Genomic DNA, 83,310 nt, shown 5'->3' with positions numbered 1-83,310 from the left:
TGTACAGCCGGCCCGTTGGATCCCAAGTCAACGCCACGCTGCCGCTGGCCGTGACCAGCCGGTTCTCGACATCGTACGTGTACGCGTTGGTGCCATCCGAGGTCAGGTTGCCGTTCGCATCGTAAGCAAACGTCGCCGGACCGCCTGAGGTGTACTGGTTGAGCCCGTTGACCGCATACGCACGGCTGACAATGGTATAGCCGCTGAACGCATAGCTATTGTTGCTTCGCGTCCTGCTCATCATCTGGCTCGCCGACGTATAGCCGAACGTTGATGTCACATCGCTCGCCGTTCCGGCCAGGTCATCGGTGATGCTCGCCAGCCGGGAGACCGGGTCATAGCCATAGGTCGTCGCAGCACCTGCCCGGTTGCTGCCCGAGCGACGACCCTGATTGTCATAGGTGATCGTCGCGACCGTCGTCGCCCCGTTCTCCTTGATAATCGTCGCGCGGTTGAGCCCGTCATAGTCGTAAGTGAAGTAGGTCGCATCCGGATGCGTCACCCGCGTCCGGCCGCCATCAGCGTTGTACTGATAGGCCAGCGTCCGCGCCGTGCCGCCCTGGTTGGTCGTGCTCGACGTGAGTCGCCCGAACCCGTCATAGACCTGACTTAGCCCTTCGCCCGTCGCTGACCCGAACCGGGCGTAAAGCTGCAGGTTGCGCAGGTCATAGCCATAATAGACATCCGCCGCCGTCCCACCGGGGATGTCCTTCACCGTCACCCGGTTGAGCTTGTCATAGCTGTACCCGATGATCTGACCGTCGCGCTTGCGCAGCGATGTGCGGTTGCCATTCGCGTCATAGCCATAGTCTTCATAATCGGTCGTACTGACGGCACCGACCGTCGTCTTCGACGGGAAGGTCCAGCGGCTTTGCCGATCCTGTCCGTCCCAGGTCATCGTTGCCTTGTTGCCATTGGCGTCGACCATGCTCGTCATCTTGCCGGTCTGGTTATAAGTGTAGGTCGCGTAATCCTGTTGCAGCGGTCGGCCATAGGCCTTCTGCACCTTCAGCAACTGCCCCGCCGAGTCATAGACTTGCCGGGTGATCCGGTCCGCGCCCTGGCTACCCGCCGTGCCCAATGTGCAGGCGCTTGCCGGCAGCAATCCATAGGCCGCCGGGTTCATCCTGACCGCCGTGCATTCCAGCCGGCCCAGCGCGCCATAGCTATATTGTGTCAGGCTGTACGCCGTCCCGCCTGCCGATACTTTCTCGGTCAGCTTGCGGTCCATCACGTCATAGGTCGTGTCGACCGTCTGGAACATGCTGAACCCGCTCCATGCCGAGGGGGCGACCGTCTCCGACTGCCATGCCGCAAGCTCGCCTTTCTCAACCTTGATCAGCCGCCCGGCCGCATCATAGCTGTTGCGCACCGCCGCAAAACCGATCGGTCCAGCCCCATCGGGGTCCGGTGCGATCGTCCCCGTCACACGCCGCTCCACATCATAGCGCGTCACCGAGGTGAAGGCGGACGGTGCGCTCTGCGCTACCGCCGGCATGGCGAGCGTCAGCCCGGACAGCCCCGGGAGCATGAGGGCAAGTCGGCCCATGCCGCGTCCCATCACGCCGCTCATGAGCACACCGCCAGACCCGCGCGCGGGCTCGTCTCGCTGATCTTGTTGCCGGTCGCGTCATAGCCGTAGCACGTGCGCAAGCTGACCCCGTCCGCCGTCACCACCTTGCCGCGCAGTAGTAAATTGTTCGGCCCCGAGTCCGGCCCATAATCGAAGCTGGTTACAACCTCGTCCGCCGTACCGCCCGCGCACGTGCCGCTCACCGTCGCCGTGGTGCGGCAGGTCCGCTCCTCGGTCAGCAGCCAGATCGGGCTCGCACCTGGCACATATCCTCCGCCGCCACTCTGGATCCACGCAGAACGCTGCGCATAAATATAGCGCTTCTGCGCCCGTACGCCATTTGCATCCGCCGGCATCGTCTCGCTCAGGATGCCGCCATGGTCCGGACTATAGGAGAAATTGCTGACATTGCCCCGGCTGTCCGTCGTCGAGGTCGGCCTGGTGCAGGATTTTGGCATGGCATAACAATAATCATAGGTCGCCGAGGTCACGATATCGGGCAATCCCGATCCCGACTTCGCCTTGCGCCGCACCTCGATGATATTGTTGCTGTCGCCATATTTCAGTTCGGTCCTGATCCCCTCCGGATCGATGAACCATTGCAGCGGCATGACCGCGCATTGCCGGCCCGGCATCGGCGGCGAGCCGCCCGACACCGCCGGGTCGCAATAATCCATCAACGTCGCCCGACCGAGCTGATCGGTTACCGAGATCGGGCCGGAGGTTTGCTGATAGACATGGTGGAGAAAATCGCCTTCCCCCGGAACGCTGCAGGGGAGCTCAGTGCAGGGCTGGCTCCCGTCGGTTCCCGGCACGATCGGAAAATCGAACGTCACATAATTGGTGTGCCCCTGGGCGTCGATGAAATGCCCGCCCGCAATGGTCGGCTCCGGCTTGCCGTCCGTAATGGGCGTCATCGAATAGCTATAAGTGTAGCTTTGACCATCGGCGAAGCTCTGCTGGTCGACGATCTCCTGCGCCGCCGCCTCTTCATCATTATGAAAAGAGAGCGAATTGGTCAGCCAGGGCAGGGTTTGCCCCGGCTTGATGAACCCCATCGCTATCTGGACGCCACTGGGCGTCGTGGAAGCGCTATAGGTAAAGCTCGATACGCCCCCGCCGGGGCCGGTGACGCTGGCCAGGGCGGGGCGCGTGCCGCTGGCATAGCTGTAACTCGCGGCCGGGGCATTTGCCGGGCACAGCCCGTTGGCCGGCAGCGTGGCATAAGCGAGATTGAGCGCGCAGGCCTTGGTGATCAGGCTGCCGCTTCCTTCAAGGATCAGCGCATAGCCACGCGAACTCGTGACACGGCGGAGCCGCGCCCGGTTTCCCGACGCGCCGGCATTATAGGCATAATCGAAACTGAGTTTCGTGCCGTCCGGCTGGATCATCTCTGAAATATAGGCGCAGCGGCGGGGTGACCCATTCCAACTCTGGTCGGCACAATCGAGGCTGCCCATCGGCCGGAACGTCATGATCGCACCATCAGAGGTTCTGAGCGTGAAAATGGTGGTCGCGCCGTCCCTGGCCCCGCCGGCAAAGGTCAGCAAAGCCGACGGGCCGCTGGTCTTATGGATGTAGAAGTCCTGAGTGAGGTTCGATTCAAAGGTCAGCGAGCGGCCGCCGGAATGGACATTCGCACGAAAGTCCGAGCCGACCGGCGTTCCCTGGCTCAAGCCGACGCGCGTCTCGACCAGCATGATGTCCCAATTATGGGAGAAATTGCCGAACGGATTGGCGTGCTGGCCGACATAGTCGGACATGATCCGGTTCAGCTTCAGCCCGCCCTCGCCCCCGATCGTCAGATCGGTGGTATCATAGGCATAGCGCCCGGTTCGCAAATCCACCCCGCCCGGTGTGATGATGAATTTCTCGGCCGGGGTGTTGATCAGCTTGGTTTGTGCGACGGCATGATCGGCGGTCGCGAACCCAATGGTAACAAGAAGCGCGCAGAACATTGCTCTGAAAGATGTCGGGGCAATCACATCGGTCACCAATTAATTGGGCTTAAGGGGGATGGGCGTGAGTCACAGGGCGCCTGAGCGCCGGTCGCGGCTGCCTTCAGGGCGTTGGCGTCGGCGTTGGCGTCGGGCACACCGCCGGCGCGCTCGTCGTGACAGCGTAGCGCACCCGGTTGCCCGCCGGGTCGAAACAGGTCCCCGTCTGCCGGTTGGCGTTCGGCCCGCCGCTCAGCACGCTCCCGGTCAACCGCCCGAGATCGTCATAGCTATAGGTGGTCGTCTCCTGCGCCAGCGCACCCGCCGCGCCGCCGACCAACGCCAGGCAGGCCACCCCTGCCAATAATCTATGCTTTCGTCGCATGCGTCTCTCCGGGAACAAATCGGGTTCAGCTGAAGCGGGAACATCTGATTGAACTTAAGCGGGAATGTGGGCAGCGCCAGCGCCTAATCGCCCCTCCATCCGGAATGGATCATTCTTGTGTAGCAAGCGCGAAATCGGATGAGGCCGGCACCCATCCTCACTCGCTGCCAGATGCCCGCTCGATCATCATTCCGCCGTTACACCCACATCGCGGGCACGCCTTCGCGATGCTCACCAGTCGATCCGCGCGCTTGGTTCAAGGTCGGAGTGATGCATCTGACCGAACCGGCACCGGAAGGTCGTATGGCGACGTCAGTGTCGCCCAATCGCTACAGGCTGGGACGATCGCCACCCCGACTCATCGAACGCCCTGCCAATCGCTCTCCGCATCATCGACAGCGGCGAATGTGTCGCCGTCGACCTGCTGTTCGCGCAGATGCTTGCGCACCGCTTCCGCGTCGCCATCGCGGGGGAATGTCCGGTCGGCGCGCCCAATCCCCGCGGTCTTTCTGTGCGAGCAGCCAGCGGCCGAACGCCTCGCGCTTTGGTAGATACGATTCGGGGTCGCTGTTGTCGGGCAATGCCAGTCTCCTATTGCCGACTGGGGCGGCGGCGCAGCATACCACTTCGCTCGTTGTCAGCCATGATCGAGGTCAGCCGTGCCCAGCCCGACAGTCGAACGCATCATTGCCGTGATCGTCGCTGATCTGCGGCGACAGGAAGCCATTACCGGTTGCGCGGTCGATCACCACGGCACCCGAGCGCAGGTCGATGGCAGCTTTGATTTGGCACCGATTGCCGTTGCGATCCTCCGCGAGTTGAGCGAGGCAGGTGGTGATTGATCGGTGAAAAAGCGTCGCCAAGTTCCCGCAAAAAGCTTCGAGTAAAAAAAAGGGCCTCTGTGGCGGCGCCGATCTAACAGTGGTCTGGGCATCGCGACAGGCGCTCATCGAGGAGAAATACATGACCAATTCTCGCACGGGAGGAATCGTCGACCTCTACGACAGGATTTCTCGCAAAATTGAGCAAGGCAAACCGATGGCGATGTCGGCCGAAGAATTAGATTGGTTTGTGGTGTCTGGAGCATATGGCACGCTCTTGCAGGCCGTTGCGCGAAGACAATTTGATATCTGTCGTGAACGAATCGAGGCGCGTGGTGGCGACGTAAGTTTTCTTCTCTCGGCGAAGCCCGAAGTCGAAAGCCCGATCGGATGACCCGCGGCCGTTTTTAAGAAACGAAGAGATGGGGCCGGGCCCGTAGGGAATGATTACAGTTTGTCCTTCCAACGATCAAAATCCGTCCGGCTGACCGCGCGCGGAAGCGATCCCCTTGGCGGAGGATGGCTTGCGCTTGAATCTTGAAGGGGGCATGTTGCCCGGTGGGTGTCAGAGCCCGGATCAGTGATAGGCTTTCAGACCGGTTGGCGCCGGGAAGAAGGCCGAAAAACATGAGGGTGGATTGGCGTCCATCACTCACCGACGACTTATGTCGGGAGTGCGGGCGCCATGCAATACCCGAAAGGGAAAAACGTCCCACCTGTCTCACTGGCAGGCTCTGACTCTCCCGGCACCAGGTCCGTCACCTGGGCGAAGGCTGTCAGAGGCCGAAACCAGTGAGTACGAGAGAATGCGAAATCGATATATCAAATCACCAGGGGGGCAGCTTGTCCGCGAGGGCGCGGCGTCAATGTCCGAACTCCTTCCCAATGCGGACACGCGAACCCCGATCGCCCCGCTGATCCTCGCCCGCGCGCACCATTACATGTGCACTACCGATCGCGGCACGCAGAATGTCGGGTTCTTCCTCTATGGCCTGGCGCTGGCCGCAGGAGGGCAGGCACATGCATAGCCAAGGCATCGATACCAACGTGGTGCGCTTGCCAACTGCTGCAAAGCGTAAAGTCGGGCAACCCTACAACAAGGCCGCGCAGGCAGAGCGGATTCGGCTCAGGGGAGAAAGCCCGCTGGCGCATCGGTTCGCGCTACCGTTCACTCGGCTCGCCGCAAAGCATGAGCTGGTTTTGCGCAGCCTCGTCCGGACGCCTGAGCTTTGTATTGCGCTGGCGATCTACGGCGCGTTGCCTCCAGAGCAGCAGCGAGCGGCCGGTGTCTTGATCTCGCGGATGGCATCGAGGACCGGCGACACAGCAACCCTGCAAGCGCTGTTCTCAACTGCGGAAAGGACGATCACTTTTCAAAGCTTGGACCGTTGGGCGGCCCAACTCGCGCGAGCGGAGGTGGACCATGCTTGAACTCCGCATCATGAACGCAGCGCAGCCCTTTCCGCTCTTCGATCTGCCGTTGAATATGTCGCGTAGGCGTCGAAAGTATCTATTGGAAATCCGTAGCGTATTTCCATTCTGTAATCGGCGCCGGCATAATTACGATTGGCATAGTGACTATAGGAGCTCTTGGAAATTATCACTCGTTTCTCGGCAATCGTGATGTCGAAATTATGCGTGAAATTACCGAATGGCTCATTATGTCCCCAAACACCACCACGGGATAAACGCGTCAGTTGAAGGCCGCTTTCCCCGCCGATCGAAAGATCGGTTTCCTCGTAATTGTAACGACCGCTCCGCGCATCGACCCCTCCCGGTGTGATCATCAAATGGTCAGCTTGCGCAGAAGCATAGGCTTGCATGGGATTCTGTGCATGGGCGCGTCCGGCCACGCCGGACGCAACCACTAAAAATATCAGACCAATGCGCATCGCCAAAGAATATGACACCAAGTATCTCCGATGAATCTAGAACTAATTCGATGCGTTTATCAAACTCTCAGCAATGTTGGTTTGAAAATGCAAATACGGCAGGGAAAGTGGTCAATATTGAGAGTTTAAAGACGCTAAATGATCTTGTCCGAAGTCTGGTTTAGTTGCCCGATGCTTACGTGTTGCAAGTCACGGGTATGCCATTTTGGAAACACTGCTCCGGCTCAGGATCTGGCGGAGGAGTAGGCGTAGGAGTTGGGGTTGGGGTTGGAGTTGGAGTGGGCGTAGGTGTAGGCGCCGGGGTCGGTACCGGCGCCAGGGCAGGGCATCCGGTCGGCGTCGCCGCCGCAACATCATAGCGCGCCCGGTTTCCTGCCTGATCGAAACAGGTTCCCGTCTGCTTGCCATTGTTCGGCCCGCCGGCCAGTGCGCTGCCAGTCAATCGCCCCAGTACGTCATAGCTGTAGCTGGTCGTTTCCTGCGCCAGCGCGCCCGCCGTACCGCCGACAATCGCAAGGCAGGCCGCGCCCGCCAGAAGCTTGTGTTTACGCTGCATCTTTACCCCCGCCCGAATTCGATCGAATTCGGTAATCGCGTCACCATAAGGTCAAATCGATCCCACGCTACCGACGATCGGTGCCGCATCCAGAATGGATGTATTTCTCGCAAGCCCTCGCCGGCAGGTCGTGCCAGCACGTCGCGATAGTCACGCGCCATTCTCATCTTCCCCCGTCACAGCCCGGACCACCGCCACTCCGGATACCCCGTCGACCATGACATCGTCGTCGCTCGTCCATAACGGCACAAACCCGCGCTGCTCGGCGCTGTAGCGCTCGTTCACGCCGCCGCGCTCGAGCATGTTGAACAGCGCGATCTGCGTCTCCTTCTGCTCCCGCTCCGCCGCCTGCACGATCGCGGTCCAGCGGCGCTGCGCGATCGGGTTGCCGTTCATTGCGGCCCGGGTCAGCGCGCGGAACACCGCGCGGTGCGCGGGCAGCTCGATTGAGGATCCGTCCGGCTCCTCCACCTGCACCATCCGGTACGCTTCCTCCAGGATCATCGCCCGGGTCGGCTGGTCCGCGCCGGGCAGGCGATCGCCGCGCCCGCCCGTCGCCCCGCGACCGGGCGGGCGTCCGGCGGGGTTGCCCGACATGCCCTTGGTAAAACGCTGGCCGATCGGTGGCGTGCGCGTCCTGGGATTGGCCCCGGTCGCGGGCGTGGCGGTGTCATCGCGCATACGGTCGGCCGCCGATTCTATCATTCCTTCGGTCATGTCATTGTCCCGGTCATGGCTGAGTCGATCCCTCCACAATCACAAGTCCGGCACCGGTTGAATCGATCGGCCGTCACCGTGACCCCTGTTCCGGCGACGCCCACCCCTGTTCCGGTGCCAGCGACCCCTGTTATCCACCGCTGTTCCGGAACAGGGGTGGGCAGCCATATCACCCTGAGATACGGTGATAATTTCACGTCGGAAATCCAACATAACAGGGGTGGCTTTTTTTATTTTCAGGGAACAGCGGAACGATGCCGTTCCGGCCGGTCATCGACGATGCGACGGATCGCGCGGATCGGCGTTATATCGGCACCGCTTTCGGATCGAGGATCGCGCGTGACGGCTGATCAATCGAGACTGCCCGATCGGATCAAGGGCGCGATCGCCGCGGTGATCGTGCAGCTGGCGCTCGGCTATATCCTGATCGCTGGTCTCGCGGTGCACTCGTCGGTCCGGCTGAGCGACGATCTCAAGCTGTTCGGCATCGCGCCGAGCCCGCCACCCCCGCCGCCCGAGAAGAAAGTCCCGCACCGCAAGACCAGCCGGGCCGAGGGCGCCGCCTCGCCGCCCAATCTGCGCGCCAAGCCGACCGAAGTGGTCGCGCCGCGACCGGTCGTCGTGACGACCGTGCCGCCGCCGGTGGTCGCCGCCCCGATCGCCGGACCTGGCGCGCAGGCATCGGCCGGGGCGGCGGATGTGCGCGGGCCGGGCACGGGTGCGGGCGGCGTGGGCAATGGGACAGGCAGCGGCGGGTATGGCGATGGCGACGGCGATGGCGGCTATGAGAGTCCGCCGCGCCGGCGCAGCGGACGGCTGAAGGATTCGGACTATCCCGGTGCGGTCGGTGCGGCGGGGATCGGCGGCACCGTGTCGGTGCGCTACACGGTCGAGACCAATGGCCGCGCGACCGGCTGTTTCATCACGCATTCGAGCGGCAATGAATTGCTCGACGTGACGACCTGCCGTCTGATCGAACAGCGTTTCCGCTTCGAACCGTCACGCGATGCGCGCGGTCGGCCAGTGCGGTCGGTGCTGGTCGAGGATCATGTCTGGGAGATCGATCAGCAGCCGGCCCCTGAGGAGCCCCGCCGGTGACGCCCCCTTGACCGGGTCCCTATATAATAGAACGGGCGGCGCTTGACGGGAGGCCGCTCGGCTTGTCACCCTCGCGCGTACACGTAAGGACATATCGAACCTCCATGCAGCTTGTCATCGTCGAATCGCCAGCCAAGGCGAAAACCATCGAGAAATATCTGGGCTCCGACTACCGCGTTCTCGCGAGCTACGGCCATGTCCGCGATCTGCCGGCCAAGGACGGCTCGGTGAATCCCGATGACGGCTTCGCGATGGAATGGGAAAACTACGCCGACAAGGCGAAGCAGCTGAAAGCGATCGCCGATCTGGCGAAGGGCGCCGACAGATTGATCCTCGCGACTGACCCTGATCGCGAGGGTGAGGCGATTTCATGGCATGTCCAGGAAGTGCTGCGCAACCGCAAGGTCCTGCCCAAGGACGTGCAGCGCGTGACCTTCAACGCGATCACCAAGGCGACGGTGACCGAAGCGATGAAGCATCCGCGCGAGCTCGATACCGACCTGATCGACGCCTATCGCGCCCGCCGCGCGCTCGATTATCTCGTCGGCTTCACCTTGTCGCCGGTGCTGTGGCGCAAGCTGCCCGGCGCCAAGTCGGCTGGCCGGGTACAGTCGGTCGCGCTGCGCCTGATCGTGCAGCGCGAGCGCGAGATCGAAGCCTTCAAGGCGCAGGAATATTGGTCGGTCGTCGCCGACATGGAGCAGGACGGCACGCCGTTCCAGGCGCGGCTCGTCACCTTCGAAGGCAAGAAACTCGACCGGCTGTCGATCGGCGAGGAAGGCACCGCGAAGCGCGCCAAGCAAGCGGTCGAAGAGGGGCGTTTCAGCGTCCAGACCGTCGAGGTCAAGCCGGCCACGCGCAACCCGCCGCCGCCCTTCACCACCTCGACCCTGCAGCAGGAGGCGGCGCGCAAACTCGGCTTCTCCGCCGACCACACGATGCGCATCGCGCAGGGGCTCTACGAGGACGGCGCGATCACCTATATGCGGACCGACGGCGTGCAGATGGACGGATCGGCCATTTCCGCCGCGCGCAAAGCCGTCGCGGATCGCTATGACGCGAGCTATGTCCCGGACAGCCCGCGCCAGTATCAGACCAAGGCGAAGAATGCGCAGGAAGCGCATGAGGCGATCCGCCCGACCGATTTCGGCAAGGACCGGGTTGGTGGCGGCGATCATGCGCGGCTTTATGATCTGATCTGGAAGCGCGCTCTCGCGTCGCAAATGGCGTCGGCGCGGATGGAGCGTACCACGGTCGAATTGCTCGATGGTTCGGGCCAGACCGGCCTGCGCGCGACGGGCCAGGTCGTGCTCTTCCCCGGCTATCTCGCGCTCTACGAGGAAGGCTCGGACGACAGCGCCGATGAGGAAAGCCGCCGCTTGCCGCGGATGCGCGAAGGCGATGCGCCGGCCAAGAAAGGCGTCACCGCCGAACAGCATTTCACGCAGCCGCCGCCGCGCTTCTCCGAAGCGTCGCTGGTCAAGCGACTCGAGGAGCTCGGCATTGGCCGCCCCTCGACCTATGCCTCGATCATCAAGACGCTGAAGGACCGCGCCTATGTACGGGTCGAGAAGAACCGCTTCTTCGCTGAGGAGAGCGGGCGGCTGGTGACGGCGTTCCTCGAACGCTTCTTCGAAAAATATGTCGGCTATGATTTCACCGCCGGGCTCGAGGATGAACTCGACGAGGTCTCGGGCGGCCGCGCGCAGTGGCAGTCAGTGCTCGATGCCTTCTGGAAGGACTTCAAGCCGCGCACCAATGAGGTGATGGAGCAGAAGCCGTCGGAAGTGACCGCCGCGCTCGACCTGTTCCTCGAACCCTATCTCTTCCCGGCCAAGGCGGATGGCGGCGACCCCCGGCTGTGCCCGAACTGCGGCGAGGGGCGGCTTGCGCTGCGCGGCGGCAAGTTCGGCGCGTTCGTCGCGTGTTCGAACTATCCGGAATGCAAATATACCCGCCGCTTCGGCCAGGGCGGCGGCGACGAGGGCGGCGATGCCGGGCCCGAGACCATGGGGAATGACCCCGAGACCGGCCTGCCGGTCGAGCGCAAGGCGGGACGCTTCGGCCCCTATATTCAGCTCGGCGAGGGCAAGGAGGCGAAGCGCGCCTCGATCCCCAAGGATATTCCCGAGCTCGACCTGGAATGGGCACTGAAGCTGCTCAGCCTGCCGCGCACGGTCGGCACGCATCCGGAAAGCGGCGAGCCGATCACTGCGTCGATCGGGCGCTATGGGCCCTATCTCGCCCATGCCGGCAAATATGCCCGGCTCGGTTCGACCATGGAAGTGTTCGAAACCGGCATGAACACCGCGGTGGTCAAGCTGGCCGAGGCGGCGGCGGGCGGCGGGCGTCCGCAACGCGGCAGCCAGGCGCCGCTCAAGGTGCTCGGCAAGCATCCGCGCACCGAGGCGGAGATCAAGCTGATGGAGGGCCGTTACGGCGCCTATGTCACTGACGGCGAGACCAACGCGACTCTGCCCAAGTCGATCGAGAAGGATGCACTGACTCTGGAGGAGGCGGCGCAGTTGCTCGACGCGCGTGCGGCGGCGGGGCCGTCGAAAAAGGGCAAGAAGAAAGCCCCGGCGAAAAAGGCCGCTGCCAAGAAGGTGCCGGCGAAGAAGGCTGCAGCAAAGAAGCCGGCGGCCAAGGCGAAGGCGGTGGCGGCCGAATGACGGTGACGATCCGGTCCTATGCCGACACGGATCGGAGCCAAATGCTGGCGATCTTCGACGCCAACACGCCGGCCTTCTTCGCGGCCAATGAGCGGGCGGACTTCGTTGCTTATCTTGACCGCCATGCCGCGTCCTATGCGGTATGCGTGTTGGACGATGTGGTGGCGGCGGGGTTCGCGGTCGCGCCTGGCACACCGGGCCGGGCGCATCTCAACTGGATCCTGGTTGATCCGGCGGCACAGGGTGGCGGTATCGGCAGCGCGATGATGACCGCCGCGCGCGCGCGGCGGGGCTGGACGCCGCGATTGTCGATATCGCGGCGAGCCAGCATTCGGCGCCATTCTTCGCCCGGCACGGCGCACAGGTGCTGGGGCGGATCGACGATGGGTGGGGACCCGGCATGCACCGGATCGATATGGCATTGCCGCTCGGCGAGTGAGCAGGATCAGCCCGGCATGGGGGTATGCACCAGCACGAGCAACCACAGCGCCATGCCGGTCAGTGCGAGCAAGGTGCCGACAATCCCGATCGAGCGGGTCGCGGTGGGCGGTCCGGGCGGGTTGAACAGGCCAACGGCGTTGAGGGTGCGGCACGCGACAAAGGCGGTGGCGACGATGGCGAGCGCGAGATGGTTCGCGCCATATGTCTCCAGCAGGCCGATCAGGATGATGCCGATCGGGGCATATTCGGTGAGGTTGCCATGCGCGCGAATGGCGGAGGTCAGGCCGTGCTGACCGGCGTCGCCGAACGACGCTTCATATTTGATCCGCATGCGGATCGTCGCTGCCGACAGGAAGACCAGCAGCAGCGCAAGCGCGACCGTGGTGAGCGCGGTGATCATCAGGTGCATCGTTCCCTCCGTTATCGTTACGGAGGCGATGCTACGCGCGACGGAGATAGAAGCCCAGTCAGGCGGCGCGCGGCGTGCTCATGTGCAGCCAGGCGCGGGCGGCCTTTTGCGCGATGGCGATGTCGCGTGCGCTCATATCCTCGGAAATCTCGCTGCGGCACGCCTGCGCCGCCTCGCTGCCCGCGACCGCGGCCAGGTTGAACCATTTATGCGCTTCGATCAGGTCGATATCGATCCCGGCCGCGCCGCTCGAATAGACCATGCCCAGTTCGTAACAGGCATCGGCGTCGCCGCGTGCCGCGTCAGCCAGTCGGCTGTCGATCAGAAACTGTGCGCTCTTCAGGCTGCTGCCCATGTCACTAACCCCCGTTAACCACTCCTACGGCATGACTTTGCCGCGTGGGGGTCAACAAATGGTTAATGGTCATTAGGGACGTTTGCGCGCTCCCCCTACCGGGCGCAGGTTAAGCCGGTGCTCATTCGATCGCGAGATTGTCGATCAGCCGCGTCGTGCCGATCCGTGCGGCGGCGAGCAGGCGCCGCGGACGGTCGGGATCGTGGCCGGGGGTGAGCGTCTCGGCATCGACCAGTTCGACATAATCGACCTCGAAACCGGCCGTGCGCAGTGATTCGCGCGCCGTCTCAAGTGCCGCCTCGGCATCGTCGCCGCGCCCGATCGCCTTGGCCGCGACGCCGAGCGCGCGGGGCAGCGTGACGGCGCGGGCGCGCTGGTCGTCGTCGAGATAGATATTGCGTGACGACAGCGCGAGCCCGTCATCCTCGCGCTGTGTGGGTACGCCGACAATCTCGATATCCAGATCCAGGTCGATGATCATGCGGCGAATCACCGCAAGCTGCTGGAAATCCTTCTCGCCGAAATAGGCGGTGTCGGGGCGGACCTGGTTGAACAATTTGGTCACGACGGTCGCGACGCCGTCGAAATGCCCCGGCCGCGCCGCGCCGTCCAGGCCGTCGCTGACCCCGGCGACCGAGATGTTGGTGGCGAAGCCCTCCGGATACATGATCTCGACCGGCGGCATCCATAACAGATCGCAGCCGGCGTCTTTCAGCATGCGCGTGTCGGCGGTCTCCTTGCGCGGGTAGCGCGACAGATCCTCGTTCGCGCCGAACTGCTTCGGGTTGACGAAGATCGACGCGACCACGCGGGTGCCGGGGCGCTTGGCCGCCTCGACCAGCGCCATATGGCCGGCATGGAGCGCGCCCATGGTCGGTACCAGCGCGATTCGAGCCCCCTCGGCGCGGAACGCCGCGACGGCTTCGCGCAAGGACTCGGTCTGACGGATGGTTTGCACGCGCTACTAGCCTTCGATAAGGACGGACGGGCCTTCTATGGGGGGCGGTCCAAGCAGGCAACCAGGGGAAATCAAGGACTGTGTCGACGGTTGCGCAAAAGCCACACGTGCAAAGGCCGCACGTCATCGTATTCGCCAATGAAAAGGGCGGTACGGGCAAATCCACCACCGCGGTCCATGTCGCGATCGCGCTTGAGGCGCGCGGCGCGCGGGTCGCCGCGTTCGACCTCGATCATCGCCAGCGCACCATGGGGCGCTATCTCGACAATCGCACTGAAACCGGCAAGCGCACCGGGCGCGAACTGGCGATCCCGCGCCATGCGACGCATGACGGCGAAAGCCTGGCACGCTACACCGAGACGCTCGACGCCCTGTCCGCCGATGCCGATTTCCTGGTCATCGATACGCCCGGCCGCGACGACCGCTTCGCGCGCATGGCGGCGCAACGCGCCGATACTTTGGTCACGCCGATGAACGACAGCTTCGTCGATTTCGACCTGATCGGACAAGTCGATCCGGTGACCTACAAGGTGACCCGGCCGAGCTTCTATGCCGAGCTGATCTGGGAAGCGCGCAAGGCGCGCGCCAAGGCCGATGGTTCGACGATCGACTGGGTCGTGCTGCGCAACCGCGTCCAGCATATCGAGGCGCGCAACATGCGCCGCGTGTCCGAGGCGCTCGATCAGCTCGCCAAGCGAGTCGGCTTCCGCATCATCCCGGGTCTCGGCGAGCGCGTCATTTACCGAGAGCTGTTCCCCAAGGGACTGACCATGCTCGATGCGCGCGAATTCGGCGAGATGGGCCTGGCCCATGTCGCGGCGCGCCAGGAACTGCGCGAAATGATGGCCGCGCTCGCCTTGCCCGAACCCGCCCTGCCGCTGTTCGCCTGAGCCCGCGGTCATGATCTTCAAGATACTCGCCGCTGTGCTGGTTGCCTATGCCGGCTGGTGGCTGTGGCAGGGCCCGAAGAGCACGCATCGGCGAATTCGGCCGGAGTCGCCGCCTGGCGAGGACGCGGCGGCGCGCGCGGTGCTGGGTGTGCATGCGGAAGCAAGCGAGGCCGATATCCGCGCCGCGCATCGCCGCCTGATCAACGCGGTCCATCCGGATCATGGCGGTTCCGCCGAACTGACGCGCCGGGTCAACGCCGCGCGCGACACATTATTGAAGCGTCGAGGCTGAAGCGCCGGATTGAAGCGCCGGGCTGAGGCGAGCGATCTGAACTTTCTTCGCGCTTGCCGATTGAACACGCGAATCTTGACAGGAGTTCCAATGACCCATGTTTTCGACCCAACGTCCCTGCGTGAATATGACATTCGCGGTATCGTCGGAAAGACATTGGGCCCCGCCGACGCGACCGCGATCGGGCGCGGCTTCGCGACGCGTGTGCGGCGCGCTGGCGGGACGCGGGTGGCGGTCGGCTATGACGGGCGCACGCATTCGCCCGAACTGGAAGCGGCGCTGATCGCCGGACTGACCGCATCGGGCGTCGATGTGGTGCGCACCGGCATGGGGCCGACGCCGCAGCTTTATTATGCCGAGGCGATCCTTGAAGTGGATGGCGGCATCCAGATCACCGGCAGCCACAATCCGGGCAATTACAACGGCTTCAAGATGGTGCTGCAGCATCTGCCATTCTTCGGCGCCGACATCCAGGACCTGGGCAAGCTGGCCGAAGCCGGCGATTGGGAAGAGGGCGAGGGCGTCGTCACCGAAGCCGATATCGTCGACGATTATGTCGGGCGCCTGCTCGCCGGCTATGCCGGCGGCGCGTACCGCATCGGCTGGGATGCCGGCAATGGCGCGGCGGGCCCGGTGATCGAGAAGCTGACCAAATTGCTCCCCGGCGAGCATCACCTGCTCTACACCGAGGTCGACGGCACGTTCCCCAACCATCATCCCGATCCGACCGATGAAAAGAACCTGGCCGACCTGAAGCGGCTTGTCGCTGACAAGCAGCTCGATTTCGGGCTGGCGTTCGACGGCGATGGCGACCGGATCGGTGCGATCGACGGCCAGGGCCGGGTGATCTGGGGCGACCAGTTGCTGTCGATCCTGGCCGAGCCGGTGCTGAAGGAATTGCCCGGTGCGACGATCATCGCTGATGTGAAGGCATCGCAGGCGCTGTTCGACCGGGTCAGGGAGCTGGGCGGCGAGCCGTTGATGTGGAAGACCGGGCACAGCCTGATCAAGACCAAGATGAAGGAAACCGATGCGCCGCTCGCCGGCGAGATGTCGGGCCATATCTTCTTCGCACATGACTATTTCGGCTTCGACGATGCACAATATGCCGCCGTCCGGCTGATCCGCGCGGTGCATATGATCGGCAAGTCGATGACCGAGATCCGCGGCGCGATGCCGGCGCTGGTCAACACGCCGGAGATGCGCTTCCAGGTCGATGAAAGCCGCAAGTTCGCGGTGGTCGAGGAAGTGCTCGACCGGCTCGAGCAAGAAGGCGCCGACGTCAACCGCACGGACGGCGCGCGGGTCAACACGCCCGATGGCTGGTGGCTGCTGCGCGCCTCCAACACCCAGGACGTGCTGGTCGCCCGCGCCGAAGCGAAGGATCAGGCTGCGCTCGACCGGCTGCTGGCGATGATCGACGCGCAGCTTGCCGCGAGCGGCCTGGTGCGCGGCGAACAGGCGGCGCACTGACCTGGATAGCCCTCTCCCCCAGGGGAGAGGGCTAGAGTTTGATCCAGCTGCGCTGGGTGCCGTCTTGCCGGATCAAACCCTAAAAGGCTGGCGTTCCGGCCCTGAACTCGCCACTTACGGCGGATGCCGCCACCGCCGCCCCAGATCATCCGCGTCGTCGATCTCGAAACCACTGGTCCCGCCCCGCCCGCGCACGGCGTGTGCGAGATTGGCTGGCAGGATGTCGCGCTCGGCGCCGATGGGCGCTGGGACCTGCACGGCGAGGGCGGCGCGCGGCTGGTCAATCCGGGGCGGCCGATCCCGCCGGTGACGCAGGCGATCCATCATATCCTCGATGAGCAGGTCGCGAACGAGCCGCTCTGGCACGATGTCGCGCGCGCGGTGCTTGATCCCTGGCCGCGCCGGGTCGCGCTTGCCGCGCACCGCGCGGATTATGAGATGAAGTTCTGCACGCCGGCGCTGACTCATAATGCGCAGTGGATCTGCACCTGGAAATGCGCGCTGCGGCTGTGGCCCGACAGCCCGAGCTTCTCCAACCAGGTGCTGCGTTACTGGCGCAAGCCCGAGGGGATGGAGCATGAGCGTGGTTTGCCCGCGCACCGCGCCTTTCCCGATTCCTATGTCACCGCCTTTCATTTGCGCGACATGCTCAACGAGGCCGGGGTGGCGCAGCTGATCGAATGGTCGAACTTGCCCGGCCTGTTGCCCGCCGTCCGGCAAGGGCCCGATCGCGGCAAGAACTGGCACGAGATTAGCGATGAGTCGCTTGCCGTGCAGCTTGGTGATCGCGACGTAGATGTGCGCTTCAGCGCGGAAACCGAACTGGCGCGGCGGCGTGGTGGCGGGCCGGTTGGTCGGCAGACGCCGCAGGGCAAGCTGTTCGATGACTGATCCGGCTTGATCGAGGTCAAGACGGTGATGCTGGCCTTCCTTGCGGATCGGTCATAGAGCGTAACGATGTTTCGCACGCTCGTCAGATGGCTTGGGGTCCGTGAAGCCTCGGTCGGACGAGCGCTGATCATCTTTCTGGCGATCGGCTTTCTCAGCCTGCTCGCCGCCGGCTATGCCGCCTATCGCTCGACGATGCGCAATGAGGCGCATAGCCAGGCAGTCAACCACACCTATGAAGTCGAGATCGCGATCGACCGGGCCGGTATCCTGATCGAGCAGGGCGAGACGTCGCGCCGTGGCTATCTGATCACCGCGCAAGAAACCTATCGCGATACCTATGAAACGGTTGCGGCCAAGATACCGCCCGCACTGAGCCAGATCGCCCGCCTGACCGCGGACAATCCACGCCAGCAGGCCAATCTCACTCAGTTGACCAGGATCTTTACAGAGCTGAAGCAACAGCGCGACCGCACCATCGCTCTGGTCAGCGAGGGACGGCAGGCCGAGGCGCATCGCGTCTTTACCGAAGAGACCGTGGCGCGGCGTATGTCGAACATCCGCAAGCTCGGCACGGCGATGGGCGATGAGGAGCGGCGGCTGCTCGCCATTCGCGATGCGGAACAGCGCGAAAGCCTGCGGACCTTCTACGCCACGATGATCGTCGCCGGCGTGCTGCTGCTGATTGTCGCGATCGCCTCGCTGCTGACCGTATTGCGCTATATGCGCGATCTCGCCACGTCGCGCGACGTGCTGCGCGATTTCGCCGATTCGCTTGAGGAGCTGGTCGCCGAGCGCACCGCCGACCTGTCGCGCGCGAACGAGGAGATTCAGCGCTTCGCCTATATCGTCAGCCATGACCTGCGCAGCCCGCTGGTCAATGTGATGGGCTTCACCGCCGAGCTCGATGCGGCGACCGCTGCGATCACTGAGCTGATCGACCGCGCCGAGGAGAAAGCGCCGGACATCGTCACCGAGGAAGCGAGGCTGGCGGCGCGCGAGGATCTGCCCGAGGCGATTGGCTTTATCCGCACCTCGACCCAGAAGATGGATCGGCTGATCAATGCGATCCTCAAATTGTCGCGCGAAGGCCGCCGCCTGATCGCGCCCGAGCCGCTCGACCTGAACGCGATGGTCGAGGCGATCGGCGGATCGCTCAAGCATATGATTGATGACCGCGGCGCCACGCTGAGCGTCGAGGGCAGCCTGCCGCAAATCACCAGCGACCGGCTGGCGGTGGAGCAGATCTTTTCCAACCTGATCGAGAATGCGGTCAAATATCTCGACCCGGCGCGTCCCGGCTGGATCACGGTGCGCGGCAAACGTGAGGGCGCGCGGGTGACCTATGAGATCGAGGATAATGGCCGCGGCATCGCACCGCGCGATCATCAGCGCGTGTTCGACCTGTTCCGCCGCTCGGGCCATCAGGACCAGCCGGGCGAGGGGATCGGGCTCGCCCATGTCCGCGCATTGGCCTATCGCCTTGGCGGGGTCATCGATGTCGCGTCCGACCTTGGCAAGGGGGCGACCTTCCGGTTGACCCTGCCGCTCACTCTCGCCGACCCACAGGATAATCGCTCATGAACGACCATCGTTCCGTCAGTATCGTGATGATCGAGGATGATGAGGGCCATGCCCGCCTCATCGAAAAGAACATCCGCCGCGCCGGCATCCTCAACGACATCACCCATTTCACCGACGGGACGAGCGCGCTCCATTATCTGTTCAACGACAGCAATGGCCCGGCGCTCAATGGCCCGGCGCTGGTGCTGCTCGACCTCAATTTGCCCGATATGAGCGGCATCGACATCCTCGCCAAGATCAAGAGTGAGCCCGCGCTGAAGCGCACGCCGGTCGTGGTGCTGACCACCACTGACGACAAGGTCGAGATTCAGCGCTGCTATGATCTGGGCTGCAATGTCTACATCACCAAGCCGGTCAATTACGAAAGCTTCGCCCAGGCGATCCGCCAGCTCGGCCTGTTCCTCTCGGTCATCCAGGTGCCGGATATCGAGGGCCAGGCTTGACCACCAGTGTGCCGACCCCCGGGCCAGTGAAGGTCCTCTATATCGACGACGATGCCGGGCTGCGCACCCTGGCGGCGCGGTCGCTGACCCGGCGTGGCTATGCCGTCACGCTGGCGGAGGGCGGCGCTGAGGGGCTGGCGCTGGTCGGCTCCGAAACCTTCGACCTGGTCGCGGTGGATCATTACATGCCCGGCATGGACGGGCTGGAGACGCTGAAAAAGCTCCGCGCGCTGCCGGCGGCGCCGCCGGTGGTTTACGTCACCGGGTCGGAAGAGGGCCGGATCGCGGTCGCCGCGCTGAAGGCCGGGGCGGCCGATTATGTCGTGAAGACGATCGGCAGCGATTTCTTCGACCTGCTTGCCTCGGCGTTCCGGCAAGTGCTCGAGCGCGCGACGCTCGAACGCGACAAGGCGGCGGCCGAGGAGCAGCTGCGCGCCAGCAATGCGCGGCTCGAAGCGCTGCTCAGCGAGGTCAATCACCGCGTCGCCAACAGCCTGCAGCTGGTGTCGGCGATGGTGCGGCTGCAGGCCGGCGCGCTTGACGACGGCGCGGCACGCGATGCGCTGGAGGATACGCAGCGCCGCATTGCGGCGATCGCGCAGGTGCATCGGCGGCTCTATACCTCGAACGACGTCGAGAGCGTCGACATGCAGGAATATCTCGGCGCGTTGGTCAAGGAGCTGGGCGAGACCTGGTCGAGCGGCGCGGCGCCGCGCACCTTGTCGCTTGCCGCCGATCCGATCCGCATGAAGACCGACCGCGCGGTGTCGCTGGGCGTGATCGTCACCGAGCTGGTCAGCAATGCGTGCAAATATGCCTATCCCGGGCGCGCGGGCGAAGTGCGCATCGCGCTCCGCCACGACGATGACGCGCATTTCCTGCTTGCGGTCGAGGATGACGGGATCGGCATGGTCGAGAACGGGCCGGCGCGCGGCACCGGCCTTGGCACCAAGCTGATCCGCGCCATGGCGCAGAGCCTGCAAACGATGGTCGAATATGACCCGGGCCATAGCGGCGTTCGCGCCACGCTGCGCGGTGCGCTCAATTAGCGCCTTTTCGAATTGAGCTGATCCACCACGCCGCGCTTGTTGCGGGCGAAGGATGCAATCCTGTTCTCGACACTAAGAAAGAGCGCACCGGCGTCAGCCCGGCACGGCATGTCATGCCCGATCCTGAGTGATGGTTGAATCGCGTCGGTGGCACGGCTGCCGGGAGGACGGCGAGAGATATGGGACACCCTATTGTGCCATATTCCGGCGCGGGGCGGGCGAGGTACGCTGTCAATCGTGACAAATCTCATGATTATCATGATATAGCAATGAGTTAGTGCGTAGCACGGCGATTCTTGGTATAAATGACATTGATAGGAATCGCGTTCTGCTATCCATGAAATGGATAGCTGGGCCGCCGATGTACCGAATTTCCCTGTTGCCGGCGTGGAATTGCGGCACCGGATGACGTCGATCAACCCACCGTGGAAAGAGGACTTAGGGTGCGTAAGGTTCCTTAGCGCCTTTCGCCAAGCAGCGGAGATATGCTTTTCGCACAAAGCCGGGCAATTCGTTCCGACTCCGCAGCCCCAACAGTTTCTCGAGCGCTGGCGATTCTTTCGCCGGCTGAGCTGTGCGCATCGACCGATAGGCATTCAGCGCGCCCTCAACCCCCGCCAGCTGCTGTGCGTCGGGATCATTCGCCTTTCCCGGATTCTCGATGATAAAAGCGGCCATGGCGATGGTGTATTGGCCGATGATCTCAGGGGTATGCGCATAGCTCTCTCTGGACACGCCCCCGAGCGGATCCAGACAAGCGGTTACCGACACATCCGGCGCATCAATCAACCACTGAATCGCCCATTTCCGATCATCCTGCAGGCTCGGATTCAGCGGAGCGCGTTCGAGACTTTGCACAATGGAGACGAAGCGCTGCCGATCTTCAGGCGACGAATGCGCGTTCGTTTGGCCAAACGCTGGAGCTGCGCAGACTATTGTCGCGAGCAGCATGGCGGGCAGGGCGGCTATCCTCATCGGGAACTTCTGGGTCACGGTGCGAATGTCCGCAAGTGGGTGGTTTGCGGACGTCGGCGGCTTTCGGCGTCTTTAATCCTTGAACCAGCGAGCGGCCGCCTCAGTGATACTTTCTGAGTAGAGTCTACTCTGACGAGGAAGTAATTTCGAATGGTCAAGATTGGAATATCTCAAATCGTCCAAGTCGAAATCAAAAGAATAGAACTTACCATCTCTGGTCACAAAGTTGCCTATAATCGTATCATCACCATCGGGACATATCGTCACAACCATGACATCTGCGCGTGAAAAGCCGAAATGCTCAAAATTTCGGTACAAATCCTCTGAGTCATTTTTTCCTGTGTGACTGTCATAGAATATCGCACCCGCGCGAATCCGCTCGTTAAGGGTGATTAACTCAGAGGCGGTGTCCTTCATGCTTCCGTCTCTACCTCACACCGGAATGTCCGCAAGTGGGGCGTTAGTGGTCATTCGTCAGCCGGGCTTGCGGAACTTGTAGATGAACTGGTCGGTCTTGCCGCGTACCGCCTTGTCGAACACCGCCAGACTGTGATCGTCGCTTTTGTTGGCGAGCAGCGGGCTTTCGCCGACGAATTCGAAGCCGGCCGCGACCACCTGGGACTTGACCGTCGCCGGGTCGATGCGGTGCAACGTGTCGGTATCGCGCATCGCCGATCCCGCAGCGGCGGCATGGTCGATGATCAGCAATGTGCCGCCGGGTTTCAGCGCGGCAAAGGCCAGCTTGTTGAACACCGACGGGTCGAGCGAGCCCATGAACTTGTCGGGATAATCGTGATAATTTTGCGCGGTGAAGACCAGATCGACCGGTTCGGCGGCGGTCAGGGACGTGGCCGGCTGAGTCGAGGCGCTGACATTGGCGAAATCGGGCGTCGTGCCAAGCTTCTGGTAATCCACCACATTGGAGCGCGCCTCGGCGGCATAGGGCTGGGGCCAGATGCCATAGACATGGCCCGACGGGCCGACCGATTTGGCGAACAATTTGGTCCAGTATCCGCCGCCGGGGATCAGGTCGATCACCTTGTCGCCGGCCTTCACCCCGGCAAAGGCGAGGATTTCCGGCCCGTGCCGCGCCGCATCGGTCGCGGTCACGGTGCCGCGCGCCGGGTCGGCGGCGGCCGCGGCGATATTGGGGGGCAGGGTGCCGGTCGGCGCCGTGTCGTTGGCCGGTGCGGTGGCGGTGTCATTCGCCGGCGCCGCGGTGGGGCCGCACGCGGCCAGCGCGCTGCCGGCAAGCAGAACGGCGAGGATCGTCGTCTTCATCGAAACAGCCCTTTCCCAGGTGCGGCGGATCAGCGCGGTTTGCGGAACTTGAAGACGAACTGATCGGTCTTGCCGCGGATCGCGGGATCGAAGACCTTCGCCACATGGTCATCGGCCGGATTGGCCAGCACGTCGGAGCTGCCCTCATAAGTGAAGCCCGCCGCCACAACCTGCTGCTTGACCACCGCCGGGTCGATGCGGTGCTTGGTTTCGGTCCCGGTCAGGCCGCTGCCCGCCACATCGGCATGGTCGCTCACGATATAGATGCCACCGGGTTTGAGCGCCTTGAACACCGCCGCGTTGAACGCGTTCAGGCCCGCTTCGCCCGCGCCATTATTGGGGATGTCGTGATAATTCTGCACGGTCCAGAACAGGTCGACCGGCTGATCGACGGTTGGCAGCGACGCGGTCTGCACTTCGGCGGTGACATTGGCGAGGTTGCGCGCGCGCAGTGCCGGCAAGGGCTTTTCGGCATATTTCGCGGCGGCCGCCGGCCACAGCGCGAAAACATGGCCCTTCGGCCCGACCACGCCAGTGAAGATGCGCGTCCAATAGCCCGATCCGGGCAGGAAATCGACCACCCGGTCGCCCGCCTTTACGCCGGAAAAGGCCAGTATCTCGGCCGCCTTGCGCCGCGCATCGTCGCTCGCCTGGTCGGCGCGGGCGGGATCGGCGAGCGCCTTGGCGATCTGCGCCTCGGCCCCTGCCTTGTGCGCCTGAGTGGCGGGTTTCTTGGCGTTGGCCGGCACGCTGCCGGATGTCGTGATCAACAGCGCGGCCAGGGCCGCACCAGCAAGTTTCGCTGCCGTCATCATCTCTCTCCCGCGCCTGCCGCCAGCCTGCCGTGGTGGCAGGGTCCCGCGCGGCATTCGTTACGCAGAATGATAATCGCTTGCCCGGTGGCGTCCATCGGAAACCATGAACGGCCACCGCCAAGGCATGAACGTCCCGGCCGATGACGGCGATGCGTTATTCCGGCTTGTGGCAGACGAACTCGATCAGGCGATCGTCGGGGTCGCGCAGATAGCCGGCATAGTAATTCGGGTGGATATGCGGCGCGAGCGCGGGCGCACGGTCGAGCCTGTGTCCGGCCGCGCGGCCAACCTCATAGATGCGATCGACCATTGCGCGATCGGGGGCGGCAAAGGCGAAATGTACCGCCTCCGACGGCTCACCCTCGCCAATGAAGAAGTCGAGCGTCGTGCCATCGCCGAATCCCTTGGCCGGGCCATCGACCCGCAAGCTATAGCCAAGCGGCGCCAGCGCATCGGTGTAGAAACGCAGGCATTGGTCGAGCTGGCGCGTCTTGAGTTCGAGATGATCGATCATGGTCTGATCCTTGCGGCTGACTGAAAAAGCGGCTGACTGAAAAGCGGCTGGTTGAAAAAGGGAGTGGGTCAGGCGGGGTCGATATTGCCGCCGCACAGCGGCACCGCGATGCGCTGTCCGCGCCAGCGCGCCGGATCGGCGATCACCGCCGCGAGCCCGGCGGCACCGGCGGGCTCGACCGTCAGGCCGAGATGCCGGTCGAGCAGCGCCATGGCGTGGCGGATCGCATCATCATCGACCAACAGCACATCGTCGACCACTGACCGCACGCTGGTCACGGCATAGGGAATCGGTACGCGCACCGCGATGCCGTCGGCGATGGTGTCGACACCGGTTCTGGCCGCCCCCGACCGGTCGAGCACCGCATCGGCCATTGCCGGCGCGCCGGTCGCGGCCACGGCGACCATCCGAGTCCGCGGGGCCGCGTGTTTCAGCCAGGTGCCGACGCCGGCGGCGAGCGCACCATTGCCAAGCGGCACGATCATCGCGTCGAATTCCGCCGTCGCCTGGGTCAGCTCCAGTGCGAGCGTACCCGCACCCTCGGCGATCCAGCGCTCGGCCCCGTCCTCGACATAGCGACCGCCGTCATGTCTTGCGCTGTCCCGCGCGGCGTCCTTTGCCGCATCGAAATCGTCGCCGACCAGCCGGACCTCGGCGCCGAGCCGGCGCATCGCCTCGACCTTGGCGACCACCGCATTGGTGGCGGCATAGACGGTCAGCGCGAGGCCGTGACGGCGCGCGGCCCAGGCAAGCCCCTGACCGAAATTCCCCGCTGACCCGCATATCAGGCCCGCCGGCTGTTCGTCGTGCACCAGCCCGGCGACGAAATTGCCGGTACCGCGTCCCTTGAACGATCGGATTGGATTGGCGGTCTCGTCCTTCAGGATCAGCGTCGCGCCCAGCGCGGCATCAAGCGACACGGAGTGCCGGAGCGGGGTATCGAGAAAGACCGGGTCGATCCGGGCGAGCGCGGATCGAATGCCGGCGGGGGTAGGGTTGTCCATGGCGTGAAGATAGCGCGGTGTTGCGCCGGAATTCGGCGAAAGAGATGCCGGATTCGCGCGAAAATCGCGCAATCCGGTGCTATGCTGCCGATATGACGCGCTCTGCCCGAATTGACGGCTTCGACCGCAAATTGCTCGCCATCGTCCAGCATGATGCCGATACGCCGACCGAAATCCTGGCCGAACGAGTCGGGCTGTCGGCGTCGGCGGTATTGCGCCGCCTGAAGCGACTAAAGGCCGACGGCGTCATCCTGGCCAATGTCGCGACAGTCGATCCACTGCGCGTCGGCAAGCCGGTTTTCTTCGTCGTGGCGCTTGAGGTCGAACGCGAGCGGCCCGAGCTGCTCGGGCGGCTGCGGCAGTGGCTGAACGCCGACGCGCATGTCCAGGAGGTCTTCTACGTCACCGGCAGCGCCGACTTCATCCTGATCGTCGCCGCGCCCGATGTGGAGGCCTATGACGCGCTGATGAGCCGGCTGATCGCCGACAATCCCAATGTCCGCCGCTTCACCACCAATGTCGCGCTCGGCGTGGGCAAGCGCAGCCTGGCCGTGCCGATCCAGGTCTGGAATCAGGCGATTTGAGAGCGCCTCTTCTGTCATCCCGGCTCCATTAATCACCGGGAGCGTTTGCACGCAGAGCCGACCGACCGCATCCTCGTCCGGGCCGGGCTTCAACAAGCTCGGCCCGGACGGAAGGGCGTGATTCAGTGGAGCCGGACTGGCCTCAGACGTCGAGATTGGCGACGCTGAGCGCATTCTCCTGGATGAATTCGCGGCGCGGCTCGACCACATCGCCCATCAGGCGGGTGAAGATCTCGTCCGCGACATCGGCCTGGTCGACCTCGACGCGGAGCATCGAGCGGACCTGCGGATCGAGCGTCGTTTCCCACAATTGATCGGCGTTCATCTCGCCCAGCCCTTTGTAGCGCTGGATCGACAGGCCCTTGCGGCCCGCCGCGAGGATCGCGTCGAACAGCTGGCTCGGCCGGGCGACCATCGTCTCGCCCTTGGCCAGTGTGACCGGTACGTCGTCGTCCTCGTCCGTCTCGCTCGCGGCTTCGGCCTCGGCAGCCGCCGCGGCCGAGGCCTTGGTCGATACCAGCTTGGCGGTCTGCTCGTAGGACTCAGCCTGCTCGACCGCCAGCGTATGGAGCTTGCGCGCTTCGGCCGAGCCGATGAAGGCCGCCTCAATGATGTGATGGTCGGTCACGCCGCGCCAGATGCGCTCGAAATGAATCCCGCCATCCTCGGTCAGGCGTACCGACCAGCGTGCTTCCGGATCGGCAGCGTTGAGCCCCGCCGTCACCACGGTCACGGTGGCGAGCCGGTCGGCACGCGCGGCGTTCGGGTCGAACGCGCCGCCCATCGCCAGCGCCTCGACCATCGTCGCGTCGTAGCGCCGTGGCACATAACGCATCAGCGTGCGCATGCGCCGCGCATGATCGACCAGGCTGCGCAAGTCCGCGCCGGAGCGAGTCCCGCCTGCCGCGCCGTCGAGCATCGTCCCGGCAACGCCATTCTCGATCAGATAATCGTCGAGCGCATTGTCGTCCTTGAGATAGACTTCGCTGCGCCCGCGCGTCGCCTTATAGAGCGGCGGCTGGGCGATATAGAGATAGCCGCCGGTGATGATCTCCGGCATCTGACGATAGAAGAAGGTCAGCAGCAGCGTGCGGATATGCGCGCCGTCCACGTCTGCGTCGGTCATGATGACGATCTTGTGGTAGCGCAGCTTCTCGATCTTGAAATCGTCCCGGCCGATGCCGGTGCCCATCGCCTGGATCAGCGTGCCGATTTCGCGGCTCGACAGCATCCGGTCGAAGCGCGCGCGCTCGACGTTGAGGATCTTGCCGCGCAACGGCAGGATCGCCTGGAAATGGCGGTCGCGGCCCTGTTTCGCGGAGCCGCCTGCCGAGTCACCCTCGACCAGGAACAGTTCTGACTTGGCCGGATCGCGCTCCTGGCAATCGGCGAGCTTGCCGGGCAATGACGCGATGTCCATCACGCCCTTGCGTCGGGTCAGTTCGCGCGCCTTCTTGGCGGCTTCGCGTGCTGCCGCGGCGTCGATGATCTTGGCGACGATCGCCTTGCCATGCGCCGGATTTTCCTCGAGCCATTCGGCCAGCTTGTCGGCCATCAGGCTTTCGAGCGGCTGGCGCACTTCGGACGAGACGAGCTTGTCCTTGGTCTGGCTGCTGAACTTCGGGTCGGGCAGCTTGACCGAGACGATCGCGGTCAGGCCTTCGCGCATATCATCGCCGGTCAGCGTGACCTTCTCCTTTTTCAGGAGGCCCGATTTCTCGGCGTAATTGTTCAGCGTGCGCGTCATCGCCGCGCGGAACGCAGCCATGTGCGTGCCGCCGTCGCGCTGCGGGATGTTGTTGGTGAAGGCGAGGACGTTCTCGTAATAGCTATCGTTCCACTCCAGCGCGACGTCGATCGTGACATCGTCGCGCGTGCCGGAAATGGCGACTGGATCGGGCATCAGCGGGATTTTGTTGCGGTCGAGATACTTCACGAACGCGGCGATCCCGCCTTCGTAATAAAGCTCGACCGTCTTCAATTCCTCGTGCCGCGCATCGTTGAGGTACAGCCGCACGCCGGAATTGAGGAAGGCGAGTTCGCGATAGCGATGTTCGAGCTTCTCGAAATCGAATTCAGTGATCTTGAAGGTGGCGGGCGAGGGGAAGAAGGTGACCTTGGTGCCCTTCTTGCCGTTGGCGGAGCCGACCACCTTCAGCGGTGCGACCGCATCGCCAAAGGCGAAGCGCATATAATGCTCTTCATTGTCGCGCCAGATCGTCAGGTCGAGCCATTCGCTCAGCGCATTGACCACCGACACGCCGACGCCGTGCAGGCCGCCGGATACCTTGTACGCATTGTCGTCGGATGTGTTCTCGAACTTGCCGCCGGCATGGAGCTGAGTCATGATGACCTCGGCCGCCGATACGCCTTCCTCGGTGTGGATACCGGTCGGAATGCCGCGGCCATTATCCTCGACCGACACCGATCCGTCGGGGTTGAGCGTGATGTCGATCCGGTCGCAATGACCGGCCAGCGCCTCGTCGATCGCATTGTCGCTGACCTCGAACACCATATGGTGGAGGCCGGAACCGTCATCGGTATCGCCGATATACATACCGGGGCGTTTGCGCACCGCGTCGAGGCCCTTCAGGACCTTGATCGAGTCAGCGCCATAGTCGTTCTTGTTGGGGTCTTCTGCCATACCGAGTATATAGGGATTCACTCTCGGAAACGGAAGCGAAATGGGCGTCAGCCAACGGGTTGTGACAGTCCCAGCGATCCGGGCGCGAGCTTTGCCATCGGGAAGGCGCATTCCAGCAAAATCGTTGCGGCAATTGCCGGGTCGAGTGAGTCCCGTACAGTTTCCTGCCCTTCTTGTGCGGCAAGTGCCGCAAGCAAGGGCCATTCACGCAGCTCATCACAATAGCGGATCATGATGGCGCGGGCGGTTGGCCAGACGGCGCGCGCCGCGTCGATCGGCAACAGGGCCGGACGATGCCCTTCGGGCAACCGCGGTATGCCAAAATCGGCGCCCCCGACGGTCGCGGCGACATGCTGCATCGCATTCGCGGCATCCGGGAAATGCGTCACGCCGAGCGCTTGCGCCTTGCCTGCGATAAGCGGCCAAACCGCGTAATGGTCCTCGGCCAGCAAATGATTGACCGGATCGCCAAACCAATATGTACGGCCATCCGCGCCTTCAACGACCATGATACCGACTTGCGGGGGTGTCAGGCCCTTTAGCGCCAATTGTTCAGCGATCGCGGCCGGACAGGCGAAACCGGAAATCGCCCCCAGCACGCAGAGCAGTGTTTCGGCATGGACGCCCCTGTCGTCGTGCACTGCGGCCATGCACTGCCCGAACAGTTCCTTGGCGCCGATTTTGACGCCGATAAGAGGATCATCGGCCTTTTGAGCGGAAATTGCGCCTGCCATGGCAAGGCGCTTCATCTCTTCGATGTCATGTTCGGACGGGGGGGAGGGGGGTGGCGGTGGTGCAGCCTTTTTGCGCCAGAACATGAAATGGCCTCGCTTTCAGACGCGCCATTTATCCGGCAATGTCTTGCCGGACAATCGCCCGGATCGCCTTTCGAACGGGCTCGCCTTTCAAATCGCTTATGCCCCGGCACGTCAGGTTCAGCGGGCGACACCGCCCGGCCCTTGCGGCGCCGAACAACGTGGTGCGGCGGCTCGATCGAGAGTGTCCCGCCCAAGCCGCCGATCCGTTTACTCGGTCTTGCCCGTTTACTCAGTCTTGGTTGTAACCGTCGTCGTCGTCTTTTCGGCGGCACCCGAGCGTTTTACGACGCGGCGCACCGGCTTGCGCACGGTAACTTTCTTGCGTGCCACCGTGGTAGGCGCGGCACTCTTGACCGTCTCGGTGGTGATCGTCGTCGTGGTCGGCGCGGGCACCGGCGATGCGATCACGATCGGGGCGGGCGGTGGTGTTGCGCGCGCGGCGGCGGCATCCGCAGCGGCGGCATTGGCATCCTGTTGCGCGGCCTGGGCGCGGGCATTGGCCGCCGCGGCTTCCTGCTGCGCATCGGCTGCCGCGGCGCGCTCGGCATTCACGGTTTCGTTGCGATTGCGCTCGGAAAGGCCAATCGCGGTATCGGCAAGCTCGGAGGCGCGGTTGGCCTCGGCGATCGCCTGATCCTTGCGTTTCGCGGCGAGATCTTCCTCGGCGCTGCGCAGCGCGGCCTGGGCCTGGGCCTGCAGCCGGGGCACCTCGCCGGACGCGCCGAGCTTGTTCGCCGCATCGACCTTCGCCTTGGCGGCGGCAATCGCCTCATGGGCACGATCGGTCTTGCCGCGCGCCAAAGCGGGCGTGGCCGATGAAAGCAGCAGAGCCGAAGCGCATAGTGCGCGTGTCATCATTGAATAGTTACGCATAACTCTTCTCCTGAAATTCGAATGCGGCGACCTAACGAACTCCCAAGTGCGGAAGTTCCGTGGCTTTATTGCCTGCAGTCTACTGTGGTACCGGTCGTCGCCAATGGACGACCGGTACTCTATTGATTTCAATTGATATTACTGAATCGATCGGCGCGCTGGCCAAGCAATGTCACTTCCACCCGGCGATTCTGGCGCATGCCGGCCGGGGTGGCATTGGTCGCGACCGGATCGGCCTCGCCATGCCCGACGACCGAGAAGCGCGCGCGGGTCACGCCCATGTCGTCGAACGCGGCACGCACGCTGTCGGCGCGGCGTTCCGACAACGCCTGGTTGTGCGCATCGGTGCCACGCGAATCGGTATAGCCGTCGATCGCGACGCGCACCCCGCGTTCCGAGCGGAGATAATCGGCCAGCGGGCGCAATGTGTCGATCGCGCCCGGGCGCAGCTCCGCGCTGTCGGTCCTGAACAGCACGTCTTCCTGCAGGCGCAAGGTCGCGCCGCGCGCGGTCTGGCGGAAGCCGTACCCGCGCATCGCGCCGCGATCCCAATGGCCACCGCGCTCTTCGATCACCACCACATGATCGCGGCGATCCCAGTCAAAGCGGTCGCGGCGCGGGCCGGCGACGCCGGCAAAAGCGCGGTTGGCGGCTTGCGCCTCGCGCGGATTGATCCGGCCGTCGCGGTTGAAGTCGAAATTGCGCATCACGAACGCGCGGCCGCGATTGGTCGCGCGCAATTCAGGATAGAGGATCGGCACGCCGGCGCCGATCAGGCGGTATTCGCGGTCGCCATGACGGCCGCCGCCCCAGTCCCAGCGATCCTGGGCAAAGGCCGGCGTGGCGCCGGCGAGCAGTGCGATCGCCGCGGCGGCGATACCGATTATCGGCTTGTTCGATCTGGTCATCATTCGTCTCCTGGCCCCCGCCGATGCGGCTCAGGTGACAGGAAGCGCTTGAACGGCGCGTGAGTTGCATTGAAAGCCTGGGTTCAGCGGCCGCCGCCGCCCAGCGTCATGCGGAACGCGTCGGGGCCGAGTGCTGCGAACAAGGCATCCTCGGTCCCAGTCATCCACACCTGTCCCTTGCCGGTGAGGCGCTCGAACAAGGCGGCGCGGCGGACCGGATCGAGATGCGCCGCGACCTCGTCGAGCAACAGGATCGGTGCGAGGCCGGTGCGCGCGGCGACGAGGTCGGCATGAGCGAGGATCAGGCCGAGCAGCAGCGCCTTTTGCTCGCCGGTCGAACAGAGCGCGGCCGCCTGCCCCTTGCCGAGATGGGTGACGGCAAGGTCGGTGCGGTGCGGGCCGGCGAGCGCGCGCGCGGCGGCAGCATCGCGTGCGCGGCCACGGGCGAGGTCGGCAGCAAGCGTGTCGCCGGCCCCGGTCCAGCCCTCCAGCGCCAAGCCGGCACGCGCAAACGGGCCTTCGGGCTGATCGGCCAGCGTGATGGCAAGCAAGGCGACGGTATCGCGCCGTGCCAGATCGATCGCCGCGCCATGCTCGGCCATCTGGGCTTCGAGCGCGGTCAGCCAATCGGGATCGGGGGGAGTCTCTTCGGCGAGCAGCCGATTGCGCGCGCGCATTGCCGCTTCATAGCGATTGCTGTGCACCGCATGGCCCGGGTTGAGCGCGAGCGTCAGCCGGTCGAGAAAGCGGCGGCGTTCGCTTGCCGGTTCGACGAACAATCGATCCATCGCCGGGGTCAGCCACAGGATCGCGAGCCATTCGGACAGCGCAGTCGCAGCGGCGGGGGCGCCCTGAACACGCACGATGCGGCGTTCGGGCGCCGAGGACTGAGTGCCGGTCGCGATCTGGATGTCGCCATCGCCGGACGAGCGGAGATCGGCCGCCACGCCGAAACCGCCCGGTCCGCCTTGCCGTGCCATCTCCCCCAGCGGTGCGCGGCGCAGCCCGCGGCCCGGCGCGAGTAGCGACACCGCCTCAAGCACATTGGTCTTGCCCGCGCCATTTTCGCCGGTCAGCACGACGAAGCCCGGGCCCGGCGCGATCGCGGTATCGGCGTGGTTGCGAAAATCGGTAAGGACGAGGCGGGCAAGCATGGTCGTTGAAAGCCTTAGCGCGAAACGCAATCATGGGTTGCGATTTTCGCAACTGGCCGGATGGAACGAAAGCCTGCCTCAATCGCTCCGGCGGCATCGCGCGGGAATCGCGATCTGTCCTCCCTGAAACAGCCGGAGATTTTCATGCGCCTGCCGCTTATCCCGCCCGCCGACCTGACCGATGCCCAGAAGCCGCTCTACGAAGATATGAAAGCGGGAATCGCCTCCAACTTCAACGACTTCAAGACCGTGGACGCACATGGCGCGCTGATCGGTCCGTGGAATCCGTGGCTGCACGAACCCGTGATCGGCAAGGCGGTGTGGGATCTGACCAAGGCGATGTCGATGCAGGCGACCCTGCCCGACAGCGCGCGGCAGGTTGCGATCCTGGTCACCGGCGCGCATTTCGATGCCGCGTACGAGATTTATGCGCATATCGCCGTCGCCGAGCGTGAGAAGATGCCAGCGAAGCGGCTCTCGGAACTGTGCGCGAATATCAAGCCGGTCGATCTGAGCGACGAGGAAAGCGTCGCCTATGACGTCGCCTTTGCGCTGGTCAATGGCGGGGTGCTGCCCGAGCCCTGCTATCGGCTTGCCGTCGATACCTTCGGCCAGCACGGCGCCAATGAGCTGATCTACCTCGTTGGCCTTTATGCGCTGGTATCGATGACGCTCAACGGCTTCAATGTACCGGTGCCCGAGCGCGATTGATCAGAAGTTTGTCCGGGAAGTCGTGAGAGGGCGACTTCCCGGACAATTATTCAGGCGGCGATCCGCTCCGGCTCGGCGACCGGTTTGTCGGCCTTGGGTGCGCTGAGATAGGAAGCCAGTTCGGCGCCCAGTTCGCGCTGCGCGTGCAGATAGGCGGTCGGCGTGACGATGTTGAGCCGGGCCCGCGCCGCATCGATCGGCTCGTGCAACAGCGTCAGATAATCCTCACCGGAAATCCACTTCGCCTTGCGACCGTTGCGATATCCTTCCCACACGGCTCTGGCGAACAGCGTGTTGCCGGTGACCTTGAGGCTCTTGAGCGCGGCTGCACCGCCAATGAACGCCCAGCCGAGTCCGCCGACCTGGGCATAGGAAAAGGCCACCAGAGCCGCTTCGCCCAGGCTTTCGTCGGCCTTATATCCGGTCAGTACGTGCCAGATGTCGTGCGTGTCGCGCACCCGCCGCCCGAACCAGGCATAGGGATGCGGCATGTCTTCTTCGCGATTGATCTTGCTGATCTCGGCAAGGCCGTCCGCCGAATAGCCAGTGGTCTCGAGGAAATGGCGATAGGCGGCACCAACCGTGCCGGGTGCGAAGCTCGCCACGAATGCCTTGTCGGTGAAGCGCTGCGCCAGTTCGATCCGCTCATAGGCCATCCGCCCACCCTCTTCGGTGGCGATGAAGCGTGCATAATTCATCGGTGCATTGCCGACGTTCAGCGCGCGCATGATGCGGAAAACCTGCGTCGTGTCGTCGCCATTGGCGAGCAGCTTGCGGATTGCGTCGAATGCGGTCCGCCAGTCGCGGCGGCCGCTGGTACCGGGGAAGGGAGGAAGCGTTGCCATTGTCTCGATCCTTACTGACAGTTGTGTTAGTAGCGATCGGCAACTGACTTGTCAATGCCCCGGGATGCGCTGGTAAATGACGCGCTTGCTGGGACCGACCTGCCATTCGGCGACCGAGCGATAGTCGCGGGCGAGATCGACCTGCATCTCGTCCCAGCCGGGCGTGTAGGTCTTGCTTTGCGGCGAGGTGCGCGAAACCACATAGGTCGGATGATTGGCCATGATGCGCCGCATCTCGGTCAGCGCATCGACTCCGACCGCACCGACCTCGCGCTTGTTGTTGAGATGGTCGGGAAACGGCCAGCGAGTCGGCAGGCAGCTGTTGGTCATCATGTAGAGGATCGGGTCGCCGTCATAGATATAAAGGCAATCCTTTAGCAGCGGTTTCAGCATCGCGGCCATTTCACGCACTTCGGGCCCGGTGCCACGTTCCTTGCGGAACCGCGCCGAGGTGGTGGCTGTAACGATGCTGGTCGCGATGATCAGGAAGACCGCCGTGGTCATCAGCCGCGACTTGCCGCGAATGATCAGCGCCACACCGGACTTGGGATCGCCCATCAATGGGGCGGCGGCGACTGCCAGCGGGACGTAGAGCGGCAGCGCATAATGATCGAAATAGCTGCCGAATATCAGGACCGCGCCCAGCGCGGCCAGCGCCCAGCCGGCGATGATTCGGCGCGCAAGGCTCTTGGCCGGCGTCTCGTCGGGATCGCGCGCGCGGGCCCCGGCTATGCCGTACCAGGCGGCGACCGACAATGGGATCAGGCGGATGACGATCGCCGCCAGCCGGCCGAGCACGACATCCACCGGTTCGGCACGCCGATCGAAGATCGAGGTGAAATTGGCGTAGACAAAAGCATCGCCTTGTCCGGCAGCGGCGAAATACCACCAGGCCGCGCCGGTCGAGGCAAGGCCGAGTATCGTCCAGCCGAGCGCCAGCGCCAGCACTGCCGCCGGGCTATGGCCGCATTTCCAGGCGCGCCACAACAGGACCAGGCCGAGAAAGACGCCTTCGAACAACACGGTATATTTGATCTGGATCGCCAGGCCCATCAGCAGCATCGCCGCCGATCCGAGCAGCACGGCGCGGCGGTCGAAACGCGGGCGCTCGACCGCCGCCAGCATGGCCCAGACCGAGACCGCCACGAACAGATTATAGAAGACCGGCGATTGTCCGCCATCGCCGCCCGAGATGCCGAGCGACGTCAAATAGACGATCCCGGCGGCGGTGGCGCCGCGCGGATTGGCGATGCGGCGGGCAATGGCGCGGATGACGACGGCGGTGGCAACGACGAAACCGGTCGCGGCGAGCTGATACTGGATGACGCCTTCGCCGCCCAGCGCCCGGATCGCGGCAAAGATCAGGAACAGGCCGACCGGCTTGCGATCCCAGATATCGCGATACGGCATCGCGCCGTGCCACATGCGGTCGCCGACGAAGAGGTAGAATTGATCGTCGACATGAATGACCGGATTGCCGAACTGCACGGCCCGGGCCAGGAGGGCAACGAACAGGCACAACCATGCCGCGCCGAGCGGCGTCGAAAGTCGGTCGAGCAACGATGCACGCCAGGTGAGGGCGGCGCTATCGTTCATCAACGCGGCAGGCATAAGGCAACCCAGTCATTCTGCTGGGCATTGGACGATCAATACCTCATCGACAATAGGACGATGCCGCAGAGGCTATCCCGCATCAGACCCGCATCGGCATCAAAACATAGAGTGCCGGCGACTTGTCGTTCTCGCGAATCAACGTCGGGGCGGCGGCGTCGGCGAGGTGGACCTCGATCGTATCGCCGTGCAGCTGCCCGAGAATATCGAGCAGATAGCGGCTGTTAAAGCCAATCTCGAAGCTGGTTGCAGCATAGTCGCCGGGGACTTCTTCGGCTGCCGTGCCGTTCTCCGGGCTGGTCACCGACAGGGTGATCTTGTCGCGGTCGAGCGCCATCTTCACCGCGCGGGTTTTTTCCGTGGCGATGGTCGAAACGCGGTCGACGCCCTCTTCGAAGCTGCGCGGATCGATCTTGAGGATCTTGTCGTTGCCGGTCGGAATGACGCGGCTGTAATCGGGGAAGGTGCCGTCGATCAGCTTTGACGTCAGCAGCGCCTGGCCGAGATCGAAGCGAATCTTGGTCGGGGACAGCGACACGCCGACAGAGCCGTCGATTTCCTCGAGCAATTTGCGCAGTTCCGCGATGCATTTCCGCGGAATGATCACGTCGGGCATGCTTTCGGCGCCGTCCGGGCGCGGCATAGTCACGCGGGCGAGCCGGTGACCGTCGGTCGCGGCCGCCTTCAACACTGGCTGCGGATCGTCTGACACATGCCAGAAAATGCCGTTGAGATAATAGCGCGTCTCTTCGGTCGAGATGGCGAATCGGGTCTTGTCGATGATCTGCTTCAGCGTTTCGGCGGGCAGTTCGAAGCTGACCGGCAGCTCGCCCTCAGCGATCACCGGAAAATCGTCGCGCGGCAGCGTGCCGAGCTGAAACTTGGCGCGGCCCGCCATGATCGTCAGTTTGCCCTCGGCCGCGGCCAGGCTGACCTGGCTGCCCTCGGGCAGCTTGCGCGCGATGTCGAACAAGGTGTGCGCCGATACAGTGGTTGCGCCGGGCTGATCGACGGCCGCCGCGACGGTCTCGTTGATCTGCAGGTCAAGGTCGGTCGCCATCAGCTTCAGCCCGCCCTCGGCGGTCGCCTCAAGCAGGACGTTCGACAGGATAGGAATGGTGTTGCGCCGCTCGACCACCGACTGGACGTGGCTGAGGCCCTTCAACAGAGTAGCGCGTTCGATCGTCGCCTTCATCGTAAATCCCCCGGGCCGCCGCCCTATTTCCTTCCCACCGAGCGTTATAAGCCGGGGGCAATTCGCCGTGTTCTTTCCTTAACGATAAAAGGGGCCGGAGCAAGCGCCCCGACCCCTATTACTGCCTGAAACAGGGCGTTTGTTTGAAAATGCGCTACCACCTTGAAACTCGCTCTTCCGCGAGTTTCCAGACCAACGCTCAGAAGCGGACGCCGACGCCCGCCAGAAGCTGGTGACGGTCAGCATCGATGTCGTAACCGGCCAGGTCACCATAGTGCGAATAACGATACTCGCCCTTGATATAGGTGGTCGGTCCGACCTTGTATTCGAGGCCGGCACCGAGCCGGTATCCGTCGAGATTCTCGCTGTCCTCGATCGTGGTGTTGCCGTTCTGGTACCGGGCGCTGAAGCGGGCATTGGTATAGCCGGCCTTCACATAGCCCAGTGCAAGCGGCGAGATGGCGATGCCGACGCGCCCGCCGGCGTAAAGATCGCGGCCCGCGTCGATGCGGAACCGGTCGCCCGCGACGAGCAGATTGCTGGTGCGCGTATCGGTGGTCGAGCCGGTAATCTCGCCTTCGATGCCGACGATCGCACGACCGAACTGCACATCGTAACCGATCGCGCCGCCATAGGCGACGCCGTCGCTCGATCCGACATCCGAACCGGCATTGACCTTGTCATAGCCGACCAGCGCCTCGATGCGCGGCCCGGTAAAGGCCGAATCCTCGGGCGGCCCATCCTGGGCCAAGGCAGGAGCGGCAATGCCGAGCGCCAGCGCGCTGGCCGCGGCAGTGAGAACAAGCTTACGCATACTGGAACTCCCTGGGGTCTTCCCGCCCCCAAAAAGGGGGCGGGGAGGGTCGATTTAGGTGACGTTTCTTCCGAACCCGCCCGAAACCGGGCGGGTGGCTCAGAAGCGGAAGCCGACGCCAACCGCGATCTGATGCCGGTCGGTATCAACATCGAAGTTGTTGGTGTTTGCGCCGTTGGCATATTCAAACCGCGCATTGCCGTAGTTCGAATAGCGATATTCGATCTTCGCATAGGTCTTCGCGGTGAGCGCCTGCTCGACACCGGCACCCAGACGATAGCCGTCAAGGTTGAAGTGCTGACCGGTGGTGGTCGTGCCGTCGCTTGCGGTCAGGTCGAGCCGGGCGTTGGTGTAGCCGCCCTTGGCATAGATCAGCGTGCTCGGCGTCGCGCGGAAACCGACGCGCACGCCGGCATAAAGGTCGCGACCCGACTTAACCCGGCCATAGCCGAGCGCTGCCGCATTGACCGGGTTATTGGAGACCTTTGAGGTCGATCCGGTGATTTCGCCTTCGGCACCGATCACCAGGCTGCCAAGCGCCACGTCATAGCCGATGTCGCCGCCGTAGAGGAAACCGTCAGCCTTGTGATCGCTGTCGATGTCCGAGTCGGGACCGCTGCCCGGCTGGAGCTTGTCATAGCCCAGGATCACGCCCACGCGCGGGCCGGTGAAGGTTTCGGCGGGTCCGTCCTGGGCGAAAGCGGGGGCGGCAATACCGAGCGCGAGCGCGCTGGCGGCGGCGGTGAGAACAAACTTACGCATAACCATACTCCATTGGTCGTTCCCGCCCCCAAAACTCGGGCGGGGATGCTCAAATAGGTGGCTTGCGACGAAGTTGCATGAACCTCAGATAAACACGGAAAAGCGTTGCTTTTGCGCCACACGGGGTTGAATGCCGGAGCATGACTTCCAAGGCAGCACGACCCCCGGGGCGACAGGGGCGCGATTTCATCGCACGGCACGGCGAAACGGTGTTCAACGCCGCGCAAAGATTGCAAGGCGACCACCCTCATACCCCGCTGACCCGCGCCGGATTCGCCCAGGCCGACGAAATGGGGCGGGCCTTGCGCGCCGAACTGGGGGCGAAACCGGCGCTGACCCTATGGGCTTCGCCGACCGGCCGCGCGCTGCAGACGCTGGCGGTGATCGCCGAGCATCTCGAGCTCGACTGGCACGGTGCGCAAACCGATTCGCGGCTGGTCGAGATCGGCATGGGCGGCTGGGGCGGGCGTTACTATGCCGATGTCATTGCCGAGGTCGGCCCGGTGTTCGATCGCGACTCGGGGCTGTTGATTTCCGCCCCTGATGGCGAGCTTTATCACGAGATTGCGACGCGCGTCGGCGGCTGGCTCGGCGAGACCAATGCGGATCCGGGCGACCGGCTGGTGATCATGCACGGCATTTCCAGCCGGGTGATGCGCGGTGTGATGACCGGCGCAGCGGACATCGCCGGCTTCGATGCCCCGGCCCTGCCCGGACTGCCGCAAGGATCGGTGGTGATGATCGAGCACGGAATCGAGAAGATCGTCCATCTCGGCACTGGCCACGCACCGGCATGAGCCGCGTGCTGCTCCTCCTCGCGCTCGTTGCCGGCGCGGTGCCGGCTCGGGCCGGGGCGCGGGAATCACTTGGCATTTTTGATCGCTGGGGCGCGTTCACCGATCCCTCGCCGCAGCGTTGCTATGCCATTGCCCAGCCGGTCCAGGCAGGCGGCGCGGCGGGCTGGCGGCCGTTTGCGAGCATCGCGACCTGGCCGGGACAGGGTGCGCGTAACCAGCTGCATATCCGCCTCAGCCGCGACCGCGATCCGCGTGCCCGGGTCACGCTGTCGGTCGGCGAGCGCCGCTTCGCGCTGGTCGCGGGCAATGCCGATGCCTGGGCGCCCGACAAGCGTACCGACGCCGCAGTGGTCGCGGCGATCCGGTCGGGCCGCAGCATGAGCGTGGAGACGTTGAGCAAGAGCGGGGTGCCCTTTGCCGATGTCTATGCGCTGCGCGGTGCGGCGACGGCGATCGATGCGGCGGCGCTGGGCTGCGCGAGATAGGCGTCCAGCCCCGCGACCAGAGCGTCGAACGCCGCGCGGACCGGTGCCGAGGTTCGCAGATCTTCGTGCATCACGACCCAGGTATCGAGATCAACGCTGAACCAATCGGGCAGGACGCGGATCAGGGCCGGATGCGGATGACGCGCAGCGAGCCCTGTTTGGCACACGCCGATGCCGATCCCGGCGCGAATCGCGGCGAGCTGCGCGAGGTCACTATCGGTACGGAAGGTGAAATCGGCCTGAGCCAGTGTAATGCCCTGAGCCCGCAGACCGCGCAGGACCGCATTGTCGGTCTCGACTCCGATCAGGCCGATCGCGCGCACATCGTCAAGCGTTTGGGGAAAGGGGTGTCCGTAAAGGACCTCGGCGCGCGCGTGCAGGCCCAGCTCGATTGCCCCGATATGTCGCGCAACCAGTGCATCCTGGGCCGGCCGGACCATCCGCACCGCGATATCGGCCTCGCGCCGCAACAAATCCTCGTTCCGGTTGCTCGGCGATAGCGCGATATTCAGTGCCGGGTGACGGCGGCGCAACGCGGCAATGATCGGCGGCAGCACTTCGATCGCGATGATTTCGCTGGCCGAGACGCGGACCAGGCCGGCCACCTCGCCCTGGCGGGATTGCGCGGCGCGGGCGAAAGCGGCGGCGGCCATCGCCATCGCCTCGGCGGGTTCGCGCAGCGAAAGTGCGGCGTCGGTCGGCCGCAATCCGTCGGGCGCACGCGTGAACAAAGTCACGCCGAGCCGATGTTCCAGTTCCGCGATCCTGCGGCGTACAGTCGGGTGTGCCAGGTTAAGCGATCGTGCCGCCCCCGCCAGACTGCCGTCACGCAGCACCGCCAGAAAGGCGCGGTGGCGTTCCCAGTCATCCTCGGCGGCAAAATCCCTGCTCATCATTTAATGATAGGCTGATGATAATTGCCTGACAATTTATTTTAGTCATTCATGCGCCGATATCCTCCCCATCAGGCGATGGAGACGATCATGACAAAGACTGTTCTGGTATTGGGTGCGACCGGTGGCGTGGGCGGCGAGACCGCACGGGCGCTGCTGGCACATGGCTGGCGGGTGCGCGGACTGGCCCGGCGCGCACCGACGACGGGCGACGGGATCGAATGGGTGCAGGGCGATGCGCTCGATGCCGACGCGGTGCTGGCGGCGGCACGTGGCGCCGACGCGATCGTCCATGCGGTCAATCCGCCGGGCTATCGCGACTGGGCAGAGCTGGTCCTGCCGATGCTCGACAACAGCATCGCCGCCGCACGGGCGACCGGGGCACGACTCGCGCTGCCGGGCACGATCTATAATTATGATCCCGCCGCCACACCGGTGGCGCTGCCCGATTCGCCGCAACATGCCGCGACCCGCAAGGGCGCGATCCGGGTGGCAATGGAGCAACGCATCGCCGAGTCGGGCGTGCGGGCGATCATCCTGCGCGCCGGGGATTTCTTCGGGCCGCGGCCGGGCAATAACTGGTTCTCGCAAGGGATGGTCAAGCCGGGCCAACCGGTGCGGTCGATCCTCTATCCGGGTAAGCGTGGGATCGGCCATGGCTGGGCCTATCTGCCCGATCTCGGCGAGGCCTTTGCCCGGCTGCTGGATATCGAGGCATCTTTGCCCGATCTTGCGCGCTATCATTTTGCCGGCACCTGGGATGACGACGGCACGGTGATCACGCGGGCGATCGCCCGGGCGACGGGCAAGCCGGGCCTCAAGCCGTCGCGTCTGCCCTGGATGCTGTTGCCGCTGATCGCGCCGTTCAACCCGACGATGCGCGAACTGATCGAGATGAAACCCTTCTGGGAGCATCCGGTAAAGCTCGACAATGCGGCCCTGGTCGCGGCGATCGGGCCGGAGCCGCACACCCCGCTCGACCAGGCGGTGAGCGCGACGCTGACCGCCCTGGACTGCATCCCAGGTTGATGCGGCAGGGATACGCATGAGGGTCGTTGCGGTGTGTCGCGCCATGGCTGGAAATTGTCGGGGTTTTCGACTACATCGCCGCCATGCCGAACACCGCGACGACCCTCATGCCCATTCCCGGGCACATTGATCCCGTGCCCGTGCCGCGCAGCTTCGTGCCGCGCAGCGATGGACGGATCGACTTGCTTGGCCTGTCCAAGCTCGACCTGCGCATGGCGCTGGAGACATCGCAGCTCGAACCGAAACAGGCCAAGCTGCGCGCCAAGCAATTATGGCACTGGATCTATAATCGCGGCGTCACCGACTTCGCGCTGATGACCGACATCTCGAAGACGATGCAGCCCTGGCTTGCGCAGCGCTTCGTGATCAGCCGCCCACAAGTGGTCGAAGCGCAGGTGTCGACCGACGGGACGCGCAAATGGCTGCTCCGCTCCGACGACGGCCAGGATTATGAGATGGTGTTCATCCCCGATGCCGATCGGGGCACCCTGTGCGTATCGAGCCAGGTCGGCTGCACGCTCAATTGCCGCTTCTGCCATACCGGCACGATGCGGCTGGTGCGCAACCTGACCCCGGCGGAGATCGTCGGCCAGGTCATGCTGGCGCGCGATGGTTTGGGCGAATGGCCGAGCCAGCCCGAGGGGCGCATGCTGACCAATATCGTGATGATGGGCATGGGCGAGCCGCTGTATAATTTCGATGCGGTGCGCGACGCGCTGAAACTGATCATGGACGGCGACGGCATCGCGCTGTCGAAGCGCCGCATCACTTTGTCGACCTCGGGCGTGGTGCCGATGATGGCGCGCGCGGGGACCGAAATCGGCGTGAACCTAGCCGTCTCGCTCCATGCCGTGACCAAGGAAGTGCGCGACGAGATCGTCCCGATCAACCGCAAATACGGCATTGAGGAACTGCTTCAGGCCTGTGCCGATTATCCCGGCGCCAATAACGCCCGGCGCATCACTTTCGAATATGTCATGCTCCGCGACAAGAATGACAGCGACGCCGAGGCGCGCGAGCTGGTCCGGCTGATCAAGCACTATAATCTGCCGGCCAAGGTCAATCTGATCCCGTTCAACCCCTGGCCGGGCGCCCCGTACGAATGTTCGACGCCCGACCGGATCCGCAGCTTTTCGAACATCATCTTCGAGGCGGGCATTTCCGCCCCGGTACGCACGCCGCGCGGGCGCGATATTGATGCGGCCTGCGGCCAGCTGAAGACCGCGTCGGAAAAGAAGAGCCGCGCTGAACTCGACCGGCAGGCCGAGGAAAAGCTCGCGGCGCTTGGGTGATGCTGACGCTTGAGGCTGCAGCCGCGATTCTTCAGTCTGTGCAGATCGATCTCAATGCAGCGTCAGCGGAGTCGTGGAGTGACTCCGGCGACGCGGAGATACCGCGCCGCTTCCTCGATCCCGATGATTGTTGCACGCGGCTGACCGTGACGGATCTGGGTGGCGTGTTGGCAATTGATTATTACGGTTCGGAATATGCCGGTTGGGAATATTTCGAACGCGCACTGGCCCAGCCGGGCATCGCCGAACATATCGGCCAGCTGCGTATCGCCGGACCGGATCAGGGCGCGAATGGCCTTAAGGAATGGGACTTCTCTGGCTTGATCCAGGCGGCCCCCAGATTTCCCCGATTGACCGATTTTCGCATCAGCATATCGGACCCGGGCGATCACAATCAATCTTGCGTGGCGGACGATCAACTGCCGGCGTTGCTGGTGTTATTGCCCGCTTTGCGCAATCTGGCCCTGCCTCACGCGCCGGAACCCGGTTTCTTCGATCTTGATCTGCCTGAATTGCGATGGATCCGTACGGGCGGCGATTTCCGGACGCGTTCGTTCATCCGCCATCTGGCCGATGCGACCCGGTTGCCAGGTCTGCACTTCGTGGATTTCACAGATTCGCTCGCGCCCTTCATGGAGACCGAGGAAGGACCGCCGGATTGGAATTCCACGCCGTTCGAGGACTATCAACGTCTGTTCGAGGCTCCGATCATGGAACGATGCCGGTCTTTTCGCTTGCGCAATACGCGTTTGAGTGAAGACCAATACCGCACGCTTCAAGCACTGCGTCCTGAGTGCCAGTTCAGCGTCGTTCTGGCTCCGCCGCATAGTTATGTCTCGCACTGGGGAAATAGCCGCTTTCCTTACCGTCACTTGCTTCCCTTTGGGTGATTCTTGACTCTTGACCCGGTCGATGCGGCGCTTCTGGCCGCTGCTGCAGGGCTTGTAGGCGGCACGATGAATGCGCTTGCCGGTGGCGGTACTTTCGCGACCATGCCGACCCTGATTGCGCTTGGCCTGCCCTCGCCGATCGCCAATGCAACCAGCAATGTCGCGTTGCAGCCCGGCGCGATGGCCAGCGCCTGGGCCTATCGTGACGGGCTCGAACCGCTATCGGGCCTGTCGATCAAGCTGCTCACCGGCATCACCTTTGCCGGCGGGGTCGCCGGCAGCCTGTTGCTGGTGGCAACGCCGACTCGCGTGTTCGATGTCGTCATTCCCTGGCTGTTGCTGCTCGCGACGGTCGCGCTGGCCTTTGGCAAGCGCGGCGCGGCGGCATTGGCCGACCGGATCAGCATCGGGCCGAAGACGCTGATCGTCGCGCAAGCGCTGCTTGGTATTTATGGCGGCTATTTCGGCGGCGGCGTCGGCCTGATGATGACCGCGACCTGGGGATTGCTGTCGGGTGCCGAGCCGCATCGTCTGGCCGCGCCCCGCACATTGATGCTGGCCACCGCCAATGCGGCGGCGACGATCATCTTCGTCGTCACCGGTATGGTGCGCTGGCTGCTGTGCCTGCCGATGCTCGCCGGCGCGATCGCCGGTGGCTATCTCGGCGCGCGGCTCGGGCGCGTGCTGCCGCCGGCGGTGATCCGAGTCTGGACTCTGCTGGTCACCGCGGTGACGACGGCGGTGTTCTTCTGGCGCGCTTATAGCTGAGACCTTTTCGAGTAGACGGAGTCGGCGAGCAACCGGGGTCATGCAGACTCGAAACCCGTTCGGCCTTGCCTCACTGCCCGGCTCGCCGTTCTTTACAAGGTCGACCGTCGCCTTCTCAACATCGGACCGAAGAGGTTCGCGCGGAGACGCGGAGGCGCGGAGACGTTATGCTTGCTGCTCTCACAGCTATCATGACGATATTTTGTCCGACGCAGTGTTCTCCGAAAATGTCCTGACCTTGCTACAACCACTCTCCGCGTCTCCGCGCCTCCGTGTGAACCCTCTTCCCCATATCGGCCCGCGTTGCGTTGGGGGAGATCGAACTGGTGCGCTTGAAGTTCAGCCGGGCCGGTGCATCCGGAACAATTGCGCCTCGGTGATCTCGAAATAATCCCCTGCGCCGCCGCCGCGCAGGATCGGTTGCGCCCTGGCGGTCTGGTAGACGCCGTTGTCGATCAGCGCGGGATCGATATGCACGCCGACCACCTCGCCGAACACCATCCATTGGTCGAGCGCATCGCCATCCTTGCTTTCAAGCCTCAACAACTGAGTCAGCCGGCATTCGAACGCCACCGGGCTTGCCGCGACACGTGGCGGCGTGACCAGGCGCGACCGCGCCGTCTCCAGCCCGGCCAGCGCAAATTCATCGCCCGCGACCGGCGCAGAGGTGGTGTTCATCGCCTCGGCCAGCGGACGGGTGGCAAGGTTCCACACGAACTCGCCGCTCGCCTCGATATTGGCGACGCTGTCCTTCCAGCCGGTGGAGGAAAAACCGACGATCGGCGGGCGGTAACAGAACAGGTTGAAGAAGGAATAGGGCGCGACATTGCGCACATTGGTCGGGCTTACCGTGCTGATCCAGCCGATCGGGCGGGGCGCGACGATTGCGTTGAGCGGATCATGGGCGAGACCATGGCCATGTTCGGGCTGATAGAAATATGGCTCTGGCATCCCGCTCTGCTTCCCCGCGCTTCGGTTGCTGGTCAATCGGGTGACGATAGCCGATACAGGTGCCGGGATGTAACCGATTGCCAGTGACGGCCGAACAAGAGGCACAGATGGAAGATCCGGTCGATTCTTTGCCCCCGTCAGCGACGGGCGACGCCGTCCCCGGGCGTCCTGTCCCCCAGTCTCCCGCTGTCCAGTCCCCAGCGCCGGCTCCCGGGTCTTCCATCCACCGCCACAAGCTGGCGACGCGGATATGGCACTGGGTCACCGTCGTGACGATCATGATCATGATCGGCAGCGGCCTGACCATCCTCAACGCGCACCCGCATCTCTATTGGGGCGCGTACGGTGCGAATTTCGACCATGCCTGGCTGCACACGCCGCGCGCACCGAGCTGGCTGACCATCCCGGCCGGTTATAATCTCGCCATTGCGCGGCGCTGGCATCTGCTGTTCGCGCTGGTGCTGGCCTTCGGGCTGCTCTTCTTCATGATCTCGAGCCTGATCAACAGGCATTTCCAGAAGGATCTGCGCATCAGGCTGGCGGAATTGTCGCCCGCCCATCTGTGGTTCGACCTGAAGGAACATCTCGCCTTTCGCTTCCACGATCCGAACAATCCCGGCGCGTTCAACATCTTCCAGAAACTGTCCTACGCACTGACCATCTTCGTGTTGATCCCGCTGATGATCCTGACCGGGCTCACCCTCTCGCCGGGCATGAACGCGGCCTGGCCGTGGCTGCTCGACCTGTTCGGCGGGCGGCAATCGGCGCGTTCGATCCATTTCATCGCCGCCAGCGGGCTGGTCCTGTTCATCATCGTCCATCTCGTGCTGGTCATTCTGGCGGGCGCCTGGAACGAAGTGCGCTCAATGATCACCGGGCGCTGGACCATACCCGGGGACGACCCCATACCCGAGCCGGACCCAATACCCGAGGACGACCAATGAGCAGCCTGATCACCCGGCGGGCACTTGTCACCGGCGGTGCCGCGGCGGCGGGGCTGTTGCTCAGCGGCTGCGACCGGGTCGCGCAGAACCCTGGGTTTCGCAAGATCCTGCTGTCGGGCGACGCGATGAACCAGGGGCTGCAGCGCGCGCTGACCAATCGCGGCGCGCTGGCGCCCGAATTCCGGCCCGACCAGATGTCGCCGCGATTCCGGACCAACGGCACCGCTAATCCGAATACGCCGAGCTATAATGCGATGGTGGCGGAGAATTTCGCGCAGTGGCGGCTGCAAATCGGCGGGCTTGTCGCACGGTCGCTCGACCTGTCGCTGGCGCAGCTTCGCTCGATGCCGGCGCGCAGCCAGATCACGCGCCACGACTGTGTCGAGGGCTGGAGCGCGATCGGCAAATGGCAGGGGCCGATGCTGGGCACATTGCTCAAGCTGGCGGGAATCAGGGATGCGGCGCGCTACATCGTCTTCACCTGCGCCGATCTTTACGGGGGGCAGCCCTATTACGAATCGATCGACCTGATCGATGCGTTTCACCCGCAGACGATCCTCGCCTGGGCGATGAACGATAAACTGCTCGATGTCGGGCACGGCGCGCCGATTCGCCTGCGCGTCGAACGGCAACTCGGCTACAAACATGCGAAATATGTCATGCGCATCGATGCCGTAACGTCACTCGCCGGAATCGGCCTGGGAAAAGGCGGATATTGGGAAGATCGCGTCGATTACGATTGGTATGCGGGCATCTGAGTTGGTACGGGGCCGCTTATGGCACTGATCGATCGATTCCTTGCCGCGCGGGTCAAGCGCGGTCAGCTCACCGTCCACCACGCCGATGGCAATGTCCGGACCTTCGGCACGCCCGAGCCTGGCTTTCCCACCGTCACGATCCGCTTCGCCGATGCGGGCGCAGCGAACTTCATCGTGCGCCATCCCAGCCTCGGTGCGGGCGAGGCCTATATGAATGGCCGGCTGCTCGTCGATGGCGACGACATCATGGGGCTGGTCACGCTGATGACCGTCAATGATCTGTGGGAGGATGGCAAGGCCGCTTTGGTCGCCTCGCCGGCACGCCGCGCGGTCGCGGCGGTGACGCACCGCATTGGCCGGATCAACATGGCGCGCGCATCGAAGCGCAACGTCGCGCATCATTACGACCTGTCGGACCGGCTCTACGATCTCTTCCTCGACGCCGATCGCCAGTATAGCTGCGCTTATTTCACCGACCCCGGCAACAGCCTGGAGCAGGCGCAGTCGGATAAGAAAGCGCATATCGCCGCCAAGCTCGCGCTGAAGCCGGGCATGCGCGTGCTCGATATCGGCTGCGGCTGGGGCGGCATGGCGCTCTACCTGCATGCCAAGACCGGGGCCGACGTGCTCGGCGTCACCTTGTCGGAGGAGCAGATCAAGGTCGCGCGTCGTCGCGCCGAGGAGGCCGGTGTCGCTGACAAGGTGAAATTCGAGCTGATCGACTATCGCCATGTTACCGGCACCTTCGACCGCATCGTCTCGGTCGGCATGTTCGAACATGTCGGCCCGGCGCACTACCGCACGTTCATGCGCAAATGCCGCAGCTTGCTGACCGAGGACGGCGTGATGCTGCTCCACACCATCGGCCGGGCCGGTGCGCCCGGCGTGACGGACGACTGGACCGCGAAATATATCTTCCCGGGCGGCTACAACCCCGCGCTGTCGGAGATCGTGCGCGCCAATGAGGGGCAGAAATTCTTCCTCACCGATGTCGAGGTGCTGCGGCTGCATTACAGCTACACGCTCGACCTCTGGTACGACCGCACCGTCGCCGCGCGCGAACAGATCATCGCGCTGTATGACGAACGCTTCTATCGCATGTGGCTGTTCTATCTGGCGGGCGCCAGTGCCGCCTTCCGCTATGGCGGGATGGTCAATTACCAGGTGCAGTTCGCGCGCAACCGCCATACCCTGCCGATGACGCGCGACTATATGTACGAGGAAGAGCGCCGGCTGCGTTAGTCTGGCGGATAAGTCTCCAGCATATAGTCGAGCGACTCGACGATCAGCGCTTCCAGCACGCCCATGTCCACGTCGCTCAGCGTCTTGATGTAGAGGCATGACTTGCCGGTGGTGAACCTGCCGAGCTGCGCCATCAGCGCATCGTGGCGGGGAAAGCCGCCGGCGATATACAGCACCAGGCTCGCCTTGCGCGGGCTGAATCCGATCCGTGCCATCTCGCCCTCGCGTCCGCTGTCGTAGCGGTACCGATAGCGTCCGAAGCCGATGATCGACGGGCCCCACATCATTGCCGGCTCGCCCGAGATGCGCGTCATCAGGTCGCGCAGGATCCGGGCGTCGCTGCGGCGCTGTTCGGGTTCGGCGGCAGCAAGGAATGCGTCCACGCTCACCCCGGTCGCCTGGGTTTTGTTCTCCGCCATCGTCATTCTCCGATTCGACGCGCCGATAATCTAGCGCAACATGGCATTCCTGCCTAAGCGCCGCCGATGACCTCGCTTGTGCTCACCCGCCGGTCGATCTTTGCCCAGGCCTGGCCGATCATGCTTGGCCAGACCACGGTGCCGCTGGTCGGGCTGGTCGATACGGCGGTGATCGGCGCGACCGGCGACGCGGCGGCGCTCGCCGGGGTGGCGCTCGGCGCCACGGTGATCAATCTGATCTTCTGGACCTTCGGCTTTCTGCGCATGGGCATGACCGGAATGACCGCACAGGCGGCGGGCGCGGGTGACGCGCCGGAGGTCGAGGCGATGCTGCTGCGCGGAGTCGCGGTCGGCATGGCGCTCGGCGTGGCGCTGTTCGCCCTGCAATTGCTGCTGATCCCGCTCGCCTTTGCCGCCTTGTCCGGCGGTGGTGCGCTCGACGATGCGGCGCGCGCTTTTGTCGGTGCGCGGTTCATCGGCGCGCCGGCCAGCCTTGCGGTGTTCGCGATCAATGGCTGGCTGTTCGGCGTCGGCCGCACCCGCGCGGCGCTGGCGCTGCAGATCGTGATGAATGTTGCGAACATCGCGCTCGACCTGTGGTTCGTCTGGAATCTGGGGCTTGGTGCGCGCGGCGTCGGGTTGGGCACCTCGTGTGCGGAATGGATTGCGCTCGCCACCGGGCTGCTGATCGTCGGGCGCGGGATTGACTGGCGACGCCTGGGGTCGGCGGCGCTGTTCGGGGGTGGTGCACTGAAGCGGCTGTTCGCGGTCAATGCCGACATCATGATCCGAACCATCGCGCTGCTCATGCTGTTCGTCTGGTTCACCAATGCCGGCGCACGGCTGGGAACGGTGCCGCTCGCGGCGAATCATGTGCTGATGCAGTTCGTCAGCGTCGCGGCGTTCGTGCTCGACGGGTTCGCCTTCACTGCCGAATCGCGCATCGGCCATGCGATCGGGGCAGGGTCGCGGCCGCAGATGCTGCGCGCGATCCGGCTGACCGGGGAATTCTCGCTGCTCGCCGGCCTGGGCTTCGCGTTGCTGTTCTTCCTCGCCGGCGGTCCGCTGATCGACCTGCTCGCCGCCAATGCCGAGGTGCGGACGCAGGCGCGCGCGCTGCTGCCCTTCGCCGCCGCGATCCCGCTGGTCGGCGTGCCGGCCTGGTTGCTCGACGGTATCTTCATCGGCGCGACGCGGGGTCGCGCGCTGCGCAACGCCGCGATCGTCGCGACCACGCTCTACATCGCGACGGATCTGCTGCTCCGGCCTTTCGGCGCGGCCGGCCTGTGGTGGGCGATGCTGCTCGGCTACGCCTATCGCGCCGGTGCGCTCGGCCTCTATGTGCCGGCGCTGCTGCGCCATATCGGGGATGCGCCGCGATAAAGCGGTATGGCTCGATTCACATCCTTGTCCGGTCATGATCCTATCCGCTTTCCGGTGCATCCGCGGTGGCCGGTAAAGCCCATGTCACGAACCGGTTGAATCGATCAGGCCATGACCGTCGCCCTTTCCCGATATTCCCGCAGCACGCGTGCAAAATTCGCGTGTCGCTCCATCAAAATTCCCGCAGAAATTCCCGCAGATTCCCGCAGAACGCTCAAAAAAGCATTTTCCCGCAGCCATTCCCGTCACTGCGGGAATTTTGCGCCGTTCGCTCACCGCTTGCCCCGTGCGAGGCAGGCTGATACCCGCCCGCGACCCACTCTTCGCTGGAGCCCGTTCATGTCCGATCAGATCAACCGCGTCGTTCTTTCCTATTCGGGCGGACTCGACACCAGCGTGATCCTGAAATGGCTGCAGCAGACATATAATTGCGAGGTGGTGACCTTCACCGCTGACCTCGGCCAGGGCGAGGAACTTGAGCCGGTGCGACGCAAGGCGGAGCAGGCCGGCGTCAAGCCCGAACATGTGTTCATCGACGATCTGCGCGAGGAATTCGTGCGCGATTATGTCTTCCCGATGATGCGCGCCAATGCGCTCTATGAGGGGCTGTACCTGCTCGGCACCTCGATCGCGCGGCCGCTGATCGCCAAGCGCACGATCGAGATCGCCAAGCTCGTCAATGCCGATGCGGTCAGCCATGGCGCGACCGGCAAGGGCAATGACCAGGTGCGCTTCGAACTCGGCTATTATGCGCTGGCGCCCGATATCAAGGTGATCGCGCCGTGGCGCGAATGGGACCTGACCAGCCGCACCAAGCTGATCGAGTTCGCTGAGGCGCACCAGATTCCCGTCGCCAAGGACAAGCGCGGCGAAGCGCCGTTCTCGACCGATGCCAACATCCTGCACACCTCGTCGGAGGGCAAGGTGCTTGAAGATCCGTGGGAAGAGGTGCCGGATTATGTCTATTCGCGCACCGTCAATCCCGAGGATGCGCCCGACGCGCCCGAATTCATCACGATCGATTTCGAACGCGGCGACGGCGTTGCGCTGAACGGCGAGGCGCTGAGCCCGGCGACGCTGCTGGCGAAGCTCAATGATCTCGGCCGGGCGCATGGCATTGGCCGGCTCGACCTGGTCGAGAATCGCTTCGTCGGCATGAAGTCGCGCGGCATGTACGAAACGCCGGGCGGCACCATCTATCACCTCGCGCATCGCGGCATCGAACAGCTCACGCTCGACCGTGGCGCAGCGCATCTCAAGGATGAACTGGCGCCGCGTTATGCCGAACTGGTGTATAACGGTTTCTGGTTCTCGCCCGAGCGCGAGATGCTCCAGGCGGCGATCGACCATAGCCAGGAAAAGGTTTCGGGCACGGTTCGGCTGAAGCTCTACAAGGGCGGGGTGTATGTCGTCGGCCGCAAATCGCCCAATTCGCTCTATTCGGAAAAGGTCGTGACCTTCGAGGACGATCAGGGCGCCTATGATCAGCGCGATGCGGCGGGCTTCATCAAGCTCAACGCGCTGCGCCTGCGCCTGCTCGGCCGCCGCGACCGGTAACCACTTAATCCTCCCCCGCTACGCGAGGGAGGATAAGATCGGGAACGCCAATTTAACTGTCGTCCGCCTAATGACCGGGCATGGACCATAGGGATCAGCGGGGGATAAAAGGCGACGCACTGGCCGCGCTCGTGCTGGCGTTTTTGCTCGCCGTCGCCTGGTCGTGGCGCGACTGGCATCAATTGTCGGCGCTGCGGCTGCCCGACACCGATGATGTCATGCGCCTGCAGCAGATCCGCGACTGGCTCGGCGGGCAGCGTTTTTCTGATCTCGCTCAGCATCGCCTGGGGTTCCCGCCGGGGGTTGCGATGCATTGGTCGCGCTTGCCCGACCTGGTGCCGGGCGGCCTGATTGCTGGCCTGACGCCGTTCATCGGACGGCACGCGGCGGAGATTGCCGCGGTGATCGTCTGGCCGGCGCTGCTGCTGGCCACCGCGCTGCTGCTGACGGCGCGGATCGCCCGCGCGCTTGGCGGGGCTGAGATTGCCCGTACAGCCTTGATCGTGGCGGCGATTGCCTATCCCGCGACGACGATCTTCCTGCCCGGCCGGATCGATCATCATGGGCTGCAGATCGTGCTGCTGCTCGTCGTCGTCCACGCGCTGGTCCATGTTTCCGACATGTCGCGCGGTCTCACCGCCGGGCTGGCGGCGGCGCTCAGCATCGCGATCGGGCTGGAGACACTGCCGTTGCTCGCGGTCGCGGGCGTGGTGCTGGTCGCTGGCTGGGTCTGGGGCCGGCGGGGTGCGGATGACGCGCTGATGGGCTTCGGCATCGCGCTCGCCGCCGGATTGCTGGCCGCCAACACCGTGCTCAAGACCGAGCAGTTCGATGTCGCCGCCTGCGACGGCTTTACCGCGACAGTGTGGCGCGCGAGCCAGTTTGCCGCATTCGCGCCGATCGTGCTTGCGATCGCCGGCTATGCCAGTGCGCGCCGCGATGTGCGCGCCGGCCTTGCCGTCGCGCTTGGCCTCGCCTCCGCCTGGGGCTTGTGGCTGGTCGCGCCGGCCTGTCTTTCGCCTTATGGCGGGGTCGATCCGCTGCTCGCGCGGCTCTGGCTCGGCAATGTCGGCGAGGCGCAATCGCTGTTTGCCGCCCGGCCCGAGATCGCGATCGGCTATGCCGGGCTGATGGTGGCGGGGATCGCGGCGAGCCTGTGGCGCTGGCACGCGACGCGCGACGGTTATTGGTCGGTGCTGCTCGCCGTTCAGCTCGCGGCATTGGTGCTCAGCACCGCGCAGCTACGTGGCGCCTATGCCGGGGCAATCCTTGCCGCGCCCGCGCTGGCGGCGGTGATCGCGGCCGCGCGGCGGCGCGGATCGGCGTGGCTGGCGGTGGCGTGGCTGGGGTCGGCCGGCATGCTGTACCCGCTTGCGGCGACTGCGTTTATCCCGCAGCCTGAGGCATCGACAGGTGCGCGGGTAGCAATGCCCGCGGCCCAGGGGTGCACCTCGCCGGACGCGCTGGCCGACGTCGGAGCGCTCACCGACGGGCGCCTGCTCGCACCGCTCGACTTCGGCGCCTATGCGCTTGGCGCGTCCCGGCTGACGGTGGTCGGCGCGCCCTATCATCGCAACAACAAGGGCAATCTGGCGGTCTATCGCTTCTTTCTCGGCACGCCCGATCAGGCGCAGTCGATCGCGCAACAGTGGCGGCTCCGCTATGTCGCTTTGTGTTCCGACAGTTTTGCCGAACTCGGGACGGGAATGACCGGCGATCGCCGGCGCCTGCTCGCGCAGCTGCGTCAGGGCCGAATTCCGCCCTGGATGCGGCCAATCGGCCGTAATGGCAGTGGATTGAGCCTGTTTGTCGTCGAACCGCGCTTGTTTGCTCCGCGTTCCTCGCGGTAAGGCGTGATCATGAAGGGGGACACCGACAGGCTGCACTGGTGGCAGACGCGCTGGTTCGTGGCACTGATGGTGCTCGTCTCGATCATTCCGCTGTTGAAGCCCGACATTCCCCCGCTGGTCGACCTGCCCGGGCATATGGGCCGCTACCGCGTCCAGCTCGATGTCGGGAGCTATCCCTGGCTGAGCGACTGGTATGATTTCAAATGGTCGCTGATCGGCAATCTCGGCGTCGATCTGCTGGTCGTGCCGATGACGCCGATCTTCGGGCTCGAACTGTCGGTCAAGCTGATCGTCATCGCCATCCCGGCGCTCACCGTGCTGGGCCTGTTGTGGATCGCGCGCGAGGTGCATGGCCGCATCCCGGCGACCGCGCTGTTCGCCCTGCCGCTGGCGTACAGCTTCCCGTTCCAGTTCGGCTTCGTCAATTTCGCGCTGGCGATGGCGATCGCGCTCAACGCCTTCGCGCTGTGGCTGCGGCTTGCGCGGCTCGGGCATGTGCGGTTGCGCGCGATCATCTTCGTGCCGCTCTCCTGCGCCTTGTGGCTGTGCCACACCTTTGGCTGGGGCGTGCTCGGCGTGCTCGCCTTTTCGGCTGAGCTGATCCGCCAGCATGACGCGATCCGCGGCAAGGGGTGGCGGCACTGGGGCCTTGCCTGGGTGCGCGCCGGGCTGGCCTGCGTGCCGCTCGCCTTGCCGATGGTGCTGATGATCGCCTGGCGCACCGGCAACCATGTCACCGGCCAGACCGGCGACTGGTTCAACTGGCGCGCCAAGGTCGGCTGGCTGACGATGGTGCTGAAGGATCGGTGGCAATTCTTCGACATCGCTTCCACCGCGGTCCTCTATCTCATCCTGTTCAAGGGCTTTCGCGACCCGGCGATCGAATATTCGCGTAACCTAGGCCTGTCGGCCCTGTTCCTGGCGGCCGTGTTCATCGTCCTGCCGCGTATCGTGTTCGGCTCCGCCTATGCCGATATGCGCCTCGCGCCGTTCCTGCTCGCGATCACGGTGATCGCGCTGCGACCCCGCCCGGGCCTGTCGATCCGCGGCACGGCGCTGCTCGCGGTGCTGGGCTGCGCCTTCTTCCTGGTGCGGATCGGTGCGGGAACGGTCAGCTACTGGATGTTCGATCAGCGCTATGATCGCGAGCTGGCCGCACTCGATCATGTACCGGTCGGTGCGCGGCTGGTCAGCTTCATTGGTGAGGAATGCGGCAATAAATGGCTGATGTCGCGGCTCGAGCATCTGCCCGCGATCGCGCTGGAACGGCGGCTCGCTTATACCAACGACCAATGGTCGATGCCGGGCGCGCAGTTGCTGACCACCAAATATACCCAGGCGCGCACCTTCGCCCATGATCCGTCGCAGGTCGTGACCAGCGTGCAATGCCCGCGCGAATTCTGGCGGCCGCTGATCCGGTCGCTGGCACGGTTTCCGCGCGACGCGTTCGACTATGTATGGCTGATCCAGCCGCCCGACTATGACCCCAAATTCAATGCCGGGCTGATCGAGGTGTGGCGCGACGGAAAGAGCGTGCTGTTCAAGGTCGATCATTCGCAGCCCGGGCCGGACGTGCCGGATTCCGAACTCTATCCGAAATATGTCCGGCGCGTGCCTTTTTGATAAGTAAGCCGGCACCGGCCCGCTCCCCCACCCCGCCACCCAACGGCAGTGTATTCTATGGGTGGCGGGATGGGGAGCGGGCCGGTACCGGCTTACCAAATCTACGTCTTTCTGAACGGCGTCAGCGCGCCGAGATAGTCCTGGTCCGATTCGACCGCCTCGCGCTCGCGCTGCAGGAATCCCTCGATCGCGCGGCGGAAATTCGGGTCCGGAATATAATGCGCCGACCAGGTCGTGATCGGGACATAGCCGCGCGCGAGCTTATGCTCGCCCTGCGCGCCCGCCTCAACCGTCGCCAGGCCGCGTGCGATCGCGGCGTCGATCGCCTGATAATAGCACAGCTCGAAATGGAGGAACGGCACGTCCTCGATACAGCCCCAATAGCGGCCATAGAGGGTGTCGCCGCCAATCAGGTTGAGCGCGCCGGCAATCGGCGCACCGTCGCGCTCGGCGAGAATCAGCAGCACGCTGTCGGCCATGCGCTCGCCGAGCAGCGAGAAGAAGTCGCGGGTCAGATAGGGCCGGCCCCATTTGCGTGCGCCGGTATCCTGATAGAAGATCCAGAAGGCGTCCCAATCGGCCTCGCTGATCTCGGCACCGGTCACATGGCGGATCGTCAGTCCTTCGACCGCGGCGGCGCGCTCCTTGCGGATCGCCTTGCGCTTGCGGCTGGCGAGGCAGCCGAGAAAATCGTCGAACCCGGCATAGCCCTGGTTGCGCCAGTGGAATTGTGTCCCCGCACGGATCAGCCAGCCCGCCGCTTCGAACAGGGGTAACTGGTCGGGGTCGATAAAGGTGGCGTGCGCTGATGACAGGCCATGCTGGTCGGTCACCGCCTCGACCGCCGCGATCAGCGGCGCGGCGAGCGCCGGATCGCGCAGCAACAGGCGCGGGCCGGGCACCGGGGTAAAGGGTACCGCGACCTGTAGCTTGGGGTAATAGTGCCCGCCGGCGCGCTCCCACGCATCGGCCCAGCCATGGTCGAAGACATATTCGCCTTGGCTGTGGCTCTTGGCGTAAGCGGGCGCGATCGCGCCCGGCGCGCCGTCCGCTGCGTCGACCACGATCGGAATCGGCTGCCATCCGGTCTGCGCGACGGCGCTGCCCGATTCCTCGAGGATCGACAGAAAGGCGTGGCTCAGGAACGGATTGCCGGCCCCGGCGCACGCGTCCCAGTCGGCGGGCGCAATGGCGGCGACGCCGTGAGCGATTCGGGCAGTGACGGCGGTCATTGCCCCTAAGGTAGAGGCGCTATGGGTCGGCTCCAAGGCGGGATCGGGGGTTTGTTTCGGTTTAGGCCCTAGAATGTGTCGGGCGCGATCGGCGGTCCCACAAGTTCCATGCCGAACTCATGCAGCAGGGCGGCATCTTCTTTGGTGCTGGCATATTGGCCCGGCTTGATTCCCCGGCTCTCCCGCTGCCCGAAAAACGCTTCCATCTTTCCCGCCGGCGCAAAGGAGATCAGCATTCTGCCGATCGGGCCTCCCGCGAATGCCCATACATGGGGAATGCCGCGCGGGCCCAGCACGCAGTCGCCCGGTTTCAGATGGGATCGCTCCTCTCCCACCTCGACGATATACTCGCCCTCAAGGCAGAAAAAGAGCTCGTCCTCATGGTGGTGAAGATGGCGCGACGGTCCGCCCTTGCGCCGATTGAGCTGCTCCAGGACGAAAAGATCGCCGCCTGAATCACTGGTCAGGACTTTATAGCGGGTTTCGCTCAGTCCGATTGCGCGCTCCTTGCCTGCCCGATCCTGGTCTGCACCGACCCGTGGAAGCGGGCGGCGTGTCCCGTCAACCGCCGCATAGAGTCGTGTCGGGAGCAACGCGAGCGCTGGAAGGGAGAGAAGAGATCGACGGAGCATCGCAACGCCTTTCCGCGCAATCCGGCAGCGCCGATTGCAGCGCGCTCAAGCTATCGTTTCGGACGCTTCGTGTCGAATCCGGGTCGGCGGCACTGCGCCATATCAGGTATGGATTTTCCCCGGAAAGGCTCGATCAGTCTTCGCGCGCGCTGGCGCGCAGTCTTGCGACAAGCTCTTCCGAACCATGGAGATAGGCGGACAGCCGGAGAGTGGATCCGTCGCGGAACACCAGTTGGTATTCGCCCAGTGCTTCATTCCCGGTGATCGACCAAATATCCGGGATGCGGCGTAGCGTATCGCGCCCAAAATGGCGGATGCGCAGCGCATCGCCCTTCCACATGATCGTGCGCCCGTAGCCGATCCATGTCGCGTAGATGGTCATCGCCGCAAAGGTGATGGCGAGAATGAGCGCGTAGATCATCTGTGTCGTGCCATCGGACCGCGACGAGCCGACGAACAGAAGGACGTAGCTGATCAGCGCCGTTATACCCGCGGAGCCGGCAATGGTGACATTCACGAGCCAGCTTGGCCGGAGCGTTTTCCACCCGTCCGAATCTGTCCGGGCCGGCCTCTGCCTTCGAACCGCCATTGCCACGATGACAATGGCCAGAACGGCACCCACCAATCCGCTAATGACCGCGCTCATAACGTCTGCCTTCCCTTCGAAGGCAGTATAATCACCGCCCGCCCGCGTCGGACAGGCGCTTGCGGGGCCGGCCTATTCCGCGATCTTGACGATCGCGTCGATCTCCACCGCTGCGCCGCGCGGCAGTACCGGGACGCCGACAGCGCTGCGCGCATGCTTGCCGGCCTCGCCGAACAGCGCCTCCATCAGGTCGGACGCGCCATTGGCGACCAGCGGCTGATCGGTGAAGTCGCTCGCCGAATTGATGAACACGCCGAGCTTCACGATCCGCTCGACCCGGTGCAGCTCGCCCAGTGCGCGCTTCATCTGCGCGACCAGCATGAGCCCGCAACGCTGTGCGGCTTCCTGGCCGTACGCCAAATCCTGGTCCTCGCCGATCCGCCCGGTCATCACCACGCCGTCCTTGAACGGCAGCTGGCCCGAGATATGGAGCAGCCCGCCAGCCTCGACGGCCGGAACATAGGAAGCGATCGGCGCCGCGGCCTCAGGTAAAGTGAGGCCGAGTTCGGCGAGCTTGGTGGCGATTCTGTCGGTCATGGCGCCTCGATGACGCGCCCCGGGGGGCGCGTCAATCCAGTGTCGGCAAACCGCGCCGTCAGGCCGAGCGGGCCGGCGTGTTGACCCCCATGCTCTGGAGATATTTCTTCACGTTGCGCGCCGCCTGGCGCAGCCTTTGCTCATTCTCGACCATCGCGATGCGCACGAAACCCTCGCCATTTTCGCCATAGCCGACGCCCGGGGCGACCGCGACCTTGGCATGGGTCAGCAATTGCTTGGAGAATTCGAGGCTGCCGAGATGGGCCAGCGCCGGCGGCAACGGCGCCCAGGCGAACATCGAGGCGCGCGGCGAGGGAATGTCCCATCCCGCTCGGCCAAAGCTTTCGACCAGCACGTCGCGGCGATGCTGGTAGAGCTTGCGGTTCTGCTCGACGATGTCCTGCGGCCCGTTGATCGCGGCGACCGCGGCGGCCTGGATCGGGGTGAAAGCGCCATAATCAAGATACGACTTCACCCGCGTCAGCGCGGCGATCAGCGTCGGATTGCCGACCGCAAAGCCGATCCGCCACCCAGCCATCGAATAGGTTTTCGACAGCGAGGTGAATTCGACCGCGACATCCTTTGCGCCCGGCACTTGCAGGATCGAGGGCGTCGGCTGGCCGTCATAATAAAGCTCGGAATAGGCCAGGTCGGACAATACCCAGAGCTTGTGCTCCTTGGCAAAGGCGACGACGCGCTCATAGAAAGCGAGATCGACCACTTCGGCGGTCGGGTTCGACGGATAGCCCATCACCAGCACGCTCGGGCGCGGCACGGTGAACGCCATCGCCCGCTCCAGCGCCTCGAAATACTGCTCGTCGGGCGTGGTCGGCACGCTGCGGATCGTCGCCCCGGCGATGATGAAGCCGAAGGTGTGGATCGGGTAGCTCGGATTGGGCGCAAGCACGACGTCGCCGGGCGCGGTGATCGCCTGGGCGAGATTGGCGAGCCCCTCTTTCGACCCGAGCGTCACCACCACTTCGGTATCGGGGTTCAGGTCGACGCCGAAACGACGCTTGTAATAGCCGCTCTGCGCCTTGCGCAGCCCGGGAATGCCCTTGGAGGCCGAATAGCCATGCGCGTCGGGCTTGCGCGCGACTTCGCACAGTTTCTCGATCACATGCGGCGGTGGCGGCAGATCGGGATTGCCCATGCCGAGATCGATGATGTCCTCGCCGCCCGCTCGCGCCTCGGCCCGCATCGCGTTCACTTCGGCGATGACATAGGGCGGCAGGCGGCGGATGCGGTAGAAATCGTCGGACATGAGTGGTTCTCTGCATTTAGGACGGTATTGTCCTGATACGTCTTTCTGCCTTTGACGGGAATGACGCAAGCGCAGCCATAGGTTAGGATGGCTGAAAATCCCGAGGAAGCTCCGAGGAATCCGATGGCCGACACCGACACCGCCGCGCCGACCTTACCCAGCCTGGAGGAGCTTCAGCATTGGACCTGGGTGATCGGCCGGGCGCAGCAGATGATGCTCGAACAGGGGCTCGGCGCGATCGCACCGCCCGAATCGAGCGGCCTGCCGGTGATCCCCGGGCTCAACGATCCGGCGACGCTTGAGCGTGCGCAGTCCTTCTGGACCGACAGCCTCACTTTGTGGCAGCGCTTCGTCGATCCCGCGCATGCGCCGGCGGTTGAGGAAAAGCCCGAACATGCCCGCGACAAGCGCTTCAAGGATGCTGCGTGGCGCGACAATCCGATGTTCGACTGGATCCGCCAGAGCTATTTCCTGATTTCCGACCATTTGCTGCAGAATGTCGATGCGCTGCAGGGCCTGGATGCGAAGCAGAAGGAGCAGTTGCGCTTCGCCGCGCGCGGCTTTGTCGATGCGATGAGCCCATCCAATTTCCCCGCGACCAACCCGCTCGTGCTCGAAAAGACGATCGAGACCGGCGGCGAGAATCTGCTCAAGGGTTTGCAGAACATGCTGGCCGATATCGGCAAGGGGCAGCTCACCCATACCGATCCGAACGCGTTCGAGGTCGGCCGCAATCTCGCCACCACCCCCGGCAAGGTGGTGCACCGCACGCCGCTCTACGAACTGATCCAGTATACGCCGACCACCGAAAAGGTGCTCGCCGTGCCGCTGGTGATCTTCCCGCCCTGGATCAATCGCTTCTACATTCTCGACCTGACGCCGGAGAAAAGCTTCATCCGCTGGGCGGTCGACCAGGGCATTACCGTGTTCATGGTGTCGTGGAAATCGGCCGACGCCAGCATGAAGGATGTGCTGTGGGACGATTATATCGCCGCGCAGATCGATGCGATCGACACGATTCGCGCGGTGCTGAAGGTCGATGCGGTCCATGCGATCGGCTATTGCGTCGCCGGCACCACATTGGCCGCGACGCTCGCCATCCTGGCAGCGCGGGATGAAGCGGAGAAAGTGAAGAGCGCGACTTTCTTCACTGCGCAGATCGACTTCGCCAATGCCGGTGAACTGCTCCATTTCGTCGATGATGATCAACTCGCCTCGATCGCCAAAATGTCGCCCGACGGCTTTCTCGACGGCCGCTACATGGCGCTGACCTTCAATCTGCTGCGCGGGCGCGACCTGATCTGGAATTACGTCACCAACAATTACCTGCTTGGCCAGGATTATGCGCCGTTCGATCTGCTTCACTGGAACGGCGACACGACCAATTTGCCCAGCAAATGGCATCTCAGCTATCTGACCGACCTGTACCGCGACAATCTGCTCGCCAAGCCGGGCGCGCTGCAGGCCGGGGGCACGCCGATCGACCTGACCAGGGTGAAGACGCCAGCCTATATCCAGGCGGGCCGCGAGGATCATATCGCGCCGGCGGAAAGCGTGTGGAACATCACCCATCACTTCGCCGGGCCGCTCAAATTCGTGCTCGCCGGATCGGGCCATATCGCCGGGGTGGTCAATCCGCCCTCGCTGCACAAATACCAATATTGGCTCAACCCGGAACCGGTGAAGACGCTGGCCGATTTCGTTGCCGGGGCGAGCGAGATCAAGGGCAGCTGGTGGCCCGACTGGCTTGGCTGGCTGCATGATCAGGACTCGGCGACAGTCGCGGCAAAGGCGGCGCGCCAGCCGGGCAAGGGTAAGCTCAAGGCGCTCGAAGACGCGCCGGGAACTTACGTAAGGACCCGCTAAGCCTCTGTTATAATTGTGTCTTGATCGTTACGTGACTGTTATGTTGCGTTGCAACAAAAATCCTTGCTTTTGGCGGCGCAGCAATTATATTGCAGTGCAGCAACGAATGTAAGGAGGCCGTTTTGGCCAGCAAGTCGCCTAACACTGACACGACCATCGAGGCGCCCGCGCCGGTCGTCGCGCCGGTTTCCGCTCCTGCCGTGACGGCAGCAGCTGCGCCTGCGCCCAAGGCCGATCCGGCTCCGGCCGCAGCACCGACCGCCAAGGTCGACGCCGCGCCCAAGGTTGAAGCCAAGCCGGTCGCCGCAAAGACGGTCGCCAAGGCTGCGGCCAAGCCCGTTACCGCCGCCAAGCGCAAGCCGGTGGCCAAGAAGAAGGTCGCCGCCAAGGCGGTCACCAAGCCTGCCGCAATCAAGATCAAGCCTGTTGCAGCCAAGCTGGCTGTACCCACCGCAATCAAGCCGGTCGTCGCCAAGGCGAAGGCCGTCATCCAGAAGGAAGTGACTGTCATGGAAGCTACGCTGAAGACCGCTGCCGACAAGGCAAAGACCCTGTTCGCCGATGCGAACGACCGCGCCAAGGCCGCTGTGGAAAAGAGCACCAAGGCGTTCGAGGAAATCAACGAATTCAGCAAGGGCAACATCGAAGCTCTGGTCGAATCCGGCAAGATCGCGGCCAAGGGCTTCGAGACGCTCGGCCAGGACGCTGCTGATTACAGCCGCAAGCAGTTCGAAGGCGCGACCGCCGCGCTGAAGAGCCTGTCGACCGTCAAGTCGCCGACCGACTTCTTCAAGCTGCACAGCGACTATGTCCGCTCGTCGTTCGACTCGATCGTCGCGCAGACCTCGAAGAACACCGAAGCACTGCTGAAGCTGGCCGGCGAGGTCGCTCAGCCGATCTCGAACCGCGTCACTGTCGCAGTCGAGAAGGTCAAGATCGCCGCTTAATCGCTGGCAATCGAACCGATCAGGAAAGGGCGGTCCCGCAAGGGGCCGCCCTTTTCGTTTGCGCGGGCTTACGCTGCCTTTGCTGATCCTCGACGATGCCCGGTGTTGTGCTAGACCGTCCTGGCATGGGGCGAAGGGGGAATGGCAATGGCTTTCTGGAATATCGATCTGACCACGCAGGACGGGGCGGAGGGCGCCGCGCAGAATGGCGGCCTGGCCTGTTTCATCGCGGCGGGACTTACGGTCCTGGGCATCGCGATGCTTGTCGCGACCTATCAGGGCGCCCCGGCACCGTTGCTGGGAGGAATTGCGGGCGTGGCGAGCGAGACAGTGATCTTTACCGTCGCCGGCTTCCGGTTGCGCGCCGGCAAAGGGGTCATATGGGGCGGGGTTGCGGCACTTTTGCTCGTTATCGAGATGGTCACGAAGCTCATCACGATGACCGGCATTGGCGGCGTCGTCATCAACCTCGTCCTGCTGGCCGTCATGATCAATGGCGTGCGTGGCGCCCTGGCGCTGAAGCGTGGCGACCTTGACGTCGACCAGGTGGCGAAAGTCTTCGACTAGCGTCCCGTGTCCGGATCCTGATGCTCCGCTCCCGGAAATGTCCCGGCTGCGGCCGCTGGCAAAGTCACGGTATTCGGGCCGTTATCCATTCTCCTCACCGCGACCCCTTGCCCTTGGCGCAGGTCATGCCATATTTTCGGACTTCATGATCGAACAGCTCAACATCAAGGCGATGGCCCAAGGCCCCGACGAGGGCACGGGCGGTGACGACGAGGGCACCGGCCTCGGCATCGCCACCCGCACCCGGACTCGCACCAAACACCCGACCCCGTACCGCGTGCTGCTGCTCAACGACGATTACACGCCGATGGAATTCGTCGTGCTGGTGCTGCAGCGCTTCTTCCGCATGGATATGGAGGCGGCGACGCGCGTGATGCTGCATGTCCATCAAAAGGGCGTCGGCGTGTGCGGCACCTTCAGCTATGAGGTCGCCGAGACCAAGGTCGCGCAGGTCACCGACTTCGCCCGGCAGAACCAGCATCCGTTGCAATGCACGCTGGAAAAGGCCTGAACCCGGGTTCCGGCGTTGTTGCATCGGTCCTGATTCAACCCAAATCCTACCTGTGGCAGTGAAACAGCGGACGAAGCGCCATCCGGCCTTCGACTCGCTCTTTCTCATCGTCAATTTGTCGAAAAGCCCATGGCCGCCGCGTGCGCCGCGCAAACAGCCAGCGTGGTTGGCTGTTCCTGGCTGATAGCTGGCTGATATGCTGGCTGTTATCTGGCTGTTATCTGGCTGTTATCTGGCTGTTATCGATGATTGCGGGATTCGATACAACCCTCTGAAGATACGGCATAAATTGCGTGGCCTGCCTGAAATAACAGCCAGCAAAAAAACTTTTCCGAAAATAACAGCCAGGAACAGCCAGCTCAATGCGGGCCGCGTCAGGATGCCGCCGGGAGCCAGCCCAGGTCGAGCCCGGCATAGCGGTCGACATAATTCGCCGCCCGCGCCAGTGCGCGTTCGTTGCGGAACATCACCCGCCCTGCCTCGCGCGCGATCAGCCCGTCTTCCTCAAGCTGGCGCAGCATGCGGTTGACATGAACTGCGGTCAGGCCGGTCGCGTCGCCAATCTCCTCCTGAGTCAGGCCCAGGGTGAAGCTGGCGCCGATCTCCTTGTCTATCATACGCAGGCGGTTGCGCATCTCGATCAGGATTGCCGCGACCCGCGCCTTGGCCGAGGTGCGGCCCAGCGCCGCCAGCCGGTCGGTCAGCGCGGCGCGCTCGATCTCGTTATAAACCATGATCAGCGCGGCGAGCCGTGGATGATCGCGGATCAGGCTCGCCATCGCCGACCGCTCGAACGGGCATACGACGCAATCAGTCAGCGCGGTGATCGTTTCCGGCGCTTCGCGATACACCAGGCTCGATTCCGCCAGCATGTCGCCGGGGAACAGGAAACGCAGGATCTGGCGGCTGCCATCGTCGAGCAGGACCGAGCTCATCATCGTGCCCTTGCGCAGCACGAACAGCTCGGTTGTGCGATCATTTTCGCGGATCAGCGCACCGCCGCGGCGCAGATGACGCTCGCGCTCTTCCAGACGTTCGAGCGCCCGATGCTCGGCCGGGGTCAGAATCACCATGTCGCCCAATCGCTCGGCGAAACAACTACCAGCCACTCACGCATTCCCCCCGACGGTGTAACCTCAGAGCATTACGGCGGAATCCGCGCATTAAAGTCGATCAAGCGGTGCGATCTGCGGTCTGGAAGATCGATCTGCTTCACGCGGCTGTTGCGCGGACGCGTGCACGCGATAGAAGCTCGGCAATGGACCGAATTCTTATCCGCGGCGGCAATCGCCTTTCGGGCAAATTGCCCATCTCCGGCGCGAAGAACGCCGCCCTCACGCTGATGCCGTGCGCGCTCCTCACCGATGAGCCGGTCACGCTGCGCAACCTGCCGCGACTCGCCGATGTCGACAGTTTCGGGCACTTGCTCAACCAGCTCGGTGCCTCGACTCAGATCGAGGGATCGCGACCGGAGGATTTCGGCCGGGTGATGACGATCCGCGCCGGCAAGCTCACCTCGACCGAGGCGCCCTATGACATCGTGCGCAAGATGCGCGCGTCGATCCTGGTGCTCGGCCCGCTGATCGGCCGCGCCGGTGAGGCGACGGTGTCGCTGCCCGGCGGCTGCGCGATCGGCAACCGTCCGATCGACCTTCACCTCAAATCGCTCGAGGCGATCGGCGCGCATCTCGAAATGGCCGCCGGCTACGTCAAGGCGACCGCGCCGGGCGGACGGCTGTCGGGCGGTAAATATACTTTCCCGATCGTTTCGGTCGGCGCGACCGAGAACGTCATCATGGCCGCGGTCACCGCCAAGGGCGGCTCGATCATCGAAAATGCCGCGCGCGAGCCGGAAATCGTCGATCTGTGCAACCTGCTCGTTGCGATGGGCGCAAGCATTTCCGGCATCGGCACCGAGACGCTGGAGATTGAGGGCCGCGACCGGCTGCACGGCGCGACTTACCGCGTGATGCCCGACCGGATCGAGGCGGGCAGCTATGCGTGTGCCGCGGCAATCACCGGCGGTGCGCTCGAACTGGTCGGCGTCGGCATGCACGACCTGCGCGCGACCGTCGCGGCTTTGGTCGAGGCCGGCGTGACGGTCGAGGAGCGCGGCAGCAATCTCTATGTCGAGGCGTCGAACGGGCTTGGCCCGCTGACTCTGTCGACTGCGCCGTTCCCGGGCTTTGCGACCGACATGCAGGCGCAGTTCATGGCGATGCTCACTCAGGCCGACGGCGCCAGCGTGCTGACCGAGACGATTTTCGAGAATCGCTACATGCACGTGCCCGAACTGGCGCGGATGGGCGCTGACATCCAGGTGCGCGGCCGCACCGCGGTGGTGCGCGGCGTCACGCCGCTGGTCGGCGCGCCGGTGATGGCGACTGACCTGCGCGCCTCGATGAGCCTGATCCTTGCCGGCCTGGTCGCCAGCGGCGAGACTCAGGTGCAGCGCGTCTATCATCTGGATCGCGGCTATGAGCGGCTGGAGGAGAAGCTCTCGGCGGTCGGTGCGGACATTGAGCGCGTTGGGGACGGCTAAGCCGTCCGCTCCGGCACTGCGGCCGCATCGAGCGCGATCGCCACATCCGGCGCGACGGCTTCCCACGGGAAGATAAACCAGTCCTTGGTGACCGAGCGGTCGATTTCCCGCGCATGATATTCGATCCGCTGAGTCGAGCGCACATTGTCCATCAGCGTCGCGAAGCGGATGCTGCCCGGTACCGCACCGGCCTCGGCCAGCGCGTGGCGCAGATTGGCGATGGTGCGGCCGGTGTCGTTGATATCGTCGAGGAACAGCAGCCGCTCACCCTCGCGCGTCCGCGCCGCGAGGCGAACCAAAGGCGCATCGGCGAAATCCTCGACCTGCGACGAGAAATCGACCGACAGCATCGGCAGGCCGGTCGCATGGCTGAGGAACACCGCCGGCACCAGCCCGCCGCGCCCGATGCCGATGATGAAGGTTGGCCGCCACGCCGCGTCACTGTCGAGCTTGCCCGCCAAGGTGCGAATATCGGCGACGAACTGCTCCTGCGGGATATGGGTATAGACGGTCACGCGGCGGTCCTCTCGACATAGGCATCAAGCGCTGCGAGATGCCCGGCGACGATATCGTCGTCGAGGAAGGATCCGAGGAAGCTGTTGCGCGCCAGCGCGACGAGGTCGTCGCGATCGAGGCCGCGCCCCGCGGCGGCGGCACGATAATTATCGGCGATATAACCACCGAAATAGGCCGGGTCGTCGGAATTGACCGTGGCGCGCAGGCCCGCGCGGAGCATGCGGTCGATCGGATGCGCGTCCATGCTCTCGACCACGCAGAGCTTCAGGTTGGACAGCGGGCACACGGTCAGCGTCATGCCGATCCGCGCGAGGCGCGCGGTCAGTACCGGATCTTCCAGACTGCGATTGCCATGGTCGAGCCGGTCGATGCCGAGCAGGTCGAGCGCCTGGTGGACATAATCGGGCGGGCCCTCTTCCCCCGCATGGGCGACTAGCCTCAGCCCTTTTGCCCGGGCAGCGGCGAACACCCGCGCGAACTTCTCCGGCGGATTGCCCAGTTCGCCCGAATCGAGCCCGACCGCTGCGATCCGGTCGAGCCAGGGCTCGGCCGCCTTGAGCGTGGCAAAGGCGTCCTCCTCGTCGAGATGACGCAGGAAGCACAGGATCAGCTTGGAGGTCAGCCCGTGCTTCGCCTCGGCTTCGGCCATGCCTGACAACAAGCCGGCGATCACCGTGTCGAACGAAATGCCCCGCGCAGTATGGGTCTGGGGGTCGAACATGATCTCGGCATGGACCACGCCGTCGGCCGCCGCACGATCGAAATAGGCGGTGGCCAGGTCATGAAAGTCGCGCTCGGTGCGCAACACCGCGGCACCCTGGTAATAGATGTCGAGAAAGTCCTGCAGCCGCGAGAAGCTGTAGGCGGCGCGGACATCCTCGACGCTGGCGAACGGAATCGTCACCTGGTTGCGCTCGGCGAGCGCGAACATCAATTCGGGCTCAAGGCTGCCCTCGATATGCAAATGGAGCTCGGCCTTGGGCAGGCCGGTGATGAAGCGGTCGAGATCGGTCATGCGCCATGATCGCGCGGCGGGGTGAGCAGAGCAAGCGGCGATGCGCGTGCCCTGCCCATTATGCAGCAATCTGCCGTCTGTTCAGATCGCTTCCAGCGCCTGTTCGAAATCGGCGATCAGGTCGTCCGCATCCTCGACCCCGATCGAGATCCGCACCAGATTATCGGTGATGCCAAGCGCCTGTTTGCGTGCATCGGGTACCGACAGATGCGTCATCGCCGCGGGATGGCTGGCGAGCGTCTCGGTGCCGCCGAGGCTGACCGCGAGCTTGGCGATCTTGAGCGCGTCTAGGAACGCGAACGCTTCCGTCTCGCCGCCCTTGACGATCAGCGAGAAGGTCGAGCCCGCGCCGGTGCAGTGGCGGCGATAGATATCGGCCTGGCGCTCCATTCCCGGCGTGCTCTCCAGGAAGCCGAGATAGCCGACGCGCTCGACCTTGGGATGAGTGCGCAGATATTCGCACACCTTGACCGCATTCTCGCCCGCGCGGCTCATGCGCAGTTCGAGCGTCTCGAGGCTGCGCATCAGCATCCAGGCGGTGTTGGGGTCGCAGATCGTGCCGATCGTGTTGCGCATCAGCCGGATGGTGTTGATATGCTCCTTCGACCCGAGCACGCCGCCCGCGACAAGGTCGCTATGCCCGCCGGCATATTTGGTCAGCGAATACACCACGATATCGGCGCCGTGCTGCAGCGGCTTCAGCCACAGCGGGCCGAGGAAAGTATTGTCGATCGCGATCGGCGGCTTGACGCCCTTGAAGATCGCGTCACGGCTCGCCGCCACTGCCTGAATATCGACCAGCGCATTGGTCGGGTTGGCCGGGCTTTCGAGATAGATCAGCGCGACATTGCCGCTCGATGCCTTTTGCAGCACCGCGTCGATCTCCTCGCGCGTCGCACCGGCCGGGAAGTCGAGCCAGTGCACCCCGAAGCGGCCGAGGATGCGTGCGATCAGCGTTTCGGTCGCGGCATAGAGCGGGCCGGAATGAACGATCGTGTCGCCCGGCTTGACCATCGACAGGAACAGGGTGGCGATCGCCGACATGCCGGAGGAAAATGCGAGCGCGTCCTCCGCTTCTTCCCAGATGCCGAGCCGGTCTTCGAGGATTTCCTGGTTCGGCCCGTTGAAGCGTGAATAGACCAGCCCTTCCGAGCCGCCTGGCCGTTTGCCGGTGACGCCTTCGAAATGGCGCTTACCTGCCGCGGCATTGGGAAAGACGAAGGTCGAGGTTAGGAAGATCGGCGGCTTCAGCGCGCCTTCCGACAGCATCGGGTCATAGCCATGGCCCATCATCATCGTCGACGGCTTCAGCTTGCGGTCGCCGATCTTCTGCACGCTTGCCTTGGGCTTGCCGCGTGTCGGGACGCTGGTGAGGTCGGCTTCGGTTTCGTTCTTGTTGGGCATACTCTATGTCCTGCGGGAAGGAGTGTTGGCCCATCCTAATGCCGGATAGTCGCATTTGATACCGTCCCGGCCCGCCAAAGGGGAAAACAGATGCCCGTTGCGATCGTCTCCGTACCCGTCACCGACCTCGACCGGGCACGCACTTTCTATGTCGACACATTGGGCCTGACGCTGCTGCGCGACGCGCCGATGGGGCCGGACATGCGCTGGATCCAGCTCCAGCCGAAGGACGGCGGCGCGACGATCGCGCTGGTTACCTGGTTCGAACAGCTCAGACCCGGTGGCCAGCAAGGGCTGATGCTCGGGATCGACGATGTGGACGCGGAGCATGCGCGACTGACCGCGCTTGGTCTGGCGCTGCCCGCGGTCGAAGAACAGCCCTGGGGGCGCTACATCATGCTGACCGATCCCGACGGCAATGGCCTGATCCTGTCGCAGCTGACCGACCCGGAAGAGATCAGGACGCGCTGAGCCCGATCAGCGAGATCTGCCGCCCATAGCCCGGCTCGCCGCTGTGGGTCGCGCGGCGAAAGCTGAAGAACCGATCCTCGTCGGCATAGGTGTCGAGGCCGAGTGCTTCGATCCGGGTCAGGCCGGCGGCGGCGAGGCGGGCAGCGACATAGGCTTCAAGGTCGAACTGCTGGTGCCCCGGCTTGCCCGGCGCGAAGAAGCGTTCATTGGCTGGGTCGTCGTCCGCGAAGCGCTGTGCGAAGTCGTCATCGACCTCGTAACTGGCGCGGGCGATGCATGGACCGATCGCCGCTGCGATCCGCTCGCGCCGCGCGCCCAGTGCCTCCATTGCGTCGATCGTCGCGTCGGTGACGCCGCCGATCGCGCCCTTCCAGCCGGCATGCGCTGCGCCGATCACGCCGGCCTGCGGATCGACGAACAGCACCGGCGCGCAATCAGCGGTCAGGATGCCGAGCACCAGGCCGGGCCGGTCGGTGACCAGCGCATCGCCGCGCGGGCGCTCGTCGAAGGGCGCGGTCACGGTGATCACGTCGGCGGAATGGATCTGGAACGGTGTGACCAGCGTCGTGCCGGGCAACACGGCATCGACCGCTCGCACGCGATTCTCGGTGACCGCGACGCGATCATCGTCCGAGCCGATGCCGACATTCAGCCCCGCATGAATGCCGGTCGAGACCCCGCCGCGCCGGCCGAGAAAGCCGTGCGCCACACCGCCGAGCGCGGCGCTGCGGATCACTTCGACCGCGCTCACAGCGCCAGCCGCCAGATCCCGTCGTCATGCACCTGGTCGCCGGTGACGAAGTCGAACCGCCCGACCTTGGCGAAGCCGTGCCGGGCATAAAAGCGTACCGCGCGTTCATTGTCGTCGAACACCGCGAGATAGAGTTCGCCCACATCGTGCATGCGCGCCGTGTCGATCGCCCATGCCATCAGCGCGGCGGCGACACCGGCGCCCTTCACGTCTTCGTCGACATAGAGCTGGCGCACTTCCAATGCCCCGGGCACGGCGGCATCATAGGGCAAGCTCATTGGCATCACCTTGACGTAGCCGACCGGGACGCCGTCCTGAAACGCCGCGCGCCACAGGATCGCCGGGTTGCCCAGATCACGCTGCATATGCCCGGTCGGACCATAGGCGGTATCGAGATAGACACTCATCTCTGGCGGGGCGATCTTGGTTGCAAAGGTCGCGGCGAAGCTGGTGCGGGCCATGGTCGACAGCGCAGCGCCGTCCGCCTCGGTCGGGGTACGATAGTCAAGATCGCTCACAGAACCAGCCTCATCAGATTGTCGTCATCCACGGTTTCACCGACGCGAAACGCGTAGCGGCCGATATCGCGAAAGCCGTAGCGTTCATAGAATCGATGCGCGCGGTGATTGTCGACATAGACGCTGAGGATGATCTCCTTCGCACCGTGCGCGCGCGAATGCTCCAGCGCCCAGTCCATCAGCGTCTGGGCGACACCCTGACCCTGCCATGGGCCGAGCACATAGAATTGGTACAGCTCGATCGCATCGGGCCGCCATTCACCGGGAAAAGTCACTGGTCCCATCTTGACGAAGCCGATGATTTGCTCGCCGTCCAGCGCGAGCCGGACCGTGAAATCGGGGTCGGACAGCTGCGAGGGCAGGCCGTTCGCGCCGAATGCCTCGTCGAGAAAGGCGGCGAGATCGGATTGGCGATAGAGCGTACCGAACGTTTCGGTAAAGCTGCGCCGCGCCATAGCCGCCAGCGCGGGGCCGTCGATGGTGCGCGCATCGCGATAGGTAATCGTGAGGGAGGGGGCGAGATCGGTCATGATGTCCGCCTCCTTATGCGCTTGCGGTCGCTCCGGCTACCGACCGCCGCGATTATGCGAAACCGGCCGGTGCCGGCCATTCCGGCGCGGTGACCGCGAGCGCCTTGAACAGCGTACCCATTGCTTCGGGCTCGATCAGCCGGTCGCGATCGGCGGCGACACCCGCTGCACGGTCGGGTGCGGCGGCGCTCAATGCGGCGGCGCGCGCGGCGATGCCCAAGGCTGAGAGCAATACCCCCTGATCGACCGGGCCGAACCGTGCGGCCCCTTCGGTCTGTGCCGCGGCGGCGAGCGTCGCCATGTCGACATGCGCGGTCAGGTCGTGCTCGCCGGGATTGTCGAATGGATTGACGAAACCATGCGCACGCATCGCCTGCAGCGTGTCGCCGACCGCCGGACCTTCATAGCCATAATCGATGATCAGCGCAGCGCCGCCTTGTGCGGCGATGCGCTGCGCCAGGTCGCGCATGATCGCGACACTTGCGGGCGAGGTTTCGATGATCGACCCCGGCGGCGCGTCGCGCAGCTGCGGAGGGAGGATCGTATCGGGCACCTGCTTGCCGGCGATCGGCAGGAACAGCAGGTCCTGGCAGGCGACAAGTCGTTCGTGCCAGCCGCCGATCGTGCGCACCAGCTGATGGATCGGCAGCGCATCGAAGAATTCATTGGCGATGACGATCAGCGGCCGGTCACCGGGCAGAGTCGAGACGCTGTCGTGCCAGTTCGCCTCTGGCAATCGCTCGGCCTGCGCCGCGCGCAGTGTCGGGCTGGTTTCGACGAAATGCACCGGCGGCGTCAGGCCGACGGTCGCCATGGCGCGCAGCGCATCGGCGGCGAGCGTCCCGCGCCCGGGGCCGAGTTCGACCCAGGCGATATCGGGGCGGCCAGCGCGATCCCAGAGGTCGGCGCACCACAGGCCGACCAGTTCGCCGAACATCTGGCTGATTTCGGGCGCGGTGGTGAAATCGCCCGCTGCGCCGAGCGGGTCGCGCGTCGCATAATAATGCGCATTCGCCGCCCCCATGAAATGCGCGAGCGGAATCGGCCCGGCGAGCGTGATTGCCCGGGCGAGTCTGTCGGGAAGGGGGGCGTCGGTCATATCGGGAGCATCTCGGTACGGGAGAGCGCCTCAGGCGACGCTCTCGGACCCCGCAATCGGCTCGACTCGCTCGCGCCGCTTCGCCGATGTCGCGATCAGATAGGCGCCACCCAGGATCATCGGCACGCACAGCCACTGGCCCATGTGCAGCCCGGTCGATTCGATGAATGTGCCGGTGAATTGCGAATCCGGCTCGCGGAAGAATTCGACGCAGAAGCGCGCAATGCCATAGCCGGCGACGAAGATGCCGACGAGCTTGCCCGGGTCATAGCGCGCCCTGGTCTTCCAGAAGGCGAACCACAGGACGATGAACAGCAAAATGCCTTCCAGCGCTGCCTCGTAGAGCTGGCTCGGATGGCGTGCGAGCGGCCCGCCGCCACGCTCGAAGATGATCGCCCAGGCGACATTGCTCGGCTTGCCCCAGAGCTCGCCGTTCACGAAATTCGCCAGCCGGCCGAAAAACAGCCCGAACGGCACGACGCAAGCGACATAATCGTGCACGCGAAGCCAGTTGAGCTTGTTCTTGCGCGCGAACAGGATCAGCGCGACGCTGGTGCCGATCACGCCGCCATGGAAGGACATGCCGCCGTCCCACAGCTTCAGGATGCGGACCGGATCGAAGAACATGTCCGCTGCGTAGAAGATCACATAGCCAAGCCGCCCGCCGAGAATGACGCCGAGCGTCGCATAGAAGACGAGATCGTCGGCATGGCGCCGCGCCATCGGCGCGCCCGGCTGCGCGATCAATTTCAGCAGGTACCACCAACCGACCAGGATGCCGGTGATATAGGCGATCGAATACCATTTGATCTGGAAGAAGCCCAAGTTGAGCGCCACGGGGTCGAGCCCGAGACTGCTGAACGTGATGTGCGTCTGGGCGGCGGTGGCGGCAGTCAGGATCAAGGCTTTTCCCCGGGCTTTCCAGCCCCCATAAAGGGCCAAAGCGATAGAACCAATAGGAGAGAGCATGCGCACCGAGCTTGACCGGCGAATGGACGAGGGACTGGCCAGGCTGAGCGGAGAGGGCGGACCACTGCCATTGACCCGGATGTCGCTCGATCGCTTCGGTGTCGAGGTGCCGCTGATCGCCGCCGCGCCGCCGGCTTTGTCCTATTATTTCGCGCATTATTGCAACGAACATGCCGACAAGACCTTTCTCGTCGCCGGTCCGGAGCGGCTGACCTTTGCCGAGGTGTTCGCCGCGGCCCGGCAGGTCGCGGGCGCGCTGGCGGGGGAGCTTGGGGTCAAGAAGGGCGACCGAATCGGCATCGCAATGCGCAATTCGCCGAGCTGGATCACGCTCTATATGGGCATCGTCATGGCCGGCGGGATCGCCACCCTGCTTAACGGCTGGTGGCAATCGGCCGAGCTTGATGAGGCGCTGCGCGATGTCGAATGCAGCCTGGTCTTCGCCGATCCGCCGCGGGCCAAGCGCCTGGCCGGCGTGGCCGGGCTGACCACGAAGGTCATCACAATCGACGATTTGCAACCGCTGGCATCCGCTCTGGCGGGGGTGACCGGCCTCGGCCAGGCGGAAGCTTTGCCGATGCTCGCCGGGGCCGATGATGCGACGATCCTGTTCACCTCCGGCTCGACCGGCCAGTCGAAGGGCGCAATCAGCGATCACCGTGCGGTGGTCCAGGCGGTTTTCAATTATCTGACTCAGGCTTTGGTCATGCTCGGCATCTCGACCGAGGACGGCGTGTCGCCGCCTGCCCAGCACGCGACCCTGCTCAACGTGCCGCTGTTTCATGTGACGGCGGAAGTGCCGGTGTTCCTGCAAAGCTTCGCGATGGGGCGAAAGCTGGTGCTGATGCCGAAATGGGATGCCGAGGAAGCGATGCGGCTGATCGAGGCCGAGGGCATAACCTATTTCGTCGGCGTGCCGCTGATGAGCTTCGAAATCCTCACCCATCCGAATCGCTCGAACTATAATCTCTCGACCGTGTCCGACTTTGCGGCGGGTGGTGCACCGCGCCCGGTCGATCATGTCCGCCGGATCAAGGACGAGATGGGCGGCCCCAAGGGCGAGGGGGCGCCGCTGCTCGGATACGGCCTGACCGAAACCAATGGCGTCGGCTGCGGCAATTGGCGCAGCAACTATATCGCCAAGCCCAATTCGACCGGGCGCGCGTCGCTGCCGCTGGTCGATCTCGCGATCCTCGACGGGAACGGCAAGCCGGTTGCGGCGGGCGCGCGCGGCGAGGTCGGGATCCGCTCGATCTGCAACTTCCGCGAATATTACAACCGGCCCGAGGCGACGCGTGAGGCCTATACGCAGGACGGATATTTCCTGAGCGGTGATATCGGCTATCTCGATGACGAGGGCTATCTGTTCATCGTCGATCGCAAGAAGGACATCATCATCCGCGGTGGCGAGAATATCTCGTGCCAGGAAGTCGAGGCCGCGATCTACGAACACCCCGCGGTAGCGGAAGCCGCGGTATTCGGTCTGCCCGACGAGCGTTTCGGCGAAGTGCCGGGCGCTGTGGTGAAGTATCGCGACGGGGAGGAACTGACGCCCGAAGAGCTGTGCGCTTTCCTGTTCGCGCATATCGCGGCCTTCAAGGTGCCGCAGCGCATCTGGACCTCGGCCGAGCCTTTGCCGCGGCTGGGAACGGAGAAGATCGACAAGGTGAGTTTGCGCGAGACCTATCGCGCGCGCGCCAAAGCCGAAGCGATCTGATCGCGATAGCCGGAATATGACCAATCGACGGTCAATATCGACTGGTCATTATCTGCCGTAACTGACATTCCTGTTAATATCTTGCGCGACTCTCCGATCTGCGACAGTGTTAGACCCATAAAAAATGGGGGGATGTTGTTCGATGCGGAAATGGGCGCTCGCGGCAAGCATGCTGGGTCTGGTCTATGGCCATGCGGCGGAGGCGCGCGCACCGCGATTCGCCGCGACGGTCGTCCGGACCGCCTATGGCATCCCGCATGTCAGCGCGCGCGACTGGCGCGGCGCGGGATACGGCGTCGGCTATGCCTATGCGCAGGACAATCTATGCCTGCTCGCCGAACAGCTCGTCACCACCGCCGGTGAGCGGTCGCGCTATTTCGGACCGAAGGAGAGCGCCGACCTTGGGTCCGGCCGGATCGACAATCTTTCGTCCGATATCTTTTTCAAGTCGGTGATCGACCTGCCGATGCTTCGCCATGGCCTGTCCAGCCAGGAGCCGGGGGCGGTGCAGATGCTGACCGGCTATATCGCCGGCTATAATCGATGGCTGCGCGAGCTGGGCCCGGCCCGGGTGCCGGTGGCATGCCGCGGCAAGCCATGGGTGCGGCCGATGACGATGGACGATGCGCTGCGCGTCAACGACACGCTGATGCAGCTGACCTCGGTCGCATTTGCGGCAGCCTTCGTCGCCGCGCAGCCACCGGGCAAGGCGCAGGCCGCCACAGCGACGAGCGCACCGGGCCCGGTCGACCTGACCGGCATCGCGCATAACGACTGGGGCAGCAATGGCTGGGTGTTCGGCGGCGATGTGACCAGCGACGGGCGCGGGCTGCTGGTCGGCAATCCGCATTTTCCGTGGAACGGGCCGGGCCGTTTCTGGCAGATGCATGTGACCATCCCCGGCGTCTATGACGTGATGGGCGCCGGGCTCGCCGGATCGCCCTTGCCGACCATCGGGTTCAACCACGACATCGCCTGGACTCATACCGTCACCGCCGCACAGCATTTCACCTTGTTCGAACTGAAGATCGATCCGGCCGATCCGACTGCCTATCTGGTCGACGGCAAGAGCGAGAAGATGGGGCGGCGGACGATCAGCGTGGCGATGCCTGACGGCGCCGCGCCGGTCGAACGCACGCTTTATACCACGCGCTTCGGCGCGCTTGTCGCGATGCCGACGCTGGGCCTGAGCTGGTCGACCAAGCGCGCATTTGCCTTTCGTGAGGCCAATCACGGTAACCAGCGTGCGCTCGGCACCTGGATGGCGATCGGGCGCGCGCACAACGTCGGCGCGGTGCGGTCCGCGATCGAGCGCACGCTCGGTATCCCCTGGGTCAACACGCTGGTCGTGGATCGCAAGGGCGATGCGATGCACGCCGATGTGACGGCGGTGCCGAACGTCTCGACCGCCAAGGTGAAGGACTGCGCGACGCCCCTGTCCGCGCTGGTTGCGTCTCGCGTCGTGCTGCTCGACGGATCGCGCAGTGCGTGCGACTGGGACAAGACGCCCGGCACGCCGGTCGCCGGACTGTTGCCGGCGAGCCAGCAGGCGGTGTGGCTGCGGCGCGATTATCTCGCCAACAGCAATGACAGCTATTGGCTGAGCAATCCGCACGCCCCCTATGCGACGCTCTCGCCGATCCTCGGCCCGGCACGGACGGAGCGGACGCTGCGCACACGGTCGGGGCTGATCGAGATCGACCGCTGGCTGAACGAGAGCACGCCGGGCCGCAAGATCGACCGCGAGGCGGCGAAGATGTTGGCCTTCGCCGATCACAGCCTGGCGGCCGAGCTGGTGATGGATCCGCTGCTCGCCTTATGCGCCGATAAGGCCGAAGTCGCGGCCGCCTGTGCTGCGCTGAAGGGATGGGACCGCAGATTCGACCTCGACAGCCGCGGCGCCCATCTGTTCTCGACTTTCTGGCTGTCCGTGGAGGCGCAACCCAATCTCTGGGCGGTCAAGTTCGATCCGGCCGATCCGGTGCACACGCCGCGCGACCTCGTCACCAGTGGCGCGACCGGGGTGAAGCTGATCGCGGCGCTGGCCGATGCCGCGGCGAAGCTGGGCAAGGCAGGCATCGCGCTGGATGCGCGTTGGGGCGATGTTCAATATACGCCGCGCGGGGCGGAGCGCATCCCGATCCACGGCGCCCACGGGTTGCTCGGCGTGCTCAACGTGATCATCAACGAGCCGGCGCCAGGCGGCGTGAAGCCCAAGCACGGGTCGAGCTATGTCCAGGTCGTCGGTTTCGATGCGGCCGGCCCGATCGCCGATGCGGTGCTGACCTATTCGCAATCGACCGATCCGGCATCGCCCTGGTTCGCCGACCAGACCAAACTCTATTCCGGCAAAGGATGGCATCGGCTGCCGTTCACTCCGGCGCAGATCGCGGCCGATGGCGGGGATCATCCATTGCGGTTGCGAGAATGAGGCGGAGCCGGATCGGTGCGCTGGTGTAAGCGACGCCGACAGCCGACGGTTCAACCATCCATGTCCTCCCTTTCCACCTTACACCCGCCGGGATAGAGCGGGCTGATGGCGCAGGGCGACACTCCGGCAAAGATCGATCGACGTACGCTGCTGATCGGCGGCGGGGCGGGGGTCGGGCTGATCGTCGCCTGGGCGGTGTGGCCGCGCAGCTATGCGCCCAATCTGACCCCGGCCAAGGGCGAGACGGTGTTCGGCGCATGGCTGAAGATCGGGATCGACGGCCATGTCACCGTCGCGGTGCCGCAGGCCGAGCATGGCCAGGGCGTCTACACCACCTTGCCGCAGATCGTCGCCGACGAACTCGGCGCGGACTGGCGCACCGTCAGCGTGCAGCCGGCGCCGCTCAACCCGCTTTATGCCAATGCGATCGCCGCCAATGAATTGTTCGGCGGGGCCTTTGGCGCCTTGCCCGCGCCGCTCCGCGCTACCCATGCGCAGCGCAGCGCGCTGGTGCTGACCGGTGGATCGAGTTCGGTCCGCGCGTTCGAGGGCGAGCTGCGCGCGGCGGGTGCAGCGGCACGGATCATGCTGTCCAAGGCGGCTGCCAAACGCTGGGGCGTCGACTGGCAGTCGACCGGTACCGCAGCCGGCTTCGTCGTGCACGGCACCAAGAAATTGCGCTTCGCCGAACTCGTCGCCGAGGCGGCGCACCAGAAAATCCCCAGTCCGATCCCGTTGCGCGGCGGCGATACGAACCGGCTCTACGGCCAATCGCTGCCCCGTCTCGACGTGCCCGCCAAGGTCGATGGCTCGGCCAATTTCGCCGGCGATATCCGCCTGCCCGACATGGTGTACGCAGCGATCCGCCAGGGGCCGATCGGTGATTCGAAACTGATCCGCGTCGATCGCGCGGCTGCGGACAAGATTCGCGGCGTGCTTTCGGTTGTGACCAATGACCGCTGGGTCGCGGCGATCGCCAATAACTGGTGGGCGGCGAACAAGGCGCTCGATGCACTCAGCCCGCGTTTCGAGACCAGGGGCGCGATCATCAGCAGCGCGACGATCGATGCGGCGCTCAATGCCGCGCTCGATGGTCCCGGTGCGCGGATGGCGGCGCTCGGCGATCTCGGGCCGGTGTTCAAGGGCGCCAATGTCGTGACGGCGCAATATCGTGCCGGGCTCGCGGTCCATGCCGCGATCGAGACGATGACCGCGACCGCGCATTATCATGATGGCCGGCTTGAGCTGTGGCTGCCGACTCAGGCGCCGGGCCTGGCGCGCGGCGCGGCGGCGGCGGTCCTCGGCATTCCGGAAAGCAACGTCGTGGTCCATCCGATGCTGATCGGTGGATCGTTCGGTGCCAATCTGGAGCATCAGGTCGCTGAACAGGCGGCCTTGCTCGCCGAGCGGCTCAAGCGCCCGGTGCAACTGGTCTGGTCGCGCAGCGAGGACATGCTGCACGATCGCTACCGCCCGCCTGCCGCCGCGCGGATGAGCGCCCGGCTCGGTCCCAACGGCCAGATCCTTGGCTGGCTGGCGAAGATCGCCGCACCCTCGACCGGGCACGAGATCGCCGGACGGCTGCTGTCGGGCGACACCACCGCCCGCGCGCTGCTCGCGACGAGCATGGGCGGCGATGCTTATGCCGTGGCCGGGGCCCGGCCATTCTACCGCCTCCCCGCTTATGCGATCGATCATCACCCGGCCGAGATCGGCGTGCCGACCGGCCATTGGCGATCGGGCGCGCACAGCTACACCGCCTTCTTTACCGAATGCTTCCTCGATGAACTGGCGCATGTCGCCGGGACGGAGCCCTTGTCGTACCGCATCGGCATGCTCGGCGGCGATGCGCGGCTCGCGCGCTGCCTATCGACCGCGGCCGCGCTCGGCGGCTGGGAAGGCGGCGTGCCCGGTAGCGGACAGGGCATTGCCTGCCACGCGTTTCGCGGCTCCTATATCGCGGTGCTGGCCGAGGCGCATATCGGCGACGATCAGCGCCCGGTGGTCGATCGGCTGGTCGCGGCGGTGGATTGCGGGCGGCAGGTCAATCCCGATGTCGTGTTGCAGGCAATCGAGGGGGGGCTGATCTTCGGCATGGCGGCGGCTTTGGGGGGCGCGACTGAGTTCACCGAGAATCTCGCCGATGCGCGCGGCTTTGGCGATCTCGCCCTGCCGCGGCTTGCCGACACGCCCGATATCACGATCGAGATGATCCGCAGTGAGGCCGATCCGGGCGGGGTCAGCGAACTTGCCGTGCCACCGGTCGCGCCGGCGATCGCCAACGCGCTGCAGGCCGCAACGGGGTTCCGCATGCGCACCTTGCCATTGCGGCCGGGCGAGGCGTGAGTCTTCCGGTCGATCATCCGCCGGTCGCCGCAAGAAAGATCGGCATATTGCTGATCAATCTCGGCACGCCGGACGGGCCGGATGCGAAATCGGTCAAACGCTATCTCGCCGAATTCCTGTCCGACCGGCGCGTGGTCGAGATTCCGCCGATCGCGTGGCAGCCGATCCTGCGCGGCATCATCCTCAACACCCGGCCGAAGAAATCGGCGCATGCCTATGGCTTGGTGTGGCGCGAGGATGGGTCGCCGCTCGCCGCGATCACTCGATTGCAAAGTGCGGCGCTGCAGGGGGCTTTCGGACCGGATGTGCTGGTCGACTGGGCGATGCGCTACGGCAATCCGCCGATCGCCGAGCGGCTCGCGGCGCTGAGGCAGATCGGGTGCGATCATATCCTGATCGCGCCACTCTATCCGCAATATTGCGCCGCGACGACCGCGACCGCCAATGACAAGGCATTCGCCGCGCTGGCGACGATGCGCTGGCAGCCGGCGATCCGCACCCTGCCGCCCTATCATGACGATCCCGCCTATATCGACGCGTTGAAGCAATCAGTCGAGGCGTCGCTGGCAGCACTTGATTTCGAGCCCGATGCGATTGTCGCCAGCTTCCACGGCATGCCCGAGCGCACGCTTGAGCTTGGCGATCCCTATCATTGCCACTGCCAGAAGACCGCGCGGCTGCTTGGCGAAGCACTGGGCCGCGAACTGATCATTGCTTTCCAGTCGCGCTTCGGTCGCGCGAAATGGCTCACCCCCGCGACAGATGCCACGCTTGAAGCCCTGCCGGCTAAAGGCGTGAAAAAGGTCGCGATCCTTGCGCCGGGCTTCTCCGCCGATTGTCTCGAGACGCTGGAGGAGCTGGCGATTCGCGGCCGCGACAGCTTCGAAAAAGCCGGCGGCACGCATTTCGCTTATTTGCCCTGCCTCAATGAAAGCCGGGTAGGAATCGAAATGCTGCACACGCTGCTCGCACGAGAGCTTGAAGGCTGGAACATCACCGCCTAGCCTCTGGCTGAACGACAAATCTTGTGGAGAGAGTGTATGGCACGCGTCGCGATCGTTACCGGAGGAACGCGCGGGATTGGAGAGGCGATCAGCCTTGCGCTCAAGGACATCGGCGTGACCGTCGCCGCCAATTATGCGGGCAATGACGAACGCGCACGCGAGTTCACCGATCGCACCGGGATAAAGGCCTATAAATGGGACGTCGGCGATTTCGACGCGACCCAGGCGGGCTGCGCGCAGGTCGCCGAGGAACTCGGACCCGTCGATATTGTGGTCAACAATGCCGGCATCACCCGCGACGGCACGATCCTGAAGATGAGCTATCAGGCGTGGAAAGAAGTGATCGACACCAATCTCGGCGGCTGCTTCAACATGGCCAAGGCGACCTTTTCCGGCATGCGCGATCGCAAATGGGGACGGATCGTCAATATCGGATCGATCAACGGCCAGGCCGGGCAGTACGGCCAGGTCAATTATGCCGCCGCCAAATCGGGCATCCATGGCTTCACCAAGGCGCTGGCACAGGAAGGCGCGCGCGCCGGGGTAACGGTCAATGCGATCGCGCCGGGCTATATCGACACCGACATGGTCGCGGCCGTCCCAGCCGATGTGCTGGAGAAGATCGTGGCGAAGATCCCGGTCGGCCGGCTTGGCCAGGCGCACGAGATTGCGCGCGGCGTCGCGTTCCTCTGCTCGGAAGAGGGCGGGTTCGTGACCGGCTCGACGCTGAGCATCAATGGCGGCCAGCATATGTACTGACGGTGACGGGCGCAGGCGGCACTGCATTGCCGCCGATGCTCGCAAGAGCGAGGAGCGCCCGGCACGGCCGACGGCGGCTTTGCCGCCGTCGCTCGCTTGATAAGCCTAAAGTCAGGTGACTCCGGGTGGACTTCCCGTCGTCATCCCCGCGAAAGCGGGGATCCCGCTGCCTTGCCCCGCACTCAGAAGAAGAAGCGGGATCCTAGCTTTCGCGAGGATGACGGCAGTGGCTCAAGCATTTCGCTCCGGACGAAAATAAGCGCCGGCGGCAAAGCCGCCGTCGGACGGGTCGCTGGAAGCGCCCGCCGTCCGGTTTGGGCGCTGCGCTTCGCGCAGCGGCGCGGTCGTGGTCGCGCCTGCGCCCAAACGAAGAGGACCGGTCCCTTTCGGAACCGGTCCTCAAACCCTCAGTTACGCTACACGAGGGCTACGCATACTACCGGGGAGCTATCAACGGCAGTAACGGGGGTTATCCGACTTATCGATCGCGCGGCCGGCAAGGGCGCCCGCACCGGCACCGAGCACGGCACCAAGGGTCTGGTCACCGCGGCGACCGGCGATTTCGTGGCCGAGCAGGCCGCCGGCAATCGCGCCGACGATCGTGCCGCCGGTGCCGTTGTCGCAGCGGTTGCGATAACGACGATTGTCGCGATAGTTGCGGCGGTTATCGTAATAACGGCGGTCGTCGCGGCGATAATCGCGGTAGCCACGGTCGTCGTGACGATCGTAACGGTCGCTGTAACGGTCATAACGCTGTGCCGAAGCAGGCGTCGCGGAAACCAGCGCGGTGGTGCCCATGGCGAGCGCAACGGCGGCGAGGGTGAATTTCTTGAACATGGTCGATCTCCCGGTCTCGAATGTCGTGACGACAGGATCGTTTGATCGCCGTCGATGAATTGCTTCTAGGCGACTCGCTTTGAGCCCAGCCTGAATGCGTCCGTTATCGCCCGTTCATCTCGGACGCGGACCGAATTCACCAAAGCCGCTGGCTGTTGCGCGGTTCGCGGCTATGAGGGCGCGTGCGCATTCTCCAGTCGATCCTGCTTGTCCTGCTGTTCGTTCCGACCTGGACCGGGCCGAAGCGCCTCGATCTGCTCGGCAGGGATGCGCGAATCGATGTGAGGCGTGTGCCGCTTGACCCGGCCGACCCGGCGCGACGACGGGTCGGCCAGCTGACCTGGCTCGGCGGTATGCAATTGAGCAGCCCCGATCCGACCTTTGGCGGGTTCTCGTCGATGCGCCTGCAGGGCGATCGCTTCACGCTGCTCAGCGACGGCGGCAATATCGCCAGCTTCGCACTGGATCGCCGTGGGCGGCTGAGCGACCCGCATTTTGCCGAACTGCCCGATGGCCCGGGCGATGGCTGGCAGAAAAGGGATCGCGACAGCGAATCGCTCGCCGTCGATCCGGCAAGCGGCGATGTCTGGGTCGGGTTCGAGCGCGCCAATGCAATCTGGCGCTATGATTCGTCGCTGACCAAAGTGCGGGGGCACGCCGCACCGCCGGTGATGGCGCGGTGGGACGAGAATGGCGGTGCCGAGACGATGGTGCGGATGCCCGATGGCGGGATGATCGTCATCGCCGAAACGACCAGATGGCGGTACCGCCCGGCCCGCAAGGCAGTTCGATTCGCCGGCGACCCGGTCGCCCATCCGAATCGGGGTTTCCAGTTCGGCTATGTTCCACCCGCAGGCTATGATCCGAGCGATGCGACGCTGTTGCCCGATGGGCGCCTGCTGATCCTCAACCGCCGATTCGCTCTGCCGTTCGACTTCTCGGCGAAGCTCACGATCGTCGATCCGGCACAAATCCGGCCCCGCGCAGTGGTGCGGGGCCGCGAGATCGCAACGCTCGCGGCACCGCTGATCCATGATAATTTCGAAGGGATCGTGGCGACGCGCGAGGGTCGCGACACGATCATCTGGATCGTCTCGGACGATAACCAGCTTGTGCTGGAACGCACGTTACTGCTCAAATTCAGGCTGGAACCGAGCAGCTGACCGACCTGCGCTGCAGACGCGTTTAGCGGCACCGGCCCGCTCCTTCACCCGTCATCAGCAGATCATACTGCATGGATGGTCGGGTGAGGGAGCGGGCCGGTACCGCTTTGAAATTCGCGTCTATCGCGAATCTTCAACCAGGCGCCTGGGCACCCGGATCAGCAGCTCAGGCGGCAACCGCCGTGGAGAGCTTCTTGCGGACGTCGCGCTTCAG

The 83,310-nt window shown here is 64.5% G+C and carries 82 protein-coding genes and 2 pseudogenes; 40 read left to right on the top strand and 44 right to left on the bottom strand.

The genetic code is table 11. The features are described 5' to 3' along the window. From ACRECS_RS13545 to ACRECS_RS13530, 4 genes and pseudogenes are all read right to left on the bottom strand, one after another. Nucleotides 1-1,549 (bottom strand): annotated as a pseudogene (locus tag ACRECS_RS13545) (RHS repeat-associated core domain-containing protein); the annotation flags it as partial. A gap of 20 nt (nucleotides 1,550-1,569) precedes the next feature. After that, the gene (locus ACRECS_RS13540) at nucleotides 1,570-3,531 is read right to left on the bottom strand and encodes a hypothetical protein (protein ID WP_431583492.1); all 1,962 of its coding nucleotides are present in this window, start codon (nucleotides 3,529-3,531) and stop codon (nucleotides 1,570-1,572) included. A gap of 103 nt (nucleotides 3,532-3,634) precedes the next feature. Then, entirely contained in the window at nucleotides 3,635-3,895 is a 261-nt protein-coding gene (locus ACRECS_RS13535) for a hypothetical protein (protein WP_431583491.1), read from the bottom strand. Between the two features lie 653 nt (nucleotides 3,896-4,548). Further along, nucleotides 4,549-4,860, bottom strand: coding sequence for a hypothetical protein (locus tag ACRECS_RS13530; protein WP_431583490.1), 312 nt, complete (start codon nucleotides 4,858-4,860; stop codon nucleotides 4,549-4,551). Between ACRECS_RS13530 and ACRECS_RS13525 the strand changes: the two genes are divergently transcribed. The 3 genes from ACRECS_RS13525 (at nucleotide 4,859) to ACRECS_RS13515 (ending at nucleotide 6,147) form a co-directional block, all read left to right on the top strand. Next, nucleotides 4,859-5,110 carry a hypothetical protein gene (locus ACRECS_RS13525; RefSeq protein WP_431583489.1) on the top strand — a complete coding sequence of 84 codons (252 nt, stop codon included), beginning with the start codon at nucleotides 4,859-4,861 and terminating at the stop codon, nucleotides 5,108-5,110. The genes ACRECS_RS13530 and ACRECS_RS13525 overlap by 2 nt on opposite strands. 472 nt (nucleotides 5,111-5,582) lie before the next feature. Beyond that, nucleotides 5,583-5,744: a hypothetical protein gene (locus tag ACRECS_RS13520; RefSeq protein ID WP_431583488.1), complete on the top strand. Its 162-nt coding sequence runs from the start codon at nucleotides 5,583-5,585 to the stop codon at nucleotides 5,742-5,744. Further along, entirely contained in the window at nucleotides 5,737-6,147 is a 411-nt protein-coding gene (locus tag ACRECS_RS13515; protein WP_431583487.1) for a hypothetical protein, read from the top strand. The genes ACRECS_RS13520 and ACRECS_RS13515 overlap by 8 nt, the downstream gene beginning before the upstream one ends. Before the next feature lie 8 nt (nucleotides 6,148-6,155). Here the strand turns inward: ACRECS_RS13515 and ACRECS_RS13510 are convergent, their stop codons facing one another. Next, entirely contained in the window at nucleotides 6,156-6,626 is a 471-nt protein-coding gene (locus ACRECS_RS13510; protein ID WP_431583486.1) for a hypothetical protein, read from the bottom strand. Between the two features lie 688 nt (nucleotides 6,627-7,314). Further along, nucleotides 7,315-7,881 carry a DUF5681 domain-containing protein gene (locus ACRECS_RS13505; RefSeq protein ID WP_431583485.1) on the bottom strand — a complete coding sequence of 189 codons (567 nt, stop codon included), beginning with the start codon at nucleotides 7,879-7,881 and terminating at the stop codon, nucleotides 7,315-7,317. A gap of 339 nt (nucleotides 7,882-8,220) precedes the next feature. On the opposite strand from ACRECS_RS13505, the gene ACRECS_RS13500 reads away from it, so the two are divergent. From ACRECS_RS13500 to ACRECS_RS13490, 3 genes and pseudogenes are all read left to right on the top strand, one after another. Then, nucleotides 8,221-8,979 (top strand): energy transducer TonB, encoded by a 759-nt coding sequence (locus tag ACRECS_RS13500; RefSeq protein WP_431583484.1) that lies wholly within the window; start codon nucleotides 8,221-8,223, stop codon nucleotides 8,977-8,979. A 104-nt stretch (nucleotides 8,980-9,083) separates the two neighbouring features. Further along, the gene (gene topA, locus ACRECS_RS13495; protein WP_431583483.1) at nucleotides 9,084-11,651 is read left to right on the top strand and encodes a type I DNA topoisomerase; all 2,568 of its coding nucleotides are present in this window, start codon (nucleotides 9,084-9,086) and stop codon (nucleotides 11,649-11,651) included. After that, a pseudogene (locus ACRECS_RS13490) lies at nucleotides 11,648-11,869 on the top strand (hypothetical protein); the annotation flags it as partial. The gene topA and the pseudogene ACRECS_RS13490, both read left to right, overlap by 4 nt. On the opposite strand, the gene ACRECS_RS13485 reads toward ACRECS_RS13490, so the two are convergent. The 4 genes from ACRECS_RS13485 to panC form a co-directional block, all read right to left on the bottom strand. Continuing rightward, the gene (locus tag ACRECS_RS13485; RefSeq protein ID WP_431583482.1) at nucleotides 11,785-11,982 is read right to left on the bottom strand and encodes a hypothetical protein; all 198 of its coding nucleotides are present in this window, start codon (nucleotides 11,980-11,982) and stop codon (nucleotides 11,785-11,787) included. The pseudogene ACRECS_RS13490 and the gene ACRECS_RS13485 overlap by 85 nt on opposite strands. A 114-nt stretch (nucleotides 11,983-12,096) precedes the next feature. Continuing rightward, nucleotides 12,097-12,501, bottom strand: a complete 405-nt coding sequence (locus tag ACRECS_RS13480; protein ID WP_431583481.1) for an MAPEG family protein — start codon at nucleotides 12,499-12,501, stop codon at nucleotides 12,097-12,099. Nucleotides 12,502-12,559: 58 nt separating this feature from the next. Beyond that, the gene (locus ACRECS_RS13475) at nucleotides 12,560-12,856 is read right to left on the bottom strand and encodes a hypothetical protein (protein WP_431583480.1); all 297 of its coding nucleotides are present in this window, start codon (nucleotides 12,854-12,856) and stop codon (nucleotides 12,560-12,562) included. Nucleotides 12,857-12,977: 121 nt separating this feature from the next. Beyond that, nucleotides 12,978-13,814 carry a pantoate--beta-alanine ligase gene (panC, locus tag ACRECS_RS13470; protein WP_431583479.1) on the bottom strand — a complete coding sequence of 279 codons (837 nt, stop codon included), beginning with the start codon at nucleotides 13,812-13,814 and terminating at the stop codon, nucleotides 12,978-12,980. Nucleotides 13,815-13,921: 107 nt separating this feature from the next. On the opposite strand from panC, the gene ACRECS_RS13465 reads away from it, so the two are divergent. The 7 genes from ACRECS_RS13465 to ACRECS_RS13435 all read left to right on the top strand — a co-directional run bounded on the left by ACRECS_RS13465 (nucleotide 13,922) and on the right by ACRECS_RS13435 (nucleotide 20,433). Continuing rightward, nucleotides 13,922-14,704, top strand: a complete 783-nt coding sequence (locus tag ACRECS_RS13465; protein WP_431583478.1) for a division plane positioning ATPase MipZ — start codon at nucleotides 13,922-13,924, stop codon at nucleotides 14,702-14,704. Between the two features lie 10 nt (nucleotides 14,705-14,714). Then, nucleotides 14,715-14,996, top strand: a complete 282-nt coding sequence (locus ACRECS_RS13460) for a J domain-containing protein (RefSeq protein ID WP_431583477.1) — start codon at nucleotides 14,715-14,717, stop codon at nucleotides 14,994-14,996. Between the two features lie 90 nt (nucleotides 14,997-15,086). After that, nucleotides 15,087-16,469, top strand: a complete 1,383-nt coding sequence (gene pgmG, locus ACRECS_RS13455; RefSeq protein WP_431583476.1) for a phosphoglucomutase/phosphomannomutase PgmG — start codon at nucleotides 15,087-15,089, stop codon at nucleotides 16,467-16,469. A 123-nt stretch (nucleotides 16,470-16,592) separates the two neighbouring features. Beyond that, nucleotides 16,593-17,360 (top strand): 3'-5' exonuclease, encoded by a 768-nt coding sequence (locus tag ACRECS_RS13450; protein WP_431583475.1) that lies wholly within the window; start codon nucleotides 16,593-16,595, stop codon nucleotides 17,358-17,360. 66 nt (nucleotides 17,361-17,426) lie between these two features. Beyond that, entirely contained in the window at nucleotides 17,427-18,941 is a 1,515-nt protein-coding gene (locus ACRECS_RS13445) for a sensor histidine kinase (RefSeq protein ID WP_431583474.1), read from the top strand. After that, on the top strand, nucleotides 18,938-19,384 hold the full coding sequence (locus tag ACRECS_RS13440) for a response regulator (RefSeq protein WP_431583473.1): 447 nt from the start codon (nucleotides 18,938-18,940) through the stop codon (nucleotides 19,382-19,384). Before ACRECS_RS13445 ends, ACRECS_RS13440 begins: the two co-directional genes overlap by 4 nt. Beyond that, on the top strand, nucleotides 19,381-20,433 hold the full coding sequence (locus ACRECS_RS13435) for a sensor histidine kinase (protein ID WP_431583472.1): 1,053 nt from the start codon (nucleotides 19,381-19,383) through the stop codon (nucleotides 20,431-20,433). Before ACRECS_RS13440 ends, ACRECS_RS13435 begins: the two co-directional genes overlap by 4 nt. 438 nt (nucleotides 20,434-20,871) lie before the next feature. Here the strand turns inward: ACRECS_RS13435 and ACRECS_RS13430 are convergent, their stop codons facing one another. From ACRECS_RS13430 to ACRECS_RS13405, 6 genes are all read right to left on the bottom strand, one after another. Beyond that, on the bottom strand, nucleotides 20,872-21,426 hold the full coding sequence (locus ACRECS_RS13430; RefSeq protein WP_431583471.1) for a hypothetical protein: 555 nt from the start codon (nucleotides 21,424-21,426) through the stop codon (nucleotides 20,872-20,874). Nucleotides 21,427-21,480: 54 nt separating this feature from the next. Further along, nucleotides 21,481-21,825, bottom strand: a complete 345-nt coding sequence (locus ACRECS_RS13425) for a hypothetical protein (protein WP_431583470.1) — start codon at nucleotides 21,823-21,825, stop codon at nucleotides 21,481-21,483. 57 nt (nucleotides 21,826-21,882) lie between these two features. Continuing rightward, complete coding sequence (locus ACRECS_RS13420) at nucleotides 21,883-22,689, bottom strand: class I SAM-dependent methyltransferase (RefSeq protein ID WP_431583469.1); 807 nt, start codon at nucleotides 22,687-22,689, stop codon at nucleotides 21,883-21,885. 29 nt (nucleotides 22,690-22,718) lie between these two features. Continuing rightward, nucleotides 22,719-23,501 (bottom strand): class I SAM-dependent methyltransferase, encoded by a 783-nt coding sequence (locus tag ACRECS_RS13415; RefSeq protein ID WP_431583468.1) that lies wholly within the window; start codon nucleotides 23,499-23,501, stop codon nucleotides 22,719-22,721. Between the two features lie 157 nt (nucleotides 23,502-23,658). Beyond that, nucleotides 23,659-24,018, bottom strand: a complete 360-nt coding sequence (locus ACRECS_RS13410) for a VOC family protein (protein WP_431583467.1) — start codon at nucleotides 24,016-24,018, stop codon at nucleotides 23,659-23,661. A 68-nt stretch (nucleotides 24,019-24,086) separates the two neighbouring features. Beyond that, nucleotides 24,087-25,022: a threonine ammonia-lyase gene (locus ACRECS_RS13405; RefSeq protein ID WP_431583466.1), complete on the bottom strand. Its 936-nt coding sequence runs from the start codon at nucleotides 25,020-25,022 to the stop codon at nucleotides 24,087-24,089. A gap of 92 nt (nucleotides 25,023-25,114) precedes the next feature. Here ACRECS_RS13405 and ACRECS_RS13400 point away from each other — a divergent pair, with 92 nt between their 5' ends. Next, entirely contained in the window at nucleotides 25,115-25,606 is a 492-nt protein-coding gene (locus ACRECS_RS13400; RefSeq protein ID WP_431583465.1) for an Lrp/AsnC family transcriptional regulator, read from the top strand. Nucleotides 25,607-25,748: 142 nt separating this feature from the next. Here ACRECS_RS13400 and gyrB read toward each other — a convergent pair whose 3' ends face one another. The 5 genes from gyrB to recF all read right to left on the bottom strand — a co-directional run bounded on the left by gyrB (nucleotide 25,749) and on the right by recF (nucleotide 32,003). Further along, nucleotides 25,749-28,250: a DNA topoisomerase (ATP-hydrolyzing) subunit B gene (gyrB, locus tag ACRECS_RS13395; RefSeq protein ID WP_431583464.1), complete on the bottom strand. Its 2,502-nt coding sequence runs from the start codon at nucleotides 28,248-28,250 to the stop codon at nucleotides 25,749-25,751. Nucleotides 28,251-28,297: 47 nt separating this feature from the next. Beyond that, nucleotides 28,298-28,999, bottom strand: coding sequence for a hypothetical protein (locus ACRECS_RS13390; protein WP_431583463.1), 702 nt, complete (start codon nucleotides 28,997-28,999; stop codon nucleotides 28,298-28,300). A gap of 294 nt (nucleotides 29,000-29,293) precedes the next feature. Further along, nucleotides 29,294-29,941: a hypothetical protein gene (locus ACRECS_RS13385; protein ID WP_431583462.1), complete on the bottom strand. Its 648-nt coding sequence runs from the start codon at nucleotides 29,939-29,941 to the stop codon at nucleotides 29,294-29,296. A 128-nt stretch (nucleotides 29,942-30,069) separates the two neighbouring features. Beyond that, complete coding sequence (locus ACRECS_RS13380) at nucleotides 30,070-30,849, bottom strand: OmpA family protein (RefSeq protein ID WP_431583461.1); 780 nt, start codon at nucleotides 30,847-30,849, stop codon at nucleotides 30,070-30,072. Between the two features lie 83 nt (nucleotides 30,850-30,932). Further along, the gene (recF, locus tag ACRECS_RS13375; RefSeq protein ID WP_431583460.1) at nucleotides 30,933-32,003 is read right to left on the bottom strand and encodes a DNA replication/repair protein RecF; all 1,071 of its coding nucleotides are present in this window, start codon (nucleotides 32,001-32,003) and stop codon (nucleotides 30,933-30,935) included. A 144-nt stretch (nucleotides 32,004-32,147) separates the two neighbouring features. Here recF and ACRECS_RS13370 point away from each other — a divergent pair, with 144 nt between their 5' ends. Then, on the top strand, nucleotides 32,148-32,714 hold the full coding sequence (locus tag ACRECS_RS13370) for a carboxymuconolactone decarboxylase family protein (RefSeq protein WP_431583459.1): 567 nt from the start codon (nucleotides 32,148-32,150) through the stop codon (nucleotides 32,712-32,714). A gap of 50 nt (nucleotides 32,715-32,764) precedes the next feature. Here ACRECS_RS13370 and ACRECS_RS13365 read toward each other — a convergent pair whose 3' ends face one another. The 5 genes from ACRECS_RS13365 to ACRECS_RS13345 all read right to left on the bottom strand — a co-directional run bounded on the left by ACRECS_RS13365 (nucleotide 32,765) and on the right by ACRECS_RS13345 (nucleotide 37,941). Further along, nucleotides 32,765-33,559, bottom strand: coding sequence for a Coq4 family protein (locus ACRECS_RS13365; RefSeq protein WP_431583458.1), 795 nt, complete (start codon nucleotides 33,557-33,559; stop codon nucleotides 32,765-32,767). A gap of 51 nt (nucleotides 33,560-33,610) precedes the next feature. Next, nucleotides 33,611-35,170 carry an ArnT family glycosyltransferase gene (locus tag ACRECS_RS13360; protein ID WP_431583457.1) on the bottom strand — a complete coding sequence of 520 codons (1,560 nt, stop codon included), beginning with the start codon at nucleotides 35,168-35,170 and terminating at the stop codon, nucleotides 33,611-33,613. Nucleotides 35,171-35,252: 82 nt separating this feature from the next. After that, on the bottom strand, nucleotides 35,253-36,365 hold the full coding sequence (gene dnaN / locus ACRECS_RS13355) for a DNA polymerase III subunit beta (RefSeq protein WP_431583456.1): 1,113 nt from the start codon (nucleotides 36,363-36,365) through the stop codon (nucleotides 35,253-35,255). Between the two features lie 199 nt (nucleotides 36,366-36,564). Beyond that, nucleotides 36,565-37,179 carry an outer membrane protein gene (locus tag ACRECS_RS13350; RefSeq protein ID WP_431583455.1) on the bottom strand — a complete coding sequence of 205 codons (615 nt, stop codon included), beginning with the start codon at nucleotides 37,177-37,179 and terminating at the stop codon, nucleotides 36,565-36,567. Between the two features lie 99 nt (nucleotides 37,180-37,278). Continuing rightward, nucleotides 37,279-37,941: an outer membrane protein gene (locus tag ACRECS_RS13345; RefSeq protein ID WP_431583454.1), complete on the bottom strand. Its 663-nt coding sequence runs from the start codon at nucleotides 37,939-37,941 to the stop codon at nucleotides 37,279-37,281. A gap of 140 nt (nucleotides 37,942-38,081) precedes the next feature. On the opposite strand from ACRECS_RS13345, the gene ACRECS_RS13340 reads away from it, so the two are divergent. Together ACRECS_RS13340 and ACRECS_RS13335 are read left to right on the top strand one after the other, a co-directional pair. Next, the gene (locus tag ACRECS_RS13340) at nucleotides 38,082-38,738 is read left to right on the top strand and encodes a histidine phosphatase family protein (protein WP_431583453.1); all 657 of its coding nucleotides are present in this window, start codon (nucleotides 38,082-38,084) and stop codon (nucleotides 38,736-38,738) included. Next, the gene (locus tag ACRECS_RS13335) at nucleotides 38,735-39,223 is read left to right on the top strand and encodes a hypothetical protein (protein WP_431583452.1); all 489 of its coding nucleotides are present in this window, start codon (nucleotides 38,735-38,737) and stop codon (nucleotides 39,221-39,223) included. Before ACRECS_RS13340 ends, ACRECS_RS13335 begins: the two co-directional genes overlap by 4 nt. Here the strand turns inward: ACRECS_RS13335 and ACRECS_RS13330 are convergent. Next, entirely contained in the window at nucleotides 39,163-40,116 is a 954-nt protein-coding gene (locus ACRECS_RS13330; RefSeq protein ID WP_431583451.1) for a LysR family transcriptional regulator, read from the bottom strand. The two genes, ACRECS_RS13335 and ACRECS_RS13330, sit on opposite strands and share 61 nt — an antisense overlap. A 90-nt stretch (nucleotides 40,117-40,206) precedes the next feature. Here ACRECS_RS13330 and ACRECS_RS13325 point away from each other — a divergent pair, with 90 nt between their 5' ends. From ACRECS_RS13325 to ACRECS_RS13310, 4 genes are all read left to right on the top strand, one after another. Continuing rightward, complete coding sequence (locus ACRECS_RS13325) at nucleotides 40,207-41,145, top strand: NAD(P)H-binding protein (RefSeq protein ID WP_431583450.1); 939 nt, start codon at nucleotides 40,207-40,209, stop codon at nucleotides 41,143-41,145. Between the two features lie 107 nt (nucleotides 41,146-41,252). After that, nucleotides 41,253-42,437 carry a 23S rRNA (adenine(2503)-C(2))-methyltransferase RlmN gene (gene rlmN, locus ACRECS_RS13320; protein WP_229727112.1) on the top strand — a complete coding sequence of 395 codons (1,185 nt, stop codon included), beginning with the start codon at nucleotides 41,253-41,255 and terminating at the stop codon, nucleotides 42,435-42,437. Further along, nucleotides 42,437-43,327 carry a hypothetical protein gene (locus ACRECS_RS13315; protein WP_431583449.1) on the top strand — a complete coding sequence of 297 codons (891 nt, stop codon included), beginning with the start codon at nucleotides 42,437-42,439 and terminating at the stop codon, nucleotides 43,325-43,327. The genes rlmN and ACRECS_RS13315 overlap by 1 nt, the downstream gene beginning before the upstream one ends. 3 nt (nucleotides 43,328-43,330) lie before the next feature. Next, nucleotides 43,331-44,095, top strand: a complete 765-nt coding sequence (locus tag ACRECS_RS13310) for a sulfite exporter TauE/SafE family protein (RefSeq protein ID WP_431583448.1) — start codon at nucleotides 43,331-43,333, stop codon at nucleotides 44,093-44,095. Nucleotides 44,096-44,434: 339 nt separating this feature from the next. On the opposite strand, the gene ACRECS_RS13305 is transcribed toward ACRECS_RS13310, so the two are convergent. Continuing rightward, nucleotides 44,435-45,046 (bottom strand): flavin reductase family protein, encoded by a 612-nt coding sequence (locus tag ACRECS_RS13305; RefSeq protein WP_431583447.1) that lies wholly within the window; start codon nucleotides 45,044-45,046, stop codon nucleotides 44,435-44,437. A 236-nt stretch (nucleotides 45,047-45,282) separates the two neighbouring features. On the opposite strand from ACRECS_RS13305, the gene ACRECS_RS13300 reads away from it, so the two are divergent. From ACRECS_RS13300 to ACRECS_RS13290, 3 genes are read left to right on the top strand one after another with little or no spacing between them, the layout of a single operon-like run. Beyond that, nucleotides 45,283-45,990, top strand: coding sequence for a cytochrome b/b6 domain-containing protein (locus ACRECS_RS13300; protein ID WP_431583495.1), 708 nt, complete (start codon nucleotides 45,283-45,285; stop codon nucleotides 45,988-45,990). Then, nucleotides 45,987-46,748 (top strand): molybdopterin-dependent oxidoreductase, encoded by a 762-nt coding sequence (locus tag ACRECS_RS13295; RefSeq protein WP_431583446.1) that lies wholly within the window; start codon nucleotides 45,987-45,989, stop codon nucleotides 46,746-46,748. Before ACRECS_RS13300 ends, ACRECS_RS13295 begins: the two co-directional genes overlap by 4 nt. An 18-nt stretch (nucleotides 46,749-46,766) precedes the next feature. Beyond that, entirely contained in the window at nucleotides 46,767-47,990 is a 1,224-nt protein-coding gene (locus ACRECS_RS13290) for a class I SAM-dependent methyltransferase (protein ID WP_431583445.1), read from the top strand. Here the strand turns inward: ACRECS_RS13290 and ACRECS_RS13285 are convergent. After that, nucleotides 47,987-48,415 (bottom strand): DUF1801 domain-containing protein, encoded by a 429-nt coding sequence (locus ACRECS_RS13285; protein ID WP_431583444.1) that lies wholly within the window; start codon nucleotides 48,413-48,415, stop codon nucleotides 47,987-47,989. The two genes, ACRECS_RS13290 and ACRECS_RS13285, sit on opposite strands and share 4 nt — an antisense overlap. A 60-nt stretch (nucleotides 48,416-48,475) precedes the next feature. Here ACRECS_RS13285 and ACRECS_RS13280 point away from each other — a divergent pair, with 60 nt between their 5' ends. The 4 genes from ACRECS_RS13280 (at nucleotide 48,476) to ACRECS_RS13265 (ending at nucleotide 54,822) form a co-directional block, all read left to right on the top strand. Next, nucleotides 48,476-49,792 carry an MATE family efflux transporter gene (locus tag ACRECS_RS13280; RefSeq protein WP_431583443.1) on the top strand — a complete coding sequence of 439 codons (1,317 nt, stop codon included), beginning with the start codon at nucleotides 48,476-48,478 and terminating at the stop codon, nucleotides 49,790-49,792. Nucleotides 49,793-50,131: 339 nt separating this feature from the next. After that, nucleotides 50,132-51,349, top strand: coding sequence for an argininosuccinate synthase (locus tag ACRECS_RS13275; RefSeq protein WP_431583442.1), 1,218 nt, complete (start codon nucleotides 50,132-50,134; stop codon nucleotides 51,347-51,349). Between the two features lie 80 nt (nucleotides 51,350-51,429). Beyond that, the gene (locus ACRECS_RS13270; protein WP_431583441.1) at nucleotides 51,430-53,199 is read left to right on the top strand and encodes a hypothetical protein; all 1,770 of its coding nucleotides are present in this window, start codon (nucleotides 51,430-51,432) and stop codon (nucleotides 53,197-53,199) included. Nucleotides 53,200-53,208: 9 nt separating this feature from the next. Further along, entirely contained in the window at nucleotides 53,209-54,822 is a 1,614-nt protein-coding gene (locus ACRECS_RS13265; RefSeq protein ID WP_431583440.1) for a hypothetical protein, read from the top strand. Between the two features lie 101 nt (nucleotides 54,823-54,923). On the opposite strand, the gene ACRECS_RS13260 is transcribed toward ACRECS_RS13265, so the two are convergent. The 5 genes from ACRECS_RS13260 to ACRECS_RS13240 form a co-directional block, all read right to left on the bottom strand. Then, nucleotides 54,924-56,054, bottom strand: coding sequence for a GNAT family N-acetyltransferase (locus tag ACRECS_RS13260; protein WP_431583439.1), 1,131 nt, complete (start codon nucleotides 56,052-56,054; stop codon nucleotides 54,924-54,926). A 68-nt stretch (nucleotides 56,055-56,122) separates the two neighbouring features. Further along, complete coding sequence (locus tag ACRECS_RS13255) at nucleotides 56,123-56,686, bottom strand: cupin domain-containing protein (protein WP_431583438.1); 564 nt, start codon at nucleotides 56,684-56,686, stop codon at nucleotides 56,123-56,125. Between the two features lie 133 nt (nucleotides 56,687-56,819). After that, complete coding sequence (locus tag ACRECS_RS13250) at nucleotides 56,820-57,332, bottom strand: hypothetical protein (protein ID WP_431583437.1); 513 nt, start codon at nucleotides 57,330-57,332, stop codon at nucleotides 56,820-56,822. Between the two features lie 72 nt (nucleotides 57,333-57,404). Beyond that, entirely contained in the window at nucleotides 57,405-57,869 is a 465-nt protein-coding gene (locus ACRECS_RS13245) for a RidA family protein (RefSeq protein ID WP_431583436.1), read from the bottom strand. 58 nt (nucleotides 57,870-57,927) lie between these two features. Continuing rightward, the gene (locus tag ACRECS_RS13240; protein ID WP_187761707.1) at nucleotides 57,928-59,133 is read right to left on the bottom strand and encodes an LL-diaminopimelate aminotransferase; all 1,206 of its coding nucleotides are present in this window, start codon (nucleotides 59,131-59,133) and stop codon (nucleotides 57,928-57,930) included. 123 nt (nucleotides 59,134-59,256) lie between these two features. Between ACRECS_RS13240 and ACRECS_RS13235 the strand changes: the two genes are divergently transcribed. The 4 genes from ACRECS_RS13235 (at nucleotide 59,257) to clpS (ending at nucleotide 63,024) form a co-directional block, all read left to right on the top strand. Beyond that, entirely contained in the window at nucleotides 59,257-60,999 is a 1,743-nt protein-coding gene (locus tag ACRECS_RS13235; protein WP_431583435.1) for a PHA/PHB synthase family protein, read from the top strand. Nucleotides 61,000-61,121: 122 nt separating this feature from the next. Then, complete coding sequence (locus tag ACRECS_RS13230) at nucleotides 61,122-61,946, top strand: phasin family protein (RefSeq protein ID WP_431583434.1); 825 nt, start codon at nucleotides 61,122-61,124, stop codon at nucleotides 61,944-61,946. 147 nt (nucleotides 61,947-62,093) lie between these two features. Beyond that, complete coding sequence (locus tag ACRECS_RS13225) at nucleotides 62,094-62,513, top strand: hypothetical protein (protein WP_431583433.1); 420 nt, start codon at nucleotides 62,094-62,096, stop codon at nucleotides 62,511-62,513. A 172-nt stretch (nucleotides 62,514-62,685) separates the two neighbouring features. Continuing rightward, nucleotides 62,686-63,024 (top strand): ATP-dependent Clp protease adapter ClpS, encoded by a 339-nt coding sequence (gene clpS / locus ACRECS_RS13220; protein WP_431583494.1) that lies wholly within the window; start codon nucleotides 62,686-62,688, stop codon nucleotides 63,022-63,024. Nucleotides 63,025-63,398: 374 nt separating this feature from the next. On the opposite strand, the gene ACRECS_RS13215 is transcribed toward clpS, so the two are convergent. Further along, on the bottom strand, nucleotides 63,399-64,097 hold the full coding sequence (locus ACRECS_RS13215) for a Crp/Fnr family transcriptional regulator (RefSeq protein ID WP_431583493.1): 699 nt from the start codon (nucleotides 64,095-64,097) through the stop codon (nucleotides 63,399-63,401). 185 nt (nucleotides 64,098-64,282) lie between these two features. On the opposite strand from ACRECS_RS13215, the gene murA reads away from it, so the two are divergent. Beyond that, nucleotides 64,283-65,566, top strand: coding sequence for a UDP-N-acetylglucosamine 1-carboxyvinyltransferase (gene murA / locus ACRECS_RS13210; protein WP_431583432.1), 1,284 nt, complete (start codon nucleotides 64,283-64,285; stop codon nucleotides 65,564-65,566). Here murA and ACRECS_RS13205 read toward each other — a convergent pair. From ACRECS_RS13205 to ACRECS_RS13195, 3 genes are all read right to left on the bottom strand, one after another. Next, nucleotides 65,563-66,081 carry a phosphoribosyltransferase gene (locus ACRECS_RS13205; protein ID WP_431583431.1) on the bottom strand — a complete coding sequence of 173 codons (519 nt, stop codon included), beginning with the start codon at nucleotides 66,079-66,081 and terminating at the stop codon, nucleotides 65,563-65,565. The genes murA and ACRECS_RS13205 overlap by 4 nt on opposite strands. Continuing rightward, nucleotides 66,078-67,097 (bottom strand): adenosine deaminase, encoded by a 1,020-nt coding sequence (locus ACRECS_RS13200; RefSeq protein WP_431583430.1) that lies wholly within the window; start codon nucleotides 67,095-67,097, stop codon nucleotides 66,078-66,080. Before ACRECS_RS13200 ends, ACRECS_RS13205 begins: the two co-directional genes overlap by 4 nt. 81 nt (nucleotides 67,098-67,178) lie before the next feature. After that, on the bottom strand, nucleotides 67,179-68,501 hold the full coding sequence (locus ACRECS_RS13195; RefSeq protein WP_431583429.1) for a cystathionine gamma-synthase family protein: 1,323 nt from the start codon (nucleotides 68,499-68,501) through the stop codon (nucleotides 67,179-67,181). Between the two features lie 90 nt (nucleotides 68,502-68,591). Between ACRECS_RS13195 and ACRECS_RS13190 the strand changes: the two genes are divergently transcribed. After that, complete coding sequence (locus ACRECS_RS13190) at nucleotides 68,592-68,972, top strand: VOC family protein (RefSeq protein ID WP_431583428.1); 381 nt, start codon at nucleotides 68,592-68,594, stop codon at nucleotides 68,970-68,972. Here the strand turns inward: ACRECS_RS13190 and pgeF are convergent. The 5 genes from pgeF to lgt are packed head-to-tail and all read right to left on the bottom strand — an operon-like array spanning nucleotide 68,959 to nucleotide 72,773. Next, nucleotides 68,959-69,723, bottom strand: a complete 765-nt coding sequence (gene pgeF / locus ACRECS_RS13185; RefSeq protein ID WP_431583427.1) for a peptidoglycan editing factor PgeF — start codon at nucleotides 69,721-69,723, stop codon at nucleotides 68,959-68,961. The two genes, ACRECS_RS13190 and pgeF, sit on opposite strands and share 14 nt — an antisense overlap. Then, nucleotides 69,720-70,241, bottom strand: coding sequence for an N-acetyltransferase family protein (locus tag ACRECS_RS13180; protein WP_431583426.1), 522 nt, complete (start codon nucleotides 70,239-70,241; stop codon nucleotides 69,720-69,722). The genes pgeF and ACRECS_RS13180 overlap by 4 nt, the downstream gene beginning before the upstream one ends. Continuing rightward, entirely contained in the window at nucleotides 70,238-70,771 is a 534-nt protein-coding gene (locus tag ACRECS_RS13175; protein WP_431583425.1) for an N-acetyltransferase family protein, read from the bottom strand. The genes ACRECS_RS13180 and ACRECS_RS13175 overlap by 4 nt, the downstream gene beginning before the upstream one ends. Nucleotides 70,772-70,823: 52 nt before the next feature. Continuing rightward, complete coding sequence (locus ACRECS_RS13170) at nucleotides 70,824-71,870, bottom strand: class I SAM-dependent methyltransferase (protein WP_431583424.1); 1,047 nt, start codon at nucleotides 71,868-71,870, stop codon at nucleotides 70,824-70,826. Between the two features lie 30 nt (nucleotides 71,871-71,900). Further along, complete coding sequence (gene lgt, locus ACRECS_RS13165; RefSeq protein WP_431583423.1) at nucleotides 71,901-72,773, bottom strand: prolipoprotein diacylglyceryl transferase; 873 nt, start codon at nucleotides 72,771-72,773, stop codon at nucleotides 71,901-71,903. A 64-nt stretch (nucleotides 72,774-72,837) separates the two neighbouring features. On the opposite strand from lgt, the gene ACRECS_RS13160 reads away from it, so the two are divergent. The 5 genes from ACRECS_RS13160 (at nucleotide 72,838) to phbB (ending at nucleotide 81,096) form a co-directional block, all read left to right on the top strand. Then, nucleotides 72,838-74,556, top strand: a complete 1,719-nt coding sequence (locus ACRECS_RS13160; protein ID WP_431583422.1) for a class I adenylate-forming enzyme family protein — start codon at nucleotides 72,838-72,840, stop codon at nucleotides 74,554-74,556. Nucleotides 74,557-74,698: 142 nt separating this feature from the next. Further along, entirely contained in the window at nucleotides 74,699-76,987 is a 2,289-nt protein-coding gene (locus ACRECS_RS13155) for a penicillin acylase family protein (RefSeq protein WP_431583421.1), read from the top strand. 105 nt (nucleotides 76,988-77,092) lie between these two features. Beyond that, entirely contained in the window at nucleotides 77,093-79,333 is a 2,241-nt protein-coding gene (locus tag ACRECS_RS13150) for a molybdopterin cofactor-binding domain-containing protein (RefSeq protein WP_431583420.1), read from the top strand. Then, the gene (hemH, locus tag ACRECS_RS13145) at nucleotides 79,330-80,337 is read left to right on the top strand and encodes a ferrochelatase (protein ID WP_431583419.1); all 1,008 of its coding nucleotides are present in this window, start codon (nucleotides 79,330-79,332) and stop codon (nucleotides 80,335-80,337) included. Before ACRECS_RS13150 ends, hemH begins: the two co-directional genes overlap by 4 nt. A gap of 36 nt (nucleotides 80,338-80,373) precedes the next feature. Further along, a complete protein-coding gene (gene phbB / locus ACRECS_RS13140) occupies nucleotides 80,374-81,096 on the top strand; it encodes an acetoacetyl-CoA reductase (protein WP_431583418.1) in 723 nt (240 codons plus the stop codon). A 450-nt stretch (nucleotides 81,097-81,546) separates the two neighbouring features. On the opposite strand, the gene ACRECS_RS13135 is transcribed toward phbB, so the two are convergent. After that, a complete protein-coding gene (locus ACRECS_RS13135; RefSeq protein WP_431583417.1) occupies nucleotides 81,547-81,933 on the bottom strand; it encodes a glycine zipper 2TM domain-containing protein in 387 nt (128 codons plus the stop codon). A 182-nt stretch (nucleotides 81,934-82,115) separates the two neighbouring features. Here ACRECS_RS13135 and ACRECS_RS13130 point away from each other — a divergent pair, with 182 nt between their 5' ends. Beyond that, on the top strand, nucleotides 82,116-83,096 hold the full coding sequence (locus tag ACRECS_RS13130; RefSeq protein WP_431583416.1) for an esterase-like activity of phytase family protein: 981 nt from the start codon (nucleotides 82,116-82,118) through the stop codon (nucleotides 83,094-83,096). The last annotated feature ends 214 nt before the right edge of the window (nucleotides 83,097-83,310 follow it).

Origin of the sequence: Sphingomonas sp. (assembly GCF_050725575.1) — a bacterium.
In the GTDB taxonomy this organism is placed as follows: Bacteria; Pseudomonadota; Alphaproteobacteria; order Sphingomonadales; family Sphingomonadaceae; genus Sphingomonas.
The sequence above is the reverse complement of the archived record's forward strand: the minus strand, read 5'-3'. Positions and strand labels throughout refer to the sequence as shown.

What these genes read in the sequence shown, in the direction of transcription:
- ACRECS_RS13540 (WP_431583492.1), bottom strand. Translation starts at nt 3,531, where the DNA reads ATGTTCTGCGCGCTTCTTGTTACCATTGGGTTCGCGACCGCCGATCAT.
- ACRECS_RS13535 (WP_431583491.1), bottom strand. Translation starts at nt 3,895, where the DNA reads ATGCGACGAAAGCATAGATTATTGGCAGGGGTGGCCTGCCTGGCGTTG.
- ACRECS_RS13525 (WP_431583489.1), top strand. Translation starts at nt 4,859, where the DNA reads ATGACCAATTCTCGCACGGGAGGAATCGTCGACCTCTACGACAGGATT.
- ACRECS_RS13530 (WP_431583490.1), bottom strand. Translation starts at nt 4,860, where the DNA reads ATGTATTTCTCCTCGATGAGCGCCTGTCGCGATGCCCAGACCACTGTT.
- ACRECS_RS13520 (WP_431583488.1), top strand. Translation starts at nt 5,583, where the DNA reads ATGTCCGAACTCCTTCCCAATGCGGACACGCGAACCCCGATCGCCCCG.
- ACRECS_RS13515 (WP_431583487.1), top strand. Translation starts at nt 5,737, where the DNA reads ATGCATAGCCAAGGCATCGATACCAACGTGGTGCGCTTGCCAACTGCT.
- ACRECS_RS13505 (WP_431583485.1), bottom strand. Translation starts at nt 7,881, where the DNA reads ATGACCGAAGGAATGATAGAATCGGCGGCCGACCGTATGCGCGATGAC.
- topA (WP_431583483.1), top strand. Translation starts at nt 9,084, where the DNA reads ATGCAGCTTGTCATCGTCGAATCGCCAGCCAAGGCGAAAACCATCGAG.
- ACRECS_RS13485 (WP_431583482.1), bottom strand. Translation starts at nt 11,982, where the DNA reads ATGCTGGCTCGCCGCGATATCGACAATCGCGGCGTCCAGCCCCGCCGC.
- ACRECS_RS13480 (WP_431583481.1), bottom strand. Translation starts at nt 12,501, where the DNA reads ATGCACCTGATGATCACCGCGCTCACCACGGTCGCGCTTGCGCTGCTG.
- ACRECS_RS13475 (WP_431583480.1), bottom strand. Translation starts at nt 12,856, where the DNA reads ATGGGCAGCAGCCTGAAGAGCGCACAGTTTCTGATCGACAGCCGACTG.
- ACRECS_RS13460 (WP_431583477.1), top strand. Translation starts at nt 14,715, where the DNA reads ATGATCTTCAAGATACTCGCCGCTGTGCTGGTTGCCTATGCCGGCTGG.
- pgmG (WP_431583476.1), top strand. Translation starts at nt 15,087, where the DNA reads ATGACCCATGTTTTCGACCCAACGTCCCTGCGTGAATATGACATTCGC.
- ACRECS_RS13450 (WP_431583475.1), top strand. Translation starts at nt 16,593, where the DNA reads ATGCCGCCACCGCCGCCCCAGATCATCCGCGTCGTCGATCTCGAAACC.
- ACRECS_RS13445 (WP_431583474.1), top strand. Translation starts at nt 17,427, where the DNA reads ATGTTTCGCACGCTCGTCAGATGGCTTGGGGTCCGTGAAGCCTCGGTC.
- ACRECS_RS13440 (WP_431583473.1), top strand. Translation starts at nt 18,938, where the DNA reads ATGAACGACCATCGTTCCGTCAGTATCGTGATGATCGAGGATGATGAG.
- ACRECS_RS13425 (WP_431583470.1), bottom strand. Translation starts at nt 21,825, where the DNA reads ATGAAGGACACCGCCTCTGAGTTAATCACCCTTAACGAGCGGATTCGC.
- ACRECS_RS13420 (WP_431583469.1), bottom strand. Translation starts at nt 22,689, where the DNA reads ATGAAGACGACGATCCTCGCCGTTCTGCTTGCCGGCAGCGCGCTGGCC.
- ACRECS_RS13415 (WP_431583468.1), bottom strand. Translation starts at nt 23,501, where the DNA reads ATGACGGCAGCGAAACTTGCTGGTGCGGCCCTGGCCGCGCTGTTGATC.
- ACRECS_RS13410 (WP_431583467.1), bottom strand. Translation starts at nt 24,018, where the DNA reads ATGATCGATCATCTCGAACTCAAGACGCGCCAGCTCGACCAATGCCTG.
- ACRECS_RS13405 (WP_431583466.1), bottom strand. Translation starts at nt 25,022, where the DNA reads ATGGACAACCCTACCCCCGCCGGCATTCGATCCGCGCTCGCCCGGATC.
- ACRECS_RS13400 (WP_431583465.1), top strand. Translation starts at nt 25,115, where the DNA reads ATGACGCGCTCTGCCCGAATTGACGGCTTCGACCGCAAATTGCTCGCC.
- gyrB (WP_431583464.1), bottom strand. Translation starts at nt 28,250, where the DNA reads ATGGCAGAAGACCCCAACAAGAACGACTATGGCGCTGACTCGATCAAG.
- ACRECS_RS13390 (WP_431583463.1), bottom strand. Translation starts at nt 28,999, where the DNA reads ATGAAGCGCCTTGCCATGGCAGGCGCAATTTCCGCTCAAAAGGCCGAT.
- ACRECS_RS13385 (WP_431583462.1), bottom strand. Translation starts at nt 29,941, where the DNA reads ATGCGTAACTATTCAATGATGACACGCGCACTATGCGCTTCGGCTCTG.
- ACRECS_RS13380 (WP_431583461.1), bottom strand. Translation starts at nt 30,849, where the DNA reads ATGACCAGATCGAACAAGCCGATAATCGGTATCGCCGCCGCGGCGATC.
- recF (WP_431583460.1), bottom strand. Translation starts at nt 32,003, where the DNA reads ATGCTTGCCCGCCTCGTCCTTACCGATTTTCGCAACCACGCCGATACC.
- ACRECS_RS13370 (WP_431583459.1), top strand. Translation starts at nt 32,148, where the DNA reads ATGCGCCTGCCGCTTATCCCGCCCGCCGACCTGACCGATGCCCAGAAG.
- ACRECS_RS13365 (WP_431583458.1), bottom strand. Translation starts at nt 33,559, where the DNA reads ATGGCAACGCTTCCTCCCTTCCCCGGTACCAGCGGCCGCCGCGACTGG.
- ACRECS_RS13360 (WP_431583457.1), bottom strand. Translation starts at nt 35,170, where the DNA reads ATGCCTGCCGCGTTGATGAACGATAGCGCCGCCCTCACCTGGCGTGCA.
- dnaN (WP_431583456.1), bottom strand. Translation starts at nt 36,365, where the DNA reads ATGAAGGCGACGATCGAACGCGCTACTCTGTTGAAGGGCCTCAGCCAC.
- ACRECS_RS13350 (WP_431583455.1), bottom strand. Translation starts at nt 37,179, where the DNA reads ATGCGTAAGCTTGTTCTCACTGCCGCGGCCAGCGCGCTGGCGCTCGGC.
- ACRECS_RS13345 (WP_431583454.1), bottom strand. Translation starts at nt 37,941, where the DNA reads ATGCGTAAGTTTGTTCTCACCGCCGCCGCCAGCGCGCTCGCGCTCGGT.
- ACRECS_RS13340 (WP_431583453.1), top strand. Translation starts at nt 38,082, where the DNA reads ATGACTTCCAAGGCAGCACGACCCCCGGGGCGACAGGGGCGCGATTTC.
- ACRECS_RS13335 (WP_431583452.1), top strand. Translation starts at nt 38,735, where the DNA reads ATGAGCCGCGTGCTGCTCCTCCTCGCGCTCGTTGCCGGCGCGGTGCCG.
- ACRECS_RS13330 (WP_431583451.1), bottom strand. Translation starts at nt 40,116, where the DNA reads ATGAGCAGGGATTTTGCCGCCGAGGATGACTGGGAACGCCACCGCGCC.
- ACRECS_RS13325 (WP_431583450.1), top strand. Translation starts at nt 40,207, where the DNA reads ATGACAAAGACTGTTCTGGTATTGGGTGCGACCGGTGGCGTGGGCGGC.
- rlmN (WP_229727112.1), top strand. Translation starts at nt 41,253, where the DNA reads ATGCCCATTCCCGGGCACATTGATCCCGTGCCCGTGCCGCGCAGCTTC.
- ACRECS_RS13315 (WP_431583449.1), top strand. Translation starts at nt 42,437, where the DNA reads ATGCTGACGCTTGAGGCTGCAGCCGCGATTCTTCAGTCTGTGCAGATC.
- ACRECS_RS13305 (WP_431583447.1), bottom strand. Translation starts at nt 45,046, where the DNA reads ATGCCAGAGCCATATTTCTATCAGCCCGAACATGGCCATGGTCTCGCC.
- ACRECS_RS13295 (WP_431583446.1), top strand. Translation starts at nt 45,987, where the DNA reads ATGAGCAGCCTGATCACCCGGCGGGCACTTGTCACCGGCGGTGCCGCG.
- ACRECS_RS13290 (WP_431583445.1), top strand. Translation starts at nt 46,767, where the DNA reads ATGGCACTGATCGATCGATTCCTTGCCGCGCGGGTCAAGCGCGGTCAG.
- ACRECS_RS13285 (WP_431583444.1), bottom strand. Translation starts at nt 48,415, where the DNA reads ATGACGATGGCGGAGAACAAAACCCAGGCGACCGGGGTGAGCGTGGAC.
- ACRECS_RS13280 (WP_431583443.1), top strand. Translation starts at nt 48,476, where the DNA reads ATGACCTCGCTTGTGCTCACCCGCCGGTCGATCTTTGCCCAGGCCTGG.
- ACRECS_RS13275 (WP_431583442.1), top strand. Translation starts at nt 50,132, where the DNA reads ATGTCCGATCAGATCAACCGCGTCGTTCTTTCCTATTCGGGCGGACTC.
- ACRECS_RS13270 (WP_431583441.1), top strand. Translation starts at nt 51,430, where the DNA reads ATGGACCATAGGGATCAGCGGGGGATAAAAGGCGACGCACTGGCCGCG.
- ACRECS_RS13265 (WP_431583440.1), top strand. Translation starts at nt 53,209, where the DNA reads ATGAAGGGGGACACCGACAGGCTGCACTGGTGGCAGACGCGCTGGTTC.
- ACRECS_RS13260 (WP_431583439.1), bottom strand. Translation starts at nt 56,054, where the DNA reads ATGACCGCCGTCACTGCCCGAATCGCTCACGGCGTCGCCGCCATTGCG.
- ACRECS_RS13255 (WP_431583438.1), bottom strand. Translation starts at nt 56,686, where the DNA reads ATGCTCCGTCGATCTCTTCTCTCCCTTCCAGCGCTCGCGTTGCTCCCG.
- ACRECS_RS13250 (WP_431583437.1), bottom strand. Translation starts at nt 57,332, where the DNA reads ATGAGCGCGGTCATTAGCGGATTGGTGGGTGCCGTTCTGGCCATTGTC.
- ACRECS_RS13245 (WP_431583436.1), bottom strand. Translation starts at nt 57,869, where the DNA reads ATGACCGACAGAATCGCCACCAAGCTCGCCGAACTCGGCCTCACTTTA.
- ACRECS_RS13240 (WP_187761707.1), bottom strand. Translation starts at nt 59,133, where the DNA reads ATGTCCGACGATTTCTACCGCATCCGCCGCCTGCCGCCCTATGTCATC.
- ACRECS_RS13235 (WP_431583435.1), top strand. Translation starts at nt 59,257, where the DNA reads ATGGCCGACACCGACACCGCCGCGCCGACCTTACCCAGCCTGGAGGAG.
- ACRECS_RS13225 (WP_431583433.1), top strand. Translation starts at nt 62,094, where the DNA reads ATGGCTTTCTGGAATATCGATCTGACCACGCAGGACGGGGCGGAGGGC.
- clpS (WP_431583494.1), top strand. Translation starts at nt 62,686, where the DNA reads ATGGCCCAAGGCCCCGACGAGGGCACGGGCGGTGACGACGAGGGCACC.
- ACRECS_RS13215 (WP_431583493.1), bottom strand. Translation starts at nt 64,097, where the DNA reads ATGGTGATTCTGACCCCGGCCGAGCATCGGGCGCTCGAACGTCTGGAA.
- murA (WP_431583432.1), top strand. Translation starts at nt 64,283, where the DNA reads ATGGACCGAATTCTTATCCGCGGCGGCAATCGCCTTTCGGGCAAATTG.
- ACRECS_RS13200 (WP_431583430.1), bottom strand. Translation starts at nt 67,097, where the DNA reads ATGACCGATCTCGACCGCTTCATCACCGGCCTGCCCAAGGCCGAGCTC.
- ACRECS_RS13195 (WP_431583429.1), bottom strand. Translation starts at nt 68,501, where the DNA reads ATGCCCAACAAGAACGAAACCGAAGCCGACCTCACCAGCGTCCCGACA.
- ACRECS_RS13190 (WP_431583428.1), top strand. Translation starts at nt 68,592, where the DNA reads ATGCCCGTTGCGATCGTCTCCGTACCCGTCACCGACCTCGACCGGGCA.
- ACRECS_RS13175 (WP_431583425.1), bottom strand. Translation starts at nt 70,771, where the DNA reads ATGACCGATCTCGCCCCCTCCCTCACGATTACCTATCGCGATGCGCGC.
- ACRECS_RS13170 (WP_431583424.1), bottom strand. Translation starts at nt 71,870, where the DNA reads ATGACCGACGCCCCCCTTCCCGACAGACTCGCCCGGGCAATCACGCTC.
- ACRECS_RS13160 (WP_431583422.1), top strand. Translation starts at nt 72,838, where the DNA reads ATGCGCACCGAGCTTGACCGGCGAATGGACGAGGGACTGGCCAGGCTG.
- ACRECS_RS13155 (WP_431583421.1), top strand. Translation starts at nt 74,699, where the DNA reads ATGCGGAAATGGGCGCTCGCGGCAAGCATGCTGGGTCTGGTCTATGGC.
- ACRECS_RS13150 (WP_431583420.1), top strand. Translation starts at nt 77,093, where the DNA reads ATGGCGCAGGGCGACACTCCGGCAAAGATCGATCGACGTACGCTGCTG.
- phbB (WP_431583418.1), top strand. Translation starts at nt 80,374, where the DNA reads ATGGCACGCGTCGCGATCGTTACCGGAGGAACGCGCGGGATTGGAGAG.
- ACRECS_RS13135 (WP_431583417.1), bottom strand. Translation starts at nt 81,933, where the DNA reads ATGTTCAAGAAATTCACCCTCGCCGCCGTTGCGCTCGCCATGGGCACC.